This window comes from Alitiscatomonas aceti (assembly GCF_025567195.1).
Taxonomy (GTDB): domain Bacteria; phylum Bacillota; class Clostridia; order Lachnospirales; family Lachnospiraceae; genus Alitiscatomonas; species Alitiscatomonas aceti.
Window position 1 is genome coordinate 1 of record NZ_JAOQJF010000005.1, and the last position, 115,343, is coordinate 115,343.

Consider the following 115,343-nt stretch of genomic DNA (forward strand, 5'->3'; position numbering starts at 1 on the left):
TGACACTTTTTGAACGCGGCTGTTTCTTTTCTTTATCCCAGTGGGATTCATACATCTGCAAATAGGTACCTTTTTTCTTGTTCTCTTTTCTTAAATAGTATGCCATAACCGACCTCCGAGCAAAGTGCTATAGAGTACTATTATTATAACATATCAAAAAAATTTTTTCAATAAAAAAAAGCCCCAAAAGGGCATTGAAAATTTGCTGTAAATAAAGGAAAGACCTTTATGTATGCGGACGCAAAAAACAGTATCCCCATAGGACAGACGCACGGCGCTTCCCGGACGCAGCAGGCAGACAAAAAATTTTATTTTTTTCAAAAAAAGACTTGCTTTTTTTGAAATCCATGGTATTATAAACAGGCTTGATGATTCGGCCTGTTGGTCAAGCGGTCAAGACGACGCCCTCTCACGGCGTAAACCCGGGTTCGATTCCCGGACAGGTCATACAGGAGCTTTATCAGAAATGATAAGGCTCCTTTTTTGTTTACGCGGGCAGCGGGCAAACGTCCATGGCTGCACGAGACTCTGGAGGCTGCCGTGATCATCATGAGGAATCTACGCAGCGTGTTTCTTATGGTTTTTCCGCCGGGCTTCTGGACACAGGAAAAAAGCCGCCGCCCGCAATTTCTGCGGACAGCGGCCTTTACGTTTATTCCTTACTGGTTTTCCTCCAGGCTTACGCCGGCGATCTTGATGTTCACATCCAGAACGATGAGCCCCGTCATATTTTCAATGGCGCTCTTTACCTTATCCTGGACCACCTCGCATACCTTGGGGATGCTGTACCCATACTTCAGATTCAGAGACAGGCTCACGGAAACGTGCTCCTCCGTTACATCCACCTTTACACCCTTGGAAAGGTTCTTCATTCCCAGCTTTCCAACCAGCTCGTTGGTGATGTTTCCGGCCATGGAGTCCACGCCTTCCACCTCTGTCGCCGCCAGGCCGGCAATGATTGCCACGACTTCGTCTGCGATCTGTACCTCGCCGATCTGATCCTTCTCATATACTTTATGACTGATTCTTACTGTATCCGCTGCCACAATGATTACCTCCTGCGATCATAGTTTTCCTACCATGTCCTCCAGACATTATACCATAACCACAAAACTTTGCATAGGCTTTTCCAGAAGATTTCTGCGGCGCGCATACAGGAACCGCCTTACTCGGCCAGATCCATCAGCGTGATCACGATGCCGTTGGCCCCCACCTCTGTCTTTCTTTTTACGATATCCTCGATCTGGGCCCGCTCCGGGTCAGTCAGAGTCACCGCATTGACCACCACATCCACCTGGTCCTCTGTGATGCTGACCACCGGATCCACAAAGCCCTTGGCCCGGAGCAGGGTCTCCGCCGCATTTTCCTTTTCAGAGATCTCCGTCATCCGGATCATACTCTGGATGGCTGCCTGCTTTTCCGTATCCGGGATCTGGCCGTTATTGATCAGCTCCATAAGCGTCTCCTTATTCTTCGCCCGGATCTGCTCACGGCTCAGCTGGACGCCGGCTATGTACTCGGACACACTGGTGCCTCCGGTGAGCACCGCCTCCCCGGGATTTTCAAGGCCTGCGGCCTCTGTTTCGCTTCCCGCCGGTTCACTGCTTCCCGCAGAGTCTGCCGCCTGTGTCTCCCCTCCGGCCTCTGCGTCCAGGCTTCCGGCGCTCTCAAGCTCCCCGTCCAGACTCTGGATCTCCTTTAAGGTACCGTCGTCCGCCCGGTTCACCGCCTGGTTTTCCGCCAGAATGTCCTCATCGGAGATCTCCATCATCCCCGCCTCAAACACATCCGAGCCCGCCACCTCCTTTTTTGCAGAATAATTTAAATATCCGGCTGCCGCGATCATGATCGCCAGCGTGGTGATGATCACCTGGTTTCTCCTGAATATCCGTTTCATTCCTCAGACTCCTTCTTTCACCCTCTTTAATACTTTTATCTTATGTGCCGGCAGCCCGAATAATGCTTCCATGGCCTCAGAAATTTCCGCACGCACACTGGCGTTTCCCCCGCCGTCAGCGCTGATTACGATACCGGCCACCTCCGGCGTCAGCTCCTTTTCTACCACAGGCCCCTGGTTCCCGCCGCCCATGACGGTGCTCTCAGAGAGTTCCTGCTCCCTTACGGTGCGCCCGTCCTCTCCCTTTTCCTCTGTGGCTGAGGTCCTGGAATTTTTATCCACATGGAACACCCGCTCCTCCGAGGATTTCAGCACCACCATCACATCTGCCTTTCCTACGCCCTCTACCCGGTCCAGGAGGCCGGCGATCCGCTGCTCCAGCTCCTTTTCATACAGAGATCCGCCGCTGCCTCCGGAGACGGCCTGCGCCCCTCCGGAAAGGCCCGGGAGTTCCCCTTTCTCCGGCCCGTCCGCTGGCCCGTCCAGAAGACGGCCGGTTCCGCTCCGGTCCGTGTTTTCCATCCCTCCGCTTCCCACAGCCGCCGCCTCAAGGGATCGTTCCTTTTCTGTCCCCGGCATGGAAAGCACGAACAGCAGCAGCCCGGAGCAGAATACAAAGATCAGCTTTTCCTTATTCATCCTCCAGATCGATCCGGATCCGTCCTTCTTCCACTCCATAATACTCTCCTATCCTTATTTTCAGATTTCCGATCTCCCGGTTGGCCCTTCTGCGCCGCTCCAGCCCAGCCTCGCGGCCGTTTTCCTCCCGGCTCCAGGTTTCCGCTCCCTGTCCCCGGAAGGCCTCCGTGTCCCCTTCCAGGGGCCCCGGGCTCCCGCTTTCTGGGATCCCCACGATCAGCTTCACCTCCAGCACTGAACCGAAGCCCGGACGCTCCGGATCCTCCTCCACCACTGCCTCTGCCTGTCTGCATTCCAGACCGGCACTCTCCGCCATGGTCATAAGATCCGTTTCCACCGCCCGCCGGTAGCTGTCCGCCAGCCGCTTCATCCGGGTCCCGTCCGCGTCGGCGATCTCCCTCTGTAAGAGCTTCACATCATTCTGGAAGGTGATCCGGCCAAAGGCCCCGGCCATGCGCTCCTCCAGCCCTGTAAGATCCCCCAGGGGCCCGAACACCAGGAGAATGAATACCATCCCGGTAAAAAGCCTCAGGTATTTTTCATATTTCCGGTCCGGAAGGAAATTTAAGACCGTGGTCATCAGGATCAGATAAAACACCAGGCTGCGGATCCACTCATATACAGCTTCCAAGCCTCCTCCTTTCCCGTCTACCCCGCATACCAGACGGCATTGGTGGACGCACAGAGAACGGCGATGGTCACAGAAAACAAAGCCAGGGAGCAGCCCACGATCTTTAAAAGGATCCCATGGCCAGCCGCCGCCCCGGTCATGCATGCCACCAGCCGCTTATCGCAGACCGGCTGCATCACCGCCGCCGCCATATAATAAAGGAACATCAGCACCAGCAGCTTGATGACCGGGACCGCCGCCATAAAAAGAAGCACCAGGACCGCTGCCGCCCCGGCTGTATTCTTTATCAGGATCCCCGAGCCCATGACCATCTGGGATATGGCTCCTGCTCCGGCCCCCACGCCTGGGATCATCTGGGCCAGCCGCATGGCCGATGCATTTTTTAAGGCATCTGCCTGGGGCAGCACCAGTCCCTGGATCACATGGAAGCCCACGATGATCCCGAACATGGTCTTTAAGGTCCACAAGATCCCCTGCCGCAAAAGCTCTGTGGTCCTGGAGATCATGTCCTCCCTGTAAAGGTTCCCGGCTAACACCAGCATCATATAGACCCGCATCAGAGGAAGGAGCACGCCGGAGACCACGGCCTGGACCACGCCGATGGCTCCAAAGGTAAAGCCGCAGACCGCCGTGGAGGTGAACGCGCCGCCCGCCATGGCCACGGCCAGAAAATACGCCGGAAGGAGCACCCGCATGAATTCCATCAGCTCCTCTGCCACAGAACCGGCAATGGTCACGCTGGCAAAAAAGCTGGCCGCCAGAAAGACCATGTTTAAAAGGTATACCACGTAAAAGCCCGTTTCCGACACATGGCCCGACCCGAAAATATTGGAAAAACCCGAAAAAACGGCTCCAATGAATGCCAGCAGGATGATCTGTCCCACGAACCTGGCGTTGGTCCGGATCTCAGAAAAAAATCCTTCCCGGATCCTCCCGGCCAGCTCCTCAAACACTCCTCCAAGGTTTCCGTCCATGATCTCCTTCATGACGCTGCCAAAGGACAGACCGCCTGTCTGATCCCGGTCCAGGCTGTCCAGAAACCTCTGGATCTCTTCCATATTAAAATCCTCCAGGGCATAGGGCTCCTCCACTGCCTCCTCCGCCCGGGCCAGGCCGGAAAACATGAACAGGAAAAGGGCCAGGGCCAGAAAAAAACGCAGGGCCTTCTTCTGCCTCCTCATGACAGGAACACCTGGAGAGTTTCTAAGAGCGCCTGGAGCACCGGCGCACTCACCGCCAGGATGGACAGCTTCCCGAACATCTCCACCTGGGTCCCCAGAGCCGAAAATCCCGCGTCCCTGCAGATCCCGGAGGCAAATTCCGCGATGTATGTGATCCCCACCATTTTTAAAAGCGTTCCCAGGTAAATGTTCTTCACCCGGATCTGGCTCCCGATGGCCCGCACTGTGTCCAGGATCAGCTCCAGCCTGAAAATACTTAAAAATCCAATGACAAGACCGGCCGCCAGGATCAGGTACACCGAATATTCCTGGCGCAGGGGCTTTAGCTGGACCGCCAGGGCCACCGCCGTGATCCCCAGGACCGCCGCCTGTATGATCGTCATGACGCCTTCCCCCTTCCTCACAGGGCAAACAGATTTTTTATGGTTTCAAACAGCTCATATATGTAAGGAACGATCCAGAAGAGCACCAGTACCAGCCCAGCCAGGCTGGTGAGAAACGCCTGGTCCTCCCTTCCGCTGTGCTTTAACACCTGGCAGATCACCGACACCAGGATCCCCACTGCCGCAATTTTAAAGATCAGATTTACACCCATGCCATCCTCCTATGCCATTTCACGCCATGACCACCATGAGAAACAGCCCGGCCGCCATGCCCAGGCACCGGTACAGCTTCGTCCGGCTCTCCATTTCCCTCTTTAAAAACCCGATGGAGCCGTCCGTCTCCTCCAGATAAAACAGAAGGGTCCGCTCCTGCATGTCCTTATGGGCGTAGCCCAGATTCTCTCCCAGGGCCAGGAGATTTTTATGGTCCCCTGCCTCCAGGGGAAATCCCGGCGGAAACCGCTCCGCCTCCTCCTTCCAGATCACAGGAAACGGCACGTCTCCCTGCTCCTCCAGACGCTCTGCCACCCGCAGGAAAAACGCGCCCGGCTCCTTAAGAAAACCGCTCCGGCCCTCTGCGTACCGTCCTCCCACCTCCCGGAGCGCTTCCGGCAGCGTGGCGTTGGCATACAGGATCTGTCCCTTCAAATAAAACATCATCTGCCGGAACAGGAGCAAAAGCTCCAGCTTTTCCTTCCACTGGTCTGCGGCCCAGAAGCCTCCCGCAGCCAATGCCCCGGCCATCATAAGGATCCCTATATATCTCATGCTCCCGGAGCCTCCGCTTTTCCTTCTGTTTCCAGGCTTCCGGCCCCGCTCTCCTCATTCTGGCCCCCCTTTCCCGCCAGCAGCCTCAGTTCCCCGTCGCACACAGCCTCCACGGTTCCCGGCCCCATCCGCCTGGAAAGCGCCACATACCGGGAAAACATTCCTTCCCGGACCATTTCTGCCAGCACCGGCTTCTTTTTCAGATCCTCCGGGGAACTTCCGTGGACCGTGGCCAGGATCCGGCAGCCGCATTTCATCACGTATCTTAACGCCTCCAGATCCTCCCGGTCCCCGATCTCATCCACCGCCACCGCGCCGGGAGCCATGGAACGGATCATCATGACCATTCCCAGGGCCTTTGGACATCCGTCCATCACATCCGTGCGCATTCCCAGATCGCACTGGGGTACACCCTTAAAGCAGGCTCCCAGCTCTGACCGTTCATCCACCACCGCTGTCTGGAGACCCGGCCCGTACCGGTTTCCATTGGATACCTGGCGCACCACGTCTCTTAAAAGTGTGGTTTTCCCGGCTCCCGGCGGCGACAGGATCAGCGTATTCTGAAGCCGGCCGTTTTCATAGAGCCAGGGGAGCACCGGATCCCCGCAGCCGGGCTTTTCATGGGCCAGGCGGATATTCAGGCTGGATATGTCCCTGATGGTCCTCAGACCGCTGCCTTCGGTGACGGCCTTTCCGGCGATCCCCACCCGGTGGCCTCCCTCGATGGTCAGAAAGCCCTGGCGGATCTCATCCTCAAAGGCATACAGGGAATGCCTGGAAAAGATCCCCAGGATCTCCCGGATCAGCGCCGGATCTGCCAGGACCGGAGACAGATCTGCATCCGGCTCCAGAAGCCCCTCCCGGCCCACCATATATTCCCGTCCGTCCATAAAGACCAGCACCGGCTTCCCCGCCCGCAGGCGGATCTCCTGGAGCTTCCCTCTATCCGGAACAGCCCGTCCAAATATCTGCTTCAGCTCTTCTGCCGTCATATTCCTCACGCTCCTTTACCTCAGTATATGACGGCGGGACAGGTTTATGAATCTGAATTTCCGGCAGGGCCAATGGAATTTCCCAGACAAAAGGATGGTAAGGAAAGCGGATGTTATGCAGTCAGGACTAACCGGAAGGCTTATAGGAAAAATTATTTTGCGGCGCAGCAATGGCTTTTCGTTCTGTGCTTGGGGGATGTTTAGATCATGAAATGCTCATGGCAACAGCAGTTCTTGCAGAATAAAGGATCAGATCATGTACAATGAAAACTTTGAATCAGACAGGGGTAAAGCTATGGGTTTTGATTTTAAGAAAGGTTTTAAAGGGAGCGGCCCATTCCTGGCAGCCGGCGGCACCATCGGGCGTGCCAGCGTGCCAGAGAGGGAACGGCTCACTCCAGCAGTTTTCCAGCCTCTGGGAACCGGATCCGGATCCTTAATTTTCCCTCGCTGTACTCTGCCTCAATGCTGCCGCCCATCCGCTCGGTCAGGATTTTTGCTATGGATAATCCGAGGCCTGTTGAATTTCTGTTGGCCTCCACTGTATAAAATTTATCAAACATTCTTCCCACGGCGACGGCGTTTAAGTTCTGTGCCGTATTGATAAAAGAAATTCCACAGTCCAGATCCATGCAGACGAAGAGATCCCCGTCTGAATACTTAAGGGCGTTGCTGACGATATTGGAGAAAATGCGGTTCACCGCACTTATATCCAGACTGCGGCAGACAGGAGCTTCCGGCAGATGGATCACAGGCTCTATGCCCTTTTCCTGCATGACGCCGTAAAACGACAGAAGGCTTTCCTCCAGCGCTCCGACCACATCCACAGGCTCCGGATGCAGCTCCTGGGAGGACGCGGCCACACTGTACTGGAACAGCTCCTCCGTCAGATCCTTCAGCGCCTCTGTCCGGTTGCGGATCTGCGAAAGGTAACGCCTGACCGTTTCGCCGTTTTCCTCCTGCTCCAGAAGATCCAGATAGCCGATGAGCGCCGTGAGCGGCGTTCTCAGGTCATGGGAAAGGCCGGCAACGGTCTCCTTCAATTCCAGATCCCCCTGCTGACAGCGCCGGCGCTCTTTGCGGAGCAGACGGAGCTCGAGATTGATATCCGCAGCAAGCCTCCGCATATACGGGTCCCTGGAGGAAACTGAAATGAGCGTGTTGGTATCCGACGTCCGTATGTCATGGAACGCTTTTGCGATCTCCTCTGCGGATCTGTGCAGAAAATAAACCTTTGCAGCCAGGATAACGGCCGTCAGAAGCAGGACTGCAAGGATGATCAACTGTGGAAGCTCCATAATATCCCTCTTACTTTATATCTTTTCTTTGAAACAGAACGATTCCGGCAGCCGCTGTTCCCAGGATCCACAGGCCATTGCAGAGGACCGCCCTCATGGGCTCCCATACCTCCCAGCAGGAAAGCTGGGCGGCCTGCCCGCACGGGTTCAAATCATGTAAGATCCCATACAGGACTCTTTTTGCTCCTTCCACGTAATGCGGGTTCAGGGCCCCATTTTTATACCGGGTCTGCACCAGTATCTGGTTGGTGTGCAGACTGAGAAACAGCATTCCAAAAGAGATCCCCATACACCATACGACCGCCCGGGTCTGGTCCCCGCACAAAAGTGTAATGACACAGAACAGACAGGCGATCGCTGCGCTCATGCTGAGGCCCAGGGCAAAATACCCGGCAAACAGGTCCGGCTCCACGTTATTTTCAAAAAAGAACCGGGCCGTCCCAAAGGTATAGAGGACCGTAACGGAATAGACCAGGCCGCAGGCAATGCAGCTTGTCACGAGCTGGGAAAGGACCACCTGGCTCCGGCTTTTGGAAAAGATCAGCTTATTCCGGATAAACCCATCGGCAAAGTCCCTTCCTGTAAATACGCTGACCATGGCGGCAGCAGCCACACCATAAAAGCTCAGAGGAAGAAAGATCACCCGGCTTAAGGGGACCGTATACTCCATACTGGTGGCCTGCATCACCATAAATACCGAGGCTATGACCAGCATTCCAATGAGGCAGGACCAGAAAGCTGCACTTTTTTTCAGACGGTATAAGCTGGCAGAAAGCAGTCTAATCATGGCTTCCACCTCCGATCAGGGAAAGATAGTAGCTTTCCAGGCTTTCATCCTTCTCCGTCATGGACAGCACCTCACAGCCCTCCTCTGCCAGGGAAACGGCAAGCTGCGTTACACTGGGCTTTGCAAACAGGTCGGCCGTGGTTTCCGAGGTGATCCTGTACTCCAGGTGCATGGAATCCAGGACACGGGCCAGGATCCCTGTATCGCTTACCTCCATGCGGATACACTTGCGGCAGGCAGCATCCAGCTCTTCTGCGCTCAGTTCTTTTACCATGCGGCCATGATCTATGATCCCATAGTGGGTCGCCAGCCGGGAAAGCTCGTCCAGAATATGGCTGGAGATCAGGACCGTGATCCGCCTTTCACGATTCAGCTTCAGGATCAGCTCACGGATCTCCACGATCCCCTGGGGATCCAGTCCGTTGACCGGTTCATCCAGGACAAGGAGATCCGGATCCCCGGCAAGGGCAATGGCAATGCCCAGCCGCTGCTTCATGCCCATGGAAAAGTTCTTTACCTTTTTCTTTCCAGTGTCCTCAAGTCCCACCAGCTTCAGCAGCCCGGGGATCCCATCATAAGACGGCAGCCCCAGAATAAGATACTGCTGTTTCAGATTCTCTTCCGCCGTCATATCCATATAAACAGCCGGTGTCTCCACCACGGCTCCCATGCGCCGGCGGGCCCTGGACATGTCCCTGCTGCCGCTCTGGATGCCGTAAAGAGTAAAATCGCCGGAAGACGGCTCCTGCAGTCCGCAGATCAGACGGATCAGCGTGGTCTTGCCCGCCCCGTTCTTTCCCACAAAGCCATAGACCGAGCCTTCGGGAACATTCATCGTAAGGCCGTTCAGTGCCTGGAAATTTTTATATTTTTTTGTCAGGCTGTTGGTCTGCAAAACATAGCGCATACTTTTTACCTCCTTTAATGACTCCAGTATACAAAATAAAAGTCAAGAAAGTGGTCTGGAAAAACGTCAAAATCTGGTCAGGATTTCTGTTCTGTTAACCGGAACCCGATCCCACACACCGTTTCAATGGGATCCCCACCGCTGACGGCCTGTAATTTCTTACGCAGGTTGCTGATGTGCTGTTTCAAAGACCTCTGGGTACAGTCCGGCGTGTCCATGCTGATCCGTTCCAGAAGGACGCTCTTTGCAATGACCTGTCTGGGATTTTCCATCAAAAGCTTCAGAATGGCATATTCTGTCCGGGTCAGCTTCACGGCCTGTCCCTGGACTGTCAGAGAAAACGTCTCTGTATCCAGCGCCAGATCTCCAACAGAAAGAACACCGCTCTGCCCATGCTGCTCTGCCCTGCGGAGCTGGACCGTAATGCGGGCCAGAAGTTCCTTGGTGTCAAAGGGCTTTGTCATATAATCTGCTGCGCCTCCCAGCAGAAGGTTTACCTTATCCTGCACATCCACCTTTGCACTGAGAACGATCACAGGGATCTTCCCAATATGCGGCAGAACCTCCTCGCCGGAAAGTCCGGGCAGCATCAGATCCAGCAGCACCAGATCCATTTTTTTATTTGACAGGAGATACAGCGCTTCTGTGCCTGAGTAGGCACGGAGAACGGAATAGCCTTCCTTTGTCAGGATCTCCTCCAGCATATCTCCAATATGGATATCATCATCTATGATCGCGATCGTTTTCATCGTATCCCCGCTGTCTGTTTGGTCTTCCGGCATGGCCGGGAGACGGGCTTGTGGTTCGCCCCTGGCATTATTTATGGTATGGTTCTCCCTGGATGATCCGGTAGCTGCGGTAGATCTGCTCCAGCAGAATGACCCGCATCAGCTGATGGGGAAAGGTCATTTTGGAAAAGCTCAGCTTATAATCGGCCCGGGAAAGCACCTCCTTTGACAGTCCCAGGGAGCCGCCGATGATGAACACCAGCTGGCTCACGCCGGAGATCCCCCATTTTTCGATCTTTCCCGCCAGCTCCACCGAATCCAGCATGGCCCCGTCGATGGCAAGGGCGATGACGAAGCTGCCGTCCTTGATATTTTCCAGGATCCGTTTTCCTTCTTTTTCTTTGATCTGGGTCTCCAGGGCCTCGCTGGCTCCATCCGGCGTCTTTTCGTCGGTCACCTGGATCACATCCAGCTTACAGTAACGGCTCAGGCGCTTGGCGTATTCGCTTATGGCGTCCTGGTAAAATTTTTCTTTGATTTTCCCTACGGTGATCAGCGTGATCCTCATGATTTCTGGTCCTCAAATTCCAAAAGCATATCGTACCACACTGCCCCGCCGTGGACCGAGGCGGATACGCCCATGTTTTTATAGCCGAATTTCTCGTAGTAATGGATCAGTCGGTCCTTGCACGTTAGGATCAGGCCTTTCCGGCCTTTGGCTCTGGCGTCTCCGATCATATGCTCCATGAGCAGGGCGGCAATGCCGCAGTTTCTGTATTCCGGCAGCACGTCCAGGCCGAAAATGCTCTGATATGCGCCCTCAGGGTCGTGGAGGCTGCTGTCCTCATACATTTCGTCCCGGATGGTGGTCTCATTGGTCACACAGCCGTTGATAAAGCCTATGATCTGTCCGTTATGTACGGCCAGGAAAAAAGACTCCGGAAACGCGGCCAGACGATGGGCAAAGGACTGGCGTCCCGCCGCCTCGGCGGCGGGGAAGCAGACGGCCTCCACAGCGGTAACGGCGTCAAGGTCCGCGGGAGAGGCCTGGATGATTTTGATGTCTGTTTTGATGTTTGTATTTTGCATGGTGATCTCCTTTGAAGGTGGGGTTGGGGGGATTGGGATGATGGACTACGCAGTGCCAAGCCAGGGAAAGCCGGAGGCTTCCCCTGCCTCGCGGGCGTTCGCCCTATGAAAAAACGCAGCCGGCGATCTGCTTTCATGCGGGCATGATGCCGGGATTGGGATGATAGACTCCGCAGTGCCAAGCCAGGGAAAGCCGGAGGTTTCCCCTGGCTCGCGGGCGTTCGCCCTATGAAAAAACGCAGCCGGCGATCTGCTTTCATGCAAGCATGACGCAGATCTCGGGCTGTGTTTTTTCGCACTGCTCATTGCTATGCGCGGAAGTAGTATCCCACTCCCCATTTGGTGTGGACGTATTTGGGGTCGCTGGGGCTGGGCTCGATCTTTTCTCTCAGGCGGCGGACGTGGACGTCTACGGTACGCACGTCTCCGTTGTCCATGGCTTTGTTGCCCCAGACGTAGCCCAGAAGGGCCTCGCGACTGTATACTTTATTGGGGTTGGTCACGAGAAGCTCCAGAAGGTCGAACTCCTTGGCGGTCAGCTTGATCTCTTTTTCCTGGATGAAAACCCGTCTTCCTTCCCGGTCCAGCTTCAGATCGCCGCACACCACCATATGATCCTCCTGGCGTCCGTTTTTCCCATTCCTTCTGGAGTTCCGGCGCATGATGGCTTTGATCCTGGCTTTTACCTCCAGGATATTGAAGGGCTTGGTGATATAATCGTCGGCTCCATATTCCAGGCCCAGGATCTTATCCATGTCCCCGCCCTTGGCGGTCAGCATGATAATAGGCATCTCAGAAAACTCCCGGATCGCCTGGCAGACCTCAAACCCGTCGTGGCCGGGCAGCATCACATCCAGAAGCACCACATCGTACTCCCTTTCCTTCGCCTTTTCGATCGCCTCGTTTCCATCATATGCGCAGTCTACTTCCATTCCATCCTGTTCCAGACTGAACCGGATGCCCTTTACGATCAGTTTTTCATCGTCAACAACCAGAACTCTTGCCATTTTCTCCTCCACTCAAACTGTTATCCTGTCTTTTATCTTCTGAAAACCAGCATTCTTGATGCCAGGGACCTTCATGATATCTTCTATCTTTTTAAAGCCTCCGGATTCTTCCCGGTAACGGATGATATCCTCCGCCTTTGATTCGCCGATCCCGCTCAAGGTCATCAGCGCTTCCTTACTGGCTGTATTAAGGTTCACAAGCCCGCGGGATCCCGGACCTCCGCCTTCAGACGTCCCGGATGCTTCCAGGGTCCTGGCCTCTTCCCGGTCATATACAGTGATCTTCATTCCGTCCATGATCTTCTCTGCCAGATTTAAGGCTTCGGCAGCCGCTTCCTCTGTAAAGCCTCCGGCCGCCTCCACAGCCTCGTACACGCGGCTTCCCTCCGGCAGCTCATAAACGCCCGGCTCCTTCACCTGGCCGCAGATATGTACAAAGTACCCGGGCCTTTCAACCTCTGCCCGGGCGCTTTCTGTTTCTGTATTTGGACCGGCTTCTGCTCCATGGGTCCCAGGGCTGCCCGCCCCTTCACCGGCCCATGGGGCGCTTCCTTCTGCCCCGTCCGCCGTCTGCACCCCGGCCCCTCCGGCCGCCGTCTCCCCTTCCAGGACTATGCTTCCCTCCCGGAAAAGAGAACCGCCGTAGCAGACTCCGGCCACTATGAAAAAAGCCGCTGCCAGAACGGCCTTCCAGTATCCTTTTGCCATATTCGCACCTCCCGAAAAATATTCCGGAAGATACTGCTCTGCCTTCTTCTATTCTATCCAAACCACCGGCCAAAAACAAGTCTATTTTTGAAAACTTTCTCTCTGCCCTTACCAGCGAAACACAATGATCCCGGCAATGGCAACAGCGGCTCCCAGAAGCTTTCTCCACTCAAACCCGGCCCTCTCCACTCCGAACATCCCAAACACCTCCACCACATAAGAGACCAGGATCTGCGTCACCACGATCAGCAGCGTGGCCCTGGCCGGTCCCAGCCCGTCCATGCTCTTAATGACCGTCCATGTGATGAACGCGCCCATGACTCCGCCCAGCAGCATGTATTTTCTGTCTATGGAAAACATGCCCCAGATCTCTCCGCGGCCCGTACAGAAATAAAGGACCACACACGTAATAAGCGCCGTGGCCTGGACCCAGCCGGCCGCTGCCCAGATACTGCTCTGCTTTGTGACCTCCGTATTAAAGACGCCCTGAAGGCTCATGAGCGCCCCCGAGATCAGCGCCACCAGAATTCCCCACATAAAAAACCTCCTGAAAATAGATTACCTGTAACCAGTATGCCATTTCCAGGAGATTTTTATTCAGTCTGCTCAGTTCTGCGCCTGTTCCGCTCCATATTTCCGCATGGCCGCCTCCGCCAGATGACGGCACAGCACTGCCGTTGTCACAGAACCCACGCCCCCAGGCACCGGTGTGGCGGCGGCCGCCGCTGCGGCTTCCAGTCCGTCCCACTCCACATCGCCCTTAAGAGCTCCGTTTTCATCCACATTGATCCCCACGTCAGCCACCACTGCGCCGGGCTTCACAAACTCCCCGGAGATCATTCCCGCCTTACCGGCCGCCGCCACCAGGATGTCCGCCTCCCGGCACACGGCTTTCAGATCCGCCGTTTTCGTATGACAGACGGTGACTGTGGCGTTTTCCTTTAAAAACAGCATGGACAGCGGCCGTCCCACCACCATGCTCCGGCCCACCACCACGGCCCGCTTTCCCTCCATGGGGATCTGGTAGGTCTTTAGGATCTCAATGACTGCCTCCGCCGTACATGGAGCAAAGCCGTCCTTCTCTCCCGCAAAGATCCTGGCCCGGTTCACCGGGCTGATCCCGTCCAGATCCTTCTCCGGCCGGATCAGCTCCTCAAAGGTACGGCCGTTCATGTGGCGCGGCAGAGGACAGAATAACAGGATCCCGTCGATGGAAGGATCGTCATTGATCTTCTGGAATTCTGCCTGGAACTCCCCTTCGCGGATGAATTCCGGAAATGCAAAGGACCGGGCCTCCATGCCAAAGGATGCGATCTTTTTCATCACATTCCTCTCATACGACAGATCGTCCGGCCTCTCGCCGACCCGAACGATGGCCGCCGTGGGAACATGGCCCCCAAGCCCTTCCACCATTTCCTGCACCTCTTTTTTGATCCTTGCCGCCGCTTCTGATCCCTTTAATACCAGCATGCAAAACACCTCCTCAGATACCCAAAACTGCCAGTTCCTATAAAAGAAGCTCCACAATATACACGACTGCGATGGCAGAGCAGGCCACCGTCACCAGTCCCTTCCTGTAATAGCTCAGGACAAACGCCGTCGCCGTTCCTGCCAGGGCCGAAACAAGATTTCCTGTGGATGTGAACACATCCGGGAAGGTCATGGCCACCAGTACCGCATAGGGCGTATAATCCAGGAACGACCGTATATATCTGGACCTGATCTGTTTTCTGAAAACTGTAAGGGGCAGTACCCGGGGCACGTACGTCACCAGCGCCATGAGAAATATACAGATCACTGCCCGCTTCATATCAAGCGATTCCATTACTCCGTCTCCCCCTCCTTTTTCACGTATTCCGCCTCATCCCTGGGGAACAGGGCCGCTCCCAGTCCGGCTCCAGCCACCGTGGACAGGATGATCCGGAAGCCCGGGGAGATAAAGGAAAATACAGGGATATATTTTAACATACAGTTGGCCGCCACTGCCATCACAACGATCAGAAATACATGAATGGAATCCCGGGAGGCCGGTACGATCAGCGCAATAAACATACCGTATAAAGCGATCCCCATGGCATTCTGGAGGGCTTCCGGCAGCACTGCCGAAATGCTTCCGCCCAGGACCGTGCCCAGATTCCAGCCCAGGATCGGGAATAGGATCAGTCCAAACAGATAGGGCGCCCGGAGGATCCCAGGCTTCAGGGACGCCATGACAAAGGTTTCGTCTGTGATCCCAAAGCCAAAGCCCATTCTGGAAAGGATCCCTGTTCCCTTCTCCAGCCGCTGTCCCAGGGACAGGGACATGAGCATGTAGCGGATGTTGATCACAAAGGTAGTCATGGCCACCTCGATGTATCCGGCTCCCTGGAGGATCAGGTTCGTACCTGCAAACTGTCCGGCGCTGGTCAGATTCGTTAAGGAGATCAGCGCCGCCGCCCACAGGGGAAGTCCCCCGGAAACCGCGATAAATCCAAAGGTAAACGCCACCGGTGCGTATCCAAGCCCAATGGGAAAGCCATCCCTAAGCCCCTGGACCAGTTCTTTTCTTACGTTCATATTCTGCCTCCGCATCTTCCGTCTCTGGCGTATGCCTCTTACATCTGTGGGAGGCCGCCTTCCTTATTGTAGCACAATACGCGTCCCCGGTCAATTTTATCTGTTTTCTTCCACTGCCTCCATGTCGGCCGGATTCACCAGGATCCGCACCTCTGTGATATACGCCGGCTCATAGCTGGAGATCCGTTTCTCTTTCACTTCCTTTAAAAATTCGTCCTTACATTCCATAAAGATCTCCAGGTCGCCTCCCCGGCTGGAGGCCATGAGCTCCAGACGCCCCTGAGGCTCCCCGGCCGTCTTTTCTTTGGTCTGTCCGCCGTCCCCGCCTGGATCTTCCGCTCCAGGTCCCTCCAGAAATTCATAAAACTCCAGGAACGGCTCCACCCGCTTCTTATTATAAGTGACCTCATACCGGATGATCCCCTCCGGAACCGCCGGATCGGCCTCGATCCCATCGCTGACTCTCCGTCCCCAGAAGCCTGTGTCCACGATCAGGCTGCCTTTTTGCCGGTCAAATGAAAAATCCAGATTCTTCGTCTCCAGATCCTCCCAGCCGATCTTCTTCTCCCCCGCATATGTAAAGGACGAATATTCCACCAGCGCGGTCCCTGCCCCGACACCGCAGAGCAGGACGCCTCCCAGGAATGTCCCAAATAAAATCTTCTGTATCCTACGCATACTGCCCGCCTTCCTTTCCGCATCCGCTTTCATGCTCTGCTTCTGTCTCCCTGGCTTCCCCATTCTCCCATTGGGAAACGGCTCCCGGTCCTTTTTTCTTCTTTTTCCACCGAAGGGTCATGGCCAGACCGGCGGCAGAAAACAGGCTCACCGTCGCTCCCAGACAACCCAGAGTCACTCCGGCCACCGGATATCCCTGGACCATCAGCACGGCCAGAACTCCAAGACCGAATAAAAACATAAGTCCTGTACCGCCCATACAGCCTGCCAGAAAGATCCAGGTCCCATTCCAGAAAAGCCTGGCAGTCCAGACGGTCAGACGGATCAGACTGTTAAAGCACCGTTTTGCCATACCTGCCAGCCTGCGCCCAAAGGAACCGGCGGTCCTTCCCAAAGATACTCCGGCGTTTCCTCTTTTCTTTCCGGCATTTTCCATCTCCATACTTCCATCAGTCAGATACAGCTGCTCCTCCCTCCTCTGCTTCCAGAACCTGGAAAACCGCCGGAAAGGCCGCCCAAGCAGCTCCCTCCAGAATACAAAAACGTCTGAGACCCATCGTCCGGCCCTCCTGGCAAGCTTTACGGCACGTCTTCCCAGCTCCGAAAAAAATCCGGCTGCCCTGGCCTTCCATGTTTCCGCCGCCCGGCGTTCTTTTTCTCCGTCTCCCTGGTCTTCGCTGGATCCGTCCCCATCGTTTTGGCCGTCTTCCGCTGCTCTCCAGCCGTCTCCGTCCCTTTGTCCCGGGCCGAAATCGGCCCGTACATGGTAGGCCTCCAGGATCTCCGCCGTCAGCTCCGGAATACTTCCAAAATCCGCAATGGCCTCCTCCTCCGACAGCCCGCTTTTTACCTTCATATCAATATGCTGCTCATATTCGCTTAATATATCCCTGAGCTCTGATTCCTGGAGCACGGAAAGCGACCGCTCCAGCTCTCTCATAAATGTGTTTTTATCCATTCTTACATCCCTCCAAAAATGCTCCTACTTTTTCCGTCAGCTCACTCCATTCCTTCTCCAGCGTATCCCGGTACAAGACGCCGGCCGCCGTCAGATGGTAGTATTTTCTGGGCGGTCCCTCTGTGGATTCCCGCAGATACGTTTCAAAATACCGCTCGTTGGTCAGACGCTTCAGAAGAGGATAAATGGTTCCCTCGTTGACGTCCACCACCTTGGATACCTCCTCCACCAGCTCGTAGCCGTACATATCCCTCTGCCGGACCGATTCCAGGACCACCAGCTCCAGGACGCCTTTTTTTAACTGCGCATTCATCTGTCCACCCTTCCTTTCCCGGCCTTTCTCTTTCGTAATACTATATTATATCTACTACTATGCAATGTCAAGTACTATGGAAAACAAAATTCTTACAGGATTCTTACGCTCCCGCAGATGAGGATGCGCAGGAATCTTCCTTCAGACACGGATCCCCCTTCCCTTTTCCCTGTCTGTGTAGTATAATACCTTCTATAACTTTAAAGCATAACACTTTACAGGAGAAAACTATCATGAAGCTTATCACAACCATCTACAACCTTCTATGGGGCGATCTGGTTACGATCCCGCTGCCCGGCGGCGGCTCTCTGGGTCTGTCGCTCCTGGTACTTCTGCTGATCCCCGCCGGGATCTTTTTTACGGCGCGCACCCGCTTTCTTCCGGTGCGTCTCTTCCCCGAAATGCTGAAGACTGCCGTGGAAAAACGGACCTCTTCCCAGAAAAACTCCATTTCCGGCTTCCAGACCCTGATCATCGCCACTGCCACCCGTGTGGGCATGGGAAATCTGGTGGGCGTGGTGGCCGCCATCTCCGCCGGCGGCGCGGGAGCCGTATTCTGGATGTGGGTCACAGCCCTTTTAGGCTCCTCCACAGCCTTTGTGGAGGCCACCCTGGCACAGCTCCATAAAGAAAAGGATCCCTTATACGGCGGCTACCGGGGCGGTCCTGCCTATTATATCCATAACTTTTTCACCCGCAAAAGCCAGACAAAGCCCCGTTACTCCCTGATCGCCGTCCTGTTTGCCATTTCCGGCCTGATCTGCTGGTGCGGCATCAGCCAGGTGATCAGCAACTCTGTATCCACGGCATTTTCCAACGCCTTCCACATCCCGCCTCTTTATACCACCATCCTTCTGGTGCTTCTGGCGGCTGTGATCGTACTGAGAAAAAATGCCACGGTCAAGGTCCTGGATATTATGGTCCCCATTATGGCTGGCTGCTACTTTTTCATCACTCTGTTTATTATTTTTAAAAACATCGGACAGCTTCCGGCGGTCTTCCATCATATTTTTTCCGAGGCCTTCGGTCTCCGCCAGGTGGCTGCCGGCGGCTTCGGCGCTGTTCTCATGAACGGAGTCAAGCGCGGCCTTTTCTCCAATGAAGCCGGCTCCGGATCGGCTCCCTGTGCCTCTGCCGCCGCCGATGTGGATCATCCGGCCAAAGCAGGACTGATGCAGGCCTTCGGCGTTATCATCGACACCATCGTGATCTGCAGCTGCTCAGCCTTTATCATGCTCCTGGCTCCGGCAGATCTCATAAACGGTCTGGAGGGCATGGATCTTCTCCAGGCGGCCATGAATTACCATCTGGGCTCCTTCGGCGTGATCTTCATCGCCGTCACCCTCTGGCTGTTCAGCTTCTCCACCTTCATCGGGATCCTGTTTTATGCCCGCTCCAATGTGGCCTACCTGTTCGGCGACAACTGGCTTTCCCAGACAGCCTATAAGCTCCTGGCCCTGGTCATGCTGTTTGTGGGCGGCATGGCTGCCTACACCTTTGTATGGGACCTGGGCGACGTGGGCATCGGCCTTATGACCATCTTCAATATGCTGGTGATCTTCCCTCTGTCGAAGCAGGCCATCGACGCCCTGAACGACTATGAAAAGCGCAGCTGATACAGAGACTTTTAAGAAGTTTTATACAAAAAACATTTCCTTATTGGAAAATTTATGCTACAATAGGTACAAAATAAGTTTTGAGAGAGGACGCCCATGAATCATAAAACCGTGGTCTTAAATGCCGCCAAAATGAATTTTGACGGAAATCTTGATTTTTCTGTTTTATCGGAGGATGTGACCGTTTATGATGATACGGACCAGCACCAGCTTCTCGCCCGGATCCAGGGTGCAGCAGTGGTTGTCACCAAGGAAATGCCCGTAGGCGGGGATCTGATCCGCCAGTTTCCAGATTCAGTAAAGCTGATCTGCGAAGCCGGGACCGGATACAACAATCTGGATCTGGAGGCCGCCCGTCAGAAGGGGATCACGGTCTGCAACATCCCGGCATACAGCTCCAAACGGGTGGCCCATACGGCTGTTATGATGATCCTGAACTTAAGCTCATCCATGCAGCTCCAGATGAAAATGCTGGCCCGTGGCTGCCATGACAATTTCACAAAAAATCTCCAGGTAAGCCATGTGGAGGTCAATGATAAGGTCCTTGGCATCATTGGAGCCGGAAACATCGGCCGGGAGGTCATAAAGATCGCCCAGGCCATGGACATGAAGATCCTGGCCCATACCCGGACCTTCCGGGAGGACGCAGACGGCGTTCACTACGTGGATCTTCCAACGCTTCTCCGGGAAAGCGACTATGTCTCCCTTCACTGTCCCCTGACTCCGGAGACGAGACACTTGATCAACCGGGAGACCCTGTCCATGATGAAGCCTACGGCTTTCCTTATCAATACTTCCCGGGGAGCCCTGGTGGACGAACCGGCGCTGATCGAGGCCTTAAAGACCGGAGTGATCGCCGGAGCCGGGCTGGATGTGCAGGAAACGGAGCCCCCGCTTCCCGAAAATCCGCTCTATACCATGGACAATGTGATCCTGACGCCCCATATGGGCTGGAAGGGTCTGGAGACCAGAAAACGGCTGGTATCCATCCTGGCCGGAAATATCGAAGCTTATTTTCAGGGAATGCCCGTAAATGTGGTATCCTGATCCCTGTTTCCCAGCTTCTAACCGCAGCCCTGGCTGCGTAAGAATAAAAACAGACTCCCTGTGAGTCCAAAAGGAGGAACTATCCCATGATCTTAATTAAAAACGGAACGCTCCATACTGCTGTTTCCAAAGAGCCGCTCCAGGCAGATATCCTGGTTGACGGCGGAAAGATCGTAAAGATCGGCGCCGGCTTAAGCAGTGAGGGCGCAGAAGTCATCGACGCTTCCGGCCTCAATGTATACCCCGGTTTCGTAGAGGCCCACTGCCACATCGGACTGGACGGATACGGTATCGGCTATGAAGGCCACGACTACAACGAGCTGAATGATCCGGTTACTCCCCAGCTCCGCTCCATCGACGGTATCAACCCCTTTGATCCGTGTATGGAAATGGCGGCAAAGGCCGGCGTTACCTGTATGGCAACTGGCCCAGGCAGCTCCAACGCCATCGGCGGAACCTTCGTGGCCATGAAGCCCCACGGCAAACGCGTGGACAACATGATCGTGAAATTCCCCGTTGCAATGAAATGCGCCTTCGGTGAGAACCCGAAGCGCTGCTACCAGAAGAATACCATTACCAGCCGTATGACCAATGCTGCCCTGATCCGTGAGGCATTAAAGAAGGCTTCCCTTTATAAGGCAAAGGTTGAGGCTGCCGGTGACGATGCTTCCAAGCTTCCGGCTTACGACCAGAAATCCGAAGCCCTGATCCCGGTATTAAATAAAGAGATCCCCTTAAAGGCACATGCCCACCAGGCCAACGACCTGTGCACTGCCCTGCGCATTGCAAGAGAGTTCGATCTGGATATCACCTTAGAGCATGTAACAGAAGGCCATATGATCGTGGATGAGTTGGCCAAGGAGAACGTTCCCCTGGCTGTGGGCCCCACCTTCGGACATGCCAGCAAGTTTGAGCTTCAGAACAAGACCTGGGAGACCCCCGGCGTTCTGGCAAAGGCAGGCTGCCACGTTTCCATCATCACCGACGCTCCGGTGATCCCGCTCCACTACCTGCCCTTATGCGCAGGCCTTGCCATGAAGGCTGGTATGGATGAGTATGATGCGCTCCGCGCCATCACCATCAATCCCGCTGAACACATTGGCGTTGCTGACAGAGTCGGTTCCCTGGAGGAAGGAAAGGACGCTGACATCGTAATCATGGACGGCACACCGTTCACCGTTGAGGGTGTTGTAAAGCACGTATTCATTGACGGAGAAGAGATCTAGGATATAAACCGACCGGCATGCTCCCGCGGGTATGCCGGTCTTCTTATGTCATAAGGTATCATTCAGGGAGGTTTCCATGTCACCAGCATTTATATTCGAGGGCTGCGGTACCAGGGAGGCTGTAAAAAAATTCCGGGGACATGTCTTCCCCCGGTGGTTTTCCGTCACAGTCAGCCTGCTCTCTGCCCTCTTTGCCGCCGCAGGCCTTTTCTTTTTTCTTTGGGGCCGCCATAAGCTGGCCCTTTATTACGCCGGCTCCGCCCTCCTTCTCCTGGTCTTTAATCTTGCAGGAAAGGCTTTTCTGGTCCACCGGCTTTCCTCGGTGCTGGATCAGATCCTGGGAGGTGACCCCGGCTTTACGGTCTGCTTTTACGAAAACTACTTTTCCATCGTCCGCCAGAAGGACCAGAAGCTCATTCCCGTTTATTACAGCCGGATCAACCGGATCGCCTGCCAGGACGGGATCATGGCCGTATTTACCGGAGAAAATCTCTGTATTCCCTTCCGGGATCCGGACGGCGGCCAGGTATGGGACGATCTCTGGCGTTTTTTAAAAGAAAAGAATCCATCTATCATCATATAAATCATAAGAAGCACGCTGCGCGGATTTCTCATGGTTATGGCAGCAGCTGGCAAGGTCCCGTGCAGGAACAAACGGACTTTGACCCGCGGCCCGCGTAAAAACCGCCTGTACAGGAGCCCCTCGGCCCCGGTACAGGCGGTTTGTTATCCTTAATCAAATTCTTCATAAACCGGCTCCACGGGATCTCCCAGCAGGCCGTTTCCAGCGGCTTCACCGTTGATCTCCGTTAAGATACCGGAGCTGTTGACCTTATAGCGGTTTCCATCCCTGTCCTTTACAGTCGTATTCTTTGAGATACGGCCGGAGGTATTGACCACATACGTCTTATACTGGCCGCCGGATGGAAGGCTCACCAGCATATAGCGGCTGTCAGAATCTGCCTTCTGAAGTTTTCCCATATAGTACAGATAATTGCTCCTGACGCCTGTGAAGCCGCGGCCCGCATAGCTTCCCTCGTTGAAGTAGAAGGTGCTCCTGGTCCCGTCACCCTCCTCGATGGTCCGTTTTCCCTTTACTACGGTCCTGGAATCCTCATCGAAATAGTAGGACGTATATTCTCCTGTGTCCCCGATCTCCACCTTATGGAGCCCCTTCACCGGATTGCCCCGCTTGTCAAACAGATAGTTCTTCCCATCGATCCTTACAAAGTCATCCGTGGAGGCCTCTCCAAATTCCGGCCCGGTCTTAGGCTCTCCGTCCTTATTAAAGTAGTACCATTCCACCGACTCGTCCACGTTGTCCAGCAGCCGTTCCGGCGGCTCCAGGGAAAGCCATCCACTGATGGCGGCTCCTACTTTGGCATTTTTGATCTCAGGCTCCGCGAAATACCGCCAGTGCTCAATGGTATTGGAGCTGGCAGAATCCGGATCTCCATCCATATACACCCAGCCGGTCTGCATCTTTCCGGTGGAATCAAAGCAGTAATATTTTCCGTTGATCCGGCTGACCCGGTACTCGCCCTCCTCGTCTCCGGTTGAGGTGCAGTACTTCTTTCCGCTGGGAGCAAAATAATACCAGTACTGGCCGTCGTCGCTCTCCGGACCGTAGGTATAATCGTCCTCATCCTCGTCATAAGGCGGCTCCAGGTATCTCCAGCCAGTCTTCATAGCTCCGTCGCTGCCCAGATAATACAGATTGTCCTCTGTCCAGCCGGTCTGCATCACGCCTTCGGAATCAAACAGATAATTCCTTCCGTCGATCTTCTTCCAGCCGTCCTTTACGACCTTCCCGCTGTTTCCAAAATAAAACCAGACGTCCTCATCCCCGCCGTAATAGGAACGGGTCTTTACCCACTTATTGGCCACCATGATCCCGTTGGAATCCACAAAATAATCCTCGTCTGCCCAGCAGCTGACCGCCATCTCTCCGTTTCCGTTTAAATATCTCCACAGATTATCGGCGCCCTTTCTCCACTCATTGGTCACCCGGTTTCCGTACTGGTCCATATATACCCAGGTATTGCCAGACATGGCCCAGCCTTCTGCGGCCAGCGCCTCCATAGTCATAAGCCCGAGGCTTAAAACGGCGGCAGCTGTCAGTACCTTCAGTCCCTTCGTTTTCATAGCTCCATCTCCTTACCATCTGCCTTTTTTCATACAGCCCCTGCTTTACGATCTATCCCGGAGCCGTATATCCCTGGTATCATTCTACCAGTATCTTACAAAATATTCAACCAGAAGAATCTTTCAATTCTCTTACATACTCCCGGCAAATGCCGCAAAACTGCCGCAATCCCATATGGTATTTGACACGTTCCCCCGAATCACGTATAATATCCACAGAAACCAAACGATAATCATAGAAAGCGACGGTATCATATATGTGGATTGCAGACGGATGGAAGGATTATGAAGTCATCGACTGTTCAAAGGGGGAAAAGCTGGAGCGCTGGGGAAAATACATCCTTTTGCGTCCGGATCCCCAGGTCATCTGGGATACGGAAAAAACGGCTCCCCAGTGGAAAAAGCTCAACGGTCACTATCACCGCAGCTCCAAGGGCGGCGGCGAATGGGAGTTTTTCCATCTCCCGGAGCAGTGGAGCATAAACTATAAGGAACTGACCTTCCAGCTAAAGCCCTTCAGCTTCAAGCACACGGGACTCTTTCCGGAGCAGGCCGCCAACTGGGACTGGTTCGGAGAAAAAATAAAAAATGCCGGCCGGCCTGTGAAGGTCTTAAACCTCTTTGCCTATACGGGAGGAGCCACCCTGGCGGCCGCAAAGGCCGGAGCCTCTGTGACCCACGTGGACGCCTCCAAGGGAATGGTGGCCTGGGCCAAGGAAAACGCCAGATCCAGTAACCTGGAAAGCGCTCCCATCCGCTGGATCGTGGATGACTGCGTGAAATTCGTAGAGCGGGAGCTCCGCCGGGGCAACCATTACGACGCCATCATCATGGACCCGCCCTCCTACGGCCGCGGTCCCAAGGGTGAGATCTGGAAGATCGAGGATGCCATCTTCCCCCTGGTAAAGCTCTGCGCCGGACTCTTATCGGAAAACCCCCTGTTTTTCCTCATCAACTCCTACACCACCGGCCTGGCTCCCGCCGTGCTCACCTATATGCTGGGCTGCACCGTAAAACCCCGGTTCGGCGGTACGGTGCATTCCGACGAGATCGGCCTTCCGGTGTCCTCCACAGGTCTTGTACTGCCCTGCGGCGCGTCCGGCCGGTGGGAAGCCTGAAACAGATGAAGTTATAAAAGATCCATAAAAACAGCCGCGGCAATGTAAAAACACTGCCGCGGCCGTTGTATTTTTATGGAACGGAGCCCGCCTGCCGGGGATCTTCCCCAAGCCTAGGCAAAGCCCTTCTTCCTAAGGCTTTAGAACTTCTTCCAGGTATCCCGGAAGAATAACACGAGCAGCGGGAAGATCTCCAGACGCCCTGCCAGCATGTCAAAGATCAGAACGATCTTGGACAGGTCGGAAAAGCAGGAGAAGTTGCTGGCCGGACCCACTAACTCCAGTCCGGGGCCAATGTTATTGAGCGTTGCCGCCACCGATGTGAAGCTGGTCACCAGGTCAAAGCCGTCCAGACATACAAACAGCGTGGAGACTGCGAATATCAGCACATACGCCACCATAAAGGCGTTTACGCTCCTTAGCACCTCCTGGCCCACGACCCGGCCTTCAAATTTCAGCTTCTTCACCATATGGGGATGGATGATCTGACCGATCTCTCTGGTCATGGTGCGGAACAGGAGCACGATCCTGGATACCTTGATGCCGCCGCCGGTGCTTCCCGCACAGGCTCCGATGAACATAAGGAGCACCAGGATGGCCCGGGGCACTGCCGGCCACACGTTAAAGTCCACCGTAGAAAATCCCGTAGTGGTTATGATGGAGCCCACCTGGAAGGCCGCATGACGGAAGGCTGTTGCCAGGTCAGGGAAGGAATTCCGTATGAACACCGTAATGATCAGCGTTGAAGCGGCAATAATGGCCAGATACCAGCCAGCCTCCTCACAGCGGAGCGCCTCTTTGGGCTTCCTCATATAAAGAAGAAAATATACATTAAAGTTTATACCGAACAGGATCATAAAGATCGTCACAATGGACTGTATATAAGCGGAATATTCGCCGATGCTGCTGTTTTTTATTCCGAAGCCTCCGGTTCCTGCCGTACCGAAGGTGGTACACAAAGCGTCAAGCAGCGGCATGCTCCCCAACAGCAGCAGCGTCAGCTCCAGAAGAGACAGGGCCACATAAAGGCCGTACAGGAGCTTGGCTGTGGACCGCACCTTGGGGACCAGCTTGCTGACCGATGGTCCCGGACTCTCCGCCTTCATCAGGTTCATGGAATAACCGCCGCCGGACATGGGCAGGAGGCATAACAGGAATACCAGAACGCCCATGCCGCCGATCCAGTGGGTAAAGCTCCTCCAGAACAGCATGCACCTGGGCAGGACTTCCACATCCTTTAAGATACTGGCTCCCGTGGTTGTAAAGCCAGATACAGTCTCAAACATGGCGTCTACGATACTGGGGATCACGCCAGAAAACACAAAGGGCAGTGCCCCCATAAGGCTCATAACGATCCAGCTTAGGGCCACTGTCACGCAGCCTTCCTTTGCATAAAACACCTTATTGGCCGGCTGCTTCCGCACCAGAGGCACACCCAGAAGCAGGCAGAGCCCGATGGCGGCTGCAAACGCCCAGATGCTACGTTCCGAATACAGCAATGCCACCAGGGCAGAGGGAGCCATAAGAGCCGCCTCTATGATAAAGACCCAGCCAATGATGAAAAATATCATGGAATAATTCATGGAGCTTCTCCTTTGCTACTTCAGTATATCCCGGATATCCTGGAGACCCCGGTTAGTGGTCACCACGATCACCGTATCTCCCACCTGGATCTTATTCTGTCCGCGGGGCGTAAGGATCGTTCCATTCCGGTTGATGCAGCAGATCAGAAGATTATCCTTCAGATCCAGATCCATCAGAGGCACATCTGTCACAGCCGAAGCCTCACGGATGGAAAACTCCAGGGCCTCAGCCCGGCCGTCCAGGATATTGTACAGCGTTTCCACGTTGCTGCCGATGGTATTCTGGCAGGCCCGCACATACTGTAAGATATAATCGGCCGTGAGATATTTGGGATATACCACGCTGTCGATGGCAAAGCTGTCGATCACGTCATTAAAAGCGATCTTATTGACCTTGGCCACCAGCTTGGCATTGGAGTGCTTCTTGGCAAACAGGGCCAGGAAAATATTCTCTTCATCCAGACCGGTGAGGGCTACCATGGAATCGGCATAGGTAAGTCCCTCCTCCAGGAGAAGGTTCTTGTCGCTGCCGTCGCCGTTTATGATATCGGCTCCCGGAAGCATCTCGCTTAAATACTCGCAGCGTTCCTTCCTCTGCTCGATGATCCGCACGCGGAAGCCGATCTTTAGCAGATCCAGGGCCAGGTAGTGGGCAATGGTCCCGCCGCCGATGATCAGGGAATTGCGTACCTTTTTCGAACGCACGCCGATCTTTTCAAAGAACTCCGCCGTCTGCTCCAGGGAGCCTGCGATGGACAGGATATCATTGTCCTGGAGCACAAAGCTTCCGTTGGGGATCACCACCTCCGAATCCCGCTCCACAGCGCAGATCAGTACATCGGTCTTTAACCGGCCCATGAGCTCCATAATGGTCTTTCCGTCAAAGCCCATTTCCGGCTTTATGCGGAAGTGCAGAAGCTCCACGCGGCCCTTGGCAAAGGTATCGATCTTAATGGCTGACGGGAACTTTAAGACCTTTAAGATCTCTCTGGCCGTGGTCAGCTCCGGGTTGATGATCATGGAGATCCCCAGCTGCTCCCTTATGAACCGGATCTCTTTATTATAGAGAGGATTCCTCACACGGGCGATGGTATGGCATTTGGCGTTCTTTTTAGCCATCAGGCAGCAGAGCAGGTTCAGCTCGTCCTCGCCCGTCACCGCAATAAAAAGGTCGGCTGTATCCACACCCGCCTCCTGCTGTACATTAAAACTGGCTCCGTTTCCCACAATTCCCATGGCGTCGTACCGGTTGGAGACCTCTTCCACCTTCTGCTCCGACAGGTCCACCATCACCAGATCATGATCCTCCACACTGAGACGTTCTGCCAGGCTGGTGCCGACTTTTCCGCAGCCAACAATAATAATCTTCATATGCATTCTGTCCTATTCTGAGTTTTTTCTGAGTATTTTTAAGGATTTGTGTTCTATTATACTATTGATCGCAGGAATCCACAAGACCCGCCCGCAAAAACAATGGCGAAACGCGCAAAAAGAACCGCGTCTCCCGTTAAGGAAACGCGGTTCTCCGGTCATTTACGCTGTCACCGAACGGCGTACAGCCTTTTTCATATTCTTATACGGATCCCTGCGGAACAGCATATACAGAAGGAAAAGCAGTATCAGCGCGGCGGCGGCTGTTCCCAGCCCCACCGGTGCTCCCAGTATCACGGAACCCAACTGGTATACGCAGAGACTTACCCCATAAGCAAATACATTCTGATAAAGGACTGCAAACCAGAACCACTTTCTGGACTGCATCTGCTGGGCCATGGTCGCAATGGCGGCAAGGCACGGAGAATCCAGAAGGTTGAACACAAGGAAGGAAAATGCTGCCGCCACATTGGGGAACCAGCTCTGGATGGCTGCTCCCACCACTGCAGTCTCCTCCACCATGGACTCATCCACATTGGCCAGGACACCCATGGTGGTCACAATGGCCTCTTTGGCGGAAAATCCGGAAATGGAAGCCGCCACCGGCTGCCAGGAGCCAAAGCCCAGCGGCGCGAAGATCCAGGCGATGGCGCCGCCCAGAAGGGCCATAAGGCTGTTGGATACATCTTCCACGGCTCCGAAGCCTCCGTTCTCAAAGCCAAAGGTGGAAAGCACCCACATAACGATACAGGCCAGGAACAGGATGGTGCCTGCCTTTTTAATAAAGCCCCAGAGTCTTTCCCAGGTGTGCATGAGCACCGTCTTAGCAGACGGGATATGGTATGCCGGAAGCTCCATAACAAAGGGAGCCGCCTCTCCGGAAAACGGTTTCGTCTTTTTTAAGATGATGGCAGACACCAGTACGGCCGCCACTCCGATGAAATACATGAGGGGAGCGATATAACCGGCGGCCTCATAATTTCCCGTGGCCCAGCCCGTCATGATCCCGCCCATAAGAGCGATCACCGGAAGCTTTGCGCCGCAGGGCACGAAGGTAGCCGTCATAATGGTCAGCCGTCTGTCATTATCGTTTTCAATGGTACGGGAAGCCATGATCCCCGGGATCCCGCAGCCCGATGAGATCAGGAGCGGAATGAAGCTTTTGCCGGAAAGCCCGAAATGACGGAACACCCGGTCCATGACGAAGGCGATGCGGACCATGTAGCCGCAGTCCTCCAGGATGGAAAGGAGCAGGAACAGAATGGCCATCTGGGGAAGGAAGCCGAACACTGCTCCCAGACCTCCCAGGATCCCATCCACCACCAGACCTGTCACCATACTTCCGGCTCCCAGGCTGCTGAGTGCTCCAGCAGCCGCCTCCTGAATAGCGACCACAAAGGAGTCGTTGGCCCAGTCAGTACCCATGGTCCCCAGGGTGGTAACAGAAATATAATATACAAAATACATGACTGCCGCAAAGATCGGGAGTCCCAGGATCCTGTTTGTAACGATCCTGTCGATCTTATCCGACGTGCTGAGTTTCGCCGGTGCTTTCTTTACAGCCTCTCCGATCATCTCTCCGATATAGCCGTAACGGGCATCGGTGATGATACTTTCCATGTCGTCATCCATATCCCTTTCCAGGCTCTCCGCCTCTGTCCGGATGGATGCCATGGCGGAGGCGGACAGCTTCAGGTCAGCTTCCACCTTTGGATCCCTCTCAAGAAGCTTAATGGCATACCAGCGTCTTAGAGACGGTTCCACCCGGTCCCCAAGAGCCTCCTCTGCCTTTAATATGGCGCTTTCCACCCGGGCCGGGAACACACGGCCAGGGGCCTTCCATTTCTGTTCCCTTGCAGCAGCCACCGCCTGGTCTGTCACTTCCTTTAAGCCCGTTCCTTTAAGGGCGGAGGTCTCCACCACCTGACATCCAAAGAGCGCGGAAAGCCGTTCTGTGTCGATCCGGTCTCCCTTTTTCGCCAGCAGATCGCTCATGTTCAGGGCAATGACCACCGGGATCCCCAGCTCCAGAAGCTGGGAGGTCAGATACAGGTTTCTTTCAATGTTGGTGGCGTCCACCAGGTTGATGACCGCCTCCGGCCGCTCCTTTAACAGATAGTCACGGCTTACCACTTCCTCCAGTGTATACGGGGACAGGGAATAGATCCCAGGCAGGTCCGTTATGATGATCTCCTCATCTCCTTTGGAGGTTCTCAGCCGTCCTTCTTTCTTTTCCACCGTCACGCCGGGCCAGTTGCCCACGTACTGGTTCGCTCCGGTGAGCGCGTTGAACATGGTGGTCTTTCCACAGTTGGGATTTCCCGCCAAAGCAATCCTGATACTCATGTTTCTCCTCCTTAAACACCTTCTTTTACCGTCACATCGATGCTGTCCGCATCGGCCTTTCTCAAGGAAAGCTCATATCCCCGGACCGTGATCTCCACCGGATCTCCCAGGGGAGCCACCTTCCGGACATAGATCTCACTCCCCTTTGTGATCCCCATATCCATGATCCTGCGGCGGAATGCCCCCTCTCCGTGGATCTTCACCACAGAAACCGTTGTCCTCACTGGAACCTCCCGTAATGTCATAGCGTTCTCCTTTCTCCTCCTCTTTTTCCATCCCCTTATATGGGGCACATCTGCTTCCTGGCATGTTTATTGGTTACCTAAAACTAACTCCACATTTTTTAGTTACCCACGGCTAACCCGTGGACTTTTTGATGGAGCCGAAGGCTTTTAAGGCCCCGCGGCTCCTGCTTCTATACCATAATGTGCTTCGCCATTTCTTTATTGACAGCCACTCTGGAATCCTTAATATGGATGATCATATTTCCGCAAAGTTCGGAGACCACCCGGACCTGGCTTCCGTCCACAAATCCAAGATTGGCCAGAAACCGCCTTGTATCGGCAGCTCCCCCGATCCGTTTTACCACTCCGGTCTCTCCCGGGCGCAAAAGAGTAATTGGCATCATGCTCCCTCCTTCGCATTTTCTCTGCCGCAGCAGCAGCCTCCAGAACACCCGGAGCAACTTCCGCAGCCGCAGGCCGTTTTTCCTGCCTTCTTCTGGCTCCTCATGAATCTCAGCACGGCCACCGCCGCGCACGCCACCAGGAGCAGTACGATCCCATCTGCCAGACTCATTGGATCACCTCTTTTCTTTTTGATACTAATTATCAATTTCAAATGAATTATATTCCTCTCACCTGAAAAAGTCAACCCTTTTTTCGTATTTTATTTCGTACACAAAACTGCTTGAAATCTTTGTCCATACACTTTAAAATATGGGTAAACGCCGGACCTGCTGTGCCAGGTCCGGTTCTGAAACAATGCTTAAGGAGGTTTTTCATGAACTGCAGCAGAAGACTCACCGATACACTTTACTGGGTCGGCGCCAACGACAGGCGGATCGCCCTGTTTGAAAATGTATACCCCGTTCCCCGGGGCGTTTCCTATAATTCCTATCTGCTCTTAGATGAAAAGACAGCTCTCTTTGATACCATCGACCAGGCATTTACCCACCAGCTCCTGGAAAATGTTTCCTCTGTGCTGGATGGACGCTCTCTGGACTACCTGATCGTCAATCACATGGAGCCCGACCACTGTGCCTCCATCGCTGACATTCTCTTCCGGTATCCTGGGGTGAAGATCGTCTGCACTGCCAAGGCTGCAAATATGATGAAGCAGTTTTTTGAATTTGATGTGGACCAGTATGTGGTTCCCGTAAAGGAGGGCGACACCCTTTCCCTGGGCGTCCATACCCTGACCTTCGTTATGGCCCCCATGGTCCACTGGCCTGAAGTCATGGTCACCTATGAGACCACGGAGAAGATTCTGTTCTCCGCAGACGCCTTCGGCTCCTTCGGCGCCATCAACGGAAATATCTTTGCCGATGAAACAGACTATAAAAACCAGTGGCTGCCGGAAGCCAGAAGATACTACTGCAACATCGTCGGAAAATACGGTCCCCAGGTGCAGGCCTTATTAAAGAAGGCCTCCAGGCTGGAGATCTCCATGATCTGCCCGCTCCACAGCCTGGTATGGAGGAAGGATCTGGACTGGCTCCTGGAAAAATATTCCCGCTGGAGCTCCTATGAGCCGGAGGAAAAAACTGTGCTCATCGCCTATGCCTCTGTATACGGCCACACAGAGCAGGCCGCCGATGCCATTGCTGCAAGGTTAGCGGAGCGGGGAGTACCCAATATCGCCGTTTACGATGTGTCCAAGACCCATCCGTCCTATATCCTGGCTGACGCCTTCCGCTGCTCAGCCCTGGTATTTGCATCCATCACCTACAACAATGGGATCTTCTGCAACATGGAGACCCTGCTGCACCAGATCGCTGCCCATAACCTCCAGAACCGGACTGTGGCCTTCTTGGAAAACGGCTCCTGGGCCCCGGTGTCTGTAAAGCATATGACGGATACCTTCGCATCCTTAAAGAACATGAAGGTGCTGGAGGAAAGTCTGACCATCCGGTCTTCCTTAAAGAACTGCCAGGGAGACTGTCTGGAAGCTCTGGTTGATTCCATTTTCCAGTCTCTCGCATAATTTTTTCTGGAAATGGTTATACAACAATATACTACTATATTTTATCCACAGGAGGAACTGACTATGAAGAAATATGAATGCGAAGTATGCGGTTACATTTATGATGAAGCAGCCGGAGATCCGGATAACGGCATCGCTCCCGGCACCAAATGGGAGGACGTTCCCGAGGACTGGGTATGCCCCTTATGCTCCGTCGGCAAAGACCAGTTTAAAGAGGCCTAACAGCTCTATAAAAAAATAAAAGGGGAATTCTTATGGGAATCAAAGTAAATCAGGAAACACTCCAGATGATCGCCGATCTTTCCAACGCCAGGGGCGCCTCCGGCTTCGAGGACGAGACAGTCCAGGCGGCAGCAAAGCACATTGGCGAGGGCTATACCACCGAAGAGGACTGCCTGCGCAACTTCTATATGTACCGCACTGCCAACTCCGGCAACAAGCCGGTGTTCATGCTGGATGCCCACAGCGACGAGGTGGGATTCATGGTCCATTCCATCCGCCCCAACGGAACCCTCCGTTTCGTGGCCTTAGGCGGCTGGAACGTGGGCTCCCTTGCCTCCTCCAAGGTGCTTGTGAGAAACTCTGAGGGAAAATATCTTCCCGGCGTCATTGCTGCAAAACCGGTACACTTTATGTCGGCTTCAGAAAAAGCATCTGCCGGGGCAGCGGATATCTCCTCCCTCTCCATCGACATCGGCGCTGTGAGCGCAAAGGACGCAGCTGAAAACTTTAAGATCCGCATCGGCGAGCCGGTGGTTCCGGATGTTACCCTGGAATACGATGAAGAACATGATCTGATGTTCGGCAAAGCCTTTGACTGCCGCATCGGCTGCGCAGCTCTCATCGAGACGCTCCGCCGGTTAAGGGATGAAAAGCTGGACGTGGACGTGGTGGGTGTTCTTTCCTCCCAGGAGGAGGTAGGCGAACGCGGCATGAAGGTGGCCGTAAACCACATAAAGCCCCAGATCGCCATCTGCTTCGAGGGCTGTCCGGCGGACGATACGTTTACTGAGCCTTACGCAGTCCAGACGGCCTTCAAAAAAGGACCCATGCTGCGCTTCATGGACAAATCCATCATCTGCACTCCCAGATACCAGCGCTATGCCCTGGATCTGGCTGAGAAGCGCGGTCTTATGGCCCAGGCGTCTGTCCGGGAGGGCGGCGGCAACAACGGTGCCATTGTCCATACGTCCTTAGACGGGATCCCGTCCATCGTCATCGGCGTTCCGGTGCGGTACATCCATTCCGTCCACGGCATTGCCTCCTACTATGATTTTGAAGCCACTGTAAAACTGGCCGTAGAAATCGTAAAATCCATGAATGGAGATATTATTAAATCTTTTTAAACGATTCCAATATCTTCCAACATGATTTTCCTGGTCCGTGACATACTAACACCATCCCAGAAAACAAAGGTGGTGAACGACCATGAACCAGGAAAAGAACGAATGTATCCAGTGCTCCATCCACAACTGCGTACACCACGCGGGGACTGCGGATTACTGCACACTGGACCGGATCCATGTGGGGACCCATGAACTGAACCCCACTAAGAAGGAATGTACCGACTGTGATTCCTTCCAGTATAAAATGTCCTGATGCGGCTGATCTGCCATCGGGGTATGGGAAAAGCCTGGCAGCTGCACCGATCTGCAGCTGCCAGGCCTTTTTTATCCGTCCATCCTTATTTCAGACGTTTCCGCCTCATGTGATTTCTGGTTTTTTATGCGTTTCCCTGTCTTATACAGCCGCCAGGCCCCTGGGGAGCCGCCGCCTGGTCAAAGCTGGGATTGAAGGCATAAAAGTTCCGGCTGTCCAGACGTTCCTGGAGGCCGCGCAGGGCTTCACCGAATCTCTGGAAATGAACGATCTCCCGTTCCCGGAGGAAGCGGATGGGATCGCACACGTCCGGCTCCTTCACCAGACGCAGGATGTTGTCGTAGGTGGTGCGGGCTTTCTGCTCTGCTGCCAGATCCTCAAACAGATCTGTGATGGGATCGCCCTTGGACTGGAACTCACAGGCATTGAAGGGGATCCCGCCCGCCGCCTGGGGCCAGATCCCGGCCGTATGGTCGATATAATAGGGAGCAAAGCCCTGGGCCTCCAGCTCCTCTGCCGAAAGGTTTCTCGTGAGCTGGTGGACAATGGCTGCGATCATTTCCAGATGGGCCAGCTCCTCGGTGCCTATATCCGTAAGCACTGCCTTCTGCTCCCCATAGGGCATGGAATACCGTTGGGAAAGATAACGCATGGACGCTCCCATCTCACCGTCTGGGCCACCATACTGGCTAATGATCAGCTTCGCCAGCCCCGCGTTGGGCTCTTTGATATTTACCGGATACTGAAGCCGTTTTTCATACCTCCACATATTAATATCCTCCTTCCCAGGGCCATTTTTCCGTCACCCAGGTCCAGGTATTCCCTATAACATCGTCCACCAGCAGGGGGCCAAACCGGCTCTGGTATGCGTCCATGGCCGCTTTCCTGGCGCCGACAGCGCTCTGGTAATACTGCATGGCCTGGGCGCAGTCCGGATGAGTGTCCAGGAACAGGACCGCCTCATCCACAGCAAAGCTGGCCTCGTTGATCTGCTTCATCAGTGCCTGCCGGGACGGGTCCATTCCCGGACACATCCCGCAGCCCTGGCCCGTACCGGGACGGATCCCGCAGGCAGTTCCTGCCGGCGGATACATACCAGGAAATCCGCAGCCGCCTCCGCCGGGGGCCGGGGGCGGACAGACCGGACGGCAGCAGGTCTGGACCTGGGGTCTGGCCTGGGCGGAAGCCTGGACCTGGATCTGGCCCTGGCAGCTCTTCTTACAGCACTGTCCCGTTACGCCGGGATCTTTTCCGCTGGCTCCACAATTCATCTCTGCCATTTTCTGCACCCTCCCATCATAAACGGATAATCTAAAGACGGGAAAATCGTTCCCTGCATAAAACCGTGGCTTATGGGATATGGCGTTTCCCAGTTCTGCATGGGAACGTAGCCCATGCCCACCGGAAAGCGGTCCCAGACGCCCGGCATATTTCCATCCACATGGACCGGTCCAGGTCCCGGAACAGGCATCATCCCGGGAATACGGGAAGCCCCGTCAGGATTCTGATTACAATTCATAAGCTCCTTCTCCTTTCATTTTCTAGTAATAAGGTATGCATATTCTCCCGTTCCGGTACATAGAAGGCCCGTTTCCTTTTTCCAGGCCAGAGGACAGGTCCCGGTGCCTTCTTCCCTTCGGCCCATGGCGGTCCCTGCGGAGCGCCTTTGCCACCGTTTCCTACAAGAAAGAAGCCCGATTGCGGGCTTCTCCGCCTGCGGCGGGCCGCTTCTGCGGCATAATTTCCTTCCGCCGCATGGCGATCCCCGCGGAGCGTTTTTTATGTCATGGGACGTACTTTCCTATGACATAAAAAACCGGCGTCCATGGATGCAGTTTCCATGGACGCCGGCTGTCTGCCAAAGCTGTCTTCTGTTTCTCCTGACGTTTCCTATTCCATCCAGGCTCCGTCGGCTCCTGTCATGAAGCCGTCGGGAGTCTTCCTGTTCTGGTACATGGCCCCGTAGGGAAGCTGTCCCTCCGTGCTCTGCACCGTTTGTCCGGTGACCGGATCCGTTGCCGGCACAGGCACAGGCTCCGCCGGATTTAAGTAATACCATTTCTCACCGATGCTCTGCCAGCCCACAGCCATGCGGCCGTCTGCCGTTCCCAGGTAGTACCAGATGCCGGAAAGCTGGATCCAGCCCTTTTTCATGGCGCCGTTTTCCCTGAGATAATACCAGTTTCCTGTTTCCTTCTGGTAATGCCAGCCCCGGTCCATAAGGCTGTCTGCTCCCATATGGTACCATTCGCCGCCCTTAAAGATCCAGCAGTCCATAGCCATCGCGCCGCCAGAAAACCGGAACTGCCAGTCCTCTCCTGTCTGGATCCACTGACCTGCGGTTTCTCTGGCAGATACCTGGGGACAGATAAAGCCTGTGCTCTTCACCGGGCGGTAGCTGCCGCCGGAGCCGTTTCCGGATCCATTCCCGGAACCGCCGTTATTTCCATGGCCATTGCCGGTATTTCCGTCAGTGCCGTCTCCATCGCCGCTGGTGCCGTCATCCCCGGAACCATCTCCGTCTCCGGGATCTCCGCCGTTTCCATCTTCCCCTCCAGAACCATCTCCATTTCCAGAGTTATCTCCGTCTCCGGAGCCGCCGTTCTCTCCCTGGTCTTCTCCGGGGTCAGTAGCTTTCAGCAGAAACTCGGTTTCTCTTCCGCCGTCCGTTTCAAAGACCAGCTCCTCTCCGGCCACTGCGGCGATCCGTTCCACCCGGAGGGTGATGTCCTCCGTGGAGGCCGTCTGGAGCACGCCCAGCTCCAGCTTTTTCCCGCCGTTAAACAGGCCGTCTCCCGTTCCGTTTCCAGCCAGGAAAATGCTGAACCGGCCGGTATCCTCTAAAAAGATCCCATCCCGGATCTTCACATCCGGATCCTTCTGGATACTGGCTTCAAAGGTAAACTCTGCCCGGGTGATATCTTCCGGTTCCGGGGTCTCCAGGGCCAGATCCACCTGGACAGCTCCAATATCCTCCATGTATTTCCCGAATTCCCGGTCTCCGGAAAAATCCAGGGAGATCCTTACCTGGTTCTCCTTCTTTCCAGACTCCATCTGAATATATCCGCCTCCGGCAGCCAGGGCAGCGATCCCCGTCCCCGCGGCTATAAATGCCGCGGCCATAAGGCTTCCTATGATCCTTCGTCTCACTTAATTCTTCTCTCCTTCTCTGGTCCGGCCCCCAAGGCCGTCTCTTTTCCTCAGCCGTTCATTCCCGGCCGCCGGGCCGGAGCCGGGATCCAGCTCCAGCTCCGGCAGCTGTTCCGGAACCGTTATGGTCAGACTGGAGCTGACGGTCCTCTGGCTCTCCAAAGTCTCCGCATCGTCCACCCGGTAAAGCTCTGCCCGGACATGCTCTGGAAGACTGGTCCCCTCCGGCAGGTAATAGATCCAGATGCCGTCGCTGACCTCTCCCAGGAGGCCGTTTTCCGGAACCTTTGCCAGGATCAGGGATTCTGCCTGGATGTTTCCATCCGCATCCGTTCCTCCCACGATCTGGCCCTTTTCGTCCCATAAAAGCACCACGTTATAGGCCGGGTTTCCCTTATAGGTTCCTGTAAACACGATGCTGCCCTCCGGGATCACTCCGTCTGCCCCGCCGTTGATGGCAAAGTCCTTCATGAGCCTTCCCATACCGGCTGCATCCATTTCCACATTATCTCCTGTCTGGCCCAGCAGGGAAAGATCCGATATGGAAAGCTCCCGGCCTCCCTGGCCGTCTGCCGTCAGCTTCACAAAGGCCGCGTCGTACGTATAAAGAACGGTGCCGTCATGGAAGTACACAGTCTGGCTGCCGTCTTCCAGGGTAAATGTATCTGCGCTCACCGGGACCCTCTCCCAGGAGCTTCCGTCCTGGCTGACACTGACGCTGAATTTTCCTATGGGAGTTCCCTCGGCCGCCGTGTAAACGAGCCCGGTCACCAGCTCCGGCTGGTTTAATTCCAGGACGATCTCCGGCGTCTGGCCGGCCTTTACAGAGCCTGTAAAGGTGGTAACAGCGCCCTCAGTCTCCAGATCCACCATCTTTTCCAGCCCTGGCTGCACATAGGTATCCGGATGATCCTCTCCCGGCTCCTCCAGCTCACTGTTGGTCAGGTTGGTGCTGACGGTCCATAAGGTCCGGTCGATGTCGCCCCTGTGGCTCACCTTGACCTCCTTTGTCCTTCCTGGCTCCGTTTTTTCCAGCCATTTGTCGTATCCGGTGATCTCATACGTATAGACCCGGTTGTTGGCTGTGGCGGCCACATCCGTAAATACAGCCTCTCCATCATGTGCGTATGCGTAGCCCACAGACTGCTTTTTCTCCGTTCCGCCGTCCCTTTCGCAGCGGACGATCTCGTAGATCCATACGTTTGTGTCCCCGGAGATCTCCAGGTTCACCTGGTTTTCTCCATTCACATACTGGATGGTTCCCTGGGGAACGCTTCCCTTGGCGGAAGACTCCGTTTTCTGGGAGGTGTTCCGGTTTTCCATCTGCCATACCCGGTTCTCATCGTTGGCGAACCAGATGCCCCGCTCCTCCTTCTCAAACTGGGAGGCATAGCGCACAGTGTCTGCGTCCGGCTCCATGCCCCAGTGGCGGAAGAAGTCCAGAAGGTCCTTCCGGGCCGCAGCCGCCGCCAGCCGCATCAGCACATTGTCCTTATCGGTCCCGGAAAGCTTCAGCTTATTTCCTTCCGCTCCCGGTGCCGAGGATGGCTTACGCACATAGGAATCCATTCTGGCAAAGATCAGATTTTCCAGCTGCTCTTTGCTGGTATCAAAGGTCTTGAAATTATAGCCGCCCATATCGTAGGCCAGATGGAGCTGCCAGTACATGGCCAGCTGCACCGCCCCGTCAGACGCCTTTCCCCTGGCTCCCGAGATGGTCTTTTTAAATACGTCCTCGTACTTGAACCGCAGGGAATCATTGGTATCCCTGGCCTTGGCCAGCAGCGGGTAATAATTATTGGTCACCTCCGCCACCGCGTAGGCCCCTTCGTTGATCTCATGGCCGATCTCATGGGAAAGCCCCCAGCCGAACAGGCTGCCGGACTGATACTTTCCCTCTGCATCCGCAATCACGGGCTCTCCCTTTACCATTTCCTGGAACTGGGGCCACTCGATGCCGATGTGGAGGCCTCCGGCGTACATGAAGGCGCCGGCAAACATCCTCTGGTAGCGGATATTCAGACGGCCGGCCGGTACCTGGTTGTGGGGCTCGGCATCGGATGCCGTGCTTAAGCCCTTATGGGCGTAGAACAGCTCCACCATCTGATCCATGGCCGTCATGGACTGCTCCAGGGCCGCGGCCTTCTCCGCTGCCGTATTCCCGGCCAGTCCCTCCAGGATCTGGTCCGAGGGGCCGGAGATCATGGTATACCGGCTCACGATGTCCGTGGCTCCGTAGATACAGTTCATCTCATCATAAGCATGGTCTTGATGATCCCGGTTATGGAGAGCCTCCATATCCCGGACCATGGCCTCCAGCCCGTTCACATAGGCCTCCGCCAGCTTCAGACGCTCCGCCGGATCCTTTGTATCCGAAAGATCCAGCACCGGGATCTTCGTCCCTCCGCTGACCCGGACGCCGTACTGCTCCTGGCCTGCCTTTCCGGTGTAGACCACATAGAGCTGTCCGCCCCGCTCCAGGTCCATATCGTCCAGGGCCTCCAGCGTAAAGTCATTGGCTCCCGCCTTTAAAACTCCCAGCTCCTTATGCCACTTCTCAGAGGTTCCATGGTACTGGGTCTGTATCAGCCTGAGCCTGGTGCCGTCCCCGGTCTTATGGGCGGGGCTTCCCACATAAACGGTGACCGTCTCCCCGGCCTTTGCAGTCACGCCCAGGGGCTGGTACGTATTGAGACCGCCCTTGAAGGTGATGTGGCCGTCGGAGTTTCCTGTATCCTTGCTGTCCACCGCCTGGATCTCCGCCTGGAGCGCACCATCCTTGAAGATCCGCTCTGCGTTGGCCAGCTCCGTTTCCAGGATCTCCTTCCTGGGGTGCAGCTCCCCGCTGACCGGATCCGGCTGGTCCAGCCGGTCCTTAAGGCTCTGGATCCGTTTTCCCATGGTCTCCCGGTCCTCGTCCGACCGCAGGCTCACATGGTAGGGATCCCCGTAAAGGTCCATGATCTCGTCCTCCAGCGAGTCGTAGTAATAGAACTTAAGCTCTGCCATGGAGATCCGGCGGCTGTTTCCATCTGCGGTGCTTAAAACCAGCTGCACAGCCTCGGCCTCAATGGGCCTGTCCGCCCGGAATTCGTAGTAGGCCTTATTGTTGCTGGTCTTTTTCTCCAGGACGCCGGAAACAGAATTCTTTGTGCTATCCTGGATGTCGTTCCGGTCTGTCCAGTAATAAAGCACTGCCTTATTATAGGAAAACGTCTGTTCTCCGTCTGGGATCACCACCATTGTGTCCATTTCATAGGACCTGTCAAAGGACACAATGGGAGCTTTTTTCAAATCATAATAGGTCGCACCCGAATCCCAGTCGATACGGGCCCAGGAGGTCTCATAGTTTCCATCTACAATATCATACTGACCTTTGGAGACATCATACCCATAGCGCACCGACTCGATATGGGCGGTCACCGGTTCTCCCGGCACCTCCACATTGATCCGTTTATAATCCGGCGTCACCGGCGGATCCAGGGCCGCCGTCACTCCCGTATAGTGGACCGATTCCGGTCCCTCTCCCAGCGGGTTCACGCCGGTCAGATAAACGTCATACTTTGTCTTATCCTCCAGCCCCTTAAGCTCATACCGGTTCTCCCGGATATCCGGGATCTTCGTGTACGCTCCCTGGGAGTCGCCGTACTTCCTGTAATACAGGTTATAGCTGTCTGTATCCATCATATCCTTCCAGCTGATGGAAAGCCCCTTATACCGGGATGTCACCGTGATATTTTCCGGCGCAGGCGGAAGGCTGGCCGCCCTGGGACGCCCCACAGCCTCTGCCGCCGGGCTCTTCCAGGCCCCGTTCACCAAGCGGATCTGGATCTCATAGGAATTTCCATTGGCCAGCGCCCCGTCTCCCAGGCCTTCTGCCCGGAATTCCGGCTTATCCGTCTGGAAGGTCTGTGTCACCTCGTTTTTCTTACTGTTGACTCCATGGACCGTCACCTCGTAGCCCGTCACATTGGGCTGTCTCCGCCAGGTCACGGTAAAGGACGCGTCCCCGTTCTCCACCTGCACCCGCTCCGGTGCTGTCATTTCCGGCTCCGGGATCCGTTCCTTCATGTCCCCCAGGAACTCCACCTTTGCAATATCCACCAGAGCGGTGTTCCCCAGGGTCCGGCTGACCTTAATGGTCACCTTCTTCACGGCTGTCTGGCCCTTCAGATCGATGACGATGGGGCCTCCCTGGCTTACGGTCTCCTCTTTTCCTGTGAAAAATTCCAGAAGCGCCCTTCCCAGGCTCCGTTCCTTTACTTTTCCGTTTTCGATCTCAAAGACCTTTTCTTTTCCCTTTTCTGTCTCCACAGAAACAGTTCCGTCCACAATGGTGTTGCCGGAGCCGTCCACCGGGTCGATGACGAACCCGGCCATGGTCTTTCCGGAGTCAAACTCCGCAGAAATGGTCACCGGATTCTCCCCGGAAATGGCCTCCTCACTTTCCAGTGTAAGGCTGGCCGCACCGGAAAACAGCTGCTCCACCGTTCCCTGGGAGATCTCCGCGTTGCTGGCGGACACCGTATGGATCTCTTCCTCTGTGATCCGCATGGTCCGTGTCTCCCGGGCAGTCCTTGCGTCTTCCTTATAATACTTTGCAAAACATGCTATGTCCGCCAGATCCACCTGGCTGTCGCTGTTCAGATCGGCCCGGTCATAAAACAGATCGTCATGGACCTGGCCGGAGGCTGCCAGCTTCAGAAGCTCCTCCTTATCGTCCTCATCCACAGCCCCGCTGCCGTCAATGTCGCCCATGGCCAGAACGCCGATGCGGCTTCCGGCTCCGCTCTCCCCGTATCCGTGGTTTTCCGGCGCATCGTTCATTAAACGGATGGAGACCATGTCCCCCTGGATCCGGATCCCCTTCTGCTCATAGGCCACATAGGAGACCGTATCGTTTTCCGGCTCCATCCGGAGGTCATACATCCCATCGGGAAGCTCCGTCAGCTCACAGCTCCCCTCTGTGTATGTATTCCCGTCTCCAGCCGGCAGGGTAAGGCTTCCAAAGGCCGGTTCGGCCATGGAGGAATCCTCTTCCTCCGACGGATACAGCTCCACATTCCAGGTGGTCTCCGGAGCCTTTACGACGCCCTGGACCTCCACCCTAAGGATCCCGTTCCTCTCCTCCAGAAGTCCGGCTAAGGCTTCTTCCCCGGCCGCCGCATCCGACATGGTGGCGGTCATCCGGGTCCTCTGGTTTTTCTGCGGCATTCCCATGGCTCCCGTCCGTCCCAGCGGGCTCTGCACAGCCATAAGGACCGCCAGAAGAGCCGCTGTCGACCGCATTCCCGTTCTCTTTTTCACAGTTCTTTTCACACTTTCCTCCTATGGATCAGATTTATTGCCTGCGGAGTATCCATTTTTTAGGGGATCTTCGGTCCCCATGGCACAAGAAAGAATCCTGCTCTTGCAGGATTCTCCGCCTGCGGCGGGTCGCATTTGCGACGAAATTCCATACCGCCGCAGTGCGATTCTGCACGAAGTGCTTTTTTATTTGATAGGAATTTCCTATCAAATAAAAAATCCGGTCAGAATCAGATTTCTGGCCGGATCCTATTTCCCCGTCTCATGACGCCCAGTATAACACATCAGACGTTTTTTGAAAAGAAAATTTTTGCATTTATTCTGTTTTTTTCATTTTATCCGCAAAATACTTCATAATGTCTTTTCTGGTGACGATCCCGATAAAAGATTTCTTATCGTCCAGGACCGGAACGAAGTTCTGCTTCATGGCCTTGTCTAAAAGGTCCTCCATATTGCTGTCAATGCTCACCGGCGTATTGTCAGAACGGCGGGGAACATTGGTGATCAGGATCCTTCTTGCTTCCTGCAGGTTCAGATCCAGCTGGTTTTTTATATACCACAGAAGATCGCCCTCGGTGATGGTCCCCACATAGGTCCCCTGCCGGCTGATGATCGGCACCGCCGAATACTTATGATACTCCATCTTCTCCAGAACCTGCCGGAGGCTTTCATCATCATGGATGTAAGCCACCTCACTCTTCGGTGTCAGAAAAAACAATATATTCATTTCATCTCTCTCCTTTAGTCTATATCCGCCCGAAAGCGCCCGTTCCCTGTGCCCTAATATCCCAGGTCCTCGTTGATGAAGACCAGCTCCACGGTCATTCCGTTACAGGGACGCTCCAGGATCACTGTGGCGCTGCAGATCCGGGCCGGACTATTACAGTCATAACAGCGCAGCTCTTCCGACGCGGCACAGGGCGTCTTGACCCCAAGGCGTCTGGCATTTTTCGTACAGGCCGTATTTTTAGCCCGGGCAATGGCGCTGTGAAGGTCCGGGGCGATCTTATTCCTTCCTATCACATAGAAGACCCGTTCCGGACCAAACAGGCTGGCCGCCGCCCGGTTTCCCGTACCGTCAATATTCACCAGCTCCCCGGTCTCCGAAACGCCGTTGGCGCTTAAAATATATACGGTGGAATCCATAGCTGCCCTTCTGGCCTCTGCCGCAGTCATCTCGTCCTTCCAGTGCCAGACCACCTGGTTGTTTTCCTTCAGAAGCTCGTACAGCCCCATTTCCTGACAGGTCATGGAGCCGCCGAAGCCCACCCGCTCCCCGCGGATCTTTTCCTTCAGATAGGAAGCCGCCTCCTCCTTCGTTTCAAAATACGAGATGAGAAACCGGTGGTCCTCAAAGCTTTTCTTCAGTTTCCCGTAATCCATATGCTCCTCCTTCATCTGGTTTCTTTCCGTTCTGTAAAGTTATGTACAGTTTACCATATTTCTCTCATATTTTCACGAAAACTCTGTGAACTTTTTATTAAATTCATATTAACGTCAAAAAACAGACCGCCGGGTATTTTCCAGGCGGTCCATTTTTCCAGATCCTTATAGCTTCTTCCCTGTCCCCTACTCCAGATAATCCAGAGCGTCCACAGGCTCGTCCCCGGAAAGCAGCTCAAAGTACAGGCTGGCCCCTTCCAGGGAATAATATTTGGTGGGCTCGGCCACATAGCCCAGCACATCGCCCCGGCTGACGTACTCGTTCTCCACCACCGGGATCTCCTTTAACTGGCCGCAGACGGCCTGGTAGCCGTTGCCCAGATCCAGCCGCACATAATTGCCGATCTCCTCATTGACGCCTACCTCCAGGATCCTGGCGTCGGCCGGGGCAGAAACAGGCGTGCTCACCTCGCTCTGGATCACGTTGGCCGGATTGCATTTATACTGCTCCAGGGTCGGGAACCAGGTGGTGGTGTTCATGCTGTATCCCAGGATCACATTTCCCTGTACCGGCCACAAAAGCCTGTCGCTTTCCGTAAAATCCAGAACCAGAGAATCCCCGGCCGCCGCTCCGGCCTCGTCTGCCGGCGGATCCTCCAGGGCCGCGGCTTCTGTCTCTGCCGCTCCCAGGGTATTTTCGGTCACATGGGAACCGGCTCCGGCCCCGGCCGGCTCCGCCTCATGGGCGTTGGAGCTTCCTGCCACGGTCCTGGGCGGCTCTGTCTCTTCGGCGATCATCCCTTCCGGCTCCTTGATCTCCAGATACGGACTCTCCTCCATGTTCTGGGCTCCCTTCCGGATCCTCACAGCGCCTGCTGCGGCAACAATAGTCAGCAGGCCCAGCACTAGCATCACAAGAACTAACTTATCCTTGAAAAGCTGGTTTACTCTCTCTTTCACGTTTTATCACCTCGGTACTATTCTTACCAAAGTGACACGTCTTATTCAGATTCCCTCTTTTAAAATTTCCACATTCTGGAAATAATGGTCCAGAAGTGCTTCAAAGCCGAGCCCCTCCTTTTCCAGCGCCGAGGCTCCGGCCTGGGAGAAGCCGTACCCATGACCGATCCCTTTGCAGGTGACCCGGATCTTTCCCTGGAGCTCATCGAAATAAAAGCACGGGGAGGACAGGCCCAGGGCGTACTGGACCTCTTCCCCGGAGTAGGTCTTCGGACCGATCTGGATCTGGACCACATATCCGGCCCCATCCCGCTCCGCCACCTGGATCTCCTCCAGGAGCCGGTCTGCATCCGGAGAGACCGCCCCCGGAATGGCGCTCACCCTCCGGGCCAGGTCCTCCGGCGTGAAGACCGCAATGGACAGATATCCGTCGGCCAGAAGATCCCCTGGGCTTTCCGCCTGCCTGAGACATGGATGCTCCTGTCCTCCGGGCCTTGTGGCCCCCGAGGCCGCCCGGCAGAAAAACACCTCCGCCGGTTCTCCCTCATAAGCCAGGTAAAGCCCGCTGGTGGCGGACACCGCCTCCCTGATCCTGCTGTAATCCTCCTGGTAAGTCCCGCCCCACAGCTCCTCCATCTGCGCTCCGCTCAAGGCGTCCATGTCCAGGGCCTCCTCCGGGATCTCCTCCGCCCCGTCCATCTCCCGGTAGATATACGTCCGGGCTATAACTGCCTGGGCCTTCAGAGTCTCCGGCCCGAAATCTGCCGGGATCTGGGCCGCCAGCACATGGACCAGGAAATCCTCCGCCGGGACCCGCGAAACCTTTCCTTCCCGCTCCACAGCCACATACCGCCTTCCGGCCACTCCGTTCCCATCAGTTCCCAGAGAGCCGCCCTGGCTTCCTTCTCCCCCGGCTCCCGCCAGCTCCTCAAAGCCCGTAAAATCCCCGCCGCCGATCCGGCCTGTCCAGGCCATGGTCGTCACATAGGGGATCATCACCATGATCATCAAAACAGTCAGAAACCGCTTCATAAAAAAGCCCACCTCATATCCTTTTTTGTAAAGTCTATGAGACAGGCTTTCTTTTTAGAACCTGGGGAGCAGCTCCGTCCCCGGACGGGCCGCGTTCCCCTGGTTTGTATTACAGTTCTACCTTGATCTTATCCAGATGCCAGATATCCCTTACGTACTCCTCAATGGTACGGTCTGAGGAGAACTTGCCGCTGGAGGCGGTGTTTAAGATGGCCGTCCGGGCCCACCATTTCTCATCCCGGTACGCCTTGTCGATCCGGTCCTCTGCCTCCGCATAGGAACGGAAGTCCTTTAAGATAAAGTACGTATCCGCCCGGTCGCTGGACTGGGTATTTAACAGGGAATTGTAGATATCCCGGAACAGCTCCGGATTCTGCGGGCTGTAACTGCCGTTGATGAGCTGCATCAGCACCCGGCGGATCTCCTGGTCGCTGTTGAAGATCTCCATGGGGTTGTAGCCGCCCTGGTTCTCCCAGTTAATGATCTCGTCGGAGGAAGCGCCGAAGATGAACATGTTCTCAGCCCCCACCTCCTCGGCCATCTCCACATTGGCTCCGTCCATGGTGCCGATGGTAAGGGCTCCGTTTAACATGAACTTCATGTTTCCAGTACCGGAGGCCTCCTTGCTGGCGGTGGAGATCTGCTCGCTGACATCGGCTGCCGCAAAGATCATTTCTGCGTTGGATACACAGTAATCCTCAATGAATACCACCTTGATCTTGCCGTTGATGGAACGGTCGTTGTTGATCACATCGGCCACGGCGTTGATCAGCTTGATGGTCAGCTTCGCCCGGGTATAACCGGCCGCAGCCTTTGCTCCAAAAATAAAGGTCCTGGGCACGATATCCATATTTGGATTATCCTTTAACTGGTTATACAGATACATCACATGCAGGATGTTCATCAGCTGTCTCTTATATTCATGGAGACGCTTTACCTGCACATCGAAGATGGACCTGGGATCCACGTCGATGCCGTTGTGCTCCTTGATATATTTTGCCAGGCGGATCTTGTTCTGATACTTGATGTTCATGAACTCTCTCTGGCACTTCTCATCGTCCGCGTAAATGGCCAGCTTTTTAATATGGGACAGGTCTGTGATCCACTCGTTTCCGATCTTATCGGTGACCCAGCTGGCTAAAAGCGGGTTTCCGTGGAGCAGGAACCGTCTCTGGGTGATGCCGTTGGTCTTATTGTTGAACTTTGCGGGCATCATCTGGTAGAAGTCCTTTAATTCCTCATTCTTTAAGATCTCTGTATGGAGCCTTGCCACACCGTTGACAGAAAAGCTTCCCACAATGGCAAGATGTGCCATACGCACCTGTCCGTCGTAGATGATCGCCATTTTGCGGATCTTTTCATTGTCGCCCGGGTATGCCTTCTTGATCTCCTCCACAAACCGGCGGTTGATCTCCTCCACGATCTGGTAGATACGCGGAAGCAGGCGGGAGAACAGCTCGATGGGCCATTTTTCCAGGGCCTCGGACATGATGGTATGGTTGGTGTAAGCGCAGGTCTTTGTGGTGATCTCCCAGGCCTCATCCCATTCCAGGTTCTGCTCGTCTAAAAGGATCCTCATGAGCTCTGCCACAGCCACCGTGGGGTGGGTGTCGTTCATCTGGAACACGGCTTTTTCATAAAACTTATGGATGTCGTCGTGGTTCTCCAGATATTTCTTAACGGCTCTCTGGACGCTGGCAGAAATGAAGAAATACTGCTGCCTTAAGCGCAGCTCCTTGCCTGCGTAATGGTTATCGTTGGGATACAGCACCTCCACGATGGTCTTTGCCAGGTTTTCCTGCTCCACTGCCTTCTGGTAATCGCCCTTATCGAATTCCTTCAGATTAAAGGTATTCACTGGCTGGGCGTCCCAGATCCGCAGGGAGTTGACCACGTTGTTGCCGTAGCCCACGATGGGGATGTCGTAGGGGACTGCCAGAACGGACTGGTAGCCCTTCTGGACAAAATGATTCCTGTGGCCGTCCCACTCAGTATCCACATAGCCGCCGAATTTTACCTCTGTGGCGTATTCGGGGCGGCGGATCTCAAAGGGATAGCCGTCCTTTAACCATTCGTCCGGCACCTCGATCTGGTAGCCGTCCTCGATCTTCTGCTTGAACATACCGTAGCGGTAACGGATCCCGCAGCCATAGGCCGGATAGCCCAGGGTCGCCAGGGAGTCCAGGAAGCAGGCGGCCAGACGTCCCAGACCGCCGTTTCCCAGAGCCGGATCCCGTTCCTGGTTTTCAATGGTATTTAAGTCAAAGCCCATTTCAGCCAGGGCCTCCCGGATCTCCTCCTGCTCGCAGAGGCTGATGATATTGTTGCCCAGGAAGCGCCCGGTCAGGAATTCCATGGACATATAATATACGACCTTGGCATCCTGCTTCTCATACTCCTTGTGAGTCGCGATCCAGCGGTCGATGATCATATCCTTCACCGCCAGAGCCACCGCCTGGTACATCTGCGCGGCGGTGGCGTCCTCAATGGTCCTCCGGTATGAGATCTTCAGATTGTAAATCACAGCCTTTTTAAATTCCGTCTTATGAATGGTGTGGTCCACGTTCATACCCTCCTGTTTCTGATTATCTTGTTACCTTTGCAACTCCCAGCATGACAGTCTCGCCGTTGATGTTCCACTCCTTGGCGTGGCCGGCCATCTGTCCCAGGGTGATGCTGTCTGCCAGCACCTCGCTCTTTAACTGGTCTGCATATTTCTTGATGATACCGGTGATGGTATCGTTGTTGTCTGCGTACACGTAGATATGGTCCATGACCTCGAAGCCGGCTTCTTTTCTCATGGTCTGGATCTTGCTGACCAGTTCCCGGTAGAAGCCTTCCTCCACAAGCTCCGGAGTCAGCTTGGTATCCAGGACCACGGTCACGGTGTTGTCTCCCTCGGATACATAGCCCTCCGTCTGTGCCATATCGATCAGAAGGTCCTCTCTGGTGAGCACCACCTCGGCCCCGTCAAAATTAAAGGTCAGGGCTCCCTTTTCATTTAAGGTGTCCATGGCGGCGTTGCCGTCCAGCTCCGTTAAGGCCTTTCTGATATTTCCCAGCTGCTTTCCGTATTTGGGTCCAACGGTCTTTAACTGGGGCTTGAAGGTATAGGAGGTAAAGGCGCGGACGTCGTCAGTAAATTCCACTGCCTTCACGTTTAATTCGTCCTCGATGATCTCCTGGTAGTATTCCGGAAGAGCCTCTGCCTTCACGAACATCTTTGCGATGGGCTGGCGGTTCTTGATATTGGCCGTATTCCTGGCTGCACGGCCCATAACGACCACCTTTAATACCTCGTCCATCTTGGCCTCCAGCTCTTTATCGATGAAGCCTTCCTCCACCTGCGGGAAATCACAGAGATGGATGCTCTCGGGAGCCGTTTCGTCGATGGAGCGTACCAGGTTCTGGTAGATCTCCTCGGTCATGAACGGAACCATGGGAGCCGCTGTCTTGGAAATGGTCACCAGCGCGGTGTAAAGGGTCATGTAGGCATTGATCTTATCCTGCTCCATTCCCTTTGCCCAGAAACGCTCACGGCTTCTTCTTACGTACCAGTTGCTCATGTCGTCCACGAAATCCTGGAGGGCTCTTGCAGCCTCGGGGATCCGGTAGTTGGCCAGGTCGTCGTCTACCTCCTTCACTGTGGAGTTTAACTTGGACAGGAGCCATTTATCCATCACCGGCAGCTTCTCATAATCCAGAGCATACTTTGTTGCGTCAAAATTATCAATATTCGCATAAAGCACGAAAAATGCGTAAGTATTCCACAGGGTTCCCATGAACTTTCTCTGGCCTTCCATTACAGCCTTTCCATGGAACCGGTTGGGCAGCCACGGAGCGCTGTTGATATAGAAGTACCAGCGGATGGCATCGGCGCCGTATTTTTCCAGGGCGTCGAAGGGATCCACGGCGTTGCCCTTGCTCTTACTCATCTTCTGGCCGTTCTCATCCTGTACATGGCCCAGAACGATCACGTTCTCAAAGCAGGGCTTATTGAACAGCAGGGTAGACTCGGCGTGTAAGGAATAGAACCATCCTCTGGTCTGGTCCACGGCCTCAGAGATGAACTGGGCCGGGAACTGCTCATGGAACAGCTCCTGATTCTCAAAGGGATAGTGGTGCTGGGCAAAGGGCATGGCTCCGGAGTCGAACCAGCAGTCGATGACCTCCGGCACCCGGTGCATCTCTTTTCCGCACTGGGGGCAGGTGATGACCACGTCGTCGATGAATGGACGGTGGAGCTCCACCTCTCCCTGGTCGCCGTTCATTTTCTTACTGTATTTCTTTACCACATCCATATAGTTGGGGCTCATTTTCTTAAGCTCTTCCCGGCTGCCGATGCAGTGCATATGGCCGCACTCACACTGCCATACGGGAAGCGGAGTTCCCCAGTAACGGTTTCTGGAGATGCCCCAGTCCTGGATATTCTCCAGCCAGTCGCCGAACCGGCCTTTTCCGATGGATTCCGGGATCCAGTGGATCATGTTGTTATTGCGGATCAGATCCTCCTTCACGGCGGTCATCTTGATGAACCAGGATTCACGGGCATAGTAGATCAGCGGAGTATCGCAGCGCCAGCAATGGGGATAGCTGTGCTCAAATACGGGAGCCTCGAATAAAAGATCCCGCTCTCTCAGATCCTTTAATACCTCCGGATCCGCCTTCTTCACAAAAAGACCTGCAAAGGGCGTTTCCTCTGTCATATCTCCCTTTGCATCCACGAACTGCACGAAGGGCAGGTCATATTTTCTTCCCACCTGGGCGTCGTCCTCACCGAAGGCCGGGGCGATGTGTACCACGCCGGTACCGTCGGTCAGTGTAACATAATCTGCACAGGTCACATAATGGCCCTTTTTATGCTGCTTTTCTGCCACATCGGCGGCGCACTGGTATAAGGGTTCGTATTCCTTGCCCTCCAGATCCGTTCCCACATAGGTCTCCAGGATCTCGTAGGCCGGAGTCCCGTTCTCCTTGTCCGCCAGCTTTCCAAGAACCGTGTCCAGCAGAGCCTCTGCCATATAATAGGTAAAGCCGTCGGCGGCCTTGACCTTCACATACGTTTCCTTCGGATTTACGCAGAGAGCCACGTTGCTGGGAAGGGTCCAGGGAGTCGTGGTCCATGCCAGGATGTATGCGTCCTCTCCCTTGGCCTTAAACCGAACCACCGCCGAGCGCTCCTTTACGTCCTTATATCCCTGGGCCACCTCATGGCTGGAAAGGGGGGTACCGCAGCGCGGGCAGTAGGGAACGATCTTAAAGCCCTTATAAAGAAGGCCCTTGTTCCAGATCTCCTTTAATGCCCACCACTCGGATTCGATATAATCGTCATGGTACGTTACATAGGGGTTATCCATATCCGCCCAGAAGCCGACGGTGCTGGAGAAATCCTCCCACATGCCCTTATACTTCCAGACACTCTCTTTACAATGCTCAATGAACGGCTCCAGGCCATACTCCTCGATCTGCTCCTTGCCGTCTAAGCCTAACATCTTCTCCACTTCCAGCTCCACCGGAAGTCCGTGGGTATCCCAGCCGGCCTTACGAGGAACCATATACCCCTTCATGGTGCGGTATCTGGGGATCATATCCTTGATCACCCGGGTCAGGACATGGCCGATATGGGGCTTTCCGTTGGCTGTCGGCGGTCCGTCGTAGAACACGTAGGGCTGTCCCTTACGGCGGCTGTCGATGCTCTTTTCAAAGATCTTCTGGTCCTTCCAGAATTTCTCCACCTGCTTTTCTCTGTCCACAAAGTTCAGATCTGTTGACACCTTCTGGTACATGACACATTTCCTCCAATCTTGTTGTATGCGCAGCTTTCTCTTCCCTGCGCGTTTCGGTTATGCAGTTTGTGTCTGCGGCTCCCGCGCGGGATGCGGTCTGATTGATAAAAAGATCCCGCGGAGCATTTTTATGTCACAGGATATCCGTTCCTATGATATAAAAAATCGTCCTGTTCTTGCGAACAGGACGAAATATACTCGTTGCACCACCTATTACTGCATACTGACATATGAGTTCCCCTTAACGGTGGAAAACCGGGCTGACTTACTGACCCAGGGACTTCCCGGACGTTCAGACGCCAGCTTGGGAGTGATCTTCCATCTGCATCCGGCGCCAGGCTTCCATCATCCCCGGCTCGCTTTGGCCTTCCCGCAGATCTACTGTCTCCGTCATCGCCTTTTCTTATGCGTTACGCCCTTTTATTATACGGATCACGCGAAAAAATGTCAAGACTTCGATGGGCAAATCAATCAGCTTTTTACTGGATCCACGCACCGTCAGCTCCGACCTGGAAGCCATCGGGAGTCACCGCCGACTCCAGCATGGCCCCTGCCGGGCCTCCGTCTGTCCCTGTGCGGAAGTAATACCAGCTGCCGCCGATCTCATGCCATCCCGTATACATGTGGCCCCGGAAACCATCGTAGCCGGTGTGCAGGTAATACCAGCTGTTATTCCAGAACAGCCATCCATCCTCCATCCAGCCGTCCTCGTCAAAGTAATACCAGTCTCCGCGTCCATTGTATGCCAGGTATTCCCACTCTCCATGAGGATACGTGCCATCGTCATAGCAGAACCACCAGCCGTTCAGACGCCAGGTTCCCTCCGCATCCCTGTATCCGCCTCCGGCAGCAATGGCTTCCTCTGTGTAACGCTCTGTATGGTCAAAGCCAATGGCGATCCCATGGGTATAAAAACCGTAAATACTTCCTCCGATCTTCAGATATTCATTGGACGGCAGCCTTCCATTATTTTCTGTAAATTCACGGCCCTCCAGGATCCAGCGTCCCGTCTTTCCGGTATCGCTGACTGCCCTTTGCCGGCTGCGGCCCGTATCCTCCTCATCGTCGTCATCCCCGCTCACAGACTCTGCGTAAAAGGTCAGCACAAAGGTCATGCCTCCCGGCTCCACCGTTCTTCCGATGGGATCTCTGTCCCACCGCCGGCTTCTGTATCCTCTGTCGGCTCTGACTGCGGGTACAGAATCGATGATGCTGCCCACCTCATACGTTTTCAGTATCTCGGTGCCCCCGTTCTCAGTAAACGTGCCATTCACCACACGGAAGACCACCTGGGCAGTTTCCTTTTCCGGATGCTCGGGAGTCTCAGATCCGGAAGGGTCAGTGGGATCGGCAGGATCTGTGGGTTCGGTGGGATCCGTCGGCTCAGCAGGGTCCGAGGGGTCCGCCGGCTCCTGGTCCTTTGTGTAATAAACGCATATGACCAGATCCTCTGTGATCGTTCCCGTCACACTGCCGTCGATCCTGCTCAAGGTATATCCAGAGATCTCCATCCCCGCATCCTGGGTCACATCGTACTCTGTACCAGAAGCAAAGCTTCGTACCGAATCTCCGGCGATCGGTCTTCCAGTGGATTCATCCAGGTACCGGATGGTCACGGTATTCTGCGGAACCCCCCATACTACGGCAAACAATCCAAACTCCGACGCAGGAAACTGGATCCCCTGATCGGTAGTCTCCAGATCCGGGATCGTTTCCATCCCAGTGGTGGCAATGGACATCCTTAGTCCCGGGTGTCCATTCATTCCGTATTCCCGGTTCAGCTCCGGAAACCGGAGCAGAGTAAATTCTGTATTTTTGTCTGTTCCCTCCGGGTATGGCAGATAGACCAGCTTTTCCGTATTGGAGGTCACCCACGCATTGGCGCTGTTCTGATCCACCAGATCCAGATAGCGGAATTCAAAATGATATTCCATTCCTGATACAGTCCCCAGATGCTCTTCGATCCGTTCCTCCAGCTGCTCCTCCCCGTCGGGGGCGCCTGTCACATAGGGGCGGTCCTCAAGAAGCACGATCCCGGACGTATCTGAAAGCTTCCGGTCCTGGTCGCCGTTGAGATAATAGGCCGCATCACGGGTGCCATTCTGCTTCTGCTCCACAGCCACCGCCTGATCCGGCAGCTCCGCCGGTTCTCCGGAAAGGAGCGGACTGGACAGCTCTTCCGCCGGACTGCTGGTATAGCGGATCACAAGAACGCCGTCCTTCAGCTTCACCTCATTTTTATTGATCCGTACCTTTCCATCCAGATCCGGATCCGCATACTGGAACACGGCCCTGTAAGCGCCCGGAGTTTCCGCTCCATCCATCGGGCTCCCATCGGCTTTCACATAATGAACGGTAAACAGAGCCTTTAGATCGCTCCATGCCTTTTCCTTTTCGTTTCCATACGTCTTATAGACGGTTTCTTTTCCATCCACGCTGATGGATGTGATCTTATTCAGTCCTCCGATGGAGAAATCCTCCGGTTCCGGCATGGCGTTTCCAGAATAGATCCCACATTGGTCCGGATACAATGTATACTGGTCATTATTGACAAACATCAGCGCATAGGACCGGTTCCCCTCTGCGCCCTCCATGGTGACGTCGAGGGTCTTCTGGTTCTCCACCGGGATCAGCTTCATATCCTCTGCCGTAAGATCTGCAGCGGGAAGCCCGTCGGCGTTCAAGGGAATATAGACTGCATACAGCCCGGAGGTATCTGCGCTGTACGGTCTGGATATCAGGAAATGATAATCTTCCGAAGATGGCCGGATCCAGAGACTCGTTGTCCCCGCCAGTTTCCAGGAGGGCTGGCATACTGCCAGCAGCTCCTTTATCTTATCGACTGCGTCTGACTTTGCCTTTCCCAGCCATACCTCCTGATAATCCTCATCCAGGGTCATCGTTCCGGCTGAAAGATAAATTTCCCGGTTTCCCGCCAGTGTTCCTGGTTTAATATGGATGAACTCGTTTTTGTCGTTGGAGCTTCCTCCTATTACTGAGATCTGCGCTCCGCTCCCATTTTCAAAAACCGTTCCGCCGTTGAGCTCCACAACAGATTCTCCTGCATTGGCATACGAGATCCCATAACTGCCGTTTCCGGAGATCTCTCCGCCGTTCATAATAAAGGCTGCTCCCTTTTTATCGGTTTTTCCTTTCACCTCAACCCCGGCTCCCGTATTGCCCGAGATTTTTCCTCCCTCCATAGTCAGCAGGGCGCCATTGTTCACTTTAATGCCCAGGCCCTTGTTATTGCTGATCTCTGCTCCCTCCAGCATCCGGGCCGATACTCTTCCTCCGCTCTGGTTGGCCAGATAGACGATCCCCTTGGGGGCCGTATTCCCAGTGATCTTTCCTTCAAATACGTATCTGGAGCCATTGTTTGTATACAAAAGTCCTCCGGCTCCCGTTGCCGTACAGCCTGTCACCTGGCCGGTGGGGCCCACTGTGATCTCCGCATACCAGCTGCGCATCAGAGAGCCCTTTGTGGTACAATTGGAGATAAGGCCGTTGAGCAGCATTTTATGGACATAATCCTTTCCCTGGTCATTGGCGCTGGCCACCATAATGTCCCGGCAGCCGGAGATCTCTGATCCCGATACGGCCTCAAAATCTCCGATGATTGTATCAATGACCGTATGCTCTGTACTCTCTCCTGCGATCCCCTTAATGCTGCCGCTCTGGGAAAGGACCGCTGTTCCTTCATTCCGTACATGGACAGCCGCGCCTGCTCCTCCCTGCCACATGTCCTTATCTGACCGTATATCAGAGATCGATCCGCCGATCTCCGCGCTGCCGCCGTCCAGGTAAACGGCGCGGCCGCGCATATGGCTGATCTCCGCTCCGGCCTCCATCCGGAAGCTGCCGCCCTGGATCCATACAGCTCCCGCTGCTCCGTAATCCCCCTTCTCCTTCGTCCTGTCAGCAACACCGTCTGTATCATCACAGATCTGGCTCCCATCCTCCATCACCAGGTCACCGCCGGAAAGCCGGACCGCTGACATTCCTCCAAAATTCCGAAGGGTGGCCCCGGAAGCCAGTATGATCTCTGCCGTTCCGTTATAGGTCGCCACAATGGCGTCCTGTACCAGACTTTCATTTCCTCCCTTTCCATCCGTGGAGGCCTGTTTAAAGTTCACACCCTCGGTCTTTCCACCATCGTCCAGAACGATATCCGTCAGTGTCAGGGACGCGGTCTGCGCCTCGCCCGGCCTTGTTCCTCCCACCTCGATCATAGCTGGATGATAACCGCCTCTGGCCAGGTCCTGCGCCTTTTCAAAGCCATCTCCCCGGAAAACCGTATGGCCCTGTCCGTCAATGGTCAGATCCTTATCCCAGAACCTGGCGCTTTTCGTCTCAGTAAGATCTGACATCAGACAGATAGTATCCCCATCCTCTGCCTGGTCCACTGCATAAGCCAGAGAAATATATGGATCCTCCTCAGTCCCTGCTCCCGAATCCCACCGGGCATTGCTGGAGGAAGCGGAAACATAGACCTCTCCGCCGCTGCTCCGTTTTTTCCCCATCGTTTCCGGCCGTCTGGATAAAAGCCCCGGGACTGTTGTTCCAGGAATTTTCTCCGCATCGGAAACGGTGGCTGCTTTCATGCTGTTTTCTGGCTGCTTTGTCTCCGCTGCTGCCCGGATCTGACCGGCCGGGAACACCGTCCCGCCTATGATGGCCAGAGAGAGCAGAAGCGCTCCTGCCTGTTTCATCGTTTGCCTGTTTCTCACACACTCTACCTTCTTTCTGAATAATTTCCAGTTCTCTCCAGAAGCTGGGCTCCCAATGGAAGGAACCTCTGCAAATAAAGCAGTTTATTGGAAGAAAAACACATCCATTCCAGGCAGATTGCAGTCAAGAAACAGCAAATCTGCAGTTTCTATCCTTTAAATGGTTGAAAACGTCAGAATTAAATGGTAAAATCAAGCTGAATGGAAAGAATTTTCTGCGCCCTTGCTTCCTATAAACTGCTTTATTGGAAGCAAGGCTTTTGTTATTTTTTTAACAAAAAATTTGCGTTTTCCTTCCTTTATTGCTATAATGTCGGCAACGATATGGGATAGTACACAAGGAGAAGGTATTATGAGTAAACGCAACCTGACGCTGCTGACGGATCTCTATGAACTGACCATGATGCAGGGTTATTTTTATGCCAAGGATGCCAATGAAACTGTGATCTTCGACGCTTTTTACCGCGACAATCCTGACGGCAACGGCTTTGCCATCGCCGCCGGTCTGGAGCAGGTCATCGAATACATCGAGGATCTCCATTTCGATCCCGAGGACATCGATTATCTGCGTTCCACTGGGATCTTTAAAGAGGATTTCCTGGAATATCTGGCTGATTTTAAATTTACCGGCGATATCTACGCCGTTCCCGAAGGAACCGTGGTCTTCCCCAGGGAGCCTCTGGTAAAGGTCATCGCCCCCATTATGCAGGCCCAACTGGTGGAAACAGCCCTTTTAAACATCATCAACCACCAGAGCCTCATCGCCACCAAGACCTCCCGCATCGTCCATGCGGCCGGAGGCGATGGAGTCATGGAATTTGGTCTCCGCAGGGCCCAGGGACCGGACGCAGGTATCTACGGAGCCAGGGCGGCCATGATCGCCGGCTGTATCGGCACCTCCAACGTGCTCTGCGGCCAGATGTTCGACGTACCAGTGAAGGGGACCCACGCCCACAGCTGGATCATGAGCTTTCCCGATGAGCTTACTGCTTTCCGTACCTATGCGAAGCTTTATCCGTCAGCCTGTATCCTCTTAGCGGATACGTATGATACCTTAAAATCCGGGATTCCCCATGCCATCCAGGTATTTAAGGAAATGCGGGAAGCCGGGATCCCCCTGACCTTCTACGGGATCCGCATGGACTCCGGCGACCTGGCCTACCTCTCCAAGGAGGCAAAAAAAATGCTGGATGCCGAGGGCTTCACCGATGCGGTGATCTCCGCCTCCAACGACCTGGACGAAGGACTGATCTCCAGCCTTAAGAACCAGGGAGCCGCCATCAATTCCTGGGGCGTCGGCACCAACCTGATCACTTCCAAGGACTGTCCGTCCTTCGGCGGTGTGTACAAGCTGGCAGCCATCAAGGATAAGGCCACCGGCAAGTTCATCCCCAAGATCAAGCTCTCTGAAAATGAGGAAAAGATCACCAATCCCGGCAATAAGACTATTTACAGGATCTACAGCCGGGACAGTCATAAGATCATCGCCGACCTGATCTGCCTGGTGGGCGAGACTTACGACGAAAACAACTCTCTTCTGCTGTTCGATCCTGTGGCAACCTGGAAAAAGACGCTGCTGGCTCCGGGAACCTACACTATGAAGGAGATCATGGTCCCCATATTCAAGGATGGGGTCTGCGTATACCATTCTCCCAAGGTCATGGAGATCCGGGAATACTGCAAAAAGGAGCTGGATACCCTGTGGGATGAGACAAAACGTCTGGTAAACCCCCATGAGGTCCATGTGGATCTTTCCAACGAGCTGTGGCATATGAAGACCAGGCTCCTGGAAGCTTACCACTTTGAGTAAAAAGATAAACTGAATGAAACCGAGGTGTTTTTATGAGTGCAACTGATATTGCAAAATCTGTGGATGTGGATCTGGATCTGGTCCAGGAACAGGCCGCTTCCGTGGCTGAAGAGCTGATCGCAGCTGCAAAAATGAAGGAGGGCCAGATCCTGGTGGTGGGCTGCTCCTCCAGCGAGATCGCAGCCCATGCCATTGGCTGCTATTCCAGCAAGGAGGTGGGAGAAGCCGTATTCAACGCCCTCTATAAGGCAACGAGAAAGCACGGCCTTTATCTGGCTGCCCAGTGCTGCGAGCACTTGAACCGCGCCATTATCATCGAAGAAGAGGCCGCATTGAAATACGGCCTGGAAATGGTCAATGTAAAGCCCCAGCTGAAGGCCGGCGGCTCCTTCTCCACCGCCGCCTGGAATGGCTTCGCTTCTCCCTGCGCCGTGGAGCGGATCCAGGCCCACGCAGGCATTGACATCGGCGACACCCTCATCGGCATGCACCTGCGCCCTGTGGCCGTTCCGGTGCGCACCGAAGTAAGATCCATCGGCTCCGCCCATGTGGTCTGCGCCAGGACACGGCTCAAATACATCGGCGGCGAGCGGGCCGCTTACCAGGCACAGAAATAATACAGCTGCTTAAAAAGTGGATGTATAATGCTGATTGTAGTGTTTTAATGGAAACTGCCCATTCTGTCTGCAGACAAGATGGGCAGTTTTATTTCTGCTTATTTCTCTATAACGGCCACCAATCTCCCTCCTTACGGATTCGCAAACATCGCCGTCAGGAGCGCCACATATTCCTCTCCGATCTCAGAAAAAGTTTTATCCTTTCGTTTCACATACCCAAAACAGAGCTCTGCACTGCGGTCCTCAAACGGAAGCTCCACCAGCCCCGTTTCTGACGGCTGGTACCGGGCATTATAAAGATATTTCAGGGGACCCACTGAAAATGCTTTTCCCTGACGTAAAATATCCTGTGCCAGAACATAATCCGGTACATCGATCAAGGTATGGCAGCTGATCAGCCTCTGGTAGGATTCCAGAGCACGCAGATAAACCTCCATCGGACGATACAGCACAAACGGATATGCTTTGCACATATGAAGCGTCACTGACCGGATCCGGCTCTGATCCTCTACCAGGCCTAAGATCCCAATATCATACTCATGTGAGGCTACATTTCATGGAATATTTTCAATACTCAGCACTAAGCAAAAAATCCGCCAGGTGTATGATTTTTACACCATTCACATTTCCTGATGCCAATTCGTCCAGCGTCACAACATATTTAGGATAGTGATCCCTGATTTCAAGGAGATTGGCGATTTCCCGATCAGATTCCTCCGGCAGCCTGCGGCATACCTGAACGTAGATGCGCTCATCGCGCTGCACTGCCACAAAGTCAATTTCTTTTGTTTCGTTTTTTCCGATATAGACCTCATAGCCTCGACGCCGCAGCTCAAAATACACGATGTTCTCCAGCATAGCCGCTATGGACTTTGGATTAAATCCCATGATGCAGTATTTTAGGGACGCATCTGCCAGATAGAATTTTTCCTGGGTTTTCAGTACAGATTTTCCCTGCAGATCATACCGCTGGCAGCGATAGATCACAAACGCCTTTTCCAGCCAGTTCAGATAGTTATAAACCGCCTCCACCGACAGAGAGCGCCCCTCGCTTTTGAGAAACTTCGCAATGGCATTGGCCGAAAAGGTCTTGCCCACGTTTTCCACGATATACTTTACAACACGATTAAATAAATCAAAGTTCGTGATGTTATGCCGTTTTGTAATATCGTTCGTAATAACAGAGTTATAGATACCCTCCACGATCTGATAGGCGGAGCGTTCATCAAAGCTGCTCAGCGCCACAATTGGGAAACCGCCCAATCGCAGATATTCATTTAACAATTCCTTTAGATGACGGGAATCTGATTTTTTGAATTCTAAATACTCAGAAAAAGACAACGTATAAACCGGAATGGAAATATACCGCCCCGTCAAGTAGGTGGATATTTCGCTGGACATCAGTTTGGAATTGGAGCCAGTCACATAAATATCAGTGTTGGCATTCTCCAACAGACTATTGACCGCTTTTTCCCAGCCTTCGATTTCCTGTACTTCATCCAGCAAAAGGTAGTAGCGCCCTTCATTGGTCATTTGCCTCTTTATACCGTTATACATATCTTTGTCGGTCATACCGTCATCAAAATCCTCCGACGTATATCGCATACTGATAATATGGTCTGCGGCAATCCCACTTTCCAGCAGATCATCCCGCAGCATATCTAAAATTGTGGATTTGCCACAGCGCCGGATTCCCGCTAATATCTTCACAAGCGGAACATCCCGATAGGTTTTCAGCGTATTCATATAGTCTGACCGGATAATCATATCACTCGCCTCCTCATTTCCTACTCATAGTATACAGAAAAAGTTCTTGGATATCAATAGTTTTTACGTTTAATACGTAAAAACTTATTATATTTCAAAACTTTTTCGTATTGGATGGTTTGAGTATGTAGAATTAAAAAGGCAAAGCAGAATTCTGAGATTCGATGATAGAAGGCGGATGTTATGAAGGAAAAGATTCTTATGGTCTTCTTTACAGTAGTATACTTTCTTATCTTCTGCTATTTTATTGATTTGGTTTTCAGAAATACCCTGAGCATATACAGTGACGTGTTGGGTAATTGCATTTATTATAAGCGTTGCACTGGTTGATCATACAGTGAAAAAACCAAAAGACCAGGAGCGCTTATAGAGCCAGCAGATTCCCACTTATCAAGCAGTACACAGTAAAATTAAATAAACCACCCCAAGGGACAGCCGGGAAAACCGACTGTCCTTTTTCTATGCCTACGGGCAGAAAGGAGCAGCCAGCCATGACAATCTGGATACTATTATTACTGCCGGATACTTGCCACAGGACAGGGCATATCAGAATGATTTCGACCGTCTTGTGGCAAAGCTCTAAAAAACTGACAAACCTTGACTGCAAAGAGGATCAAGATCGTCTTCCCCTCTATCTGTACCCCTCTCCCATGCTCTTCTTATCAAACACGTTCTGGTACACCAGATACTGGTATTCCTCCAGCACCCCCTCCTCATCCTCCATCCTGGAGTTCCACTGGCCGGAGGCGTCGAAGCAGCCGAAGGCGTTCATGGCCGGGTAGGCGGCCGCCGTCTCAAAAAGGAAGCTCTCATAGGCATTCAGGGGCACTCCCGCCGCCTCCAGCAGCAGGGGACGCAGAAAGCCCGGGGAGGTGACCACATCTGACATCTCCTGAATGTCAAAATTCGCCCAAAGGATAAAGCTGGCGTAATACCACCTCTGGGAGTCCAGCTCCCCGTCCCGTTCCTCCAGCTTCTGGTCCATGAACTCCGATACGCCTTCGTCCATGCTGGGCTGGTGGTCGCCGAACATCAGGATCACCGTGTCCTCCTCTGCCTCTGAGAAGTAATCGGTCAGCTCCTTAAAGGCCGCGTCAGATTCGCGGATCAGAGACAGATATTCTAACATCTGCGGTGTCTGGAGCTCTTTATCCACAGGCATCACCGTCACATCCACCGCCGGTTCGTCCTCCGAATATCCGCCGTGGTTCTGCATGGTCACATTGAACATGAAAAATGGACGGCCCGGCTCCCTTTCCTCATAAAGATGGATCACATTTTTAAAATCTGCCCGGTCGCTCACATAGGTGCGGAGATATTCCTCGTGGGGCAGGCTGTCCTCCTCTGAGTAGAACGCATCCAGTCCCAGAAGCGGATACACCGACGATCTGCGGTAGCTGATGGGCAGGTACGGATGGTACGCCGCCGCCTGGTAGCCCAGCTCCTTCAGCTTCCAGGCCAGGGACTGCTGGACACTTCCCATATACTGGACATAGGGACTGCTGCCAGGAGGCAGGAAATAAAGGCTGTTGCCTGTGAGGAATTCATACTCTGTGTTGGCCGTTCCTCCTCCGTAAACCGATGTAAGGACCTTTCCTCTGACCGCATTGTCCATAGAATGGATATTGGGAAACACGTCTGTGTCTGTCTCAAAGCCGTAAATGGCCGGAAGGTCCGCCAGGGTCTCATTCATAATGACGATCAGATTGGGGTAACGGTCTCCGGCTTCCCTAAGAAGTCCCTTCTCTGTTCCATCACTGTCCAAAGCCGTCTCCAGGATCTCCTCCGCCCGCTTTGCCGTATAGCCCTCCGGCGTCTTTACCCTTCCCATCTTTATAAAGGAAGCAAAGGAGAGCAGATATCCCTTTTCGCTGGTAATGATCTGGAGATTGGAAAAATTGTCAAAGGTGGGAAGCTTCACCGCAAAGACCGCAGCCGCCGCAGCCGCCAGGGCCACATTTCCCAGAAACCCTCTGAGCCTTCTTTCGCACCGGGCTGTGCCCAGGGCAGAAAACAGCGTAAGGACCGTCACCAGAAGGGCCAGGACCGCAGCCGCCGACACTCCATCCGGAGCCAGGGAATAATTCCCCAGCACATGGACAGCCGTCCCCGCATTGGCAATATCAAAGTATTCCAGGGGATTGTTCCTCAGCGCGCCGTAATAATGGTTGGCCACCGAAAGCACCCCAAAGAGCAGAGCCGCTCCCGAAAAGGCCAGGGCTGCGTTCCCCAGGACCAGTAAAAATACCGCCGGGACCAGGGCGCACAGGGCCAGGTTCAGGACCAGATAAAGCGGCGTCTGGAAGTCAAAGGTTGCCAGGTTGAGAAGCTCGGCCGCCGAAAACCATACGAAGGAAAAGGGGACCGCAAGTCCCAGTCCGTACCATATGTTTTTCCTCTTTCTTCCCGCTCCCAGATGCAGGGACATAATGGTAAAGACCTCCAGGCCCAGAACAAACATCCAGCACAAAAGATGTTGACGTCCCGCTCCGTCATTGTCCATGAGGGGTTTTCTGAGGGTCCACAGAATCCCGGCCTTTAAAATTGCCTGTAGCGCCGCAGCGGCCAGGATGGGGGGCCATTTTCTTGGAAAGCCCATGGCCGCCGGTCCGGATCTCCCAGAGGATCCCCTCCGTTCCTCCTGCCGGAGCATGAAAAGCCGCCTCCATCCCAGTACTTCCAGGACCGCCAGAAGCCCCAGAGCCCAGGCGGACAGATACAGCTTCTGAAAATCCAGGATCACTGCCAGGCGGTCGTTGACCACCGCGCCCTCAACCGTAAGCACTGCCCCCGGCTCCGTGGCCAGATCCAGGCGGATGGCACTGACTCCCCGGTACCCCTGGGCACGGCCGAACCGGGCCGAGAGCCTTCCGTCTGTGAGCGCCATCGTCCGGTAGCCCGCCGACGGGATCAGATAAAGCTGGGCCTCCGAGCCGGCTCCTCCTACACCAGATACCTTCACCGTAAGAAACCGGACGTTCACCGGCTCTCCAAAGGCGTAATAGATCCACGGATCACTGGAAAGAGACGTCAGCTCCCCCCGTTCTCCCAGTTCAAATTCTTTTAGGTTCCTTCCATTTTCCCCCAGAAGCGCTTCCCTGGAAATAGAAAACTGGGGGCAGGCCCGAAGCGTCAGACCTGTCCCCACCACATTCATCACCAGAAAAGCTGCCAGGATCAGCAGAAGGAACGGATTCCGCCCCCTACTGCTCACGGAAGGTTACCGTTCCCGTCTCTGCGTCCATGGCATCCACGATAGCCAGGGATTCCAGACGGTAGCCCAGGTTTCTTATGATCCGGCCGCCGCTCTGGAAGCCCTTTTCAATGGCGATCCCGATCCCCTCTGTAATGGCTCCAGCCTGGGCTACGATGGATAAAAGCCCCTGAAGCGCACAGCCGTTGGCCAGGAAGTCGTCGATCAGGAGCACATGCTCCCCTTCCTTTAAAAACTTTTTGGATACGATGACCTGGTTTTTGCATTTATGGGTAAAGGATTCCACCTCTGCCACATACATTTCTCCGTCCAGATTGATGCTCTGGGTCTTTTTGGCAAATACCACCGGCACATCGAAATATCTGGCGGCAATGCAGGCAATGCCGATCCCGGATGCCTCGATGGTCAGGATCTTGTCCACCTGTACGTCTGCAAAGCGGCGCTTGAACTCCTCTCCCATCTGCTCCAGGAGACGGATATCCATCTGATGGTTTAAAAAGCTGTCAACCTTTAATACATTTCCTTCTTTTACGATCCCGTCCTTCTGGATCCGTTCTTCCAAAAAATTCATGATTTTTCCTCCAGTGTATGCAGTTCTAAATACTTAGTCAACTATATCACAGACCCGTCCTCCTTGTAAAGACGGTTCCTATGGGATCTGGAACCCATGGTCCATGGGGCCGGAACCAGAGCCCAGATCCAGCATGGCCTCCAGCGCGCCGGACAGATACTCCTTGGCCCTCTCCACCGCCTGCTCCAGGCTGTATCCCCTGGCAAGCCCTGAGGCAATGGCGCTGGACAGCGTACAGCCGGTCCCATGGGTGTTGGGATTGTCGATCCGCCGCCCCATGAACCAGCAAAAGCCGCCGTCACGGTACAAAAGATCGTTGGCATCGTTTAACCGGTGACCGCCCTTACATAAAACAGCACAGCCGTACTCCCGGCTTATGATCTCCGCCGCCCGGACCATGTCCTCAGATGACCGGATGCAGATCCCAGAAAGCACCTCCGCCTCCGGGATATTGGGCGTCGCCACCGCAGCCATAGGCAGAAGGAGCTCCTTTAAGGCTCCCACAGCATCCTCGTCCAGGAGCCTGGAGCCGCTGGTGGAGATCATCACCGGATCCACCACGATGTTCTCCGCTTTATAATAGGAAAGCCGTTCTGCAATGACCCGGATCAGCTCCCCTGAGGATACCATCCCGATCTTTACGGCATCGGGACGGATATCCGAAAAGACGCTGTCGATCTGCATGGCTAAAAATTCCGGCGTCACAGGAAAGATCCCGGAGACCCCTGTGGTATTCTGGGCCGTCAGGGCCGTAATGGCGCTCATGCCGTAAACACCGTTGGCCAGCATGGTCTTTAAGTCTGCCTGGATCCCGGCCCCGCCGCTGGAATCGCTGCCCGCAATGGTCAGGACCGTCTTCCGGCGTCTGTGCCTTCCCAGATACATCTCCGCCGTCTCTTTAAGCCGTCTGGCGGCCGCTTCAATATCCGGCTGGCCGAAAATGGCGCTGACCACGGCCACTCCGTCGGCCCCGGTCCCTTTTAAAGGCTGGATCCGGTCCGCCCGGATCCCTCCGATGGCCACCACCGGGATATCCACCGCCCGGCATATGGCTTTTAAGGTCTCCACCGTTACCTGGGAGGTATCCGATTTGGTATCTGTGGGATACATGGCTCCCACGCCCAGATAATCGGCCCCTCCGGCCTCCGCCGCCTTTGCCTGCTCCACGGTCTTACAGGACACGCCGATGATCTTTCCCGGCCCCAGACGCCTTCTGGCCTCTTTTACGTCCATATCCTTCTGGCCCACATGGACCCCGTCGGCCCCGGAGGCCAGGGCGATCTCCACATCGTCGTTGATGACAAAGGGAACATGGAAGGAATCACACAGCTCCTTTATGGCCGCAGCCTCCTCTAAAAATAAGCGGCGGTCCAGATTTTTTTCCCGGAGCTGCACAAAGGTCACTCCTCCCTTTAATGCCTTTTCCACCTGGTCCTTCAGGCTTTCCCCCTTTAACCAGGCCCGGTCTGTCACCGCATATACAAGCATGTCCTCTGGTCTGCAGTTCATGTTTCTGCTCCTCCTTTTTTGATTTTCCAGTCCGTACCGCCCCGGGCGGCCCGGCATGGGCTTTTGTGATCTTGTCACGGAAGCCCCCGCCTCCTTCTGGTATGATACAGATATAAAGAACGAAAATAAACGATCAGCCACAAGGAGGTTTTTCTATGTCAGTTATGAATATCACAAGCGAAAACTTTGAACAGGAGATCATGGGAAGCGACCGTCCTGTCCTTCTGGATTTCTGGGCGTCCTGGTGCGGCCCCTGCCGGATGGTATCCCCCATTGTGGATGAGATCGCAGAGGACCATCCGGAGATCCGGGTGGGAAAAATCAACGTGGATGAACAACCGGAGCTGGCCGGACAGTTCGGCGTCATGAGCATTCCCTCCCTGTTTTACATGGAAAACGGAAAAGTCGTCCGTAAGACCATGGGCGCCATGCCAAAACAGGAGATCTTAAGATTCATTGGAAAATAAGCGGGAAAGTCCCTTCCGGTCCAGGATCTCCACAGCCCCCCTGGAAAGCCGTACCAGGCCCTCGGTCTGGAAATACTTTAACATCCGGGTGACCACCTCCCTGGCGGTACCCATATGGCTGGCGATCTTTTCATGGGTGATCTTAAGGGTATCCGTCTCCTCCAGGACGCTTTCCTCCAGAAGGAAGCCCGCCAGCCGTTTATCGAAGCTCTTCCACATCACCTGGTCCATGAGCCACATGACATCCGTAAACCGGGACGCCATGATCTGGCTGGTATAGTTGGCCACCACGGCCGACCGCTCCATCAGCCCCTTATAAAAATCCGGCGGGATGATCCAGAGCTCCGTGTCCTTCTCCGTAGAGATGAACACGTCAAACTGGAGACTGCTCATGATGCAGGAAGCCGAAAACAGGCAGATATCCCGCTCAAACAGCCGGTACAGAGTGATCTCCCTCCCCTCTTCGGAGATCATATGGGCCCGGAGCTGGCCGGAGGCGATCACCAGCAGGCCGGTGCATACGCCGTCTCCGCCATGGAGAAGCGTGCCTTTTGGAACCCTCCGCTTCACCGCCGCATAATCGAGCCTTTCCTGGTCTGCTTTGTCCAGCTGGTCATAAATGGGAAAATACTGGGATATTGTCATGGCCTTCCGCCTCCTGTTCTGCTATATGCTCCCATTATACTTCATCTTCGGGACACAGTACAGATGCTCTTCTTATTTTTTCAGACAGAAAAACAGGCCCGGCGCTTTTTACGCGTGGCCTGTTTTTCTGTTGCAGCATTGATTTGTTTCTGCCCCGGTCTCCCCTCCTCATGGGAAACGGCAGCATCCGGATCAAAAAGATTGGAGAAAAGATCCAGGATGGCTGATCCGCAGGCATCCACTCTGCGGAATGGGGCATCTCTCACACGGAGAACTGTATGGTATTACAAAAAGTTTGTATGGATTCCAAATTGTTTGGATGATTTCATTATACTGTCTCCCTTTCTGGTTGTCAAGGGGTTTTCTGTATGAATTTATGTACAAGCCTGGGTTCCCAGGCTTTCTTCCAGATGGTATACTGGCTGTGTAAACAGACCGTATACTATCGCGAATCTGGTTTCTGCGTTTACCGCGAAAATCCAGGCGCTTAATTCCCCCGGAGGGGGACGTGAAAGGAGAGGACCTTATGAAGAAAAAAACAAAATGTCTGGCTGCCGCAGCCATCCTGGCGGGAGGCCTTCTGGCCGCAGCCATCTATACCCGCCCCCGGACCATCGCCCAGCGGTATCCGTTCCTGGACCTGGACCAGTGTATCCAGATCCACGGATATTACAGTGAAGGAATACAGGCAGAGGACACCCGCTTCCTCATAACACCGGAGGACCCGCACTTTAAAGAAGCGCTCCGGCTGTTTGGCTCCCCTGCCTTCCGGACAAAACTGGGGAATCTCCTCCCCCGCGGAACAAAAACCCACCGATACAGCGAAGGTGATTTCCAGTGGATCGTCCTGTTCCGGTTTGAATCTGTTCTTTTTCCCTCCAAAGATACGGGAACGGGAGATCTTCTCCATGTGAATAATTTCTATGGAGACCTGACCCTTTACTCCGACGGGGAAACGGTGCAGTGCGGCTTCTCCGGCCAGGAACCGTGGACCCGGGATGTCATGGACATCATCACCCTGTATCCTGTATCGGAGCAGCCTCCGGCGTCCTCCGGAATTTGACAAATGGCCTCTGCGGAATTATAATAGATATGATGTCCGCATTGGACAGGCAAATCTGAACCAGCACCGAAAGGGGAACATTGTGGAGATAGGAAACTACCTGGACTTTGACTTTTTGATCCGTTTTCTGGAGGGGCTCCAGAAATTTCTTGGTGAGGACAGCGAGATCCTCATCCATGACTACCGGAAGGGCTACGACCATACCATCGTGTACGCGCTGAACGCAGACTTAAGCGGCCGTCACGTGGGCGGTTCTCCCAAGGGTGGTATGATCACCCAGTTCGGAAAGAGCATTGAGCCCTTAAAGGACAGTATCCAGACCTTTTCCAACGGGCCCAAGGATCGTTTTTTTAAATCCTTTACGACACTGATCCCCGATGAAAACGGGAAGATCATCGGCTCTGTCTGCGTCAACCTGGATGTGTCCCAGCTTCTGATCGCACAGAACGCCTTACAGGCCTTCATCCAGCACCCGGCTACGGATATCCACACGCCCCCGGCCACCGATATGGACGCCCTGGCGACGAAAAACGTGGACGATATCCTCCAGTATTATATGAACCAGGCCGAAGCCCTGGTGGGCAAGCCCATGTCCCTGATGAATAAAGAAGAAAAAATAAAAGCCCTGGACTACCTGGACCAGAAGGGCGTATTCAAGATCTCAAAGACCAGCGTTCTCCTCTGCGAGACGCTTCAGATCTCCAAGTACACTCTGTATAACTATCTGGAAGAGGCCAGGTCCGGCCGGAGCGATGAGGAGGCGTAGGATACGCCTCCTTTTTCTGTCCTGGAGCCAGAAACGCTGTCTGTCAGGTCCTCTGCCCCGGCTCATTCCTCTTTATGGCTTCACCTTCCCGTAAATGCACAGGTTATATATGTTCCCATTTTTATCCACCGCCTGCTTTAAAAGCCCCTCCAGCTCAAAGCCGTTCTTTTCCAGGACCCGCCTGGATGCCTTATTTGGCTCATAGACCCGTCCGGTGATCCGGAGGATATCCAGGAGCCTCCATGCCTCTTTGCATATGAGCCCTGCTGCCTCTGTCATGATCCCCCGGGACCAGACGCCCCGGTCCAGCATATAGCCGATCTCCGCGCCGCAGCGGTAAACGTCCGTTCCCTGCTCCACCGAGATATTTCCAACGACCTTTCCATCCAGACAGACAGCCCGGAATACCCCATCCTTCCCGTCACGGTCCAGGGTCATTCCAATCCACCATTCTGCGTCCTTTTCTGTATATGGGAACGGCAGGCTGTTCCTTACATAAGACCGGTCCACACCATTGCAGAGCCTTGCCAGATCCTCCTTATCCTCCATGGTCCAGGGCCTTAAGCTGACACTTCCATTTCTTTCCATTGCTCTTCCTCCCTCTCCGCTGTCCGGCGGTAATTTTGTACCAGTATACCTATCCATTCCAAAATTGTCAATATATTTTTATATTCATCTTTTACATACAGAAAACTCTCCCGCAGCCCATGGCTGTCTGGGAGAGTTTCCTGTTGGGGTATTTGGGGGTATATAAGGTATGTATCCAATATTGGGTAATTGTCGTCTGTTACAGCATGGCCTCCAGCTTTTCCCGGATGGCCAGGATGAAATCCCTGCTGTTTAACACGGTGGGGTTGGGAAGGGTGGTCATAAGGGCCAGGTCCTTCGTCATCTTTCCGCCTTCGATGGTATCGATGGTGGCCTTTTCCAGCTTGTCCGCAAAGGCTGCCAGCTCCTGGTTTCCATCCAGCTCGCCGCGCTTTCTCAGCGCTCCGGACCAGGCGAAGATGGTGGCCACCGAATTGGTGGAGGTCTCCTCTCCCTTTAAGTGCTTATAGTAGTGGCGCTGTACGGTTCCATGGGCCGCCTCATACTCATAATATCCGTTGGGGGATACCAGAACCGAGGTCATCATGGCCAGGGAGCCGAAGGCGGAGGAGACCATGTCGCTCATCACATCGCCGTCGTAATTCTTGCAGGCCCAGATAAATCCGCCCTCTGCCTTCATGACCCGGGCAACGGCGTCGTCAATAAGGGTATAGAAGTATTCAATGCCTGCGGCCTGGAATCTCTCTTTATAGGACGCTTCGTAGATCTCTGCAAAAATATCCTTGAACCGGTGGTCGTATTTCTTGGAAACCGTATCCTTTGTGGCAAACCACAGATCCTGCTTCGTCTCCAGTGCATACTCAAAGCAGCTCTTTGCAAAGTTTTCAATGGAATCATCCAGGTTGTACTGGCCCTGGACCACGCCCGGACCCTCAAAGGCATGGACGGAAAGAGTCTCCTCCGGAGAGCCGTCCGCCGGCGTATACACCAGCTTCACCTCACCTGCGCCGGGGATCCTGAGCTCCGCGTTTTTATATACGTCGCCGTAGGCGTGTCTTGCCAGGGTGATGGGCTTTTTCCAGTTCTTCACACAGGGCTCGATGCCTTTGACCACAATGGGGCTGCGGAACACAGTGCCGTCTAAGATGGCGCGGATGGTGCCGTTGGGGCTCTTCCACATCTCCTTCAGGCCGTATTCCTTTACCCGGGCCGCGTTGGCGGTGATGGTAGCACATTTTACTGCCACGCCGTACTTCTTTGTGGCCTCTGCCGCATCCACGGTCACCTGGTCGTTGGTCTTGTCCCGGTATTCCAGGCCCAGGTCATAATATTCTGTGTTTAAGTCGATAAAGGGCGTAAGGAGCTCATCCTTGATGTACTGCCAGAGGATCCTGGTCATCTCGTCTCCATCCATCTCCACCAGGGGAGTCTTCATCTGAATCTTTTCCATTTCCATATTCCTCCTAAATTAAAGAACCATGGCTACGATCACGTTATAGACTGCGCAGCTTACAACGCTGATGGGTACGGCCACAAATAACAGGCGGTTGAACAATGCGTTTCTCTCCTCCTCGTTTCCGCAGGAGCCCAGGATCAGGCTGCCGCCGGAAGAGAACGGGCTGATGGCGCTGGACTGTGCGCCCAGGACCGTGCAGGCAAAGAGCACAGCCGGGTTCAGTCCCGTGGACACGGCCAGGGCCGGGATCAGCGGGAACAGGGCCGGGGCCACCACACCTGTGGTGGAGCTGAAGAAGCTCATGAACGCTGCCACCAGGCTGAAGGCGATGGGGACCAGAGCCACCGGTACGTTGGAGCCGATCCATGCAGACAGGGCGTCGATGGTGCCTGCCTTAACGGCCACTGCGATCAGCATGCCTGCTCCGGCGATCATGATGATGGTGTTCCACGGTACGCGGGCGATGACCTCCTTCTGGGGGGCCAGGTTCATTAAAAGGGCGATCACGGTGAAGCAGATTGCCACCAGGCCCACGTCGATCTTACTGCTGATGGCTGCGATCACGCCATTGCCCGGCATTACCAGCTTTAATAAGGGGAATACCAGCACCACTGCCATCATAAGAAGCATCAGGTTCAGAGTCATTTTCTGTTTTTTATCAAAGGGCTCCGGCTTTTTAAAGGTGATCCCCTTTCCTATGTTCCGGTTGGCCTTGAAGCCATAGCGGAAGATGGCGATGAGGATCAGGGAGAACACGATGGCAAAGCCGAAGATCTTAAATTCCTCGCTGAAGGAGTCGGGAGCCGTAAGGGCCGGTTCCGCCTCATAAGCAGTCTCCATCAGACCGCGGAATACAACGCCCAGGGCCGCTGTGGGGAAGTTTCCGCCTGCCAGGGCGCCGCAGTTGATGGCCACGGCTCCGGTGAGCTTATCCATTTTGGCCTCGTCACAGATCACTAAGGTGATGGGGGCCAGGAAAGCCAGTACGGTAAAGTATGCCGCTCCCATGACAGAGAGGATCACTGCCACGAAGAAAAGGGCAAAGGGAAGGAGTCCCGGAAAGCTCCTGCATGCATAAAGCAGGGCAGAGGACATTTTTTCAAGGGTTCCGTTGATGGCTGCAAAATTGTAAAACAGGGATACGGACAGAATGACGAACATGGTGCTGGTGGGCCAGCAGGCGATCAGCTCCTTCGTCTTCATGCCCAGTGCAAAGCATCCGATGAGGTATGCGAATGCGATGCAGAAAAATCCCGTATTGATCTTTGTCTTGTAACCCAGCACGACGGCCAGGGCTATGGATGCCACAAGAACAACGCTGATCATATCATTTTCCTCCTTAAATGCGGTATCTTAATCCTCCAGTCCCAGCAGACGGGACGGGATGGTCCTTGTCATATGGTATACGTGCTCCTCCGGGATCCCGTGATCCACCAGATACTGCATGTATTCCTCCATGGCCAGCTCCCAGTGGGGATTTTCCGTCTGGCCGCCGTCGGTGTCCACCATCACGTTCTGGTAGCCCACCTCTTTGATGATCTCCACGTTGGACGGAAGGTTGCTCTTATACTTTCCGCCGCCCATGTTCTGGGCGTAGCAGCGCTCCAGGATCACGTCATAGTCCTTTACGATCCGCACCTGGTCCTCCACGCTCATGTCCACGATCCACCACTCGGGATGGGTGACCACAATGTTCTTAACGCCTGCGTTCCTGGCCGCCTCCACTACGATGAAGGCCTCCTCCGGAGACACATGGGCCGTCCCCAGCACTGCATTATGATCCCGGATAAGACCGAACACGTCGTTCAGCTCCGGAACCACCTTTCCGTCTCTCACCACGTCCACGCAGCCCGCCGGATCCAGATTGTTTTTCACCATATGGTTCCTGGCCGACTGGGTCGGAAGCCACACGACCTTCGCTCCCAGCTTTAAGGCCACGTCCACAGCCTTGGGGTTGATGCCGCCCACCACCTTATTTAAGGTAATGCTGCCGAACATGGTAAAATTGTTGGTCTTTCCATGGACGATCTCGTTGTGGCGGTTGCACAGGTAGGCCCGGTCCATGGTGGTTCCCTGGTGGGTCTTTAACACAATGGCCCGCGCACCCACGCGGATCCCGGCTTCCATCATCTCGAAATCGTCATACGCCCGGAGCCGCAGATCCGGATTCGTGTGCACATGCATGTCGATGACGCCTTTCATTGACACTTTACTCATTTTCTTTTCCCCTTCCAATCTTTTCATTTGTGCAATTCGTTCATCCATCCGTTCATATGGAATTGCTTTCTGTCAATATTTATCTTATACTATTCCCATAATTAGAGAAATATAAAATATCAAATAGTTTATATCGGAAAAACCGATGGCAGAGCTGCCGTGAAAGGAGTCCTATGAATCTGAAAGAGCTGAATTATATCGTGACCATTGCCGACGAGGGCAGCATTTCCCGGGCGGCGGAAAAGCTATATATGGCCCAGTCCAGCCTGAGCCAGTTCCTCCAGCTCTACGAGGCAGAGCTGGGAGCGCCTTTATTTATGCGGACCTCACGGGGCGTCCGTCCTACGGCCTCCGGCTCGGTATTTTTAAACCATGCCCGCCAGATCCTCCTCCAGTACCACCGGGCCCAAAGCGAGCTGTGGGATATCGAAGAGCTTTCCGGCGGCCGTATCGAGCTGGGGATCAGCACCTTCCGGGGCACTTATCTGCTGCCGCCTGTACTCAAGCGGTTCCGTGACCGGTATCCCCGGATCCATGTGGAGATCACAGAAAAAGACAGTATGTATCTGGAGGAAATGATCCTGGAGGGCTTTCTGGACATGGCGCTCCTGGCCCTTCCCAGCCCCCGCCTCCATAAGCAGCTGGATTTTCTCACCCGGGATGAGATCTATCTGGTCACTGTTTCGGAGCACCCTGTCATGGAATTCGTTCACCGGGAGGAAGACGGGACACGCTGGGTCGATCTGAAGGACATCGCCCGGTTCGAGTGTATCCTGGGACCGCCAAGGACCATCCTGGGCTCCATGATCCGGAAGGCCTTCGAGGATCTGCGCCTGGAGCCCTTGGCCCAGAATACCAATATCACCGCCCCCTTCGCTGCCGCCATGGCCCGGGAGGGGATCGCCCTTTCCTTTACGTATCATTCCTGTATGGTGAAGGCCCCAGGCGTGGAATATCTGTCCGTGGGCCGGAAAGGGCTCTTTCTGGATCTCTCCCTGGCCTATCCCGCCGGCGAATACCGCTCCAAGGCCACCATGGCCCTGGCAAAGATGTTCCATGAGATTTATCAGGAGGCGTCCATCCGGCCATAGGCCAGGGAATATGTCCGGCTCTGCGGCCCGCGTTCCGGCCGGCCGCCCCGGGACAGGCTTCTTGGGACGGGTTTCCCGGAAGCCGCGGCCCTTCATCCGGCCTTTGGGCCCGGTCTTTCAGTCTATATGCGTTCCCTGGAGCCCCGCCCCTGCGGCGGGATCTCCCGGGATCGCAGACCAGTCTTTACACCACTTCTATTATCTTTTCATCCGGAGGTTTTAAATTATGGATAAAATAAACGATGAATTAAAAAAGCTGGAGCTTGAGATCGCAGATGTAAAACGCCGCCTCCAGGCTCTCCCGGACGGCAGCCTTGTCTGTTCCCGTAATGGAAATTACTGGAAATGGTACTGGAACTGCGGAGACGGGCTTTCCTATCTTCCCAAAAGCGCCCGTCCTATGGCCGAAAAACTGGCTGTCAGAAAATATCTTTCCCTTCTGTTAAGATCCCTCCAGGCCAGACGTGCCTTTCTTGACTCTTATCTTGCCCGGAAAAGCCAGGCCGCTGAACAGGCTGTACAGGCTTATCTGGAGAATCCCGCTTACCAGCCGCTTCTCGCTCCCTATTTTACCCCTTTGTCCCCGGAGCTGGCCCAGTGGGCAGCGACCCCCTATGACCAGAATCCCCTGTTTCCGGAGCAGCGGATCCATAAATGTGCCTCCGGCCACCTGGTCCGGTCCAAATCTGAGGCGATCATCGACATGGTTCTGTATACTAACCAGGTCCCCTTCCGGTACGAATGCGCCCTCACTTTGGGAAAGACTGTGATCTACCCGGATTTTACCATCCGCGACCCCTCCAGCGGAAAAACGTATTACTGGGAGCATTTCGGCATGATGGATCAGCCGTCCTACGCTGCCCGCACCTTTTCAAAGCTCCAGCTGTACACTTCCTTTCAGATCATCCCCTCGATCCAGCTTATCACCACCTATGAAACCCAGGAGCATCCCCTGAACACAGAAACGGCCGAGGCTCTGGTGCGGCAGTATTTCCTATAAGAGCACGCGCGGACAGCGAGATCCGGCCATTCTGGCTGGTTTTCACATTCTCCCATCCTTCACATTCCCCCTACCCGTATCATCAAAAATATTGGGCGAAAATGCACGTTTTTTTCCACAGTGCCCAGAGATTACTGGGGAAACCTGAAATTTCACTGGATTTCCACTGGATTTTTCCAACGGATTGGGCGTATACTGCGTTTTTCTTCGTGTATGCCCAAAAAACACTGGAATTTTGGGCATAGCAGAAAAAAGTCCCTTCTATGCCCAACAGCGAGGCCTGAAGTGGCCCCTGGATCGCCCCATAACGCAAAAAAGCCCCGTCCAAAGGACGGGGCGGGCAGCTCCTATTTTCTTCCTCCATCGATCATTTTCAGAATGAAATCCACGGTACCATCGATCCCGTAGCTGGCGGTGTTGATGCAGAGGTCATAGTTATTGGCATGGCCCCACTTTCTTCCCGTATAGAAATTATAATACCGGGAATGCCTCCGGTCCAGGCGGTGGAGGAGCCTTCTGGCCTTCCGTTCATCCAGTCCGCTGTTGACCTCCACAGCCCGGCGGACCCTCTGCTCAAAGGGGGCTGTGATATAGATACTGATATGGGGGATCTTATTATTGGTCATGATGGCATCGCCGCAGCGGCCCATGATGATGAAGTCCTCCTTCTTCGCCATATCGCAAAGCAGATCGCTCTGGTTAAAGAATACCGCATCCCGCTTGGACAGGCCGTGATAACGGCTGAACTCCCGGAACCTCTGCCTCAGAGTCAGCTTCTTCGCCGGCGCAAAGGCACTGGCCGGGCTCTGGCTGATCTCATCCTTCACCTCGCTGGCATATCCCGCTGTATCATGGAAGGAATCTTTTTCTGCGTCCAGCCGTTTTAAGACCGCTTCAAAGATCTCGGCGTCATAATAGCTGATCTTCAATTTATCGGAAAGCCGGAAGCCCACCTCATTTCCGCCGCTGCCATAGGTCCAGCTGATGCAGACGATCAGGTGGTCCCGGTCGGAGAACCGTTCCTTCAGATTAAAGGCATTCAGCTCCGCCAGATCCGGATCCAGCACGTCTCCATGGGCAAAGCTGGTGGGAAGGCTCATGACCTCCTTTAAGATCCTGTCATACTCGGACATACAGAGCTTCCGCTCCTCCTTATCCTCCAGGGTCCTGGCCATATTGGCGATCAATGCCAGCTCGCTCCGCACCACGTGGCCCTGGGGCCGGGTCATCAGAAGCTCTGTCAGCTCATTGACGCACAGTTCCCTGTCCCGGTTGAACACGCGTCCCAGGGAGGAGCCCAGATGGATATAGACTTCCGCATCCAGGTCATAAATATGCTCTGCCAGTTCCTTGATCTCTTCTCGGTTCATTGACATGATTCCTCCCCCTTCCTATAAAAAGAATAACAGCGTATCCAGGATAAACACCGGCGTCAGGATCCCGAAGGACCAGATCAGATAGCCGAAAAAGGACGGCATCCGGATACCATTTTCGTCCGCAATGGATTTGACCATAAAGTTGGGCGCATTTCCAATATATGTGTTGGCTCCCATGAACACGGCTCCGGCAGAGATCGCCTCCAGCATTTTGATGGGAACAGAGCCCAAAGCCGTCATCATGCCGCCGGTAAAGCCCAGAGATCCGGCTGTCGTTAAGAACACCAGATAGGTGGGCGTATTATCCAAGAAGCTGGACAGAAGCCCTGTGGCCCAGAACATCTGGAAAGGATCCGTGATCCCTAACTTCGGCCCGCTGGCCTTTAACAGCATCAGGGCCGGCTGCATGGTGATGAAGATCCCCACAAACAGCACCGCCACCTCTTTAATGGCGCTCCAGGTAAAATGGTTCTCCCGGCGGATGGACGCGTCTGTGGTCTTAAAGGATAAAAAGGCCGCCAGCAGGATAATGGCGATCTCGATGACTGCCGGATAGCTTAAGACCACCTCCCCCAGGATGTGGATCCCCAGCACCTTCCCCTCCGCATCCTGAAACATCGGAAGGCTTGGAAGGGTCCCGCTTAAGATCACAGCGGCCACGATCATCACGATAAAGATCATGTTATGGGCCCCGCGGATCTTGATCTCCGTACCGGGCTTGCTGATATCCGGCTTTAAGCCCTTTGCAATATCGGTCCGGTAGGCCCTCCGGTCGATCCAGTAAAAAATAAACAGCAGCAATGCCATATTAAACAGCAGGACCGGCGTTAAATGGAGGCTCCAGAAAAACGGCACACCCCGCATGAAGCCCATCAGAAGCGGCGGATCCCCAATGGGAGTCAGACATCCGCCCATATTGGACACCAGGAAAATAAAAAATACAATGATATGCCTCCGGTGCTTCCGCCATGCATTCATCTTAATGATCGGACGGATCATCAGCATACTGGCGCCTGTGGTGCCGATCCAGCTGGAAAGGATGGTTCCCAGAGCTAAAAGTCCCACATTGATCCTGGGTGAGCCTGCCAGATCACCGGACATGGTGATATTTCCGGACACACAGAACAGGCCAAACAGCAGGACGATAAACGTCAGATAATCATTGATCATACACTCCAGCACCGTCTCCGATGCATGGGATACACCGTACATCAGCGCGAAGGGCACCACAAAAAGCAGGGACCAGAAGGCCACAGCATGGGGCTGGTGCTCCTCCCACCAGTGGGGCTTTATAAGAGGCAGTACGGCAATACATAAAAGCAGGCCTGCAAACGGGATGCAGAGCCATAACGGGATCATCTCACTCACTTTGGACCACCTTTCCCTTTCGTTTTTTCTCCTCAAACAGCCACTCATTATAGCAACATTCCCAGTGAATTACAACCACGAACCCGCTAAAGAAACGCAAAAATATCGCAAAAAAACCAGCATTTCCGACAAATGCATCAACTACCGTTGCATTTTTTCCCTTTTTTTACTATCATAGTATGGCACGTTATCATGAAACAGTAATAAAGGGGGAATAAGAAAATGAAACGTGAAAGTTTTGGCTCCCGGCTTGGCTTTATCCTGGTCAGCGCCGGCTGTGCCATCGGCATCGGAAACGTATGGCGTTTCCCGTATGTGGCCGGAGAAAATGGAGGCAGTGTATTTGTGCTGTTCTACCTCCTGTTCCTGTTGTGTATGGGAGTTCCCGTACTGACCATGGAGCTGGCCGTGGGCCGCGCCAGCAGAAAGAGCGCCGTAAACGGCTATAAGGCCCTGGAAAAGCCCGGAAGTAAATGGCACATCCACGGCTGGTTCTGTATGCTGGGATGCTACCTGTTGATGATGTATTATACCACAGTCTCCGGCTGGATGATCAGCTACTTTTTTAAGTTCCTCACCGGAACCTTTCACGGACTGGACACGAAAGCCGTTTCCGGCGTGTTCGGCTCCCTTCTGGCCGATCCCATGGAGATGGGCCTCTGGATGGCTGTTACCGTCATCGCGGGCTTTCTGATCTGCAGCCTGGGTCTCAGAAACGGCCTGGAGCGGATCACCAAATGGATGATGGGCTGCCTCTTCGTCCTGATCCTGGTGCTGGCCGTCCATAGCATGCTGCTGCCCGGGGCAAAGGAGGGCCTGGCCTTCTACCTGCTCCCAGATTTTGAACGGGCTGCCCAGGTGGGCCTCCCCAACGTCATCACCGCAGCCATGAACCAGTCCTTCTTTACCCTGAGTCTGGGAATCGGGGCCATGGAGATCTTTGGAAGCTACATGGAAGAAAAACGGACTCTGGCCAGTGAATCCGTCAGCATCTGTATCCTGGACACCTTTGTAGCCCTGTCCGCAGGACTCATCATCTTCCCGGCCTGCTTCTCCTTCGGCGTACAGCCGGATTCCGGTCCGCAGCTGATCTTCGTCACCCTGCCCAACGTGTTTGCCAATATGGCCGGCGGACGGGTATGGGGAGCCCTGTTCTTCCTGTTCATGACCTTCGCCAGCTTCTCTACGGTCATTGCCGTATTTGAGAACCTGCTGGCCAGCTGCATCGACAATTTCGGCTGGGACCGGAAAAAAGCAGTCCTCATCAACTGTGTCCTCATTCTGGTATTAAGCCTGCCATGCGTACTGGGCTATAATGTCTGGAGCGATCTCCGCCTCATCGGTGGACGGGATGTTCTGGATACCGAGGACTTCCTGGTGAGCAATCTGCTGCTGCCTCTTGGCTCCCTGGTATATCTGCTGTTCTGCGTCACAAAATGGGGCTGGGATTTTGACAATTACCTGTCTGAAGCCAACAAAGGCGAGGGCATGAAAATGCCGGGAGGAAAGCTGGTTAAAAATTACTTCCGCTTTGTCCTCCCGGTACTGATCCTGGTGATCCTGATCCAGGGATTATTTTAAATACGTATCCAGCCAGCTCACGATCTCATTTAAGCGGCGCACCCTCTTTTTCGGCTTTCCAAGCCTGGAAACGCTGTGGTGCTCGCCGTGGATCATGAGCAGTCTTGCCGGAACCCCATGATATTTCAGTGCGGAAAACATCTGGACTCCCTCTGCTACCCAGCAGCGGTAGTCCTCATCGCACTGGATGATCAGGGACGGCGTCTTTACCCTGTCTGCATACTTTAAGGGCGAAAGCTCCCACATCTTATCATAATTTTCCCATACGTCCCCGCCCAGCTGGGTGGTATTGAACGCATATCCGATGTCAGTGGTGTTGGTCTTGGTGATCCAGTTGGCAATGCAGCACTGGGGCACAGCCGCCTTGAACCGGTCCGTATGGCCGATGATCCAGTTGGTCATAAAGCCGCCGTAGCTGATCCCCATGACGCCCAGACGGTCTCCGTCCAGGGCCGGATACTGCCTTAAGACCTCGTCTGTGAAGGCCATGAGCTGCTCATAGTCGATGGAGCCCTGCTTTGCCACGATATCCGCGAACGCATTGCCCCGGCCGTCGCTGCCTGTGGGATTCATAAAGAATACAAAATACCCCCGGGACGCGTAGACCTGGAATTCATGGCTGTATGTGGCCCCGTAGATGGCCTTGGGACCGCCATGGATGGTCAGGATGCCCGGATACGTTTTCTCCGTATCAGACGGGTCGAAGCCCACAGGCGGGATCACGAAGCCATCCAGCTCCAGTCCCTCATGGGTAAAGGTAAAATGGCGGATGGGGCTGACTTCCTTTTCCTTTAAGCAGCGGGCCGTAAAGTCCGTAAAGCACGTCTCCTTCCCGTTCTCCAGGCTGTAAACCTCCGAAAGCCCCTGGTCCCTCATGCCTGTAAACAGGATCCGGCCGCCGCAGATATCGAAGGACTCCACGGTACCAGCGCGGTCCGTCACAGCCGTTACGTTTCCATCCATGTCAAAGCATTGCAGCATCACGTCAGTCCCTACGGTGCTGTTTACATAGATCCTCCCATCCCGGCACATGCCCTCCTTCACGCTGTAATCGTAGCGGGCCAGCAGTCTGGGAGCCCCGTCCTCCAGCACATACAGATCCGGATTTTCATTGTAGCCGAACCGCTTCATATCAGAGCCTAAGAATTCCACCCGGCCATTCCGTCTGCACGCGTAGCTGATGGAAAACATCCCCTGGTCCAGATGGCGGATCACGGTGTCCGTCTCCTCCACATACTCATAAAGACCGTTCTGCGGAAGCTTTTTCCCGGTGTAGATATTGCAGGTAAAAAATACGGTCCCATTCTCAGCCCAGAAGGCCTCCACCTGGCCATATTCCGGCGACAGGACTCTGGCCTCTCCGGTCTTAAGATCATACCGGTACAGCCGGTCCCGGACCTTATTGACGATCCCCACACCGTTGCTCCAGAAGGGGATCTCGTCGAAGACCTCATAATCCTCTTCCTTTTCATAATAATGTTCATGGACCAGGCAGTACAGGATCCCGTTCTGGCACCGGATCTTTCTGGTGCCCTTGGGAAGGGTCCCGCAAAGCTCGGCCTCGCCTCCGGCAACGGAAATCCTGTAAAGCAGAGCTTCTCCCTTCCTGTCTTTTTCCCTGTTTCCCACAAAGAAAAGCTGCTCCCCGTCCTCCCAGGCAAAGCTCTTCTCCTTTTTTCCACTGGTCAGCTTCCGGACGGTCCCATTTTCCACATCCACCACCTGAAGCCAGGAATGGTAGCAGTTTTCCTCCCCATCCGGCTTCGTCACCACAAAGGCCCCGAAGCGGCCATCTGGAGACAGCTGGAGCCCGGACGGCGCCTCCTGGTCAATAAAATCCTGGATCTCTGTTCTCATGCTGATTCCTCCCATACATATGGTATAAAAAAGCAGGCCTCCGCAGCGTTTCCGCCGGAAAGCCTGCATTTTTTACTGGTTTGCAGTTTTTATTTTTCGTAGTACAGATTTTCGTAATGGTTTGCAGACGACGGATGGAGCACAAAGCCCTTTAAGTCTGCCCGGATACCCGTACAGGTGGTTCCATAGAACAGGCATGCCCACGGAGCGTCGTCGTTGATCTTCTGCTGGATCTCCTTATAAAGCTCCATACGCTTGGCGTTGTCGGACTCCTTCTGGGCCTGCTCGATCAGCGTATCCACCTCCGGATTGCTGTAAAACGCACGGTTTCCGGTGGCTCCGAAGTTCTTTGTATGGAACAGCGGGAAAATGCTGGCATCCGGATCCATGGTGGCGTTGGACCAGCTGCTGATGAACATATCGTGCTCGCCCTTATTGATGGCGTCTAAGAATGCGCCCCACTCATAAAGCTGGATATCCACCTCGATGCCGATCTCCAGAAGCTGGGCCTGGATGATCTGGGCCTCACGGTTTCTCACATCGCCGGATGCAAACAGGGTGGTCTTAAAGCCGTCCGGATAACCTGCCTCTGCCATCAGGGCCTTGGCCTTCTCCAGATCCTGGGAATAGCCGGTGATCTCCTCGCTGTAACCCGGGATATTGACGTTCATGACGCTGTTGGCCACCTGGCCTCTGCCCTCCAGGACCACGTCGATGATCTCCTGCTGGTTTAAAGCGTAGTTGATGGCCTGGCGTACCTTGGGATCGTTGAAGGGCTCCTTCTCACAGTTCATGGCCAGATACTCCACAGAAACAGAGGTCTTTTCCAGAGCCATGAGTTCCTTATTGGCCTTTACATTCTGCACGTCTGTGGCGTCCACGGAAATGGACATGTCGATCTCGCCGGTCTCCAGGGCGATGGTCCTGGCTCCGCCCTCGGGCATGATCCTTAATGTCAGGCTGGTGGTCTTTCCAGGTCCCTTGAAGTAATCGTCGAACCGCTTTAAGCTGTAATGGTCATTGGGCACCCACTCCACAAACTGCATGGGGCCTGTGCCGATGGGATTCTCCCAGAATGCGTCGCCCTGGGCGGTCACAGCGGCCTCGGGCACGATGCTGGTACCCGTATGGCTCAGCGCAGCCAGTAACGGCGCGTAAGGCTCTGCCAGATGAAGGGTCAGATTGTGATCATCCTCCACAGTGATACTGTCGATCTGCTCCACATACTGCTTGACACGGGGCATTTCCTTGGCCCGCTCCAGACTGAATTTCACATCGCTGGCCGTACAGTCGGTGCCATCGTGGAACTTGACGCCCTCATGGATCTTGAATTTCCATTCCGTATCGGAAACCTGCTCCCAGCTCTCGGCCAGATCGCCTACGATCTCAGAATTTTCATCGATCTCAATGAGACGGCTGTAAATGTGGCGGTGGGCAATGGAGGATGTGGTGTCGTTGGTACCCATGGGATCCAGGGTCTTGATATCCGACTTTCCAGCGATCACGATATCACTTTTTCCAACCTCTCCGGAGCCTTCCCCTGTTCCTGTGGGCGCTGCGGCGGCTGCATCCCCTGCGTCTGCGGATGCGGCTGCCTGGGTGCTCCCGTCTTCCCCGGAGTTTCCGCAGGCACTCAGCGCCAGTACGGCAGCTGCTGCCAGTGCGGCCATTGCCTTCCATCTGTTCTTCTTCATTTTTGTAGAACCTCCCTTTTTTGTTATACCCATCGGAGCTGCCGGAAATGGCCGTGCCCAGATTCCCTTGGGATCACGCTTCCCGACAGCTCCGGAGTTTTCCCCTTTTAATTCAGATATTTATCGAACCAGTCCATCATCTCCTGCATCCTGCGGATCCTGTGGGTGGGCTTTCCGGATCTGGACAGTTCATGGTTTTCCCCATGGAACAGGCACAGTCTTGCATCTACCCCGAAATACTTAAGGGCAGAGAACATCTGGATGGCGTCTCCCATCCAGCAGCGGTAGTCCTCGTCCGACTGGATGAACAGGGTGGGCGTCTTTGCCATGTTGGCATATTTCAGCGGAGAATGGGACCACATCTTCTCCGGATTTCCCCACGGATCGGCCTTGATCTGATCCATGTTGAAGTAGTATCCGATATCTGTGGTCATGCACTTGGAGATCCAGTTGGAGATGCTTCTCTGGGAAGCAGCCGCCGCGAATCTCGTGGTGTTTCCGATCACCCAGTTGGTCATAAATCCGCCGTAGCTTCCGCCCATAACTCCCAGGCGCTTCTCATCGATCTGCGGATACCGCTTTAATACCTCGTCGGTCACAGCCATACAGTGCTCAAAGTCGATGCTGCCGTGTCTTCCGGACAGGTCTGCGAAATCATTGCCGCGTCCGTCGCTGCCTAAGGGGTTCGTATAGAATACGAAGTAGCCGGCATTGGCAAATACCTGGTTCTCATGGAAGAAGGTGGGAGCAAAGGTGGCTCTGGGGCCGCCGTGGATGGTCAGGATGCCCGGATACGTCTTATTGGGATCATAATCCAGCGGCTTGATCACATAGCCATCCAGCTCCAGTCCCTTGTATGTAAAGGTAAACTCCTCCACCGGAAGGACGGAACGCTCTGCCATGATCTCGTCGTTGAAGGAGGTCAGCTTTTCCTCCTCTTTTCCGTCAAAGCAGTAGCACTCGGTCAGTCCCATTTCTCTCATGCCGGTGAAGTATACCTTATCCCCGCACAGGCTTAAGGTATGGAGGCTTCCCTGACGGTCAATAAGTGTCTCCAGATTGCCGTTGGCATCAAATCTTCTGAGAGCCGTGTTCTTTCTTAATGTAGTCAGGAAATAAATGTATTTGTCATCGTGTACAATGGCCGGGCCGTCGGCAAATTTGCAGTCGCAGCAGATGCTGTTGTGGATACTGTCATCGTAATCGGAAAGCAGCTCCACCTTGCCGTTCTCCACTGTATACAGCTTGTCGTTTTCATTGAAGCCGTACTCCTTCATATAAGAAGCGAAGAAGGTCACCTTGCCGTTTAAGATGCAGGCATAGTCGATGCTCATATCTCCCTGCTCCACCAGAGTCTCCACCTTGTCCTCGGAGATGGTATACATCTTAAGGCCCTCGTATACATCCTTCTTATCTGTATAATGGCTGGAAATGAAAAGGACCTTGTTTCCTTCCTCAGTCCAGAAGCCCTCCACATTGTCATACTCCGGGCTTACGATCTTTGCATCGCCGGTCTCCATATCATACACAGCCAGACGGGTCCTCTTCTTATTTACGATCCCCTGTCCGTTGGCCCAGAACGGAAGCTCATCAAAGACCTCATAATCCTTTTCGTCCTTCCATGCCTTCAGGGCCTCTTCCTTCTCTTCCCCTTCCATATGGGCAAAATCCGGTTTGTTGTAGTCATACTTTACTCCCAGGACCAGCTTCGTCCCGGCCAGCTGCATTTTTGTCACCTTATACGGAACCGCAAAGGCAAACTGGGCCTCTCCGCCGTAAATACTGATCTTATAAAAGCAGGTCCAGTCCTCTCCGTCCTTTACCTTTTTCGCATACTCCTTCTCTCTGTCAGAGGTGAAAAGAAGCGTTTCATTATCCAGCCAGATAAAAGTGCGTTCCTTTTTCCCACTGGTGAGCTTTCTCGTTTTTTTGCTCTCTGTGTCATGGATCCAGAGGCAGGAATCGTATGTATTATCCTTTTCGTTGGCATTTACTACCGCAATGGCAGCATGCTTTCCGTCGGGAGAAGCGGTGATCCCTGTGGGGTAATTGTAGAACGTAAAGTCATTGATTCCGATCTTTTTCATGTTCTGGTCTCCTTCTTTAAATGATTTTACTGTTTCCGGTTCAACGCAATAAAGCAGCCTGGCATAAAAACAGCCATCTGGCCGTTTCTGCCTGTGTGGACAGGAAACAAGCCCTCTGCATTATACCATGCCGAGGGCTTCCTTTCACTATTTTTCCGTCAGATGGCATGCAACAAAGTGATCTTTCTCGATCTCCACCAGCTTGGGCTCCTCGGTCCGGCAACGGTCTGTGGCATACGGACAGCGGACAGCAAACCGGCAGCCCGGCTTCGGGTTGATGGGGGAGGAGATCTCACCCTTTAACATAACTCTCTGTCTCTTCTTCCTGAGACTGGGCACCGGGATCGCAGACAGCAGGGCCTTGGTATATGGATGGACCGGATTATCGAATAAGGTCACAGACGGAGCCTTCTCGATCAGCTGCCCCAGGTACATAACAGCGATATCATTGGCAAAATGGTTTACGACCGAAAGGTCATGGGTAATAAAGATATAGGTCAGTCCCATCTGCTCCTGAAGATCCTGCATCAGATTCAGGATCTGGGCCTGGATGGAAACGTCCAGGGCAGACACAGGCTCGTCACAGATGATCAGCTTGGGCTCCATGGCCAGGGCGCGGGCGATGCCGATACGCTGACGGCGGCCGCCATCCAGCTCATGAGGGTAGGTGTTGATCAGACGGTCTGCCAGTCCAACGACCTCCATCAGCTCATGAACGCGCTCTGCCCTCTTTTTGGCATCCGGGATCAGCTTCTGGAGCTTTAAGGGCTCTCCGATGATCTCACTGACAGTTTTACGGGGATCCAGGGACGCATAGGGGTCCTGGAAGATCAGCTGCATCTCCCGCCTTAAAAGGCGCATCTGCTCTTTGTTTTTCTTTGTTATATCCTCGCCGTTGAAGATCACCTCGCCGGCGGTGGGCTCGATCAGACGGAGGATCGCACGGCCAGTGGTGGATTTTCCACAGCCGGACTCTCCTACGATTCCCAGGGTCTTTCCGCGTTCCAGTGTGAAGCTGACGTCGTCAACCGCATGAAGGGTTCCCTTGGGAGTATTAAAATATTTCTTTAAGTGTTTTACTTCCAGGATCGTGTCGGACATCACTGCACACTCCTTTCAATCTTAAATCCAGGCTCGTCGTATCTGGAGCAGCGTACATAGTGGGTATCGCTGACCCATTTCATCTCCGGACGGGCTTTTGTACATGCCTCTGTGCAGTATTTGCAGCGGGGGGCAAAGCAGCAGCCCTTGGGAAGATCTGTGGGGTCTGGCATCAGACCCGGGATCGGCTGGAGACGGTGGCGTCTCTCTTCGATGTTGGGAAGGGAGCCGAACAGTCCCTCTGTATACGGATGGAGCGTGCGTTCAAATACGTCCTCCAGGGTTCCGTGCTCAACGATCTGACCGGCATATACTACGGATACCTCATCGCATACCTCTGCGATGATCCCCAGGTCGTGGGTGATCATGATCATGGCGGAGCCGAACTTCTCTCTCAGCTCCTTCATGGTCTCCAGTACCTGGGCCTGGATGGTCACATCCAGAGCCGTGGTAGGCTCGTCGGCGATCAGAAGCTTCGGGTTGCAGGCCAGGGCCATGGCGATGACCACACGCTGCTTCATTCCGCCGGAGAACTGGTGGGGGTACTCGCCGTAACGCTCTTTGGGGATCCCTACCACCTCTAACATCTGGCCAGCCTTGTCGGCGGCCTCTTTTTCACTGATATTTTCATGGAGCCCGATTACCTCGGCGATCTGCTCGCCGACTGTAAGCACCGGGTTTAAGGATGTCATGGGATCCTGGAAGATCATAGATACCAGGTTTCCGCGGATGGACTCCAGATCCTTCTGGGGAAGATTTAAAATATCCTTTCCATCCAGAGTGATGGAGCCGTTTTTGATGACTCCCGGCGGGTCCGGAACCAGGCGCAGGATGGAAAGGGCCGTGGTGGTCTTTCCGGAGCCTGTCTCTCCTACCAGTCCCAGGGTCTTGCCGTATTCCAGCTGGATATCCAGACCGTTTACGGCCTCAACGGTTCCGTCGTCGGTTTCATAATGGATCACAAGATCCTTAATATCAAGAATCAGGTCTTTTTTATTTTCTGCCACTGTTCCTGTCCTCCCTTATTTCTTTAACTTCGGATCCAGTGCATCACGCAGTCCGTCGCCTAAAAGGTTCAGGGACAGGATCGTGATGATGATCGCGATACCCGGGAAAATCGTCAGATGCGGCGCATTTCTCAGATATGCGCGGCCGCCGGAAAGCATTGCGCCCCACTCCGGCGTGGGCGCCTTTACGCCCAGTCCCAGGAAGCTTAATCCGGAAGTGGAAAGGATCGCGGACGCTACCTTTAAGGATACCTGTACGATGATGGGTGCCATACAGTTGGGGATAATATGTGAGAGGATGATCTCAAAGTTATTGGCCCCGATACATTTTGCCGCCTCCACGAACTCCTGGTCCTTTACGGTAAGGACGGAGGCACGGACGATCCGCGCGTAGCCGGGAAGGGACGATATTGCGATGGCCAGCATCAGGTTGATGATACTGGGTCCCAGAGCGGATACAATGGTAATGGAAAGCAGAAGGCTGGGTACTGCCAGCAGGATATCCATAAAACGCATGATCACGTTGTCGATGGTGCCGCCGTAGAAACCGGCCGCTGCGCCAAGGCTTCCGCCCAGGACCAGGGAAATGGACACTGCCACAACGCCTACGCTTAAGGATACTCTGGAGCCGTGTACCAGACGGGCCAGGATATCACGTCCGAATTCGTCGGTTCCCAGCCAGTGCTCTGCGCTGGGGCCCTGGAGACGGATCTGGGTATTCTGCTTGATAACAACTGTATCATAGTCAAACAGCACGTCTGCAAAAATCGAGATCAGGACCAGGAAGACCACTACTGTAAGTCCGATCATGGCCATTCTGTTCTTTTTTAAACGCCGCCACGTCTCTTTAAACTGACCACGCTTCTTGGTGGCCGTGCCAGCCTGTGCGGCGCTGTTGTTCGTCGTTGCCATACGCTGCCTCCTTATTTCTTCTTATACTGTGCTTTGATCCTCGGATCGATATACGCATAGAGCAGGTCCACGATCAGGTTGATAACGCTGAACGTGATCGTCAGCATGACGATACATCCAAGAACCATGGGGGCGTCCTTACTCTTAATGGAGTCTACCACCAGACGGCCAACTCCCGGCCATGCGAATACCGTCTCTGTCAGCGTTGCACCGCCTAAAAGAGAACCAAACTGAAGGCCGATAACGGTAACAACGGGGATCAGGGCATTCTTTAAGGCATGCTTCCGGATCACAGTCTTTTCCGGAACACCTTTTGCCCTGGCTGTACGGATATAGTCCTGACGGATAACCTCCAGCATGGAGGAACGGGTCATACGGCAGATAAGGGCCGCATCGCCGGTTCCCAGGGTAATGGCAGGCATGATATAACTCTTCCATCCGCTCATACCGCCCGAGGGAAGGATCCCCAGATTCAGCGAGAACACGATGATGAGCATTAAGCCCAGCCAGAAGTTCGGCGTCGCCACACCTAAAAGGGCTGCGACCATTCCCACGTTATCCACAGCGCTGTACTGCCTGGTGGCGCTGATGATACCGATGGGAAGAGCGATGGCTACGGCCACCAGGATAGACCAGAAGGCCAGCTTCGCTGTATTGGGGAAAGAAGACATGATGGTCGTAAATACGGGACGCTTTGTGGAATAGGATACGCCCATGTCGCCATGGAGAAGGTTCCACATATATTTTCCGTACTGGACGATCACGGGCTTATCAAGGCCCAGGTCTTTTCTGACTGCTTCGATGGTCTGGGCATCTGCGCCCTCTCCTGCGATGATCGCAGCGGTATCGCCTGGTGACAGGCTTAAAATGAAGTAAACCATAAAGGTAACACCTATGAGAACCGGGATAAGCATTACCAGACGTTTCAGTATGTACCTGCTCATTTATACCTTCCATTCCGCCGCTAAACGGCTTTTTTCTGATAATTATGTCTTTTTTAATGGGGGCAGGTCCAGGACCCGCTCCCCATCTCAGTTTTTATTCAATTTTTGAAAAAGCGATTACTTTGCGTAATGGCAGTTGCCCAGATAGTGGCTTGCGCCCTTGTGGAGCTTGAAGCCCTGTAAGTCTGCGCGGACGCCTACGTTGTCGTTCTTATAGTAGAATGGGCACCACGGAGACAGATCGTGAAGGTAGATCTGAAGCTCTTTATAGTATTCCATACGCTTTTCGTTATCATTCTCCTGGGCCGCTTTCATAATCAGTTCATCCACAGTAGCATCCGTCATGAACGCACGGTTTCCGGTGGCTCCATGATTGGAAGAATGGAATAACTGGTACGTACTTCCGTCAGCATCGAACGTGCCGTTGGACCATCCAAGGATGAACATTTCGTGCTCGCCTGCATTTAATGCATCCAGGAATGCGCCCCATTCCATTGTGGAGATATCTACAGTGATGCCGATCTCAGCCAGCTGCGCCTGTACCATCTGTGCGGAACGGGTACGAACGTCTCCGTTTACCCAGAGCTGGCAGGAGAAGCCGTCGGGATATCCAGCCTCAGCCATAAGCTCTTTTGCCTTTTCCGGATCGTAGGGATAAGCCTCTACCTCGTCGGTCCAGCCAGGGATCGTATTATTGATATAGCTGTTGGCAACGGTTCCGCGGCCTTCTACGATGGTATCCACTAATGCCTGCTTGTCGATTGCGTAGTTGATGGCCTGACGGACTTTCTGATCCTTAAAGTGCTCTTTTGTCACATTCATGCCCAGATACTCGATGGAAGAGGACGGCTGGGATAAAAGCTTCACATCGGAATTTGCCTCGATGTTGGAGCAGTCAGTAGGGTCCACGTTCCATACCAGATCAACCTCACCAGTCTCCAGGGCAATGGCGCGGGCGCTGCCCTCGGGGATCACACGGCAGGTAATGGATGTGGTAATTGGCTCCTCCCCCCAGTAATTGGCGTTCTTCTCCAGTGTATAATGATCGTTGGGAACCCATTCCTTTACAGTGAATGGACCGGAACCAACCGCATTATCTGCATCGCCGTAGGCCTCGCCGGCTGCTGTCACGGCCGCTTCCTGCACGATACTTAAGTTGGAGTTTGCAACGATGGATTTGAACGGAGCATAAGGTTCTGTTAATTTGATCGTTACCTGGTGCTCGTTGTCCACAACTACTTCTTTCACCTTGGAAGTATTGCTCTTTGTCTTCGGCATATTCTTTGCACGGTCAAAGGTAAATTTAACGTCGTTGGCTGTCACCGGAGTCCCATCGGACCATACGGCATCTTCTCTCAGCTTGAACACAAAGTCTGTATCATTCACCAGCTCATAGCTCTCTGCCAGGTCCGGAACCAGCTCTCCCTCGTCGCTGATATCAAGCAGCGTGCTGTATACGTGCTTGATGATCACGGATGTGGTAGTGTCCTGCTGGCCTGCCGGGTCCAGGGTCACGATATCTGCGCCCATGGCAAAAGTAATATCGGTCTTTCCAACCTCGCCGGAACCGGAAGCTGCCGCATCTCCGCCAGCTGCTGCGGAGCCGGTGTCTCCTCCGGCTGCTGCGGTCGTTTCATTTCCGCCGCCACCGCCGCATGCCGTAAGGACCATCGTGGCTGCAAGAGCTGCTGCCGCTGCTCTGACTGCATTTCTTTTTCTCATAAATGTAATCCTCCTTTTTATAGTAATACCGTTTTCTTATGGCATTAATCATATCAGTATTGCACAATTTTGTCAATATTTTTATACATATATTGTATTCTTTTGCATGTTTTTCACAATCTCGCGCCTCCTGTATAGTGCATTTACTATACTAAAATGATACTTTTTCAACAAGTATTGTGTCTTTTGTATATCGCCTCCCCAGGATTTTGGCCATCCTGGCTATACACCGTTTTCCGGTCTGTCCTCTCTCCTGCGGCAGACTCCCTCTTCCTCCCCAGGTCGGTCCCAAACAGAGATGCTTCATGCCGCAGGACACGCTTTCTTGCAGCACGAAAACAGCGGGGCCCATCCGGGGCTCCCGCTGTCTGCCGCATCCATATTCTTTTTACTTACAGGTCCGATCCAGGCGTCCAGGCACCCGGCCCTAGTATCCTCCAGGCACGGTCCCCTTTAGCACTCGATCATGATACTGATGATCTCTTCATTGGTCTTTTTCATTCCGTCCTTGGCGAGACGGCCCACGTTCTGGATGGTGTTCTCCACACCCTTCTTTACGATGCCGTCGCCGCCATAGAACTGCTGGCCTTTGACGTACATATTATAGCCTAAGATGGCCGCGTCCACAGACTCTGCGATCTTGGCTGCGCAGGAGGCCTTGGCTCCGTCACAGACCATGCCGGAAATAACGGCCAGCGCATTGACCACCGTGTGAATCACGGCATCAAAGTCTCCGCCGTTTAAGTAAGCAATACCGGCTCCCGCACCCGCGCCTGCACTGACCGCGCCGCAGAAGGCAGAAAGACGGCCGATGGGCGTTTTCTGGTGAATCGTGGTCAGGTTGGAAAGAGCTAGGGCCCGGTACATCTTTTCCTCACCTGCATTCAGCTCTTTCGCATAGACGATCACCGGAACAGAGGCTGTGATCCCCTGGTTTCCGCTGCCGGAATTGATGATCACCGGCAGCTCGCAGCCGTTCATTCTGGCATCAGACCCGGCCGCTGCCCAGGCTCTGGCCCTGGTACGGATGTCATCACCGTTCATGGCTAAAAGCACAGATCCGATGTTTGCGCCGTAATTGCCCTTTAAGCCCTCTTCTGCAATGGCCATGTTGCAGCGGATCTGGGGATCCAGCACATGCTTTAAGTCCTCCACATCCACAGTATTGATGAAGTCCCAGATATCTTCCATATTTAATAAGGAACGGTCCGTGAGGCCCTCGTTTGTCTCGCCCTCCACCGGCACCTCCTTTAAGATCTCACCGTTCTTCTCGATCAGTACGATGTTGGTATGGAAGTTGACGATCCGGACTCTGGACCATGTTTCCCCTTTATATAAGGTAACGACGATCTCAAATGTAAAGCCATTGTCCACATGTTCCACGGAAATAGGCGTTTTTTCCAGGAACTCCTTCATTTCCGCGATTGCTTCCTTCTCTACGCTGGCGATCACCTCCAGCTCCTTGTCCGGATCCCCGGCCACGATACCAGCCGCAGCCGCAGCCGGAATGCCCTTTAAATGATTTGTGTTGGGCACGATCACCGATTTCACGTTCTTGATGATGCTTCCGCTGGCTCCGATCACCACCTTATCCGGCAGTTCTCCCAGCACCTTTCTGGCCACAGCAGCCGCATATGCCAGAGCGATGGGCTCTGTACAGCCCATGGCCGGTCTTAACTCCTCCTCCAGGATCTTAATGTAGGCATTGTACTTTACATTGGTCTTTTCCATGGTCATTCCTGTCCTTTCTTCTTATGGATCCGCTCTCCCCCGGCGGCAGAAACAAACGGACCCGAACTCCTTCTGGCCCCAGTCTTATAAATCAGCATATCATAAGAAATGATAAAAGTAAAATTTAATGTTTTAAATATATTATTAAAATATTTTTATCGTTTACTTGCATTCCCCTTCTCCATCCTGTATGATAGCCCCAGGAACAAAAAACAAAGATCTGCAAAGGATAACGCCATGGAATTACGCGAGATCGCCGCCTTCCTCCAGGTGGCACAGCTAAAGAGCTTTTCAAAGGCCGCCCGGGCCCTGGGCTATTCCCAGGCGGCGGTCACCATCCAGATCAAGCAGTTAGAACAGGAGCTGGGGATCCATCTGTTTGACCGCATCGGAAAACAGACCATCCTGACCCATCAGGGCATGGTCTTCTATGACCATGCCGCCGCCGTCATGCGGGAGATCTCCTGCGCCAGGGCCGCAGTGACCGAAAGCCAGGAGCTGACCGGGGCCCTGACCATCGGGACCATCGAATCCATCTGCGCCTCCATCTTCCCGGATCTTATGGAGGCCTTCCATAAGGCCCACCCAAAGGTAAAGGTCAGCATGGTCCTGGACTCCCCGGACGTGCTTCTGGACCGGATGAACCACAACGCCATCGACTTCGTGTACCTTCTGGATCAGAAGATCTACGACCACCGCTGGGTCAAGGTCCTGGAGGAGCCGGAGGACATTGTCTTCGTGGCCTCGTCTGCCCATCCCCTGGCTGGCCGGAAAGCCCTGGAGCTTAAGGAGCTCCTTCCGGAGCCCTTTCTCTTAACTGAAAAGGACGCCAGCTACCGGTTTGTTCTGGACCGGTATCTGACGTCCATGGATCTGCGGATCGAGCCGTTTTTAGAAATTGGAAACACGGAATTTATCATCCGCCTGTTGAAAAACAATGCCGGGATCTCCTTTCTTCCGGAGTTTTCCATTAAAAACGAAATATCGGCAGGACATCTGGCCGTCCTGCCGGTAAAGGATTTTCATATGCATATCTGGCGTCAGATCCTCTATCACAAGGATAAATGGGTCACCAGGGAGATGGACGCCTTCATCCGCCTGGCCCAGGAAGCACCCTAAGCCTTTTTTTCTGCCCTCAGGCTCCGGCCCCCGGCCCACACCAGGGCCAGGGTGATCACAAGGAGAAGGCCGCTGACTCCGATGGTCAGATCGTAGCTTCCGGTGAGATCATAAAATTTTCCAAACCAGGTATTAAAGGGAGACACCAGAAGAGTCCCGAACATGGTCACATAGGAATAGGCCGTCCCATAATCCTCGCCTTTCCAGAACAGCTTACAGAACAGCGGAGCCATTACGGAGGACAGGGGAGGCGTGATCCCGTAAAGGAGGGCTCCCGCCATGACGCTGGCCGGAAGTCCCAGGAGCAGAAGGACATGGCCGATCTCTGACACCAGGATCGAAAGCTCAAAGGTACGGACCGCCCCGAACACGTCGCTGGCCTTTCCAAGAAACAGCTTGCTGGACATGTTCCCAAGGAGCGCCATGGTGGTCATCATGGCCGCTGCAGTCATGGGAAGGCCCGCATCCAGGCCGCAGGAGGTCAGGAACATGTTCAGATAAGAGCCGGCCAGGGCTCCCGCATAGGCCAGAAGCGCCAGGTAAAAGACCGGCTGCTTTGCCAGGGATGCCAGGGAAAGTCCCTTTTCCGGACCAGCCGCTGCGGCTGACGGACCATTCTTTCTGACATCCGGCCTTTCTCCGGAAGCAGCCGCTGTTTCCGGAAGCTCCTCCGCCCCATAGGGGAGCATCCCCTTATCCGACGGCCGGTTCCTTAAGACAAACAGGGAGACCGGAAGGATCAGGACGATGCTGGCCGCCCCGATGATCCCGTAGCTGGCCCGCCAGCCCAGGGCCGGGATCATAAAGCCCAGGGCGCTGCTCCCCATCATGCCCATGAGGCCGGAAAATGCGGCGGAGATCCCCACAGCCATTCCTGCCTTTTTGTGGAACCAGTTATTTAAAAGGATGGGGGCCGCGATCATGCACAAAAATGAGGACGCGATCCCCTGGATCATACCGGCCGCATACCACTGCCACAGCTCTGTGAAGGTCCCCATGGCCATATTGGAGACGCCGAACACCACTGCCGCCGCGCTGATGACCGCACGCACGTCCAGCTTCTGGAAGCTCTTCGCCACAAATGGAAGGACCAGAGCAGAGCTTATGGAATAAAGCATCCGGTAAAACGTAAATTTCCCCATCTCAAATCCCAGATCCTGGCACACCGGAGAATAAAACACCCCGGAGCAGTTATTGATCAGTCCCAGGCTGGCTCCCTGCATGATACAGCAGCCAGCCAGGATGAACCAGGCATAATGGATCTTTTTTCTTCCCTTTTCCATGTCCGTAAGACTCCCCTATCTCTTTCTGTTAAAAAGCAGCTTCCCGGCACACTGATCCGGATCCGACCGCCACATACACGTTTTGCAGTACAGGCATTTCCCCGGGTCCCGTCCCGCCTTCACATCGCTGGCCCAGTTATAATTCACTAAAACGCCGCGGCCGATGTTGACCATATCCGCCCCGGTCTGACTGAGAACGGCCTCTGCCGTCTCCCCGTCCTGGATTCCGTACACAGCAAAAACAGGAACCGACACCGCGGCCCTGATCCGTTCTGCCCCGTAAATGGCCTCTGCAAAGGGATAGCCCTGCGGCTTCTCACGCACAGCTTCCTTATCAAAGCCATAGGACACGTTTATAAAGTCGATGCCCATGGCCTCCAGCTTTTTAGCATGGGCCACACCGTCGGAAATTTCCGGCTCAAAGGCCCCCAGACGGATCCCCACCACAAATTCCGGCGGCGTCACCTTCCGGATCCCGTCGATGATATTTTTTACGATCTGCATATCTTCCGCATTATACAGATCTGTCCTCCGGTTCACCCGGCGGTTAAAAAACTGGCACAGCAGGTAATTGTGGCAGCCATGGAGCTCCACGCCGTCGTAACCGGCCTCATATGCCCTTCTGGCTGCTTCTATGAAATCCCCTTCGATCTTCTGGATCTCCTCCACAGAAAGCTCCCGCCCATGGCGCTCCCTTCCCTTAAAGACCAGGGAATAATCACTGGGACATACGGGATCCTCTGTTTCAGACACCACCCCGGCGTGGTGGATCTGTAAAAGCAACGGGACGTCCTCTCCGTGGACTGCCTCCACGATCCGCTTAAGCCCCAGCACATGGGCATCGCTCCAGATCCCCAGCTGGTCCCGGCTTAAACGGCCATTTTCGCTGACACAGGTGGCCTCCTGGATGATGAGCCCAGGTCCTCCCTTTGCCATGGCCCGGTAATGCTCCACGTTCTTATCCACCACCATGCCGCTTTCATCACTCCATCCGAAGCAGACCATGGGCGGCACGCAGATCCGGTTCTGGATCTCCAGATTTTTCAGCTTCCATGCAGTAAATAATCGTTCCATTTTCCCCTTCCTTTCCATATATTCATATCGGTCATAACTTAAAATTATATTATATCACATTTTTCGCATTTTTCATAGATTTTTTTCATCTTTTTTCCATAAAAAACTTGAAGTCTGCGGAAGAACTCATTATAATGGAAAAAAATAATTACCGGCCGCAAAAAAGCCCCGGAGGCTCCATTTCCGGCAAAAGCGGCAGAACGGAGGAAAAATCTATGGCAGCAAAAAACATCGACTGGGCCAATCTCGGATTCGGCTATATGAAAACCGATTACAGATACGTTTCCAATTATAAAAACGGCTCCTGGGACCAGGGAGCCCTGACCACCGACGACCAGATCCTCTTGAATGAGTGCGCCTGCGTATTCCAGTACGCCCAGACCTGCTTTGAGGGCTTAAAAGCCTACACCACCGAGGACGGCCATATCGTCACCTTCCGCCCCGACTTAAACGGCGAGCGGATGGAAAACTCTGCAAAGAGACTGGAAATGCCCGTATTCCCCAAGGAACGCTTCGTGGAGGCCGTTACAAAGGTCGTAGAGGCCAACGCCGATTATGTGCCGCCCTTCGGCTCCGGTGCAACCCTCTATATCCGTCCCTATATGTTCGGATCGGATCCCGTCATCGGCGTAAAGCCTGCCAGCGAATACCAGTTCCGCACCTTCTGTACGCCGGTGGGCCCCTACTTTAAGGGCGGTGCAAAGCCCATCACCATCCGCGTCTGCGACTTTGACCGGGCAGCCCCCCACGGCACTGGCCATGTAAAGGCCGGTCTGAACTATGCCATGAGCCTCCACGCCATCGTGGACGCCCACCAGCAGGGCTATGATGAAAATATGTATCTGGACGCTGCCACAAGAACAAATGTGGAGGAGACCGGAGGAGCCAACTTCATCTTCGTTACAAAGGACAACACCGTGGTGACTCCCAAGTCCGACAGCATCCTTCCGTCCATCACCCGCCGCTCCATCCTCTATGTGGCCGAGCATTACCTGGGCTTAAAGGCAGAGGAAAGAGAAGTTCCCTTTGAGGAAGTGAAGGAATTTGCAGAGGCCGGCCTCTGCGGGACCGCCGCAGTGATCTCTCCCATCGGAAAGATCGTGGACCATGGAAACGAGATCTGCCTGCCCAGCGGCATGGAAAAAATGGGTCCCGTCACCCAGAAGCTTTACGATACCCTGACCGGCATCCAGATGGGCCGCATCGAAGCGCCCCAGGGCTGGATCCATGTGATCCGGTAAAAGGGAATACCAAAATGCAAAAAACCGTTGTTTTACAGACTGGCTGCTCTCCCTGCCATACCCCCTGTAAAACAACGGTTTTCTATTTACTGGTCCAGGACCCCCGGACCCTCCCGCAGATCTGCGATCCTTACGGTATAGGCCGTATCGTTGCCCCTTCTGTCCCTGGCATAAAACGTATAAACGCCCGCCTGGTCGATGCGGAAGGCGGCAATGTCACGGTCACTGACTGTAAAGGACTGGCAGTCCTCCCTTTCCCGGAACCATTCCGCATTCCGTTCTCCCGGCGCATAATAAAGAACGTCCAGATCCCCGTCAATATCCACGACCCTCACCTTCAGATACAATCCGGCCAGGGTCCGTTCCGTCCGGGCCTCCAGGTGGGGAGCTGTGCCGTTTTCCGGCCTGTGCCCGCCTGCTTCAAAGGCTTTCCCGGAAAGCGTCCCCAGGTCATACCTTAGGGCCGCCCCCACGTTTAACATTCCTCCGGTCTTTACCTTTCCGGAAAGACTGTCCAGGGGAGTCACAGAATTTAAAAGGATCTCCTTCACCTCCGCCGCCCCGATGCCTTCAAAATGGGACCAGACCATGGCCGCCGCCCCGGTGACCATGGGAGCCGCCATGGAGGTTCCTGTCATATAGCTGTATGTGTTTCCCGGCGTGGTACTTAAGATATAGCTTCCCGGCGCAGCCAGGTCCACCGATCCCACGCCGTAGTTGGAGCTTTCGTGGAGTTCTCCCCCGCAGGATATATTGGCTGCGGAGATCACATTGTCCAGCTCATAGGAGGCCGGATAGACCGGCGTCCTGTCGATATCCTTCCCGTCGTTTCCCGCTGCTGCCACAAAAAGCATGGAGGAATCCCGGATGGCGCAGTACAGGGCCTGGTCATTGGTAGGAGAAGTAAGGCTCAGATTGCAGATCGAAGCTCCGTTGTCCTCCGCATAGCGGATGGCCTTGATGAGAGCCGCTGTATTTCCTTCACCGTCCCCGCCTCCCAGAGCCTTCACCGGCATGAGCTTCACCCGGTCCCCCGGGATCATCCCAGAGATCCCAACACCATTGCCGGAGGACGCCCGGATGGTACCGGCCCCGTGAGTGCCGTGGCTGTCCTCGGAGCCATTATAGATCTGGTTATTGTTATGGTAAAAATTCCAGCCGTTCACATCGTCCGCGTATCCGTTTCCGTCGTCATCCAGGCCGTTTCCCGGGATCTCATCCTCATTGACCCAGATAGCTCCCGCCAGATCCTCATGGGAAATATCCACTCCGGTATCGATGACGGCCACCACCACGTCCCGCTTTCCCTCTCCGTAGGAGGCCCAGGCATCGGCCATCCCCACATCGATCCCGGCCGCTGCCCGGATCCGCTCTACCTGGACCAGCATGCCTAAAAGCTCCGGCTCCTCAAAGTGCCAGTCCCCGGGCGCCCATGGCTGTCCAAAGGGGTCGTCGTAGACCGCATACCGGTTCTTCTCCTCTTCAATGGAAAAGGTCCCGTCATTATAAAAAGCCCACTGTTCAGAAAAGGACGGATCCCCCGGCGCATAAGGCGCGCCGTAGGAAGCCGTCCACGGGAGTCCGGCGGCCAAAAATGCCGCCAGTCCCCCCGACAAGATCCATTTATTCATTTTCAGCCCCTCCGGTCTCCGCCTTCCGGCCTTCCGGTACATTTCCAGCCGTTTCCGCCGCAGGCTCCCCCTCTTCCAGTTCAGACGGAACCTGGGTCCGGCTGTCCGTTTCCGGTGCAGCCCCGGACAATTCCCTGGGTGTCTCCGGCCGTTCCATGGCCGCCGGATCCACAGGAGCGCCTCCCATGCGTTTTTTCTCGGGCCGGATCTCCTCCTCCGGTTCCGGGATCCCCTTCACCTGGCGGAAAATCTTCATGAATTCCTTACCAGTGATGGTCTCCTTTTCGATCAGGAAATCCGCGATCTTATCCAAAGCGTCCCGGTTTTCCGAAAGGAGCCGTTTCGCCTCCGCGTATGCGCCCTTTAACATCCGCATCACTTCCACGTCGATCTCCGCCGCCGTGGCGTCGCCGCAGTTCAATACGGTACGGCCCGTCAGATACTGGTTTTCCTGGGTGGCAAGGCCCATGAGTCCAAATTTCTCCGACATTCCGTACTGGGTCACCATGGCCCTGGCGATCCTGGTGGCCTGCTCGATATCATTGGCAGCTCCCGTGGTCACCGTATCGAACACGATCTCCTCCGCTGCCCGGCCGGCCAGGGATACCACCAGCATGGCCTCCAGCTCTTTTTTCGTATTTAAGAATTTCTCTTCCTCCGGCACCTGCATCACATAGCCCAGAGCGCCCATGGTCCTGGGCACGATGGTGATCTTCTGTACCGGCTCCGCATCCTTCTGGAGAGCCGTCACCAGAGCGTGGCCCACCTCATGGTAGGATACGATCCGTCTTTCTTCCTTACTTAAGATCCGGTCCTTCTTTTCCTTACCCACAAGCACCAGCTCCACAGCCTCAAAAAGATCCTTCTGGCATACGGCCTGGCGTCCGTGCTTAACGGCGTTGATGGCCGCCTCGTTCATCATATTGGCCAGGTCCGCGCCCACGGCTCCGGAGGTGGCCAGGGCGATCTCTTCAAAGTCCACCGTCTCATCCAGCCGCACGTCCTTGGAATGGACCTTCAGGATATTCACACGGCCCTTCAGATCCGGCTTATCCACAATGACCCGGCGGTCAAAACGGCCCGGTCTTAAGAGCGCCGGATCCAGGATCTCCGGCCGGTTGGTGGCCGCCATCACCAGAAGGCCCTTGGAGGAATCAAAGCCGTCCATTTCAGAAAGGAGCTGGTTTAAGGTCTGCTCTCTCTCGTCGTTCCCGCCAAACCTGGAATCACGGCTCCGTCCGATGGCGTCGATCTCGTCAATAAAGATGATACAGGGAGCCGACTGCTGGGCCTGCTTGAACAGGTCCCGGACACGGGACGCTCCCACGCCCACGAACATTTCCACAAAGTCCGAACCGGACAGGGAATAAAACGGCACCTGGGCTTCTCCAGCCACCGCCTTGGCAAGCAGCGTCTTACCCGTTCCCGGAGGGCCCACCAAAAGGGCTCCCTTGGGGAGCTTGGCGCCGATCTTTGTATATTTCTGGGGATTATGGAGGAAATCCACGATCTCCACCAGAGACTCCTTGGCCTCGTCTTCACCGGCCACGTCGGCAAAGGTCACGCCGGTCTCCTTCTGGACATAAACCTTGGCGTTGCTCTTTCCAACGCCCATGATGCCGCTTCCGCCGCCCATACGGCTAAACATCATATACAGCAGTCCGATCATCAGCACCGACGGCAGCACCCACCCAACAATGAAATTGATGATGCTGGAGCTGGCGCTGGTGTCCTCTCCCTCAAAGCGCACACCGCTTTCCAGAAGCCGGTCCGTCAGCTTCAGATCCTGGACCCGGACCGTATAATACTGGATCAGCCTGGAATACTGGGTGGAGCTGCTCTTTGGCACGATCACCAGCCGGCTGCCCGACTCCCGGACCGCCTCCACCTCTCCGTCCTCGATCATCCGGACAAACTCGTCATAGCTGACCTCCTGGCTCTGGCTCTTTTTCAGGGCAAAGTTCATCATGCTGACCACCGCCAGCGTGATGCACAGGACGATCACCATGCCCCAGATCCCCGGGCCTCCCGGCTTCTTTCCATTATTTCTGTTCTGATTGTTGTTATCCATTCTGTCTTTCTCCACTTTTTCTATAACTATATCCTTCGGACATGGCGCCCCGATACTTAGACCATTATAAGTTGAGTTTCCCCAGATAGCAATAAAAAAAAGATAAATTTAAACTTTTCTTTGACAAAATCCTTTATTTTTGCCATACTCTACAAAGACACATAAAAACCGCCATCTCATACGGAGGCCTGTTCCATGGAAACTGTGACCCACCCCATTCCTCCCCTTTTTGACGCTTCCTCCAGGATCCTGATCCTGGGCTCTTTTCCATCGGTCAAATCCCGGGAGGGCCTGTTTTTTTATCATCATCCCCAGAACCGTTTCTGGAAGGTACTGGCCGGAGTCCTTGAGGAACCGGTGCCCGGCTCCATTGAGGAAAAGAAAATATTCCTGTTAAAACACCGCATCGCTCTCTGGGACGTGATCGCCTCCTGTACCATCGAGGGCTCCAGCGACAGCACCATAAAAAACGTGGTCCCCAACGACCTTTCCGGGATCCTTTCAGCCGCAGATATCTCCCGGATCTTCTGCAACGGAGGCGCTTCCTTCCAATATTATAAAAAATACCAGGAGCCCCGGACCGGCCGTGCAGCCGTCCGCCTTCCCTCCACCAGCCCGGCCAACGCCGCCTGGTCCTTAGACCGGCTGATCCGGGAATGGGCAGTGATCCGGGACGGCCTCCATGTATAAACCGCCAGGATCCGCGGAACAATAAGCTGCGGAGGTGATACGTATGGACCAGAAGCCTGGAAAAAACGCGGAAAACAAAGACGAATACGACGTGGATATCCAGTCCTGCTCCGCCATGGACTGCACCGGACTGATCCCGTCCCTGCCCCAGTCCTTTGCGGAGGTGGAGCACTATAACGATCTCTATCAGTTCCTTCCGGAGCATGTGAGCGACCCGGAGGAATAACTGCCCCACTGCCCGACCAGAAACCGGAGGCGGCCCCTGGCCTGTATCCCCGGCCCACTGCCAGACCAGAAAGGCTGCCCCAGGCAGCCTCCCGGCTCTGGCAGAATCTACATAAAACGAGGTGACATCCCCATGTCCATGAATTATGAATCCTGTACCCTGTGCCCCAGGATGTGCGGGGCCGACCGGACCAAGGCCCCTGGCTTCTGCGGCGCTTCCCACCAGATCAAAGCCGCACGGGCAGCCCTCCACCAGTGGGAGGAGCCGTGCATCAGCGGCACGGCCGGCAGCGGGACCGTATTCTTTTCCGGCTGTACCTTAAAATGTGTTTTCTGTCAGAACTATCCTCTGAGCCATGAAAATTTCGGAAAAGAAATTTCCACAGTCCGGCTCGCAGAGATCTTCCTGGAGCTCCAGGAAAAGGGCGCCCACAACATCAACCTGGTGACGGCCACCCAGTATCTCCCGTCCATCCGCCAGGCCCTGGAACTGGCGCGGCCAGAGCTTCACATCCCCGTAGTCTATAACAGCGGCGGCTATGAGCGGACCGAAACCATCCGGGAATTTTCCGATTGCATCGACATCTGGCTTCCGGACCTTAAATATTATGACAGCGGCCTGTCTGAAAAATACTCGGCAGCCCGGAACTATTTCTCCATGGCCTCCAAAGCCATAAAGGAAATGATCCGCGTATCCGGCGGGCTGGCCTGGGACCCGGAAAACCCGGGGCTTTTAAAAAAAGGCGTAGTGATCCGCCACATGGTCCTTCCCGGAGCAAAGGAGGACTCCATCCGGCTCCTTCACTGGATAAAGGAAGAGCTGCCTCCAGGACAGTTCCTTTTAAGTATACTGAGCCAGTATACGCCGTTTTATAAAAGCAGCCAGTATCCGGAGATCCGCCGCCGGATCACCACCTATGAATATCAGAAGGTCGTGGATACTGCCATCGAACTTGGGCTTACAGACGGATATATGCAGGAAAAAAGCAGTGCAAAAGAAGAATACACCCCGCCCTTTGATCTGAGCGGGATCTGACATGCAAAAATTTAGTGGGTACCGAAAAAGTCACTTACTGATTCTCCCGATACCCACTCTACATTTCGTTGTCCATTGGACGATCCTCACTTTCGAGTTTTTTATCTATATTAAATTTTCTTTCTTCACTCCACCGGTTTTTCGAATTTTTTTCTTCTGTCATTTTTTCTTTTTCATATCGATTATTGTATTTTTCTTATTGATACTTTCTCGTCATATCTTTAAGTAATATCAGATAACCTTTTATGATCCGTTTGTTCCGGTTTTGTGGTTTTCCTATGTTTAGACTTTTATTTTTTTATAAAAGCTAAACGAGATTTAAGTCTTCGGTGGTCCGTACCTCCTTTGCTTAGATTTGGACGTTCATTTCGAGATAGGAATCTTTTTTGGATTTCCTTCTCCAAAGAGTTTTGAAATCTTTTTTAAGGATTTTTGTTTCTCTTTGTTTTTGTTGTCTTTATTATAGACGAACAGTATCGTTTTGTCAATACATTTTTTTAAAAATTTTTATTTTATTTTTCTGTTGTCTTTTAATTGTGTTATTGTATAGAATTATTCTGATTATTTGTTTTTCCATGCCTTCTGCACCAGAGCCATATTCCATACAAAAAGGCTGCTGGAAAGGAGAAGCCAAGTCCCCTCCTTTCCAGCAGCCCCCGTATCTGATCCACGGTCCTTATGCGATCTGACTGCAGATCAGGTCGCCCATTTCCTTCGTTCCCGTCTGCTTCATTCCCTCCGCCATAATATCCGCTGTCCGGTATCCCCCGGCCAGGACCTTTTTCACCGCATTTTCCACCGCTTCCGCTTCCTTATCCAGATCAAAGGAAAACCGCAGCATCATGGCCGCCGAAAGGATGGTGGCAATGGGATTGGCAATGCCTTTTCCCGCAATATCCGGGGCAGAGCCGTGGCTGGGCTCATAAAGGCCGAACTTTCCTTCGTTTAAGCTGGCGGAGGAAAGCATTCCGATGGAGCCGGTGATTATGCTGGCCTCGTCGGACAGGATATCCCCGAACATATTTTCCGTTAAGATCACGTCGAACTGGCCCGGATCCATCACCAGCTGCATGGCGCAGTTGTCCACCAGCATGTTCTCCAGAGCCACCTCCGGATAATCTGCCGCCACCTCCGCCACCACCTTTCTCCAGAGCCTGGAGGAATCCAGCACATTGGCCTTATCCACGCTGGTGACCTTCTTCTTTCTCTTCATGGCCGTTTCAAAGGCCTTCACCGCCACACGGCGGATCTCCGTCTCATTGTAGACCAGGGTATCCGTGGCCTGCATGACTCCGTTGACCTCCTCTGTATGACGTTCCCCGAAGTACAGGCCTCCGGTCAGCTCCCGGACAATGACCATATCAAAGCCGTCTCCGATGATCTCCCGCTTTAACGGGCAGGCGTCCTCCAGCCCGTCATACAGACAGGCAGGCCGGATATTGGCAAAGAGGTTCAGCCCCTTCCGGATCGCCAGAAGCCCGGCCTCCGGACGCAGCTCAGGAGCCACGTCATACCAGCGGGAATTGCCCACATGGCCGCCCACGGCTCCAAGCAGGACGGAATCGCTGTTTTTTGCCGTTTCCAGGGCTTCCTTTGTCAGCGGTACGCCGTATTTGTCAATGGAAACGCCGCCCATATCCACTTCTGTGTAATGGAACGTATGGCCGAAGACCTGGCCCACCCGGTCCAGAATCTTTTTGGCCTCTGTGACGATCTCCGGCCCGATGCCGTCGCCGGGGATCACTGCGATCCTGTATTCCATAAGATATTCCTCCGTCTATTCCCTGTGATGTCCTTTATCTTATCCCATTCCCCCGGCCTTTTCAATGGCAGCACCCGTTTTCGTGTATACATATTTGTCATGGCATCCATAACCGACGGCCAGAAAAGATCCGCAGATCCCGCCGGGCGGGCCAGTTCCTTCATCTGCCTGCCGCCCGGACCGGCCTACTCCTTATACAGCTCCGGTCTCCGGTCCCGGAACAGTCCCCAGGAAAGGCGGTCCTCCGCCAGGGCGTCCAGATCGAAGGAGGCGGTGATCACGCCCTCCGAATCCCGGTCCATGGATGTTACCAGCTCTCCCGTTCCGTCGGTGATAAAGGAGGAGCCGTAGAACCGGAGGGAAGAACTCTGGTTTCCATTTTCCGCACAGGGCTCCACCGTCTCCAGACCCACCCGGTTGGCGGCGATCACCGGCATCAGATTGCAGGCGCTGTGGCCCTGCATACACCGTCTCCAGTGGGGCATGCTGTCCACCTCCAGGATCGGCTCACTGCCGATGGCCGTGGGGTAGAATAAGAGCTCTGCACCCTTTACGGCCATGAACCTGGCCGTCTCCGGGAACCACTGGTCCCAGCAGATGCCTACGCCGATGACAGCGTACCGGGTCTTAAAGGCTTTAAAGCCCGTATCGCCCGGAGTGAAATAAAATTTTTCCTGGTAATAATGGTCGTCGGGAATATGGGTCTTTCTGTAAATCCCCAGATTCTCCCCGTCCGCATCCAGAATGGTCACAGTATTGAACAGGCGGTTTTTGTCCCTCTCATAAAAACTGATGGGGAGCACCACAGAAAGCTCCTTTGCCACCTTTGAAAAATGGCGCACCGCATCGTTTTCCTCCACAGGCTTTGCATACCCATAATACTCATATCTGCGCTCCTGGCAGAAATAGGGCCGTTCAAACAGCTCCGGGAGAAGGATGATCTGCGCTCCCTCTGCCGCCGCCTTCCGCACCAGGGCCTCAGCCCTGGCGATATTTTCTTCTGCATTTTCCGTGCAGCGCATCTGCACTGCCGCCACAGTTACCTTACGCATAAAAACCTCCTTATAAAGACTCACAGACGCCGGACGCAGGGATCTGCTGGGTGATGCAGTGGATGTTGCCTCCGCCCAGAAGAATATCCCTGGCTGCCACCGGATGCACCTTCCGTCCCGGGAACAGCTCCGCCAGGATCCTTACTGCCGTCTCATCGTTTTCGTCTCCGAACTGGGGTACGACCACCCCGCCGTTGGAAATATAAAAATTCACATAGCTGGCTGCCAGACGCTCTCCGGCCTCCCGCACGTCCTCGCCAGGCTCAAATTCATAGCCCTTAAGATCCTCCTCCGTAACACAGATAGGCGTTTTAGGGATCGGAAGCTTATGGACCTGGAGCCTGCGGCCACAGGCGTCCACAGAAGCCTCCAGGGCCTTTAGGCAGGCCATGGACAGCTCATACTGGGGATCCGCCTCGTCATCGGTCCAGGCCAGTACCACATGGCCCGGGGCTGTGAAGGCACAGATATTATCCACATGCTCGTTGGTCTCGTCGTTATAGATCCCCCGGGGCAGCCAGATGACCTTTTTCCCTCCCAGATATGAGAGAAGCCTTTCTTCGATCTCCTCCTTCGTAAGCTCCGGATTCCTCCCGACGCTTAAAAGGCAGGATTCTGTCACCAGGATGGTCCCCTGGCCGTCGCTGTGGATGGAGCCGCCCTCCAGCACAAAGGGATGGGCCTCATAGCACTCATACCCCAGGGCCTCACAGAACCGCTCCGCCACCTGGTCGTCTTTTTCCCAATGGGCGTACAGACCGTCCACGGTTCCGCCCCAGGCGTTGAATTCCCAGTCGATGCCCCTGACGTCCCCTGCCCTATTCTTCACAAAGGTGGGGCCCACGTCCCTGGCCCAGGCATCGTCAGATCCCATTTCCAGCACATGGATCCGGGCTCCGGTCCCTGGCATTTCCGCCGCGGCCTCCCCCGTGACCCCCAGGGCCCTCCTGGCATCCTCAGCCACGTCCGGCTCTGCCAGCATATATACGTCCTCGCTCTCTGCAATGGCATGGGCCACGTTCTTAAACGCCTCCCTGGCCTTTACCGCTCCGTAATTCCAGCTTCCGGGACGTTTGGGCCAGATCATGATGCAGCCTCTGTGGGGTTCAAATTCTCCGGGCATGGAATATCCCTCTTCTCCCGGAATTCCCATTAATTTCTTCATATTTTCTGTACTCTCCTGTTTTAAAAAGGCGGCCGCATTTACGCCAGCCGCCCTTTAAAGTCTTCGTATCCGAATTCCCGGATCACCTTACAGTTTCCGTCCTCCTCCATCACAGCAATGGCCGGCAGGGCCATGCCGTTGAAGGTATTGTTCTTCACCATGGAATAAATGGCCATATCCTCAAAATACAGCTTGTCTCCCACATGGATCTCATGGTCAAAGGAATAATCCCCGATCACGTCCCCGGCCAGGCAGGTACAGGAGGACAGGCGGTAGGTATACGCCTTCTCTCCCGGCTTCCCGGAATCCTTAAGGGGCGGCCGGTAGGGCATTTCCAGCACATCCGGCATATGACAGGCCGCCGAAGCGTCCAGCACCAGAGTGGAGATCCCGTTCTCCACAATGTCCATAACATCGGTCACCAGATAGCCCGCATTTAAGGCAATGGCCTCCCCCGGCTCCAGGTATACCTGTACGCCGTAGGTCTCCTTTATATGGAGGATGCACCGCTCCAGACGGGCGATATCGTAGTCCGGCCGGGTGATGTGGTGGCCGCCGCCCATATTGAGCCATTCAATGTTGGGGAGCTCCAGGTATTTCCCGAACTTTTCCTCCACCGCTGCCAGAGTCGTCTCCAGATCGTCGGCGTTCTGCTCGCAGAGGGTATGGAAATGGAGGCCGGAAAGCTCTCCGGCCAGATGCTCCGGGAAGTTTTCCAAGGTCACTCCCAGACGGGAGCCAGGAGCGCAGGGATCATAAATGGCGTGATCCCCCTGGGTGGAGCACTCTGGATTGATCCTGAGTCCCACGCCCACGCCGTTTTTTCTGCATACCGGAAGGAATTTTTCCAGCTGGGCCGCAGAATTGAAGATCACATGGTCGCAAATCCCGGCGATCTCCTCAAATTCAGCCGCTTTAAAGGCCGGGGCGAACACATGGGTCTCCAGGCCAAAGGGCTCTCCCATCTCCTCATAGCCCAGCCGCGCCTCATAAAGGCCGCTGGCCGTGGTACCGTCCAGATAGTCTGCGATCCGCGGGTATTCATAAAAACAGGAGAATGCCTTCTGGGCCAGCAGGATCCTGCATTCCGTGCGGTCCCTTACGCCTGCCAGAATTTCCAGATTCTCCTTCAGCTTCTTTTCATCGATCACATAGCACGGAGTCGGAAGCTCATGTATGTTCATGGTCACACCTCTGTCATTTTAAAAAGGGCCGCCGAAAGCCACGCCTTCAGCGGCCCGCCGTTTTTACTCTACGGTCTGGGGATTTTCGTCCACTACCCACGGAAGTCCCCACTTATTTAAGGCCTCCATATACGGATCGGGATCGAACTCCTCTACATTGAATACGCCCTTGCCGTTCCATTTTCCTGTCACCATCATCATGGCGCCGATCATGGCCGGTACGCCGGTGGTGTAGGAAACAGCCTGGGAGCCCACCTCTTTATAACATTCCTGATGGTCGCAGACATTGTAGATATAAATGGTCTTTTCCTTTCCGTCCTTTACGCCGGTGAAGATACAGCCGATGTTGGTCTTTCCGACGGTTCTGGGACCTAAGGATGCGGGGTCCGGTAAAAGGGCCTTTAAGAACTGGATCGGAACGATCTCCTGGCCGTTATATTCCACCGGAGAGGTGGATAACATACCCACGTTCTCCAGGCATTTCATATGGGTCAGATAGCTCTGGCCAAAGGTCATGAAGAAACGGATCCGCTTTACGCCCGGGATGTTCTTTGCCAGGGCCTCGATCTCCTCGTGATGTAAAAGGTACATATCCTTCTGGCCCACCTGGGGGAAGTTGTACTCTCTCTTGATCTCCATGGGCTCTGTCTCTACCCAGTGGCCGTTCTCCCAGTAGGAGCCGTTGGCAGAAACCTCCCGGAGGTTGATCTCAGGGTTAAAGTTGGTGGCGAAGGGGTAGCCGTGGTCGCCGCCGTTGCAGTCTAAGATGTCGATGGTGTGGATCTCGTCAAAGTAGTGCTTTAAGGCGTAGGCAGTAAACACGCTGGTCACGCCCGGGTCGAAGCCGGTGCCTAAAAGAGCCATCAGGCCGGCCTTCTCGAATCTCTCTTTATATGCCCACTGCCAGGAATAGTCAAAATATGCTGTGAAGCCCTCTTCCTTACAGCGTTTTTCATAAATGGCCCTCCACTCCGGATCGTCCGTGTCCTCGGGCTCATAGTTGGCGGTGTCAATGTAGTTGACTCCTGCCTTTAAGCAGGCGTCCATGATGGTCAGATCCTGGTAGGGAAGAGCCAGGTTTAATACTGCGTCCGGCTTATAGGACTCCATTAAGGCTGCCAGCTCGTCCACATTGTCGGCATCCACCTTCGCTGTGGTGATCTTTGTGGAGGTCTTTCCCTCCAGCTCTGCCTTTAAGGCCTCACACTTGGAGACCGTACGGCTGGCGATCATGATCTCCGTAAATACCTCGCTGTTCTGGCAGCATTTATGGACTGCCACAGAAGCGACGCCGCCGCATCCGATAATCAGTAATCTGCTCATTTTTATTGTTCCTCCTCTTCTAATAGATCCTCCACATATTTGGGCAGCATAAAGGCTCCCATATGAAGATGGGTCGTGTAATACCATGTTTCTATCTTAAGACCATTCCACTCCTTAGGCTTGAAATCCTTGATGGGATGATACTTTTTCGATGCAAAGCCAAACAGCCAGTAGCCCGACGGACAAGTGGGGATGTGGGCCTGGTAGACGCGGCTGATGGGGAAGGAACGGAACGCCTTCCTGTGCATGCTGCGGCAGGCCGCCTCGTCCTCGTCATAGAAGGGGCTTCCATGCTGGTAGACCATGATCCCGTCGTCCTTTAAGGCATTGTAGCAGCTTCCGTAAAATTCCTTTGTGAACAGGCCCTCCGTATGGCCGAAGGGGTCTGTGGAATCGTTGATGATCAAGTCATAGATCCCCTTTTTATTTCTCAGGAAGCGCAGGCCGTCGTCATAATGGATCTTCACCCTCTCATCATCCAGGGCGCAGGCCACCTCCGGGAAATATTCCCGGCATACGTCCACGAACATCCGGTCCGTTTCCACCACGTCGATGCTCTCGATGGACTTATACTGCAACAGCTCCTTGGCAACGCCGCCGTCGCCGCCGCCGATGATCAGCACATTCTTCACATGGGGATGGACGGCCATGGGCACATGGGTCACCATCTCATCATAAATAAACTCATCTTTTTCAGAGAATACGATCTCCCCGTCCAGGGAAATAAACTTTCCAAACTCCTCGGAGTCAAACACATCGATCCTCTGATATTCGCTTTCTCCGGAAAAAAGCTGTTTTTCGATCCGGACAGAAAGCTTTACGTTTCCCGTATGCAGCTCTGAAAACCAGAATTCCATTCTGCACCTCCCAGTCTCCTTTGTATTGCCGTACTGGCTCTAAATATTTGCCAGGACCATTAAATGCTCCACAGCCGGATCCTCAGTTCCCTGCATGGAGCAGCCCTTTTCCTTGGCATACATGATATATTCCACAATGTCGTCGGTGATCATCTCGCCGGGGGCCAGGATCGGGATTCCCGGCGGATAGCACATCACGAACTCTGCGCAGACCCTTCCCGAGGATTTTTCCACCGGAAGGGAGATCTTATCAGAATAAAAGGCCTTCTGGGGCGACATGACCACCTTGGGGGAGATATATTCCCCTGATAAAAGGCCTGTGCTGTCTTTTTTATACAAACGTTCAATATCCGCCAGAGCGCCCACCAGACGTTCAATATCCTGGATCCTGTCACCGATGGAGATATAGGCCAGAATATTGCTGATATCTCCGAATTCGATCTGGATATCGTACTCGTCCCTTAAAAGGTCGTAGACCTCGATGCCCGCCAGGCCGATATCCCTTGTATATACGGAAAGCTTGGTCACGTCGTAGTCAAATACGCTGTTGCCGTTGACCAGCTCCTTTCCATAAGCGTAGTAGCCGCCGATGGAGTTGATCTCACTCCTGGCGTACTCCGCCATATCCACTACCTTTCCAAAGGACTCCTCGCCCCTTAAGGCCAGGTTCCGTCTGGAAATATCCAGGCTGGATAACAGCAGGTAGGAGGCGCTGGTGGTCTGGGTCAGGTTGATGATCTGACGCACATAATCGGCGTTGACCCCTTTATTTAACAGGAGCAGAGAGCTCTGGGTCAGGCTTCCGCCGGATTTGTGCATGGAAACCGCCGCCAGATCCGCTCCGGCCTCCATGGCAGACACCGGAAGATTTTTTCCAAAGTACAGGTGGGTCCCGTGGGCCTCGTCAGCCAGGACCTTCATTCCCCTGGCGTGGGCCAGTTCCACGATGGTCTTAATATCCGAGCAGATCCCATAGTAGGTGGGGTTGTTCACAAAGACGGCCACAGCGTCCGGATTGTCCTCAATGGCCTGGCGGACCTTGTCCACCTCCATCCCCAGGGAGATCCCCAGCTTCTGGTTCACATCCGGGTTCACATAGACTGGGACGGCTCCGCAGAGCACCATGGCGTTAATGACGCTTTTATGGACGTTCCGGGGGAGGATGATCTTATCTCCTGCACGGCAGACGGAAAGGATCATGGTCTGGACCGCAGACGTGGTGCCTCCTACCATCAGATAGGCTCCGGCTGCGCCAAAGGCCTCTGCCGCCAGCTCCTCTGCCTCCTTGATCACAGATACCGGGTGGCACAGATTATCCAGCGGCTTCATGGAATTCACATCCAGGGACACACATTTTTCGCCCAGAAGCTGCACCAGCTCCGGGTTTCCTCTTCCTCTTTTGTGGCCCGGCACGTCAAAGGGGACCACTCTCTTTTTCTTGAACGCCTCCAGCGCTTCATAAATGGGGGCTCTCTTCTGTTTCTCTCTATCCATTCCCAAATCCCTTTCCATTTTCCCATATGCAGGAAACGATCCTTTTCCGCAGGCTTCCTATGTTAAAAAAGGCAGATGATGCAATCCATCATCTGCCTTACGATTCCTATTCCGAGAAACGGGCGTGTACGGTCCAGTGCCGTTTTCCGTTTCTTAATGACCGTTATCGTTTCCGATGCTTCAATCGCAAATATATGTTTCCTGCTCTTATTGACCGTTTCACAAGATGATGTGCGCACTGCGCGTTGATTATAAAGTGATCAGCTTATAAAATTTGAGCTTTTAACTCAATCAATAATGCGGTTTCCCGCGCCGGCGTTTGACCCGCCTGTCCGTGTGGGCTTGACTTCCGCCTTTCTGAGCGCGAAAGTGGTCACAAATACATTTGCATGAAAACGATAATGTCTCTTCACACTGGAAATATCATAACTCATTCTGTCATGATATGTCAAGCGGTTTTTGATTCCCGTCCCGGCAGGCCCCTTCCCGGCCGCTGGAATCCACGGCTCACTGGAAGGCCAGTGAGCGGCAGCGCTGCCGGAGATCACTGCTCGGCTGCGAACATATGAAGGTTCAGCTCCTTGGAAAGGTACTCCAGGACATGGCTTCCGCCGATGCTGTTGCCCTTTTCATTGAGGGCCGGTCCATAGATGCCGATGCCCATGCGCTTTTCCACCACGGCCAGGATGCCGCCGCCGACGCCGCTCTTGGAGGGGATCCCCACCCGGACGGCGAACTCGCCGGAGCCGTCGTACATGCCGCAGGTCAGCATAATGGTCTTGGCCACCTGGACGGCGTATTTGTCAATGAGCCGTTCTCCCGTCTCCGGATGCCGGCCTCCGTTGGACAGCACCAGCCCCAGGCCGGCCAGGCTCTCTGCCGTGACGCTTAAGGAACACATCCGCGTATAAAGCTCCAGGCTCTTTTCCACATCGCTTTCCAGGATGCCCTTGCTCTGGAGCAGGTAGGCGATGGCCCGGTTCCTGGCACAGTGGTCCATCTCAGACCGGAATACCTTTTCGTCCATGACGATGTCCTTGTCCAGACAGAGGCGTCTGGCGTAATTCAGCATATCCTCAAAGCTCACGTCGGGCACCAGATAGCCGGCAGTGGTGATGGCTCCTGCATTGATCATGGGATTAAAAGGCTTGTCGCTGGTAAGATCCAGCTTTACCAGAGAGTTGAACGCGTCGCCCGAAGGCTCCATGTTCATCTTCTCAAACACCTTATTGAACCCGCAGTGCTGGAGCGCCACCATCAGGGTAATCACTTTGGAGATACTCTGGATCGTAAACCGCTCCTTCGTGTCTCCGGCGGAAAACGTTTCCATTCCCCTGGTCCGGATGCAGACGCCCAGATGGTTTTTATCTGCTTTGGCCAGCTCCGGGATATAGGAGGCGCACTCCCCCTCCGGAATATATTTCCGTCCGATCTCCAATGCATTTTCAAGTATTTTCTGCATGTTTTCACCTCTATTTTCCTGCCGGCTTTCTGCCCGCAGGGTTTATTCGTTCAGTCTCGGTCCCACGCCGTCTGGGATCGGGCATTCATAGATGCCGCCAGTCTCTCCAAGCCACTCTTCCCTGGCTCTCTTTACCAGTTCCGGATCCTCAAAGAGCATGATCCCGGCCAGTGCCATGGCCTTCCCTGCCGTCAGCATGGCTTTGTGGGCGATCTCCGTATTTCCATGGGCCGTCATCTGCCAGGTATGGGCCGCTGTTCCGAAGGTGGCCGTGGCCGTGGTCAGCTGGGCCGTAGGCATCACATAGCTGGCATCCCCCACATCGGTGGAGCCAGGCAGCACCCTGCCTGCCCATACCAGCGGCTCGATCCTTGTATTCAGCGGCCGCTCCATAAAGGCCTCCGCCTCCTGGCCATATTTTTTCTTCACAGCCGCCTTTTTGGCCTCCAGCTCATCGGCTGTGGCCGTTTCTGTAAAGAACCTTTTCGCCAGGGCAAAATCGGCCTCATCAAACTCTGGTCCCCCAACCTCTTCCAGGGCCTCGTAAAGCACCTCCGAAAGGACATGGTTGGGGATAAAATCAGAAAGTCCCGCATAAAGCTCATAGGTCATTTCCGTTCCGGTCATCTTTGCAGCTCCCTCGGCCACATCAATGACCCGCTTATAGATCTCCTGAACCTGCCAGGACTTGGGAGCGCGGATAAAGTAGTGGACCCGGCTGTGGCCCTGTACCACATTGGGGGCAATGCCTCCCACATCCCGGTACGCGTAGTGGATCCTGGCGTCGGAGATAATGTGCTCTCTTAAGTAGTTGACGCCCACGCTCATGAGCTCGGCGGCATCCAGAGCAGAGCGGCCCAGCTCCGGCGCAGCGGCAGCGTGGGAAGTAACGCCCTTGAAATTAAAGAACACGCTCACATTGGCCAGGGAGGAGGTGGTCCATACGGCATTGGCCGTATCCGGATGCCAGGTCAGGGCCGCATCCACGCCTTCAAAGATCCCGTCTCTGGCCATGATGGTCTTTCCGTTTCCCTTTTCCTCACTGGGACATCCAAACAGGATCACGGTCCCCTTCCCCGGATTCTCCTCCAGGTATGCCTTCACTGCCAGGGCTGCAGCCAGGGTCCCCGCGCCTAAAAGGTTGTGGCCGCAGCCATGGCCGTCGGGATTTTCCCCGCAGACTGGCTTTCTCTCTGTGCAGCCGCCCACCTGGGAAAGCTCCGGAAGCGCGTCGTACTCGGCCAGAAAGCCCACCACCGGCTTTCCGTTTCCGTAGGTGGCCTTAAAGGCCGTGGGCATTCCGGCAATGCCCATCTCCACTGCAAAGCCCTCCTTCTCCAGGACCTGCTGGTACAGCTTTGCCGTTTCGAACTCATGGAAGCCTGTCTCCGCAAAATCAAAGATCCGGTCGCTGACCTCCACCACCAGATCCTGCTTCCGGCTGATGGCATTTAACACAAACTCTTTCCTGTTCATAATGATGCTCCTTTCCGTTTCTTCCTTGTCCAGTTTCTTTATCCAATGATCTTTTTCTTAAACAGCGAGTAGGAATACAGTGCTGAAAGTACGATCACTCCCACCATGATATAGCTCTGATTGCTGGAGAAAAAGCTCCTGCCCACCACAAAGATCAGGATCACCGGCAGGATCATGGGCACGATGGCCTGCTTCGGCGCCTTTAAGATATATGGGAACAACAAGGCGCCGATGAGGGCAGGCACCATGTTCTGGAATGCGGGCTGTAAAAACGGATTGTTGTAGACCGGTTCAAAGATCGGAGCCAGGAACAGCATTCCTAAAAATACGATAGCCGTAGTCACAAATGTGGAGGCAGCTACGGCGATCATAGCCACCACGTCAGCCTTTTCACTGCCCGGCGCGTGACCGGCCACCTCCATGGCGTTGACAGCCGCCGGAACCTTCATATTGCTCACATTGCCGGTCACACAGGCCATATAAAGGGCGCCGCTGCCGATGATGGGCATAAAGGACAGGTTCTCACAGATCCCGCTGATACTGAAGGTCAGAAGGATCGGAAACGCATTCTGTAAGATCTGCGGAATATTCATGGGGATATGGTTGACCATGGCCAGCACAAAGGGAACGGCCATGAAGCTTACCAGGGCACAGATCACCGTGAATCTGCCGATGGTATGGATCCGGTCGTGAAAACTTCTTTCTTTCATCTTCTCTTCCTCCTAAACGATCATTGCATTGACAATACAGGATGCGAACATTCCCACCAGCATGCTTAAGGGGAATGCGAACTCCTTCAGCTTTTTGCGGCCGGCAGCCAGCTTATTGACACCGATGGCCGTGACTCCGGCCACCAGGATCGCAGCGACCGCCGGAAGGCTGGAAAAGTTTGTCAGATGGGGGGCTGCCATGGTGCCGTACATTCCCAGGAACATGGCCGTGGTAATAACGG

101 protein-coding genes, 1 tRNA gene and 1 pseudogene (1 of these 103 running past the window's edge) are annotated in these 115,343 nt (G+C 54.3%); 23 read left to right on the top strand and 80 right to left on the bottom strand.

Features of this window, described 5'->3' with window-relative positions; translation table 11 throughout:
• Positions 1-375 precede the first annotated feature (375 nt).
• A tRNA-Glu gene (locus OCV69_RS03410) sits at positions 376-447 on the top strand.
• A gap of 212 nt (positions 448-659) precedes the next feature.
• On the opposite strand, the gene OCV69_RS03415 is transcribed toward OCV69_RS03410, so the two are convergent.
• From OCV69_RS03415 to OCV69_RS03530, 24 genes are all read right to left on the bottom strand, one after another.
• Positions 660-1,046 carry an Asp23/Gls24 family envelope stress response protein gene (locus OCV69_RS03415; protein ID WP_022273632.1) on the bottom strand — a complete coding sequence of 129 codons (387 nt, stop codon included), beginning with the start codon at positions 1,044-1,046 and terminating at the stop codon, positions 660-662.
• Between the two features lie 119 nt (positions 1,047-1,165).
• Positions 1,166-1,897 carry a SpoIIIAH-like family protein gene (locus OCV69_RS03420; protein WP_022273633.1) on the bottom strand — a complete coding sequence of 244 codons (732 nt, stop codon included), beginning with the start codon at positions 1,895-1,897 and terminating at the stop codon, positions 1,166-1,168.
• Positions 1,898-1,900: 3 nt separating this feature from the next.
• Positions 1,901-2,575: a stage III sporulation protein AG gene (locus OCV69_RS03425; protein WP_158357653.1), complete on the bottom strand. Its 675-nt coding sequence runs from the start codon at positions 2,573-2,575 to the stop codon at positions 1,901-1,903.
• Positions 2,529-3,167, bottom strand: coding sequence for a stage III sporulation protein AF (locus OCV69_RS03430; RefSeq protein ID WP_262562978.1), 639 nt, complete (start codon positions 3,165-3,167; stop codon positions 2,529-2,531). The genes OCV69_RS03425 and OCV69_RS03430 overlap by 47 nt, the downstream gene beginning before the upstream one ends.
• 17 nt (positions 3,168-3,184) lie before the next feature.
• Positions 3,185-4,348, bottom strand: a complete 1,164-nt coding sequence (locus tag OCV69_RS03435; protein ID WP_158357657.1) for a stage III sporulation protein AE — start codon at positions 4,346-4,348, stop codon at positions 3,185-3,187.
• On the bottom strand, positions 4,345-4,731 hold the full coding sequence (locus OCV69_RS03440; RefSeq protein WP_158357659.1) for a SpoIIIAC/SpoIIIAD family protein: 387 nt from the start codon (positions 4,729-4,731) through the stop codon (positions 4,345-4,347). Before OCV69_RS03440 ends, OCV69_RS03435 begins: the two co-directional genes overlap by 4 nt.
• 17 nt (positions 4,732-4,748) lie before the next feature.
• Positions 4,749-4,943: a stage III sporulation protein AC gene (gene spoIIIAC / locus OCV69_RS03445; protein WP_022273640.1), complete on the bottom strand. Its 195-nt coding sequence runs from the start codon at positions 4,941-4,943 to the stop codon at positions 4,749-4,751.
• Between the two features lie 19 nt (positions 4,944-4,962).
• On the bottom strand, positions 4,963-5,499 hold the full coding sequence (locus OCV69_RS03450) for a stage III sporulation protein AB (protein ID WP_158357661.1): 537 nt from the start codon (positions 5,497-5,499) through the stop codon (positions 4,963-4,965).
• On the bottom strand, positions 5,496-6,491 hold the full coding sequence (gene spoIIIAA, locus OCV69_RS03455; protein ID WP_158357663.1) for a stage III sporulation protein AA: 996 nt from the start codon (positions 6,489-6,491) through the stop codon (positions 5,496-5,498). The genes OCV69_RS03450 and spoIIIAA overlap by 4 nt, the downstream gene beginning before the upstream one ends.
• 392 nt (positions 6,492-6,883) lie before the next feature.
• The gene (locus OCV69_RS03460) at positions 6,884-7,789 is read right to left on the bottom strand and encodes a sensor histidine kinase (protein ID WP_158357665.1); all 906 of its coding nucleotides are present in this window, start codon (positions 7,787-7,789) and stop codon (positions 6,884-6,886) included.
• Positions 7,790-7,799: 10 nt separating this feature from the next.
• Positions 7,800-8,576 carry an ABC transporter permease gene (locus tag OCV69_RS03465; protein ID WP_022273644.1) on the bottom strand — a complete coding sequence of 259 codons (777 nt, stop codon included), beginning with the start codon at positions 8,574-8,576 and terminating at the stop codon, positions 7,800-7,802.
• On the bottom strand, positions 8,569-9,483 hold the full coding sequence (locus OCV69_RS03470) for an ABC transporter ATP-binding protein (protein WP_022273645.1): 915 nt from the start codon (positions 9,481-9,483) through the stop codon (positions 8,569-8,571). The genes OCV69_RS03465 and OCV69_RS03470 overlap by 8 nt, the downstream gene beginning before the upstream one ends.
• Before the next feature lie 77 nt (positions 9,484-9,560).
• Positions 9,561-10,232 (bottom strand): response regulator transcription factor, encoded by a 672-nt coding sequence (locus tag OCV69_RS03475; protein ID WP_158357668.1) that lies wholly within the window; start codon positions 10,230-10,232, stop codon positions 9,561-9,563.
• A gap of 67 nt (positions 10,233-10,299) precedes the next feature.
• Positions 10,300-10,779: a 23S rRNA (pseudouridine(1915)-N(3))-methyltransferase RlmH gene (rlmH, locus tag OCV69_RS03480; protein ID WP_022273647.1), complete on the bottom strand. Its 480-nt coding sequence runs from the start codon at positions 10,777-10,779 to the stop codon at positions 10,300-10,302.
• A complete protein-coding gene (locus tag OCV69_RS03485; protein WP_158357670.1) occupies positions 10,776-11,300 on the bottom strand; it encodes a GNAT family N-acetyltransferase in 525 nt (174 codons plus the stop codon). Before OCV69_RS03485 ends, rlmH begins: the two co-directional genes overlap by 4 nt.
• A 308-nt stretch (positions 11,301-11,608) precedes the next feature.
• A complete protein-coding gene (locus OCV69_RS03490; protein ID WP_022273649.1) occupies positions 11,609-12,307 on the bottom strand; it encodes a response regulator transcription factor in 699 nt (232 codons plus the stop codon).
• Positions 12,308-12,319: 12 nt separating this feature from the next.
• On the bottom strand, positions 12,320-13,015 hold the full coding sequence (locus tag OCV69_RS03495) for a helix-hairpin-helix domain-containing protein (RefSeq protein WP_262562979.1): 696 nt from the start codon (positions 13,013-13,015) through the stop codon (positions 12,320-12,322).
• 108 nt (positions 13,016-13,123) lie between these two features.
• Complete coding sequence (locus OCV69_RS03500) at positions 13,124-13,552, bottom strand: DMT family transporter (protein ID WP_022273410.1); 429 nt, start codon at positions 13,550-13,552, stop codon at positions 13,124-13,126.
• A gap of 69 nt (positions 13,553-13,621) precedes the next feature.
• Complete coding sequence (locus OCV69_RS03505) at positions 13,622-14,485, bottom strand: bifunctional 5,10-methylenetetrahydrofolate dehydrogenase/5,10-methenyltetrahydrofolate cyclohydrolase (protein ID WP_158357672.1); 864 nt, start codon at positions 14,483-14,485, stop codon at positions 13,622-13,624.
• 37 nt (positions 14,486-14,522) lie between these two features.
• The gene (locus OCV69_RS03510; RefSeq protein WP_262562980.1) at positions 14,523-14,840 is read right to left on the bottom strand and encodes an AzlD domain-containing protein; all 318 of its coding nucleotides are present in this window, start codon (positions 14,838-14,840) and stop codon (positions 14,523-14,525) included.
• Positions 14,840-15,571, bottom strand: coding sequence for an AzlC family ABC transporter permease (locus tag OCV69_RS03515; RefSeq protein WP_158357674.1), 732 nt, complete (start codon positions 15,569-15,571; stop codon positions 14,840-14,842). Before OCV69_RS03515 ends, OCV69_RS03510 begins: the two co-directional genes overlap by 1 nt.
• 96 nt (positions 15,572-15,667) lie before the next feature.
• Entirely contained in the window at positions 15,668-16,249 is a 582-nt protein-coding gene (locus OCV69_RS03520; RefSeq protein WP_158357676.1) for a hypothetical protein, read from the bottom strand.
• Positions 16,242-17,207, bottom strand: a complete 966-nt coding sequence (locus OCV69_RS03525; protein WP_158357678.1) for a DUF1700 domain-containing protein — start codon at positions 17,205-17,207, stop codon at positions 16,242-16,244. Before OCV69_RS03525 ends, OCV69_RS03520 begins: the two co-directional genes overlap by 8 nt.
• Positions 17,200-17,520, bottom strand: a complete 321-nt coding sequence (locus OCV69_RS03530; protein ID WP_158357680.1) for a PadR family transcriptional regulator — start codon at positions 17,518-17,520, stop codon at positions 17,200-17,202. Before OCV69_RS03530 ends, OCV69_RS03525 begins: the two co-directional genes overlap by 8 nt.
• Before the next feature lie 233 nt (positions 17,521-17,753).
• Here OCV69_RS03530 and OCV69_RS03535 point away from each other — a divergent pair, with 233 nt between their 5' ends.
• The 4 genes from OCV69_RS03535 (at position 17,754) to OCV69_RS03550 (ending at position 21,992) form a co-directional block, all read left to right on the top strand.
• Positions 17,754-19,136 carry an alanine/glycine:cation symporter family protein gene (locus OCV69_RS03535; RefSeq protein WP_022273403.1) on the top strand — a complete coding sequence of 461 codons (1,383 nt, stop codon included), beginning with the start codon at positions 17,754-17,756 and terminating at the stop codon, positions 19,134-19,136.
• Between the two features lie 96 nt (positions 19,137-19,232).
• The gene (locus OCV69_RS03540; RefSeq protein ID WP_158357682.1) at positions 19,233-20,183 is read left to right on the top strand and encodes a 2-hydroxyacid dehydrogenase; all 951 of its coding nucleotides are present in this window, start codon (positions 19,233-19,235) and stop codon (positions 20,181-20,183) included.
• A gap of 86 nt (positions 20,184-20,269) precedes the next feature.
• Entirely contained in the window at positions 20,270-21,409 is a 1,140-nt protein-coding gene (locus OCV69_RS03545; RefSeq protein WP_022273401.1) for an amidohydrolase, read from the top strand.
• A 76-nt stretch (positions 21,410-21,485) separates the two neighbouring features.
• On the top strand, positions 21,486-21,992 hold the full coding sequence (locus tag OCV69_RS03550) for a hypothetical protein (protein WP_158357684.1): 507 nt from the start codon (positions 21,486-21,488) through the stop codon (positions 21,990-21,992).
• A gap of 149 nt (positions 21,993-22,141) precedes the next feature.
• Here the strand turns inward: OCV69_RS03550 and OCV69_RS03555 are convergent, their stop codons facing one another.
• Complete coding sequence (locus OCV69_RS03555) at positions 22,142-23,554, bottom strand: N-acetylmuramoyl-L-alanine amidase family protein (protein WP_158357686.1); 1,413 nt, start codon at positions 23,552-23,554, stop codon at positions 22,142-22,144.
• A gap of 257 nt (positions 23,555-23,811) precedes the next feature.
• On the opposite strand from OCV69_RS03555, the gene OCV69_RS03560 reads away from it, so the two are divergent.
• The gene (locus tag OCV69_RS03560; protein ID WP_158357688.1) at positions 23,812-24,672 is read left to right on the top strand and encodes a class I SAM-dependent methyltransferase; all 861 of its coding nucleotides are present in this window, start codon (positions 23,812-23,814) and stop codon (positions 24,670-24,672) included.
• A gap of 140 nt (positions 24,673-24,812) precedes the next feature.
• Here the strand turns inward: OCV69_RS03560 and OCV69_RS03565 are convergent, their stop codons facing one another.
• From OCV69_RS03565 to OCV69_RS03590, 6 genes are all read right to left on the bottom strand, one after another.
• Positions 24,813-26,255 (bottom strand): TrkH family potassium uptake protein, encoded by a 1,443-nt coding sequence (locus tag OCV69_RS03565; RefSeq protein WP_158357690.1) that lies wholly within the window; start codon positions 26,253-26,255, stop codon positions 24,813-24,815.
• Between the two features lie 15 nt (positions 26,256-26,270).
• Positions 26,271-27,626 (bottom strand): Trk system potassium transporter TrkA, encoded by a 1,356-nt coding sequence (gene trkA / locus OCV69_RS03570; RefSeq protein ID WP_022273396.1) that lies wholly within the window; start codon positions 27,624-27,626, stop codon positions 26,271-26,273.
• Positions 27,627-27,788: 162 nt separating this feature from the next.
• Complete coding sequence (feoB, locus tag OCV69_RS03575; RefSeq protein ID WP_158357692.1) at positions 27,789-29,972, bottom strand: ferrous iron transport protein B; 2,184 nt, start codon at positions 29,970-29,972, stop codon at positions 27,789-27,791.
• A gap of 11 nt (positions 29,973-29,983) precedes the next feature.
• Positions 29,984-30,217, bottom strand: a complete 234-nt coding sequence (locus OCV69_RS03580; protein WP_022273393.1) for a FeoA family protein — start codon at positions 30,215-30,217, stop codon at positions 29,984-29,986.
• A gap of 170 nt (positions 30,218-30,387) precedes the next feature.
• Complete coding sequence (locus tag OCV69_RS03585; RefSeq protein WP_158357694.1) at positions 30,388-30,600, bottom strand: FeoA family protein; 213 nt, start codon at positions 30,598-30,600, stop codon at positions 30,388-30,390.
• The gene (locus OCV69_RS03590; protein WP_022273391.1) at positions 30,597-30,770 is read right to left on the bottom strand and encodes a FeoB-associated Cys-rich membrane protein; all 174 of its coding nucleotides are present in this window, start codon (positions 30,768-30,770) and stop codon (positions 30,597-30,599) included. The genes OCV69_RS03585 and OCV69_RS03590 overlap by 4 nt, the downstream gene beginning before the upstream one ends.
• A 204-nt stretch (positions 30,771-30,974) precedes the next feature.
• Here OCV69_RS03590 and OCV69_RS03595 point away from each other — a divergent pair, with 204 nt between their 5' ends.
• From OCV69_RS03595 to OCV69_RS03610, 4 genes are all read left to right on the top strand, one after another.
• The gene (locus OCV69_RS03595; RefSeq protein WP_158357696.1) at positions 30,975-32,177 is read left to right on the top strand and encodes an FprA family A-type flavoprotein; all 1,203 of its coding nucleotides are present in this window, start codon (positions 30,975-30,977) and stop codon (positions 32,175-32,177) included.
• Positions 32,178-32,240: 63 nt separating this feature from the next.
• Complete coding sequence (gene rd, locus OCV69_RS03600) at positions 32,241-32,399, top strand: rubredoxin (RefSeq protein WP_022273389.1); 159 nt, start codon at positions 32,241-32,243, stop codon at positions 32,397-32,399.
• A 32-nt stretch (positions 32,400-32,431) separates the two neighbouring features.
• The gene (locus OCV69_RS03605) at positions 32,432-33,523 is read left to right on the top strand and encodes a M42 family metallopeptidase (RefSeq protein WP_022273388.1); all 1,092 of its coding nucleotides are present in this window, start codon (positions 32,432-32,434) and stop codon (positions 33,521-33,523) included.
• Between the two features lie 82 nt (positions 33,524-33,605).
• Positions 33,606-33,776, top strand: coding sequence for a DUF1540 domain-containing protein (locus OCV69_RS03610; RefSeq protein WP_022273387.1), 171 nt, complete (start codon positions 33,606-33,608; stop codon positions 33,774-33,776).
• 124 nt (positions 33,777-33,900) lie between these two features.
• On the opposite strand, the gene OCV69_RS03615 is transcribed toward OCV69_RS03610, so the two are convergent.
• From OCV69_RS03615 to OCV69_RS03670, 12 genes are all read right to left on the bottom strand, one after another.
• Complete coding sequence (locus OCV69_RS03615) at positions 33,901-34,545, bottom strand: manganese catalase family protein (RefSeq protein ID WP_158357698.1); 645 nt, start codon at positions 34,543-34,545, stop codon at positions 33,901-33,903.
• A gap of 1 nt (position 34,546) precedes the next feature.
• Positions 34,547-35,056 carry a spore coat protein CotJB gene (locus OCV69_RS03620; protein WP_262562981.1) on the bottom strand — a complete coding sequence of 170 codons (510 nt, stop codon included), beginning with the start codon at positions 35,054-35,056 and terminating at the stop codon, positions 34,547-34,549.
• Complete coding sequence (locus OCV69_RS03625) at positions 35,044-35,295, bottom strand: spore coat associated protein CotJA (protein WP_262562982.1); 252 nt, start codon at positions 35,293-35,295, stop codon at positions 35,044-35,046. The genes OCV69_RS03620 and OCV69_RS03625 overlap by 13 nt, the downstream gene beginning before the upstream one ends.
• A gap of 371 nt (positions 35,296-35,666) precedes the next feature.
• A complete protein-coding gene (locus OCV69_RS03630; RefSeq protein ID WP_158357700.1) occupies positions 35,667-36,926 on the bottom strand; it encodes an N-acetylmuramoyl-L-alanine amidase family protein in 1,260 nt (419 codons plus the stop codon).
• Positions 36,927-42,245 carry a fibronectin type III domain-containing protein gene (locus OCV69_RS03635; RefSeq protein ID WP_158357702.1) on the bottom strand — a complete coding sequence of 1,773 codons (5,319 nt, stop codon included), beginning with the start codon at positions 42,243-42,245 and terminating at the stop codon, positions 36,927-36,929.
• A 304-nt stretch (positions 42,246-42,549) separates the two neighbouring features.
• Positions 42,550-42,960 (bottom strand): CBS domain-containing protein, encoded by a 411-nt coding sequence (locus OCV69_RS03640; RefSeq protein ID WP_022272461.1) that lies wholly within the window; start codon positions 42,958-42,960, stop codon positions 42,550-42,552.
• Positions 42,961-43,013: 53 nt separating this feature from the next.
• On the bottom strand, positions 43,014-43,616 hold the full coding sequence (locus OCV69_RS03645; protein ID WP_158357704.1) for a lactate utilization protein: 603 nt from the start codon (positions 43,614-43,616) through the stop codon (positions 43,014-43,016).
• 186 nt (positions 43,617-43,802) lie between these two features.
• Entirely contained in the window at positions 43,803-44,576 is a 774-nt protein-coding gene (locus OCV69_RS03650) for a M23 family metallopeptidase (RefSeq protein WP_158357706.1), read from the bottom strand.
• Between the two features lie 45 nt (positions 44,577-44,621).
• Complete coding sequence (locus OCV69_RS03655) at positions 44,622-45,608, bottom strand: SpoIID/LytB domain-containing protein (RefSeq protein WP_158357708.1); 987 nt, start codon at positions 45,606-45,608, stop codon at positions 44,622-44,624.
• Between the two features lie 109 nt (positions 45,609-45,717).
• On the bottom strand, positions 45,718-48,177 hold the full coding sequence (locus tag OCV69_RS03660; RefSeq protein ID WP_158357710.1) for a glycogen/starch/alpha-glucan phosphorylase: 2,460 nt from the start codon (positions 48,175-48,177) through the stop codon (positions 45,718-45,720).
• 16 nt (positions 48,178-48,193) lie between these two features.
• Positions 48,194-51,394 (bottom strand): isoleucine--tRNA ligase, encoded by a 3,201-nt coding sequence (ileS, locus tag OCV69_RS03665; RefSeq protein WP_158357712.1) that lies wholly within the window; start codon positions 51,392-51,394, stop codon positions 48,194-48,196.
• Between the two features lie 479 nt (positions 51,395-51,873).
• Positions 51,874-56,124 (bottom strand): right-handed parallel beta-helix repeat-containing protein, encoded by a 4,251-nt coding sequence (locus OCV69_RS03670; protein ID WP_158357714.1) that lies wholly within the window; start codon positions 56,122-56,124, stop codon positions 51,874-51,876.
• A 352-nt stretch (positions 56,125-56,476) separates the two neighbouring features.
• On the opposite strand from OCV69_RS03670, the gene OCV69_RS03675 reads away from it, so the two are divergent.
• Together OCV69_RS03675 and OCV69_RS03680 are read left to right on the top strand one after the other, a co-directional pair.
• Complete coding sequence (locus tag OCV69_RS03675; protein ID WP_158357716.1) at positions 56,477-57,934, top strand: nicotinate phosphoribosyltransferase; 1,458 nt, start codon at positions 56,477-56,479, stop codon at positions 57,932-57,934.
• A gap of 32 nt (positions 57,935-57,966) precedes the next feature.
• Positions 57,967-58,551, top strand: coding sequence for a TIGR01440 family protein (locus OCV69_RS03680; RefSeq protein ID WP_158357718.1), 585 nt, complete (start codon positions 57,967-57,969; stop codon positions 58,549-58,551).
• A gap of 131 nt (positions 58,552-58,682) precedes the next feature.
• Here OCV69_RS03680 and OCV69_RS03685 read toward each other — a convergent pair whose 3' ends face one another.
• The 6 genes and pseudogenes from OCV69_RS03685 to thiE all read right to left on the bottom strand — a co-directional run.
• Positions 58,683-59,024 (bottom strand): hypothetical protein, encoded by a 342-nt coding sequence (locus tag OCV69_RS03685; protein WP_158357720.1) that lies wholly within the window; start codon positions 59,022-59,024, stop codon positions 58,683-58,685.
• 94 nt (positions 59,025-59,118) lie between these two features.
• Positions 59,119-60,318: an ATP-binding protein gene (locus tag OCV69_RS03690; protein ID WP_158357722.1), complete on the bottom strand. Its 1,200-nt coding sequence runs from the start codon at positions 60,316-60,318 to the stop codon at positions 59,119-59,121.
• Positions 60,319-60,949: 631 nt separating this feature from the next.
• A complete protein-coding gene (locus OCV69_RS03695) occupies positions 60,950-63,532 on the bottom strand; it encodes an LTA synthase family protein (RefSeq protein WP_158357724.1) in 2,583 nt (860 codons plus the stop codon).
• The gene (locus OCV69_RS03700; RefSeq protein WP_022272484.1) at positions 63,522-64,103 is read right to left on the bottom strand and encodes a xanthine phosphoribosyltransferase; all 582 of its coding nucleotides are present in this window, start codon (positions 64,101-64,103) and stop codon (positions 63,522-63,524) included. The genes OCV69_RS03695 and OCV69_RS03700 overlap by 11 nt, the downstream gene beginning before the upstream one ends.
• Positions 64,104-64,181: 78 nt before the next feature.
• Complete coding sequence (gene thiD, locus OCV69_RS16945) at positions 64,182-64,988, bottom strand: bifunctional hydroxymethylpyrimidine kinase/phosphomethylpyrimidine kinase (RefSeq protein WP_252207556.1); 807 nt, start codon at positions 64,986-64,988, stop codon at positions 64,182-64,184.
• A gap of 27 nt (positions 64,989-65,015) precedes the next feature.
• Positions 65,016-65,669: pseudogene (gene thiE, locus OCV69_RS16950) on the bottom strand (thiamine phosphate synthase); the annotation flags it as partial.
• A gap of 98 nt (positions 65,670-65,767) precedes the next feature.
• Between thiE and trxA the strand changes: the two are divergent.
• The gene (trxA, locus tag OCV69_RS03715) at positions 65,768-66,079 is read left to right on the top strand and encodes a thioredoxin (RefSeq protein ID WP_158357726.1); all 312 of its coding nucleotides are present in this window, start codon (positions 65,768-65,770) and stop codon (positions 66,077-66,079) included.
• Here the strand turns inward: trxA and OCV69_RS03720 are convergent.
• Positions 66,059-66,724: a Crp/Fnr family transcriptional regulator gene (locus tag OCV69_RS03720; protein WP_158357728.1), complete on the bottom strand. Its 666-nt coding sequence runs from the start codon at positions 66,722-66,724 to the stop codon at positions 66,059-66,061. The genes trxA and OCV69_RS03720 overlap by 21 nt on opposite strands.
• Before the next feature lie 526 nt (positions 66,725-67,250).
• Between OCV69_RS03720 and OCV69_RS03725 the strand changes: the two genes are divergently transcribed.
• Both OCV69_RS03725 and OCV69_RS03730 read left to right on the top strand, forming a co-directional pair.
• Positions 67,251-67,787 (top strand): hypothetical protein, encoded by a 537-nt coding sequence (locus OCV69_RS03725; RefSeq protein WP_158357730.1) that lies wholly within the window; start codon positions 67,251-67,253, stop codon positions 67,785-67,787.
• Positions 67,788-67,869: 82 nt separating this feature from the next.
• Positions 67,870-68,553, top strand: coding sequence for a helix-turn-helix transcriptional regulator (locus tag OCV69_RS03730; protein ID WP_022272490.1), 684 nt, complete (start codon positions 67,870-67,872; stop codon positions 68,551-68,553).
• Positions 68,554-68,625: 72 nt separating this feature from the next.
• On the opposite strand, the gene OCV69_RS03735 is transcribed toward OCV69_RS03730, so the two are convergent.
• The 4 genes from OCV69_RS03735 to OCV69_RS03750 form a co-directional block, all read right to left on the bottom strand.
• Positions 68,626-69,141, bottom strand: coding sequence for a GNAT family N-acetyltransferase (locus tag OCV69_RS03735; protein ID WP_158357734.1), 516 nt, complete (start codon positions 69,139-69,141; stop codon positions 68,626-68,628).
• A gap of 199 nt (positions 69,142-69,340) precedes the next feature.
• The gene (locus tag OCV69_RS03740) at positions 69,341-70,552 is read right to left on the bottom strand and encodes an NADP-dependent isocitrate dehydrogenase (RefSeq protein ID WP_158357736.1); all 1,212 of its coding nucleotides are present in this window, start codon (positions 70,550-70,552) and stop codon (positions 69,341-69,343) included.
• Between the two features lie 18 nt (positions 70,553-70,570).
• Positions 70,571-71,884 carry an SLC13 family permease gene (locus tag OCV69_RS03745; RefSeq protein ID WP_022272493.1) on the bottom strand — a complete coding sequence of 438 codons (1,314 nt, stop codon included), beginning with the start codon at positions 71,882-71,884 and terminating at the stop codon, positions 70,571-70,573.
• Between the two features lie 27 nt (positions 71,885-71,911).
• Positions 71,912-72,775 (bottom strand): DUF6282 family protein, encoded by an 864-nt coding sequence (locus OCV69_RS03750; RefSeq protein WP_158357738.1) that lies wholly within the window; start codon positions 72,773-72,775, stop codon positions 71,912-71,914.
• Between the two features lie 173 nt (positions 72,776-72,948).
• Here OCV69_RS03750 and OCV69_RS03755 point away from each other — a divergent pair, with 173 nt between their 5' ends.
• Both OCV69_RS03755 and OCV69_RS03760 read left to right on the top strand, forming a co-directional pair.
• Positions 72,949-73,866 carry a LysR family transcriptional regulator gene (locus OCV69_RS03755; RefSeq protein WP_158357740.1) on the top strand — a complete coding sequence of 306 codons (918 nt, stop codon included), beginning with the start codon at positions 72,949-72,951 and terminating at the stop codon, positions 73,864-73,866.
• A gap of 226 nt (positions 73,867-74,092) precedes the next feature.
• On the top strand, positions 74,093-74,866 hold the full coding sequence (locus tag OCV69_RS03760; RefSeq protein ID WP_158357742.1) for an ATPase: 774 nt from the start codon (positions 74,093-74,095) through the stop codon (positions 74,864-74,866).
• A 347-nt stretch (positions 74,867-75,213) separates the two neighbouring features.
• Here the strand turns inward: OCV69_RS03760 and OCV69_RS03765 are convergent, their stop codons facing one another.
• Positions 75,214-76,242, bottom strand: a complete 1,029-nt coding sequence (locus tag OCV69_RS03765; protein ID WP_158357744.1) for a cytidylate kinase-like family protein — start codon at positions 76,240-76,242, stop codon at positions 75,214-75,216.
• Positions 76,243-76,257: 15 nt separating this feature from the next.
• Positions 76,258-77,601: a sodium:proton antiporter gene (locus tag OCV69_RS03770; protein ID WP_262562988.1), complete on the bottom strand. Its 1,344-nt coding sequence runs from the start codon at positions 77,599-77,601 to the stop codon at positions 76,258-76,260.
• A 231-nt stretch (positions 77,602-77,832) separates the two neighbouring features.
• On the opposite strand from OCV69_RS03770, the gene OCV69_RS03775 reads away from it, so the two are divergent.
• Complete coding sequence (locus OCV69_RS03775) at positions 77,833-79,191, top strand: sodium-dependent transporter (protein ID WP_158357748.1); 1,359 nt, start codon at positions 77,833-77,835, stop codon at positions 79,189-79,191.
• Here OCV69_RS03775 and OCV69_RS03780 read toward each other — a convergent pair.
• The 9 genes from OCV69_RS03780 to OCV69_RS03820 all read right to left on the bottom strand — a co-directional run bounded on the left by OCV69_RS03780 (position 79,183) and on the right by OCV69_RS03820 (position 92,246).
• Positions 79,183-81,048: an alpha/beta hydrolase family protein gene (locus OCV69_RS03780; protein WP_022272500.1), complete on the bottom strand. Its 1,866-nt coding sequence runs from the start codon at positions 81,046-81,048 to the stop codon at positions 79,183-79,185. The genes OCV69_RS03775 and OCV69_RS03780 overlap by 9 nt on opposite strands.
• An 89-nt stretch (positions 81,049-81,137) precedes the next feature.
• Entirely contained in the window at positions 81,138-82,742 is a 1,605-nt protein-coding gene (locus tag OCV69_RS03785) for a glutathione ABC transporter substrate-binding protein (protein ID WP_022272501.1), read from the bottom strand.
• Between the two features lie 107 nt (positions 82,743-82,849).
• Positions 82,850-84,829 (bottom strand): alpha/beta hydrolase family protein, encoded by a 1,980-nt coding sequence (locus OCV69_RS03790; protein ID WP_158357754.1) that lies wholly within the window; start codon positions 84,827-84,829, stop codon positions 82,850-82,852.
• A 147-nt stretch (positions 84,830-84,976) separates the two neighbouring features.
• Positions 84,977-85,930, bottom strand: coding sequence for an ABC transporter ATP-binding protein (locus OCV69_RS03795; RefSeq protein WP_215653490.1), 954 nt, complete (start codon positions 85,928-85,930; stop codon positions 84,977-84,979).
• The gene (locus tag OCV69_RS03800; protein WP_022272504.1) at positions 85,930-86,937 is read right to left on the bottom strand and encodes an ABC transporter ATP-binding protein; all 1,008 of its coding nucleotides are present in this window, start codon (positions 86,935-86,937) and stop codon (positions 85,930-85,932) included. The genes OCV69_RS03795 and OCV69_RS03800 overlap by 1 nt, the downstream gene beginning before the upstream one ends.
• 15 nt (positions 86,938-86,952) lie before the next feature.
• On the bottom strand, positions 86,953-87,849 hold the full coding sequence (locus OCV69_RS03805) for an ABC transporter permease (protein WP_022272505.1): 897 nt from the start codon (positions 87,847-87,849) through the stop codon (positions 86,953-86,955).
• Between the two features lie 11 nt (positions 87,850-87,860).
• Positions 87,861-88,793, bottom strand: a complete 933-nt coding sequence (locus OCV69_RS03810; RefSeq protein WP_022272506.1) for an ABC transporter permease — start codon at positions 88,791-88,793, stop codon at positions 87,861-87,863.
• A 117-nt stretch (positions 88,794-88,910) separates the two neighbouring features.
• The gene (locus OCV69_RS03815) at positions 88,911-90,515 is read right to left on the bottom strand and encodes an ABC transporter substrate-binding protein (RefSeq protein WP_158357758.1); all 1,605 of its coding nucleotides are present in this window, start codon (positions 90,513-90,515) and stop codon (positions 88,911-88,913) included.
• A gap of 453 nt (positions 90,516-90,968) precedes the next feature.
• Positions 90,969-92,246 (bottom strand): L-cysteine desulfidase family protein, encoded by a 1,278-nt coding sequence (locus tag OCV69_RS03820; RefSeq protein WP_158357852.1) that lies wholly within the window; start codon positions 92,244-92,246, stop codon positions 90,969-90,971.
• Between the two features lie 237 nt (positions 92,247-92,483).
• On the opposite strand from OCV69_RS03820, the gene OCV69_RS03825 reads away from it, so the two are divergent.
• Positions 92,484-93,365, top strand: a complete 882-nt coding sequence (locus OCV69_RS03825) for a LysR family transcriptional regulator (RefSeq protein WP_158357760.1) — start codon at positions 92,484-92,486, stop codon at positions 93,363-93,365.
• Here OCV69_RS03825 and OCV69_RS03830 read toward each other — a convergent pair.
• Positions 93,362-94,648, bottom strand: coding sequence for an MFS transporter (locus OCV69_RS03830; protein ID WP_158357762.1), 1,287 nt, complete (start codon positions 94,646-94,648; stop codon positions 93,362-93,364). The two genes, OCV69_RS03825 and OCV69_RS03830, sit on opposite strands and share 4 nt — an antisense overlap.
• Positions 94,649-94,663: 15 nt before the next feature.
• On the bottom strand, positions 94,664-95,722 hold the full coding sequence (locus tag OCV69_RS03835; RefSeq protein WP_158357764.1) for an oxidoreductase: 1,059 nt from the start codon (positions 95,720-95,722) through the stop codon (positions 94,664-94,666).
• 134 nt (positions 95,723-95,856) lie between these two features.
• On the opposite strand from OCV69_RS03835, the gene OCV69_RS03840 reads away from it, so the two are divergent.
• Entirely contained in the window at positions 95,857-96,963 is a 1,107-nt protein-coding gene (locus OCV69_RS03840) for a branched-chain amino acid aminotransferase (protein ID WP_262562983.1), read from the top strand.
• 86 nt (positions 96,964-97,049) lie between these two features.
• Here the strand turns inward: OCV69_RS03840 and OCV69_RS03845 are convergent, their stop codons facing one another.
• Both OCV69_RS03845 and ftsH read right to left on the bottom strand, forming a co-directional pair.
• On the bottom strand, positions 97,050-98,594 hold the full coding sequence (locus tag OCV69_RS03845; protein WP_262562984.1) for a S8 family peptidase: 1,545 nt from the start codon (positions 98,592-98,594) through the stop codon (positions 97,050-97,052).
• Positions 98,587-100,665, bottom strand: coding sequence for an ATP-dependent zinc metalloprotease FtsH (ftsH, locus tag OCV69_RS03850; RefSeq protein ID WP_158357768.1), 2,079 nt, complete (start codon positions 100,663-100,665; stop codon positions 98,587-98,589). The genes OCV69_RS03845 and ftsH overlap by 8 nt, the downstream gene beginning before the upstream one ends.
• Before the next feature lie 195 nt (positions 100,666-100,860).
• Between ftsH and OCV69_RS03855 the strand changes: the two genes are divergently transcribed.
• From OCV69_RS03855 to OCV69_RS03865, 3 genes are all read left to right on the top strand, one after another.
• The gene (locus OCV69_RS03855; protein WP_158357770.1) at positions 100,861-101,355 is read left to right on the top strand and encodes a DNA-deoxyinosine glycosylase; all 495 of its coding nucleotides are present in this window, start codon (positions 100,861-100,863) and stop codon (positions 101,353-101,355) included.
• Between the two features lie 43 nt (positions 101,356-101,398).
• A complete protein-coding gene (locus OCV69_RS03860; RefSeq protein WP_158357772.1) occupies positions 101,399-101,581 on the top strand; it encodes a hypothetical protein in 183 nt (60 codons plus the stop codon).
• A gap of 132 nt (positions 101,582-101,713) precedes the next feature.
• Positions 101,714-102,616 (top strand): radical SAM protein, encoded by a 903-nt coding sequence (locus OCV69_RS03865; RefSeq protein WP_331485627.1) that lies wholly within the window; start codon positions 101,714-101,716, stop codon positions 102,614-102,616.
• A gap of 676 nt (positions 102,617-103,292) precedes the next feature.
• On the opposite strand, the gene leuB is transcribed toward OCV69_RS03865, so the two are convergent.
• The 11 genes from leuB to OCV69_RS03920 form a co-directional block, all read right to left on the bottom strand.
• Positions 103,293-104,378 (bottom strand): 3-isopropylmalate dehydrogenase, encoded by a 1,086-nt coding sequence (gene leuB / locus OCV69_RS03870; protein WP_158357774.1) that lies wholly within the window; start codon positions 104,376-104,378, stop codon positions 103,293-103,295.
• Positions 104,379-104,563: 185 nt separating this feature from the next.
• Positions 104,564-105,430, bottom strand: a complete 867-nt coding sequence (gene aguB, locus OCV69_RS03875; RefSeq protein ID WP_158357776.1) for an N-carbamoylputrescine amidase — start codon at positions 105,428-105,430, stop codon at positions 104,564-104,566.
• A 10-nt stretch (positions 105,431-105,440) separates the two neighbouring features.
• A complete protein-coding gene (gene aguA / locus OCV69_RS03880) occupies positions 105,441-106,595 on the bottom strand; it encodes an agmatine deiminase (protein ID WP_158357778.1) in 1,155 nt (384 codons plus the stop codon).
• 38 nt (positions 106,596-106,633) lie between these two features.
• Positions 106,634-107,779, bottom strand: a complete 1,146-nt coding sequence (nspC, locus tag OCV69_RS03885) for a carboxynorspermidine decarboxylase (protein ID WP_158357780.1) — start codon at positions 107,777-107,779, stop codon at positions 106,634-106,636.
• A gap of 63 nt (positions 107,780-107,842) precedes the next feature.
• Positions 107,843-109,102, bottom strand: a complete 1,260-nt coding sequence (locus OCV69_RS03890) for a saccharopine dehydrogenase family protein (RefSeq protein ID WP_022272522.1) — start codon at positions 109,100-109,102, stop codon at positions 107,843-107,845.
• Between the two features lie 2 nt (positions 109,103-109,104).
• Positions 109,105-109,959 carry a polyamine aminopropyltransferase gene (speE, locus tag OCV69_RS03895; RefSeq protein ID WP_022272523.1) on the bottom strand — a complete coding sequence of 285 codons (855 nt, stop codon included), beginning with the start codon at positions 109,957-109,959 and terminating at the stop codon, positions 109,105-109,107.
• A 39-nt stretch (positions 109,960-109,998) separates the two neighbouring features.
• Positions 109,999-111,453: an aminotransferase class I/II-fold pyridoxal phosphate-dependent enzyme gene (locus OCV69_RS03900; protein WP_022272524.1), complete on the bottom strand. Its 1,455-nt coding sequence runs from the start codon at positions 111,451-111,453 to the stop codon at positions 109,999-110,001.
• Between the two features lie 544 nt (positions 111,454-111,997).
• A complete protein-coding gene (gene glsA / locus OCV69_RS03905) occupies positions 111,998-112,915 on the bottom strand; it encodes a glutaminase A (RefSeq protein ID WP_158357782.1) in 918 nt (305 codons plus the stop codon).
• A gap of 42 nt (positions 112,916-112,957) precedes the next feature.
• The gene (locus tag OCV69_RS03910) at positions 112,958-114,391 is read right to left on the bottom strand and encodes an amidohydrolase (RefSeq protein ID WP_158357784.1); all 1,434 of its coding nucleotides are present in this window, start codon (positions 114,389-114,391) and stop codon (positions 112,958-112,960) included.
• 38 nt (positions 114,392-114,429) lie between these two features.
• Positions 114,430-115,101, bottom strand: a complete 672-nt coding sequence (locus OCV69_RS03915; RefSeq protein ID WP_158357786.1) for a hypothetical protein — start codon at positions 115,099-115,101, stop codon at positions 114,430-114,432.
• A gap of 12 nt (positions 115,102-115,113) precedes the next feature.
• Positions 115,114-115,343 carry the 3' end of a DUF5058 family protein gene (locus tag OCV69_RS03920; RefSeq protein WP_022273533.1) on the bottom strand. It continues 484 nt past the right edge of the window, so 230 of the gene's 714 nt are visible here — the last part of the coding sequence; its start codon lies beyond the right edge, outside the window; its stop codon occupies positions 115,114-115,116.

Excerpts from the sequence above, each read along its gene's own strand:
- OCV69_RS03500 (WP_022273410.1), bottom strand. The coding sequence starts at position 13,552 with ATGTGGGGAATTCTGGTGGCGCTGATCTCGGGGGCGCTCATGAGCCTT.
- OCV69_RS03855 (WP_158357770.1), top strand. The coding sequence starts at position 100,861 with ATGGAAACTGTGACCCACCCCATTCCTCCCCTTTTTGACGCTTCCTCC.
- OCV69_RS03605 (WP_022273388.1), top strand. The coding sequence starts at position 32,432 with ATGGGAATCAAAGTAAATCAGGAAACACTCCAGATGATCGCCGATCTT.
- OCV69_RS03765 (WP_158357744.1), bottom strand. The coding sequence starts at position 76,242 with ATGTCAATGAACCGAGAAGAGATCAAGGAACTGGCAGAGCATATTTAT.
- OCV69_RS03815 (WP_158357758.1), bottom strand. The coding sequence starts at position 90,515 with ATGAGAAAAAGAAATGCAGTCAGAGCAGCGGCAGCAGCTCTTGCAGCC.
- OCV69_RS03685 (WP_158357720.1), bottom strand. The coding sequence starts at position 59,024 with ATGTGCAAAGCATATCCGTTTGTGCTGTATCGTCCGATGGAGGTTTAT.
- spoIIIAA (WP_158357663.1), bottom strand. The coding sequence starts at position 6,491 with ATGACGGCAGAAGAGCTGAAGCAGATATTTGGACGGGCTGTTCCGGAT.
- OCV69_RS03555 (WP_158357686.1), bottom strand. The coding sequence starts at position 23,554 with ATGAAAACGAAGGGACTGAAGGTACTGACAGCTGCCGCCGTTTTAAGC.
- thiD (WP_252207556.1), bottom strand. The coding sequence starts at position 64,988 with ATGTATCTGGGAAGGCACAGACGCCGGAAGACGGTCCTGACCATTGCG.
- OCV69_RS03770 (WP_262562988.1), bottom strand. The coding sequence starts at position 77,601 with ATGATCCCGTTATGGCTCTGCATCCCGTTTGCAGGCCTGCTTTTATGT.
- OCV69_RS03440 (WP_158357659.1), bottom strand. The coding sequence starts at position 4,731 with ATGACGATCATACAGGCGGCGGTCCTGGGGATCACGGCGGTGGCCCTG.
- OCV69_RS03790 (WP_158357754.1), bottom strand. The coding sequence starts at position 84,829 with ATGAAAAAGATCGGAATCAATGACTTTACGTTCTACAATTACCCCACA.
- OCV69_RS03625 (WP_262562982.1), bottom strand. The coding sequence starts at position 35,295 with ATGAATTGTAATCAGAATCCTGACGGGGCTTCCCGTATTCCCGGGATG.
- OCV69_RS03825 (WP_158357760.1), top strand. The coding sequence starts at position 92,484 with ATGGAATTACGCGAGATCGCCGCCTTCCTCCAGGTGGCACAGCTAAAG.
- OCV69_RS03745 (WP_022272493.1), bottom strand. The coding sequence starts at position 71,884 with ATGATCAGCGTTGTTCTTGTGGCATCCATAGCCCTGGCCGTCGTGCTG.
- OCV69_RS03450 (WP_158357661.1), bottom strand. The coding sequence starts at position 5,499 with ATGAGATATATAGGGATCCTTATGATGGCCGGGGCATTGGCTGCGGGA.
- OCV69_RS03785 (WP_022272501.1), bottom strand. The coding sequence starts at position 82,742 with ATGAAGAAGAACAGATGGAAGGCAATGGCCGCACTGGCAGCAGCTGCC.
- leuB (WP_158357774.1), bottom strand. The coding sequence starts at position 104,378 with ATGGAATACAGGATCGCAGTGATCCCCGGCGACGGCATCGGGCCGGAG.
- OCV69_RS03680 (WP_158357718.1), top strand. The coding sequence starts at position 57,967 with ATGAGTGCAACTGATATTGCAAAATCTGTGGATGTGGATCTGGATCTG.
- ftsH (WP_158357768.1), bottom strand. The coding sequence starts at position 100,665 with ATGGATAACAACAATCAGAACAGAAATAATGGAAAGAAGCCGGGAGGC.
- trxA (WP_158357726.1), top strand. The coding sequence starts at position 65,768 with ATGTCAGTTATGAATATCACAAGCGAAAACTTTGAACAGGAGATCATG.
- OCV69_RS03840 (WP_262562983.1), top strand. The coding sequence starts at position 95,857 with ATGGAAAAAAATAATTACCGGCCGCAAAAAAGCCCCGGAGGCTCCATT.
- OCV69_RS03830 (WP_158357762.1), bottom strand. The coding sequence starts at position 94,648 with ATGGAAAAGGGAAGAAAAAAGATCCATTATGCCTGGTTCATCCTGGCT.
- OCV69_RS03530 (WP_158357680.1), bottom strand. The coding sequence starts at position 17,520 with ATGAATGCGCAGTTAAAAAAAGGCGTCCTGGAGCTGGTGGTCCTGGAA.
- OCV69_RS03725 (WP_158357730.1), top strand. The coding sequence starts at position 67,251 with ATGAAGAAAAAAACAAAATGTCTGGCTGCCGCAGCCATCCTGGCGGGA.
- OCV69_RS03615 (WP_158357698.1), bottom strand. The coding sequence starts at position 34,545 with ATGTGGAGGTATGAAAAACGGCTTCAGTATCCGGTAAATATCAAAGAG.
- OCV69_RS03495 (WP_262562979.1), bottom strand. The coding sequence starts at position 13,015 with ATGGCAAAAGGATACTGGAAGGCCGTTCTGGCAGCGGCTTTTTTCATA.
- feoB (WP_158357692.1), bottom strand. The coding sequence starts at position 29,972 with ATGAGTATCAGGATTGCTTTGGCGGGAAATCCCAACTGTGGAAAGACC.
- OCV69_RS03795 (WP_215653490.1), bottom strand. The coding sequence starts at position 85,930 with ATGTCCGACACGATCCTGGAAGTAAAACACTTAAAGAAATATTTTAAT.
- OCV69_RS03485 (WP_158357670.1), bottom strand. The coding sequence starts at position 11,300 with ATGCAAAATACAAACATCAAAACAGACATCAAAATCATCCAGGCCTCT.
- OCV69_RS03675 (WP_158357716.1), top strand. The coding sequence starts at position 56,477 with ATGAGTAAACGCAACCTGACGCTGCTGACGGATCTCTATGAACTGACC.
- OCV69_RS03560 (WP_158357688.1), top strand. The coding sequence starts at position 23,812 with ATGTGGATTGCAGACGGATGGAAGGATTATGAAGTCATCGACTGTTCA.
- OCV69_RS03525 (WP_158357678.1), bottom strand. The coding sequence starts at position 17,207 with ATGGATAAAAACACATTTATGAGAGAGCTGGAGCGGTCGCTTTCCGTG.
- OCV69_RS03860 (WP_158357772.1), top strand. The coding sequence starts at position 101,399 with ATGGACCAGAAGCCTGGAAAAAACGCGGAAAACAAAGACGAATACGAC.
- OCV69_RS03640 (WP_022272461.1), bottom strand. The coding sequence starts at position 42,960 with ATGAATATATTGTTTTTTCTGACACCGAAGAGTGAGGTGGCTTACATC.
- OCV69_RS03910 (WP_158357784.1), bottom strand. The coding sequence starts at position 114,391 with ATGAACAGGAAAGAGTTTGTGTTAAATGCCATCAGCCGGAAGCAGGAT.
- OCV69_RS03755 (WP_158357740.1), top strand. The coding sequence starts at position 72,949 with ATGAATCTGAAAGAGCTGAATTATATCGTGACCATTGCCGACGAGGGC.
- OCV69_RS03775 (WP_158357748.1), top strand. The coding sequence starts at position 77,833 with ATGAAACGTGAAAGTTTTGGCTCCCGGCTTGGCTTTATCCTGGTCAGC.
- nspC (WP_158357780.1), bottom strand. The coding sequence starts at position 107,779 with ATGAACATACATGAGCTTCCGACTCCGTGCTATGTGATCGATGAAAAG.
- OCV69_RS03545 (WP_022273401.1), top strand. The coding sequence starts at position 20,270 with ATGATCTTAATTAAAAACGGAACGCTCCATACTGCTGTTTCCAAAGAG.
- OCV69_RS03805 (WP_022272505.1), bottom strand. The coding sequence starts at position 87,849 with ATGGCAACGACGAACAACAGCGCCGCACAGGCTGGCACGGCCACCAAG.
- OCV69_RS03780 (WP_022272500.1), bottom strand. The coding sequence starts at position 81,048 with ATGAGAACAGAGATCCAGGATTTTATTGACCAGGAGGCGCCGTCCGGG.
- speE (WP_022272523.1), bottom strand. The coding sequence starts at position 109,959 with ATGGAATTCTGGTTTTCAGAGCTGCATACGGGAAACGTAAAGCTTTCT.
- OCV69_RS03585 (WP_158357694.1), bottom strand. The coding sequence starts at position 30,600 with ATGATGCCAATTACTCTTTTGCGCCCGGGAGAGACCGGAGTGGTAAAA.
- OCV69_RS03460 (WP_158357665.1), bottom strand. The coding sequence starts at position 7,789 with ATGGAGCTTCCACAGTTGATCATCCTTGCAGTCCTGCTTCTGACGGCC.
- glsA (WP_158357782.1), bottom strand. The coding sequence starts at position 112,915 with ATGCAGAAAATACTTGAAAATGCATTGGAGATCGGACGGAAATATATT.
- rd (WP_022273389.1), top strand. The coding sequence starts at position 32,241 with ATGAAGAAATATGAATGCGAAGTATGCGGTTACATTTATGATGAAGCA.
- aguB (WP_158357776.1), bottom strand. The coding sequence starts at position 105,430 with ATGCGTAAGGTAACTGTGGCGGCAGTGCAGATGCGCTGCACGGAAAAT.
- OCV69_RS03590 (WP_022273391.1), bottom strand. The coding sequence starts at position 30,770 with ATGAGTCTGGCAGATGGGATCGTACTGCTCCTGGTGGCGTGCGCGGCG.
- OCV69_RS03900 (WP_022272524.1), bottom strand. The coding sequence starts at position 111,453 with ATGGATAGAGAGAAACAGAAGAGAGCCCCCATTTATGAAGCGCTGGAG.
- OCV69_RS03475 (WP_158357668.1), bottom strand. The coding sequence starts at position 10,232 with ATGAAAACGATCGCGATCATAGATGATGATATCCATATTGGAGATATG.
- OCV69_RS03465 (WP_022273644.1), bottom strand. The coding sequence starts at position 8,576 with ATGATTAGACTGCTTTCTGCCAGCTTATACCGTCTGAAAAAAAGTGCA.
- OCV69_RS03645 (WP_158357704.1), bottom strand. The coding sequence starts at position 43,616 with ATGGATTACGGGAAACTGAAGAAAAGCTTTGAGGACCACCGGTTTCTC.
- OCV69_RS03620 (WP_262562981.1), bottom strand. The coding sequence starts at position 35,056 with ATGGCAGAGATGAATTGTGGAGCCAGCGGAAAAGATCCCGGCGTAACG.
- OCV69_RS03915 (WP_158357786.1), bottom strand. The coding sequence starts at position 115,101 with ATGAAAGAAAGAAGTTTTCACGACCGGATCCATACCATCGGCAGATTC.
- rlmH (WP_022273647.1), bottom strand. The coding sequence starts at position 10,779 with ATGAGGATCACGCTGATCACCGTAGGGAAAATCAAAGAAAAATTTTAC.
- OCV69_RS03420 (WP_022273633.1), bottom strand. The coding sequence starts at position 1,897 with ATGAAACGGATATTCAGGAGAAACCAGGTGATCATCACCACGCTGGCG.
- OCV69_RS03510 (WP_262562980.1), bottom strand. The coding sequence starts at position 14,840 with ATGGAATCGCTTGATATGAAGCGGGCAGTGATCTGTATATTTCTCATG.
- OCV69_RS03820 (WP_158357852.1), bottom strand. The coding sequence starts at position 92,246 with ATGGAAAAGACCAATGTAAAGTACAATGCCTACATTAAGATCCTGGAG.
- OCV69_RS03845 (WP_262562984.1), bottom strand. The coding sequence starts at position 98,594 with ATGAATAAATGGATCTTGTCGGGGGGACTGGCGGCATTTTTGGCCGCC.
- OCV69_RS03505 (WP_158357672.1), bottom strand. The coding sequence starts at position 14,485 with ATGCTGGTATTAAAGGGATCAGAAGCGGCGGCAAGGATCAAAAAAGAG.
- OCV69_RS03520 (WP_158357676.1), bottom strand. The coding sequence starts at position 16,249 with ATGCGTAGGATACAGAAGATTTTATTTGGGACATTCCTGGGAGGCGTC.
- ileS (WP_158357712.1), bottom strand. The coding sequence starts at position 51,394 with ATGTACCAGAAGGTGTCAACAGATCTGAACTTTGTGGACAGAGAAAAG.
- OCV69_RS03655 (WP_158357708.1), bottom strand. The coding sequence starts at position 45,608 with ATGAAGCGGTTTCTGACTGTTTTGATGATCATGGTGATGATCCCCTAT.
- OCV69_RS03490 (WP_022273649.1), bottom strand. The coding sequence starts at position 12,307 with ATGGCAAGAGTTCTGGTTGTTGACGATGAAAAACTGATCGTAAAGGGC.
- OCV69_RS03425 (WP_158357653.1), bottom strand. The coding sequence starts at position 2,575 with ATGGAGTGGAAGAAGGACGGATCCGGATCGATCTGGAGGATGAATAAG.
- OCV69_RS03690 (WP_158357722.1), bottom strand. The coding sequence starts at position 60,318 with ATGATTATCCGGTCAGACTATATGAATACGCTGAAAACCTATCGGGAT.
- OCV69_RS03580 (WP_022273393.1), bottom strand. The coding sequence starts at position 30,217 with ATGACATTACGGGAGGTTCCAGTGAGGACAACGGTTTCTGTGGTGAAG.
- OCV69_RS03750 (WP_158357738.1), bottom strand. The coding sequence starts at position 72,775 with ATGAGTAAAGTGTCAATGAAAGGCGTCATCGACATGCATGTGCACACG.
- OCV69_RS03435 (WP_158357657.1), bottom strand. The coding sequence starts at position 4,348 with ATGAGGAGGCAGAAGAAGGCCCTGCGTTTTTTTCTGGCCCTGGCCCTT.
- OCV69_RS03535 (WP_022273403.1), top strand. The coding sequence starts at position 17,754 with ATGAAGCTTATCACAACCATCTACAACCTTCTATGGGGCGATCTGGTT.
- aguA (WP_158357778.1), bottom strand. The coding sequence starts at position 106,595 with ATGAAGAAATTAATGGGAATTCCGGGAGAAGAGGGATATTCCATGCCC.
- OCV69_RS03865 (WP_331485627.1), top strand. The coding sequence starts at position 101,714 with ATGTCCATGAATTATGAATCCTGTACCCTGTGCCCCAGGATGTGCGGG.
- trkA (WP_022273396.1), bottom strand. The coding sequence starts at position 27,626 with ATGAAGATTATTATTGTTGGCTGCGGAAAAGTCGGCACCAGCCTGGCA.
- OCV69_RS03700 (WP_022272484.1), bottom strand. The coding sequence starts at position 64,103 with ATGAATTTTTTGGAAGAACGGATCCAGAAGGACGGGATCGTAAAAGAA.
- OCV69_RS03470 (WP_022273645.1), bottom strand. The coding sequence starts at position 9,483 with ATGCGCTATGTTTTGCAGACCAACAGCCTGACAAAAAAATATAAAAAT.
- OCV69_RS03720 (WP_158357728.1), bottom strand. The coding sequence starts at position 66,724 with ATGACAATATCCCAGTATTTTCCCATTTATGACCAGCTGGACAAAGCA.
- OCV69_RS03660 (WP_158357710.1), bottom strand. The coding sequence starts at position 48,177 with ATGAACGTGGACCACACCATTCATAAGACGGAATTTAAAAAGGCTGTG.
- OCV69_RS03540 (WP_158357682.1), top strand. The coding sequence starts at position 19,233 with ATGAATCATAAAACCGTGGTCTTAAATGCCGCCAAAATGAATTTTGAC.
- spoIIIAC (WP_022273640.1), bottom strand. The coding sequence starts at position 4,943 with ATGGGTGTAAATCTGATCTTTAAAATTGCGGCAGTGGGGATCCTGGTG.
- OCV69_RS03890 (WP_022272522.1), bottom strand. The coding sequence starts at position 109,102 with ATGAGCAGATTACTGATTATCGGATGCGGCGGCGTCGCTTCTGTGGCA.
- OCV69_RS03610 (WP_022273387.1), top strand. The coding sequence starts at position 33,606 with ATGAACCAGGAAAAGAACGAATGTATCCAGTGCTCCATCCACAACTGC.
- OCV69_RS03550 (WP_158357684.1), top strand. The coding sequence starts at position 21,486 with ATGTCACCAGCATTTATATTCGAGGGCTGCGGTACCAGGGAGGCTGTA.
- OCV69_RS03740 (WP_158357736.1), bottom strand. The coding sequence starts at position 70,552 with ATGGAAAAGATTCAGATGAAGACTCCCCTGGTGGAGATGGATGGAGAC.
- OCV69_RS03595 (WP_158357696.1), top strand. The coding sequence starts at position 30,975 with ATGAACTGCAGCAGAAGACTCACCGATACACTTTACTGGGTCGGCGCC.
- OCV69_RS03760 (WP_158357742.1), top strand. The coding sequence starts at position 74,093 with ATGGATAAAATAAACGATGAATTAAAAAAGCTGGAGCTTGAGATCGCA.
- OCV69_RS03565 (WP_158357690.1), bottom strand. The coding sequence starts at position 26,255 with ATGAATTATTCCATGATATTTTTCATCATTGGCTGGGTCTTTATCATA.
- OCV69_RS03810 (WP_022272506.1), bottom strand. The coding sequence starts at position 88,793 with ATGAGCAGGTACATACTGAAACGTCTGGTAATGCTTATCCCGGTTCTC.
- OCV69_RS03515 (WP_158357674.1), bottom strand. The coding sequence starts at position 15,571 with ATGAACGTAAGAAAAGAACTGGTCCAGGGGCTTAGGGATGGCTTTCCC.
- OCV69_RS03735 (WP_158357734.1), bottom strand. The coding sequence starts at position 69,141 with ATGGAAAGAAATGGAAGTGTCAGCTTAAGGCCCTGGACCATGGAGGAT.
- OCV69_RS03835 (WP_158357764.1), bottom strand. The coding sequence starts at position 95,722 with ATGGAACGATTATTTACTGCATGGAAGCTGAAAAATCTGGAGATCCAG.